Source organism: Pseudomonas sp. IT-P44 (assembly GCF_949768225.1).
GTDB lineage: Bacteria > Pseudomonadota > Gammaproteobacteria > Pseudomonadales > Pseudomonadaceae > Aquipseudomonas > Aquipseudomonas migulae.
Genome location: NZ_CATKQM010000035.1, coordinates 113,774 through 228,386, shown reverse-complemented (window position 1 = coordinate 228,386; position 114,613 = coordinate 113,774). Strand labels below are relative to the sequence as shown.

At 59.7% G+C, this 114,613-nt stretch carries 107 protein-coding genes and 1 pseudogene (2 of these 108 cut by a window edge); 43 read left to right on the top strand and 65 right to left on the bottom strand.

Annotated elements, in window-relative coordinates:
* The 3 genes from dapE to ACM6IO_RS19200 all read left to right on the top strand — a co-directional run.
* Positions 1-78: the end of a succinyl-diaminopimelate desuccinylase gene (dapE, locus tag ACM6IO_RS19210; protein WP_226298698.1), read on the top strand. Its footprint begins 1,074 nt before the window's first position; only the last 78 of its 1,152 coding nucleotides appear in the window; the start codon falls outside the window, past its left edge; its stop codon occupies positions 76-78.
* Positions 78-890 (top strand): putative RNA methyltransferase, encoded by an 813-nt coding sequence (locus tag ACM6IO_RS19205; protein ID WP_008039372.1) that lies wholly within the window; start codon positions 78-80, stop codon positions 888-890. The genes dapE and ACM6IO_RS19205 overlap by 1 nt, the downstream gene beginning before the upstream one ends.
* Positions 891-965: 75 nt before the next feature.
* A complete protein-coding gene (locus ACM6IO_RS19200) occupies positions 966-1,343 on the top strand; it encodes a hypothetical protein (RefSeq protein ID WP_008035469.1) in 378 nt (125 codons plus the stop codon).
* A gap of 121 nt (positions 1,344-1,464) precedes the next feature.
* On the opposite strand, the gene ACM6IO_RS19195 is transcribed toward ACM6IO_RS19200, so the two are convergent.
* Entirely contained in the window at positions 1,465-1,674 is a 210-nt protein-coding gene (locus ACM6IO_RS19195) for a cold-shock protein (RefSeq protein ID WP_008035470.1), read from the bottom strand.
* Between the two features lie 235 nt (positions 1,675-1,909).
* Here ACM6IO_RS19195 and plsB point away from each other — a divergent pair, with 235 nt between their 5' ends.
* The 4 genes from plsB (at position 1,910) to ACM6IO_RS19175 (ending at position 6,169) form a co-directional block, all read left to right on the top strand.
* Positions 1,910-4,402: a glycerol-3-phosphate 1-O-acyltransferase PlsB gene (gene plsB, locus ACM6IO_RS19190; RefSeq protein WP_223435932.1), complete on the top strand. Its 2,493-nt coding sequence runs from the start codon at positions 1,910-1,912 to the stop codon at positions 4,400-4,402.
* A gap of 159 nt (positions 4,403-4,561) precedes the next feature.
* Positions 4,562-4,921 (top strand): YbaY family lipoprotein, encoded by a 360-nt coding sequence (locus tag ACM6IO_RS19185; RefSeq protein WP_223481646.1) that lies wholly within the window; start codon positions 4,562-4,564, stop codon positions 4,919-4,921.
* 119 nt (positions 4,922-5,040) lie between these two features.
* Positions 5,041-5,439 carry a YbaY family lipoprotein gene (locus tag ACM6IO_RS19180; protein WP_414912037.1) on the top strand — a complete coding sequence of 133 codons (399 nt, stop codon included), beginning with the start codon at positions 5,041-5,043 and terminating at the stop codon, positions 5,437-5,439.
* Positions 5,440-5,479: 40 nt separating this feature from the next.
* Entirely contained in the window at positions 5,480-6,169 is a 690-nt protein-coding gene (locus tag ACM6IO_RS19175; protein ID WP_008039365.1) for a DUF4197 domain-containing protein, read from the top strand.
* 576 nt (positions 6,170-6,745) lie between these two features.
* Here the strand turns inward: ACM6IO_RS19175 and ACM6IO_RS19170 are convergent.
* Both ACM6IO_RS19170 and ACM6IO_RS19165 read right to left on the bottom strand, forming a co-directional pair.
* Entirely contained in the window at positions 6,746-9,811 is a 3,066-nt protein-coding gene (locus ACM6IO_RS19170) for an efflux RND transporter permease subunit (protein WP_192228486.1), read from the bottom strand.
* Positions 9,812-9,817: 6 nt separating this feature from the next.
* Positions 9,818-10,918: an efflux RND transporter periplasmic adaptor subunit gene (locus ACM6IO_RS19165; RefSeq protein ID WP_414912036.1), complete on the bottom strand. Its 1,101-nt coding sequence runs from the start codon at positions 10,916-10,918 to the stop codon at positions 9,818-9,820.
* Positions 10,919-11,012: 94 nt separating this feature from the next.
* On the opposite strand from ACM6IO_RS19165, the gene ACM6IO_RS19160 reads away from it, so the two are divergent.
* The gene (locus ACM6IO_RS19160; RefSeq protein ID WP_207285819.1) at positions 11,013-11,648 is read left to right on the top strand and encodes a TetR/AcrR family transcriptional regulator; all 636 of its coding nucleotides are present in this window, start codon (positions 11,013-11,015) and stop codon (positions 11,646-11,648) included.
* A gap of 141 nt (positions 11,649-11,789) precedes the next feature.
* Here the strand turns inward: ACM6IO_RS19160 and ACM6IO_RS19155 are convergent, their stop codons facing one another.
* On the bottom strand, positions 11,790-12,572 hold the full coding sequence (locus ACM6IO_RS19155; RefSeq protein ID WP_008035485.1) for a class I SAM-dependent methyltransferase: 783 nt from the start codon (positions 12,570-12,572) through the stop codon (positions 11,790-11,792).
* Positions 12,573-12,666: 94 nt separating this feature from the next.
* Between ACM6IO_RS19155 and ACM6IO_RS19150 the strand changes: the two genes are divergently transcribed.
* On the top strand, positions 12,667-13,287 hold the full coding sequence (locus tag ACM6IO_RS19150) for an energy transducer TonB (protein WP_192228485.1): 621 nt from the start codon (positions 12,667-12,669) through the stop codon (positions 13,285-13,287).
* Positions 13,288-13,363: 76 nt separating this feature from the next.
* Here ACM6IO_RS19150 and ACM6IO_RS19145 read toward each other — a convergent pair whose 3' ends face one another.
* From ACM6IO_RS19145 to ppc, 6 genes are all read right to left on the bottom strand, one after another.
* Positions 13,364-14,185, bottom strand: coding sequence for an isocitrate lyase/PEP mutase family protein (locus tag ACM6IO_RS19145; RefSeq protein WP_414912035.1), 822 nt, complete (start codon positions 14,183-14,185; stop codon positions 13,364-13,366).
* 33 nt (positions 14,186-14,218) lie between these two features.
* A complete protein-coding gene (locus ACM6IO_RS19140) occupies positions 14,219-15,079 on the bottom strand; it encodes a DUF72 domain-containing protein (protein WP_008039350.1) in 861 nt (286 codons plus the stop codon).
* Positions 15,079-15,384 carry a hypothetical protein gene (locus tag ACM6IO_RS19135; RefSeq protein WP_008035498.1) on the bottom strand — a complete coding sequence of 102 codons (306 nt, stop codon included), beginning with the start codon at positions 15,382-15,384 and terminating at the stop codon, positions 15,079-15,081. Before ACM6IO_RS19135 ends, ACM6IO_RS19140 begins: the two co-directional genes overlap by 1 nt.
* A gap of 233 nt (positions 15,385-15,617) precedes the next feature.
* Positions 15,618-16,292 (bottom strand): tRNA (adenosine(37)-N6)-threonylcarbamoyltransferase complex dimerization subunit type 1 TsaB, encoded by a 675-nt coding sequence (tsaB, locus tag ACM6IO_RS19130; protein WP_414912034.1) that lies wholly within the window; start codon positions 16,290-16,292, stop codon positions 15,618-15,620.
* Positions 16,293-16,385: 93 nt separating this feature from the next.
* Positions 16,386-17,033 carry an adenylate kinase gene (adk, locus tag ACM6IO_RS19125; protein WP_008039344.1) on the bottom strand — a complete coding sequence of 216 codons (648 nt, stop codon included), beginning with the start codon at positions 17,031-17,033 and terminating at the stop codon, positions 16,386-16,388.
* A 286-nt stretch (positions 17,034-17,319) separates the two neighbouring features.
* Positions 17,320-19,950 carry a phosphoenolpyruvate carboxylase gene (ppc, locus tag ACM6IO_RS19120; RefSeq protein WP_414912033.1) on the bottom strand — a complete coding sequence of 877 codons (2,631 nt, stop codon included), beginning with the start codon at positions 19,948-19,950 and terminating at the stop codon, positions 17,320-17,322.
* Positions 19,951-20,151: 201 nt separating this feature from the next.
* Here ppc and ACM6IO_RS19115 point away from each other — a divergent pair, with 201 nt between their 5' ends.
* The 3 genes from ACM6IO_RS19115 (at position 20,152) to ACM6IO_RS19105 (ending at position 22,111) form a co-directional block, all read left to right on the top strand.
* A complete protein-coding gene (locus ACM6IO_RS19115) occupies positions 20,152-20,496 on the top strand; it encodes a hypothetical protein (protein ID WP_008024664.1) in 345 nt (114 codons plus the stop codon).
* A gap of 364 nt (positions 20,497-20,860) precedes the next feature.
* Entirely contained in the window at positions 20,861-21,274 is a 414-nt protein-coding gene (locus tag ACM6IO_RS19110; RefSeq protein ID WP_414912032.1) for a DUF4398 domain-containing protein, read from the top strand.
* Between the two features lie 48 nt (positions 21,275-21,322).
* The gene (locus ACM6IO_RS19105; protein ID WP_414912031.1) at positions 21,323-22,111 is read left to right on the top strand and encodes an OmpA family protein; all 789 of its coding nucleotides are present in this window, start codon (positions 21,323-21,325) and stop codon (positions 22,109-22,111) included.
* A 189-nt stretch (positions 22,112-22,300) separates the two neighbouring features.
* On the opposite strand, the gene ACM6IO_RS19100 is transcribed toward ACM6IO_RS19105, so the two are convergent.
* The 14 genes from ACM6IO_RS19100 to ACM6IO_RS19035 form a co-directional block, all read right to left on the bottom strand.
* Positions 22,301-22,630 carry a hypothetical protein gene (locus ACM6IO_RS19100; RefSeq protein WP_008039335.1) on the bottom strand — a complete coding sequence of 110 codons (330 nt, stop codon included), beginning with the start codon at positions 22,628-22,630 and terminating at the stop codon, positions 22,301-22,303.
* Positions 22,627-23,541, bottom strand: coding sequence for an alpha/beta hydrolase (locus ACM6IO_RS19095; RefSeq protein WP_223413560.1), 915 nt, complete (start codon positions 23,539-23,541; stop codon positions 22,627-22,629). The genes ACM6IO_RS19100 and ACM6IO_RS19095 overlap by 4 nt, the downstream gene beginning before the upstream one ends.
* Positions 23,542-23,683: 142 nt before the next feature.
* On the bottom strand, positions 23,684-24,934 hold the full coding sequence (locus ACM6IO_RS19090; RefSeq protein ID WP_177318173.1) for a flavohemoglobin expression-modulating QEGLA motif protein: 1,251 nt from the start codon (positions 24,932-24,934) through the stop codon (positions 23,684-23,686).
* 63 nt (positions 24,935-24,997) lie between these two features.
* A complete protein-coding gene (locus ACM6IO_RS19085) occupies positions 24,998-25,552 on the bottom strand; it encodes a hypothetical protein (protein WP_008034193.1) in 555 nt (184 codons plus the stop codon).
* Between the two features lie 152 nt (positions 25,553-25,704).
* Entirely contained in the window at positions 25,705-26,421 is a 717-nt protein-coding gene (locus ACM6IO_RS19080; RefSeq protein WP_008034197.1) for a TetR/AcrR family transcriptional regulator, read from the bottom strand.
* A gap of 102 nt (positions 26,422-26,523) precedes the next feature.
* Positions 26,524-28,026 carry a lysine--tRNA ligase gene (gene lysS, locus ACM6IO_RS19075; RefSeq protein ID WP_008034198.1) on the bottom strand — a complete coding sequence of 501 codons (1,503 nt, stop codon included), beginning with the start codon at positions 28,024-28,026 and terminating at the stop codon, positions 26,524-26,526.
* Between the two features lie 84 nt (positions 28,027-28,110).
* Positions 28,111-29,206 (bottom strand): peptide chain release factor 2 gene (prfB, locus tag ACM6IO_RS19070; RefSeq protein WP_192228479.1). Its coding sequence is split into 2 segments (ribosomal slippage): positions 28,111-29,133 and positions 29,135-29,206, totalling 1,095 coding nucleotides; the frame shifts between segments, so codons are not numbered across the junction.
* A 524-nt stretch (positions 29,207-29,730) separates the two neighbouring features.
* Entirely contained in the window at positions 29,731-30,732 is a 1,002-nt protein-coding gene (locus ACM6IO_RS19065; RefSeq protein WP_008043779.1) for a response regulator, read from the bottom strand.
* Positions 30,733-30,780: 48 nt separating this feature from the next.
* Positions 30,781-31,791 (bottom strand): chemotaxis response regulator protein-glutamate methylesterase, encoded by a 1,011-nt coding sequence (locus tag ACM6IO_RS19060; protein ID WP_192228477.1) that lies wholly within the window; start codon positions 31,789-31,791, stop codon positions 30,781-30,783.
* On the bottom strand, positions 31,788-34,076 hold the full coding sequence (locus tag ACM6IO_RS19055; RefSeq protein WP_414912030.1) for a hybrid sensor histidine kinase/response regulator: 2,289 nt from the start codon (positions 34,074-34,076) through the stop codon (positions 31,788-31,790). Before ACM6IO_RS19055 ends, ACM6IO_RS19060 begins: the two co-directional genes overlap by 4 nt.
* Positions 34,073-34,756, bottom strand: coding sequence for a chemotaxis protein CheW (locus tag ACM6IO_RS19050; protein ID WP_414912029.1), 684 nt, complete (start codon positions 34,754-34,756; stop codon positions 34,073-34,075). The genes ACM6IO_RS19055 and ACM6IO_RS19050 overlap by 4 nt, the downstream gene beginning before the upstream one ends.
* The gene (locus ACM6IO_RS19045) at positions 34,753-36,021 is read right to left on the bottom strand and encodes a CheR family methyltransferase (protein ID WP_414912028.1); all 1,269 of its coding nucleotides are present in this window, start codon (positions 36,019-36,021) and stop codon (positions 34,753-34,755) included. Before ACM6IO_RS19045 ends, ACM6IO_RS19050 begins: the two co-directional genes overlap by 4 nt.
* Positions 36,018-36,554 carry a chemotaxis protein CheW gene (locus ACM6IO_RS19040; RefSeq protein WP_414912027.1) on the bottom strand — a complete coding sequence of 179 codons (537 nt, stop codon included), beginning with the start codon at positions 36,552-36,554 and terminating at the stop codon, positions 36,018-36,020. The genes ACM6IO_RS19045 and ACM6IO_RS19040 overlap by 4 nt, the downstream gene beginning before the upstream one ends.
* Positions 36,554-38,176: a methyl-accepting chemotaxis protein gene (locus tag ACM6IO_RS19035; RefSeq protein ID WP_414912026.1), complete on the bottom strand. Its 1,623-nt coding sequence runs from the start codon at positions 38,174-38,176 to the stop codon at positions 36,554-36,556. The genes ACM6IO_RS19040 and ACM6IO_RS19035 overlap by 1 nt, the downstream gene beginning before the upstream one ends.
* An 880-nt stretch (positions 38,177-39,056) precedes the next feature.
* On the opposite strand from ACM6IO_RS19035, the gene ACM6IO_RS19030 reads away from it, so the two are divergent.
* A complete protein-coding gene (locus ACM6IO_RS19030) occupies positions 39,057-39,716 on the top strand; it encodes a hypothetical protein (RefSeq protein WP_414912025.1) in 660 nt (219 codons plus the stop codon).
* 66 nt (positions 39,717-39,782) lie between these two features.
* Here the strand turns inward: ACM6IO_RS19030 and ACM6IO_RS19025 are convergent, their stop codons facing one another.
* Positions 39,783-40,505: a tellurite resistance TerB family protein gene (locus tag ACM6IO_RS19025; protein WP_414912024.1), complete on the bottom strand. Its 723-nt coding sequence runs from the start codon at positions 40,503-40,505 to the stop codon at positions 39,783-39,785.
* Positions 40,506-40,692: 187 nt separating this feature from the next.
* On the opposite strand from ACM6IO_RS19025, the gene ACM6IO_RS19020 reads away from it, so the two are divergent.
* From ACM6IO_RS19020 to ACM6IO_RS18965, 12 genes and pseudogenes are all read left to right on the top strand, one after another.
* On the top strand, positions 40,693-41,607 hold the full coding sequence (locus tag ACM6IO_RS19020; protein WP_192228470.1) for a LysR family transcriptional regulator: 915 nt from the start codon (positions 40,693-40,695) through the stop codon (positions 41,605-41,607).
* Between the two features lie 100 nt (positions 41,608-41,707).
* A complete protein-coding gene (locus ACM6IO_RS19015) occupies positions 41,708-43,195 on the top strand; it encodes a gamma-aminobutyraldehyde dehydrogenase (RefSeq protein ID WP_081500226.1) in 1,488 nt (495 codons plus the stop codon).
* Between the two features lie 228 nt (positions 43,196-43,423).
* On the top strand, positions 43,424-44,575 hold the full coding sequence (ydcS, locus tag ACM6IO_RS19010) for a putative ABC transporter substrate-binding protein YdcS (RefSeq protein WP_008029736.1): 1,152 nt from the start codon (positions 43,424-43,426) through the stop codon (positions 44,573-44,575).
* A 190-nt stretch (positions 44,576-44,765) separates the two neighbouring features.
* The gene (locus ACM6IO_RS19005; RefSeq protein WP_008029734.1) at positions 44,766-45,803 is read left to right on the top strand and encodes an ABC transporter ATP-binding protein; all 1,038 of its coding nucleotides are present in this window, start codon (positions 44,766-44,768) and stop codon (positions 45,801-45,803) included.
* A 1-nt stretch (position 45,804) separates the two neighbouring features.
* Positions 45,805-46,752: an ABC transporter permease gene (locus ACM6IO_RS19000; RefSeq protein WP_192417881.1), complete on the top strand. Its 948-nt coding sequence runs from the start codon at positions 45,805-45,807 to the stop codon at positions 46,750-46,752.
* The gene (locus ACM6IO_RS18995) at positions 46,742-47,566 is read left to right on the top strand and encodes an ABC transporter permease (protein WP_280163086.1); all 825 of its coding nucleotides are present in this window, start codon (positions 46,742-46,744) and stop codon (positions 47,564-47,566) included. Before ACM6IO_RS19000 ends, ACM6IO_RS18995 begins: the two co-directional genes overlap by 11 nt.
* Before the next feature lie 160 nt (positions 47,567-47,726).
* Entirely contained in the window at positions 47,727-49,151 is a 1,425-nt protein-coding gene (locus tag ACM6IO_RS18990; protein ID WP_414912023.1) for a gamma-aminobutyraldehyde dehydrogenase, read from the top strand.
* 268 nt (positions 49,152-49,419) lie between these two features.
* Complete coding sequence (locus ACM6IO_RS18985) at positions 49,420-50,904, top strand: APC family permease (RefSeq protein ID WP_414912022.1); 1,485 nt, start codon at positions 49,420-49,422, stop codon at positions 50,902-50,904.
* 434 nt (positions 50,905-51,338) lie between these two features.
* Positions 51,339-51,579 (top strand): annotated as a pseudogene (locus tag ACM6IO_RS18980) (hypothetical protein).
* A gap of 605 nt (positions 51,580-52,184) precedes the next feature.
* Positions 52,185-53,408, top strand: coding sequence for a type II and III secretion system protein family protein (locus ACM6IO_RS18975; RefSeq protein WP_008042348.1), 1,224 nt, complete (start codon positions 52,185-52,187; stop codon positions 53,406-53,408).
* Between the two features lie 119 nt (positions 53,409-53,527).
* The gene (locus tag ACM6IO_RS18970) at positions 53,528-54,241 is read left to right on the top strand and encodes a tetratricopeptide repeat protein (protein WP_008029716.1); all 714 of its coding nucleotides are present in this window, start codon (positions 53,528-53,530) and stop codon (positions 54,239-54,241) included.
* An 18-nt stretch (positions 54,242-54,259) separates the two neighbouring features.
* A complete protein-coding gene (locus ACM6IO_RS18965) occupies positions 54,260-54,529 on the top strand; it encodes a DUF3613 domain-containing protein (protein WP_008042349.1) in 270 nt (89 codons plus the stop codon).
* A gap of 214 nt (positions 54,530-54,743) precedes the next feature.
* Here the strand turns inward: ACM6IO_RS18965 and ACM6IO_RS18960 are convergent, their stop codons facing one another.
* The 13 genes from ACM6IO_RS18960 to ACM6IO_RS18900 form a co-directional block, all read right to left on the bottom strand.
* Entirely contained in the window at positions 54,744-55,706 is a 963-nt protein-coding gene (locus ACM6IO_RS18960; RefSeq protein WP_192228465.1) for a type II secretion system F family protein, read from the bottom strand.
* Between the two features lie 29 nt (positions 55,707-55,735).
* Positions 55,736-56,722, bottom strand: coding sequence for a type II secretion system F family protein (locus tag ACM6IO_RS18955; RefSeq protein WP_008042351.1), 987 nt, complete (start codon positions 56,720-56,722; stop codon positions 55,736-55,738).
* Entirely contained in the window at positions 56,719-58,152 is a 1,434-nt protein-coding gene (locus ACM6IO_RS18950) for a CpaF family protein (protein ID WP_008029707.1), read from the bottom strand. The genes ACM6IO_RS18955 and ACM6IO_RS18950 overlap by 4 nt, the downstream gene beginning before the upstream one ends.
* Before the next feature lie 3 nt (positions 58,153-58,155).
* Positions 58,156-59,376 carry an AAA family ATPase gene (locus ACM6IO_RS18945; protein WP_226298682.1) on the bottom strand — a complete coding sequence of 407 codons (1,221 nt, stop codon included), beginning with the start codon at positions 59,374-59,376 and terminating at the stop codon, positions 58,156-58,158.
* Positions 59,370-59,864: a TadE family protein gene (locus tag ACM6IO_RS18940; RefSeq protein WP_008029703.1), complete on the bottom strand. Its 495-nt coding sequence runs from the start codon at positions 59,862-59,864 to the stop codon at positions 59,370-59,372. Before ACM6IO_RS18940 ends, ACM6IO_RS18945 begins: the two co-directional genes overlap by 7 nt.
* Entirely contained in the window at positions 59,864-60,343 is a 480-nt protein-coding gene (locus ACM6IO_RS18935) for a TadE/TadG family type IV pilus assembly protein (RefSeq protein WP_008042353.1), read from the bottom strand. Before ACM6IO_RS18935 ends, ACM6IO_RS18940 begins: the two co-directional genes overlap by 1 nt.
* An 8-nt stretch (positions 60,344-60,351) precedes the next feature.
* The gene (locus tag ACM6IO_RS18930; protein WP_207286434.1) at positions 60,352-61,698 is read right to left on the bottom strand and encodes a TadE/TadG family type IV pilus assembly protein; all 1,347 of its coding nucleotides are present in this window, start codon (positions 61,696-61,698) and stop codon (positions 60,352-60,354) included.
* A 73-nt stretch (positions 61,699-61,771) separates the two neighbouring features.
* Positions 61,772-62,590 carry a Flp pilus assembly protein CpaB gene (gene cpaB, locus ACM6IO_RS18925; RefSeq protein ID WP_008042355.1) on the bottom strand — a complete coding sequence of 273 codons (819 nt, stop codon included), beginning with the start codon at positions 62,588-62,590 and terminating at the stop codon, positions 61,772-61,774.
* A 15-nt stretch (positions 62,591-62,605) separates the two neighbouring features.
* A complete protein-coding gene (locus ACM6IO_RS18920; protein WP_008029696.1) occupies positions 62,606-63,940 on the bottom strand; it encodes a hypothetical protein in 1,335 nt (444 codons plus the stop codon).
* A gap of 2 nt (positions 63,941-63,942) precedes the next feature.
* Positions 63,943-64,473 carry a prepilin peptidase gene (locus ACM6IO_RS18915; RefSeq protein ID WP_008029694.1) on the bottom strand — a complete coding sequence of 177 codons (531 nt, stop codon included), beginning with the start codon at positions 64,471-64,473 and terminating at the stop codon, positions 63,943-63,945.
* 29 nt (positions 64,474-64,502) lie between these two features.
* On the bottom strand, positions 64,503-64,694 hold the full coding sequence (locus tag ACM6IO_RS18910; protein ID WP_008042356.1) for a Flp family type IVb pilin: 192 nt from the start codon (positions 64,692-64,694) through the stop codon (positions 64,503-64,505).
* Positions 64,695-64,847: 153 nt separating this feature from the next.
* Positions 64,848-65,039 (bottom strand): Flp family type IVb pilin, encoded by a 192-nt coding sequence (locus tag ACM6IO_RS18905; protein WP_008042357.1) that lies wholly within the window; start codon positions 65,037-65,039, stop codon positions 64,848-64,850.
* Positions 65,040-65,190: 151 nt separating this feature from the next.
* On the bottom strand, positions 65,191-65,382 hold the full coding sequence (locus tag ACM6IO_RS18900; RefSeq protein ID WP_008042358.1) for a Flp family type IVb pilin: 192 nt from the start codon (positions 65,380-65,382) through the stop codon (positions 65,191-65,193).
* Between the two features lie 407 nt (positions 65,383-65,789).
* On the opposite strand from ACM6IO_RS18900, the gene ACM6IO_RS18895 reads away from it, so the two are divergent.
* Positions 65,790-66,659 (top strand): response regulator transcription factor, encoded by an 870-nt coding sequence (locus ACM6IO_RS18895; RefSeq protein ID WP_008042359.1) that lies wholly within the window; start codon positions 65,790-65,792, stop codon positions 66,657-66,659.
* An 80-nt stretch (positions 66,660-66,739) separates the two neighbouring features.
* On the opposite strand, the gene ACM6IO_RS18890 is transcribed toward ACM6IO_RS18895, so the two are convergent.
* Positions 66,740-66,925 carry a hypothetical protein gene (locus tag ACM6IO_RS18890; protein ID WP_008029684.1) on the bottom strand — a complete coding sequence of 62 codons (186 nt, stop codon included), beginning with the start codon at positions 66,923-66,925 and terminating at the stop codon, positions 66,740-66,742.
* 416 nt (positions 66,926-67,341) lie between these two features.
* Between ACM6IO_RS18890 and ACM6IO_RS18885 the strand changes: the two genes are divergently transcribed.
* Complete coding sequence (locus tag ACM6IO_RS18885; RefSeq protein ID WP_008029682.1) at positions 67,342-68,967, top strand: glucan biosynthesis protein D; 1,626 nt, start codon at positions 67,342-67,344, stop codon at positions 68,965-68,967.
* Between the two features lie 204 nt (positions 68,968-69,171).
* On the opposite strand, the gene ACM6IO_RS18880 is transcribed toward ACM6IO_RS18885, so the two are convergent.
* The 3 genes from ACM6IO_RS18880 to ACM6IO_RS18870 form a co-directional block, all read right to left on the bottom strand.
* Positions 69,172-70,278, bottom strand: a complete 1,107-nt coding sequence (locus ACM6IO_RS18880) for an NADH:flavin oxidoreductase/NADH oxidase (protein ID WP_008029680.1) — start codon at positions 70,276-70,278, stop codon at positions 69,172-69,174.
* Between the two features lie 269 nt (positions 70,279-70,547).
* Positions 70,548-72,257, bottom strand: coding sequence for a single-stranded-DNA-specific exonuclease RecJ (gene recJ, locus ACM6IO_RS18875; RefSeq protein ID WP_192228461.1), 1,710 nt, complete (start codon positions 72,255-72,257; stop codon positions 70,548-70,550).
* 58 nt (positions 72,258-72,315) lie between these two features.
* Positions 72,316-72,858, bottom strand: coding sequence for a YaeQ family protein (locus ACM6IO_RS18870; protein WP_007944886.1), 543 nt, complete (start codon positions 72,856-72,858; stop codon positions 72,316-72,318).
* A 137-nt stretch (positions 72,859-72,995) separates the two neighbouring features.
* Here ACM6IO_RS18870 and ACM6IO_RS18865 point away from each other — a divergent pair, with 137 nt between their 5' ends.
* A complete protein-coding gene (locus ACM6IO_RS18865) occupies positions 72,996-74,195 on the top strand; it encodes a CaiB/BaiF CoA transferase family protein (protein WP_192420169.1) in 1,200 nt (399 codons plus the stop codon).
* A gap of 58 nt (positions 74,196-74,253) precedes the next feature.
* Complete coding sequence (locus ACM6IO_RS18860; RefSeq protein WP_008042362.1) at positions 74,254-75,117, top strand: TIGR02285 family protein; 864 nt, start codon at positions 74,254-74,256, stop codon at positions 75,115-75,117.
* Between the two features lie 171 nt (positions 75,118-75,288).
* Here ACM6IO_RS18860 and ACM6IO_RS18855 read toward each other — a convergent pair whose 3' ends face one another.
* The 5 genes from ACM6IO_RS18855 to xerD all read right to left on the bottom strand — a co-directional run bounded on the left by ACM6IO_RS18855 (position 75,289) and on the right by xerD (position 81,515).
* Positions 75,289-75,576: a DUF3509 domain-containing protein gene (locus ACM6IO_RS18855; protein ID WP_008042363.1), complete on the bottom strand. Its 288-nt coding sequence runs from the start codon at positions 75,574-75,576 to the stop codon at positions 75,289-75,291.
* 1,122 nt (positions 75,577-76,698) lie between these two features.
* The gene (thrC, locus tag ACM6IO_RS18850) at positions 76,699-78,108 is read right to left on the bottom strand and encodes a threonine synthase (protein WP_008025609.1); all 1,410 of its coding nucleotides are present in this window, start codon (positions 78,106-78,108) and stop codon (positions 76,699-76,701) included.
* A gap of 66 nt (positions 78,109-78,174) precedes the next feature.
* Positions 78,175-79,479 carry a homoserine dehydrogenase gene (locus tag ACM6IO_RS18845; protein ID WP_032828598.1) on the bottom strand — a complete coding sequence of 435 codons (1,305 nt, stop codon included), beginning with the start codon at positions 79,477-79,479 and terminating at the stop codon, positions 78,175-78,177.
* A 134-nt stretch (positions 79,480-79,613) separates the two neighbouring features.
* Complete coding sequence (dsbC, locus tag ACM6IO_RS18840; RefSeq protein WP_414912021.1) at positions 79,614-80,345, bottom strand: bifunctional protein-disulfide isomerase/oxidoreductase DsbC; 732 nt, start codon at positions 80,343-80,345, stop codon at positions 79,614-79,616.
* A gap of 273 nt (positions 80,346-80,618) precedes the next feature.
* Positions 80,619-81,515, bottom strand: coding sequence for a site-specific tyrosine recombinase XerD (xerD, locus tag ACM6IO_RS18835; protein ID WP_008025604.1), 897 nt, complete (start codon positions 81,513-81,515; stop codon positions 80,619-80,621).
* Between the two features lie 107 nt (positions 81,516-81,622).
* On the opposite strand from xerD, the gene ACM6IO_RS18830 reads away from it, so the two are divergent.
* On the top strand, positions 81,623-83,434 hold the full coding sequence (locus tag ACM6IO_RS18830; RefSeq protein ID WP_414912020.1) for a cation:proton antiporter: 1,812 nt from the start codon (positions 81,623-81,625) through the stop codon (positions 83,432-83,434).
* Positions 83,435-83,526: 92 nt separating this feature from the next.
* Here ACM6IO_RS18830 and ACM6IO_RS18825 read toward each other — a convergent pair whose 3' ends face one another.
* The 6 genes from ACM6IO_RS18825 to ffh all read right to left on the bottom strand — a co-directional run bounded on the left by ACM6IO_RS18825 (position 83,527) and on the right by ffh (position 87,602).
* Positions 83,527-83,940: an acyl-CoA thioesterase gene (locus ACM6IO_RS18825; protein ID WP_008025600.1), complete on the bottom strand. Its 414-nt coding sequence runs from the start codon at positions 83,938-83,940 to the stop codon at positions 83,527-83,529.
* Positions 83,941-84,031: 91 nt separating this feature from the next.
* Positions 84,032-84,382: a 50S ribosomal protein L19 gene (gene rplS, locus ACM6IO_RS18820; RefSeq protein WP_003175895.1), complete on the bottom strand. Its 351-nt coding sequence runs from the start codon at positions 84,380-84,382 to the stop codon at positions 84,032-84,034.
* 45 nt (positions 84,383-84,427) lie between these two features.
* A complete protein-coding gene (trmD, locus tag ACM6IO_RS18815) occupies positions 84,428-85,180 on the bottom strand; it encodes a tRNA (guanosine(37)-N1)-methyltransferase TrmD (protein ID WP_007897583.1) in 753 nt (250 codons plus the stop codon).
* 2 nt (positions 85,181-85,182) lie between these two features.
* Positions 85,183-85,719 (bottom strand): ribosome maturation factor RimM, encoded by a 537-nt coding sequence (rimM, locus tag ACM6IO_RS18810; protein ID WP_008025598.1) that lies wholly within the window; start codon positions 85,717-85,719, stop codon positions 85,183-85,185.
* 5 nt (positions 85,720-85,724) lie between these two features.
* Positions 85,725-85,976, bottom strand: coding sequence for a 30S ribosomal protein S16 (gene rpsP, locus ACM6IO_RS18805; RefSeq protein WP_007944872.1), 252 nt, complete (start codon positions 85,974-85,976; stop codon positions 85,725-85,727).
* Between the two features lie 249 nt (positions 85,977-86,225).
* Positions 86,226-87,602, bottom strand: a complete 1,377-nt coding sequence (ffh, locus tag ACM6IO_RS18800; RefSeq protein ID WP_414912019.1) for a signal recognition particle protein — start codon at positions 87,600-87,602, stop codon at positions 86,226-86,228.
* A gap of 195 nt (positions 87,603-87,797) precedes the next feature.
* Here ffh and ACM6IO_RS18795 point away from each other — a divergent pair, with 195 nt between their 5' ends.
* The 3 genes from ACM6IO_RS18795 (at position 87,798) to ACM6IO_RS18785 (ending at position 91,409) form a co-directional block, all read left to right on the top strand.
* A complete protein-coding gene (locus ACM6IO_RS18795) occupies positions 87,798-88,610 on the top strand; it encodes an inner membrane protein YpjD (protein ID WP_032828592.1) in 813 nt (270 codons plus the stop codon).
* A gap of 12 nt (positions 88,611-88,622) precedes the next feature.
* Positions 88,623-89,855, top strand: coding sequence for an HlyC/CorC family transporter (locus tag ACM6IO_RS18790; RefSeq protein ID WP_414912018.1), 1,233 nt, complete (start codon positions 88,623-88,625; stop codon positions 89,853-89,855).
* Positions 89,856-90,092: 237 nt separating this feature from the next.
* Positions 90,093-91,409: an MFS transporter gene (locus ACM6IO_RS18785; protein WP_223437910.1), complete on the top strand. Its 1,317-nt coding sequence runs from the start codon at positions 90,093-90,095 to the stop codon at positions 91,407-91,409.
* Between the two features lie 114 nt (positions 91,410-91,523).
* Here ACM6IO_RS18785 and purT read toward each other — a convergent pair whose 3' ends face one another.
* From purT to ACM6IO_RS18760, 5 genes are all read right to left on the bottom strand, one after another.
* Positions 91,524-92,705, bottom strand: coding sequence for a formate-dependent phosphoribosylglycinamide formyltransferase (gene purT, locus ACM6IO_RS18780; protein ID WP_414912017.1), 1,182 nt, complete (start codon positions 92,703-92,705; stop codon positions 91,524-91,526).
* Between the two features lie 100 nt (positions 92,706-92,805).
* Positions 92,806-93,273 (bottom strand): VUT family protein, encoded by a 468-nt coding sequence (locus tag ACM6IO_RS18775; protein WP_008042383.1) that lies wholly within the window; start codon positions 93,271-93,273, stop codon positions 92,806-92,808.
* Between the two features lie 171 nt (positions 93,274-93,444).
* A complete protein-coding gene (locus ACM6IO_RS18770) occupies positions 93,445-93,660 on the bottom strand; it encodes a DUF1289 domain-containing protein (protein ID WP_192228453.1) in 216 nt (71 codons plus the stop codon).
* A complete protein-coding gene (locus ACM6IO_RS18765) occupies positions 93,657-94,181 on the bottom strand; it encodes a gamma carbonic anhydrase family protein (protein ID WP_008025583.1) in 525 nt (174 codons plus the stop codon). The genes ACM6IO_RS18770 and ACM6IO_RS18765 overlap by 4 nt, the downstream gene beginning before the upstream one ends.
* A gap of 54 nt (positions 94,182-94,235) precedes the next feature.
* Positions 94,236-94,835, bottom strand: a complete 600-nt coding sequence (locus ACM6IO_RS18760; RefSeq protein WP_008042385.1) for a CoA pyrophosphatase — start codon at positions 94,833-94,835, stop codon at positions 94,236-94,238.
* Positions 94,836-94,982: 147 nt separating this feature from the next.
* Here ACM6IO_RS18760 and ACM6IO_RS18755 point away from each other — a divergent pair, with 147 nt between their 5' ends.
* From ACM6IO_RS18755 to cmoB, 8 genes are all read left to right on the top strand, one after another.
* Positions 94,983-95,534, top strand: coding sequence for an NUDIX hydrolase (locus ACM6IO_RS18755; RefSeq protein WP_008042386.1), 552 nt, complete (start codon positions 94,983-94,985; stop codon positions 95,532-95,534).
* Positions 95,535-95,585: 51 nt separating this feature from the next.
* The gene (locus ACM6IO_RS18750; RefSeq protein WP_008025576.1) at positions 95,586-96,089 is read left to right on the top strand and encodes a L,D-transpeptidase family protein; all 504 of its coding nucleotides are present in this window, start codon (positions 95,586-95,588) and stop codon (positions 96,087-96,089) included.
* A gap of 205 nt (positions 96,090-96,294) precedes the next feature.
* On the top strand, positions 96,295-98,712 hold the full coding sequence (lon, locus tag ACM6IO_RS18745; protein WP_008042395.1) for an endopeptidase La: 2,418 nt from the start codon (positions 96,295-96,297) through the stop codon (positions 98,710-98,712).
* Between the two features lie 115 nt (positions 98,713-98,827).
* Positions 98,828-99,439, top strand: coding sequence for a hypothetical protein (locus tag ACM6IO_RS18740; RefSeq protein WP_414912016.1), 612 nt, complete (start codon positions 98,828-98,830; stop codon positions 99,437-99,439).
* Between the two features lie 405 nt (positions 99,440-99,844).
* On the top strand, positions 99,845-100,237 hold the full coding sequence (locus tag ACM6IO_RS18735; protein ID WP_223520672.1) for a protease inhibitor I42 family protein: 393 nt from the start codon (positions 99,845-99,847) through the stop codon (positions 100,235-100,237).
* Positions 100,238-100,239: 2 nt separating this feature from the next.
* A complete protein-coding gene (locus ACM6IO_RS18730; protein WP_192420143.1) occupies positions 100,240-100,875 on the top strand; it encodes a lysoplasmalogenase in 636 nt (211 codons plus the stop codon).
* Between the two features lie 153 nt (positions 100,876-101,028).
* Positions 101,029-101,808 carry a carboxy-S-adenosyl-L-methionine synthase CmoA gene (cmoA, locus tag ACM6IO_RS18725; RefSeq protein ID WP_189340409.1) on the top strand — a complete coding sequence of 260 codons (780 nt, stop codon included), beginning with the start codon at positions 101,029-101,031 and terminating at the stop codon, positions 101,806-101,808.
* Positions 101,805-102,761: a tRNA 5-methoxyuridine(34)/uridine 5-oxyacetic acid(34) synthase CmoB gene (cmoB, locus tag ACM6IO_RS18720; RefSeq protein ID WP_414912015.1), complete on the top strand. Its 957-nt coding sequence runs from the start codon at positions 101,805-101,807 to the stop codon at positions 102,759-102,761. Before cmoA ends, cmoB begins: the two co-directional genes overlap by 4 nt.
* A gap of 113 nt (positions 102,762-102,874) precedes the next feature.
* Here cmoB and tadA read toward each other — a convergent pair whose 3' ends face one another.
* From tadA to treP, 7 genes are all read right to left on the bottom strand, one after another.
* Entirely contained in the window at positions 102,875-103,372 is a 498-nt protein-coding gene (tadA, locus tag ACM6IO_RS18715; RefSeq protein WP_008042399.1) for a tRNA adenosine(34) deaminase TadA, read from the bottom strand.
* Positions 103,372-104,748, bottom strand: a complete 1,377-nt coding sequence (locus tag ACM6IO_RS18710; protein ID WP_192228449.1) for a multicopper oxidase family protein — start codon at positions 104,746-104,748, stop codon at positions 103,372-103,374. Before ACM6IO_RS18710 ends, tadA begins: the two co-directional genes overlap by 1 nt.
* Before the next feature lie 125 nt (positions 104,749-104,873).
* Positions 104,874-105,164, bottom strand: coding sequence for a PTS transporter subunit EIIB (locus tag ACM6IO_RS18705; protein WP_008042402.1), 291 nt, complete (start codon positions 105,162-105,164; stop codon positions 104,874-104,876).
* Positions 105,165-105,166: 2 nt separating this feature from the next.
* A complete protein-coding gene (gene ptsP / locus ACM6IO_RS18700) occupies positions 105,167-107,701 on the bottom strand; it encodes a phosphoenolpyruvate--protein phosphotransferase (protein WP_414912014.1) in 2,535 nt (844 codons plus the stop codon).
* A 62-nt stretch (positions 107,702-107,763) separates the two neighbouring features.
* Positions 107,764-108,987 (bottom strand): maltoporin, encoded by a 1,224-nt coding sequence (locus ACM6IO_RS18695; protein WP_414912013.1) that lies wholly within the window; start codon positions 108,985-108,987, stop codon positions 107,764-107,766.
* 104 nt (positions 108,988-109,091) lie between these two features.
* On the bottom strand, positions 109,092-110,741 hold the full coding sequence (gene treC, locus ACM6IO_RS18690; RefSeq protein ID WP_414912012.1) for an alpha,alpha-phosphotrehalase: 1,650 nt from the start codon (positions 110,739-110,741) through the stop codon (positions 109,092-109,094).
* 35 nt (positions 110,742-110,776) lie between these two features.
* Entirely contained in the window at positions 110,777-112,219 is a 1,443-nt protein-coding gene (gene treP, locus ACM6IO_RS18685) for a PTS system trehalose-specific EIIBC component (RefSeq protein ID WP_414912011.1), read from the bottom strand.
* Between the two features lie 238 nt (positions 112,220-112,457).
* On the opposite strand from treP, the gene treR reads away from it, so the two are divergent.
* Together treR and ACM6IO_RS18675 are read left to right on the top strand one after the other, a co-directional pair.
* Positions 112,458-113,162 (top strand): trehalose operon repressor, encoded by a 705-nt coding sequence (gene treR, locus ACM6IO_RS18680; RefSeq protein WP_192420129.1) that lies wholly within the window; start codon positions 112,458-112,460, stop codon positions 113,160-113,162.
* Between the two features lie 99 nt (positions 113,163-113,261).
* Positions 113,262-114,613, top strand: the beginning of a protein-coding gene (locus ACM6IO_RS18675) for a membrane-targeted effector domain-containing toxin (protein WP_414912010.1). 1,702 nt of this gene lie beyond the right edge of the window; the window shows 1,352 of its 3,054 coding nt (coding positions 1-1,352); the start codon lies at positions 113,262-113,264; its stop codon lies beyond the right edge, outside the window.

Sequence of the window (114,613 nt, the reverse complement as noted above, 5' to 3'; positions counted from 1 at the left end):
AACGAGCGCGTGCTGGCCGCCGACCTCGACGTGCTGACCGAAATCTACTACCAGACCCTGATCAAGTTGCTCGCCTGATGCTTGCCTGCCCGATCTGCAGCGAACCGCTGAACGCGGTGGACAACGGCGTGGCCTGCCCCGCCGGGCATCGTTTCGACCGCGCGCGCCAGGGTTACCTGAACCTGTTGCCGGTGCAGCACAAGAACAGCCGCGACCCTGGGGATAACCTGGCGATGGTCGAAGCCCGGCGCGACTTCCTGAACGCCGGCCATTACGCGCCGGTGGCCAGGCGTCTCGCTGAGCTGGCAGCTCAATACGCGCCGCAGCGCTGGCTCGACATCGGTTGTGGCGAGGGTTACTACACCGCGCAAATTGCCGAAGCCTTGCCGAACGCTGACGGTTACGCGCTGGACATCTCCCGGGAAGCGGTCAAACGCGCCTGCAAACGCAACCCGCAGCTGACCTGGTTGATCGCCAGCATGGCGCGGGTGCCGTTGGCGTCCGGCAGTTGTCAGTTTCTCGCCAGCGTCTTCAGCCCGCTGGACTGGGAAGAAGCCAAACGCCTGCTCAGCCCCGGCGGCGGTTTGATGAAAGTCGGGCCGACCAGCGGCCACCTGATGGAATTGCGCGAGCGGCTGTACGACGAAGTGCGTGAGTACACCGACGACAAGCATCTGGCCCTGGTGCCGGACGGCATGGCGCTGCAACACAGTGAAACGCTGGAATTCAAGCTGACGCTTGCAAGTGGTCAGGATCGCGCCAACCTGTTGGCCATGACGCCTCACGGCTGGCGCGCCAGTGCCGAACGCCGGGCGGCGGTCATCGAACAAGTGGAACCGTTCGAGGTCACTGTTTCGATGCGCTACGATTATTTTGTTCTTCAATCTTAATTTTTGGTCTTGAGCAGCAGCTTGAGGCCGGCTAAATCCGCGAATGGATTTTTCAGACCCGCAGTGAGGACATCCATGCGCCAACCCGATATCGAGATTTACCTGAAAGACGCCGACGTCGACCACAAGGCCGTATCCGCCTGGCTCGGCGCGGCTCTGGGCCCGTGCACCGATTGGGTTCAGAAAGGTCAGACCTACAAGTGCAAGGCTGGCAACGTGCCAGTGACCTGGCTGCCGAAAGCGGTAGGAAAATGGAACAGCCTGTACCTGGAAAGCGACCAGACCCCGTGGGAAGACGACATCGCCTGCGCCCGCGCCGCGTTTGCCGCGCTGAACGTAGAAGTACGTTGCGCGCCGGGCAGTTGGGTCGAGGAAGAAGGTGAAGAGACAGCGGATCGCTGGATGCGCATCAGCGCCGATGGCGAAGAAGAGATCACCTGGAAAACTGCTTAACCCATCACACCACGAACCTGTAGGAGCGTGGCTTGCCCGCGAAGCTTTTAGCGTCAGTGATGACGCCTTCGCGGGCAAGCCTCGCTCCTACAGTAGGTTTTGGGTGATCTTGAGGGTGGGTTTACAGCCCCACCACATCCTCAGCCTGCAACCCCTTCTCCCCCGTCACAACGCCGTACTCGACCTGCTGGCCTTCAGTCAGCGAACGATGCCCCTCACCGCGAATCGCGCGGTAGTGCACGAACACGTCCACCCCGTCCTCGCGCTGGATGAAACCGTAGCCCTTGGCGTCGTTGAACCACTTCACGTTGCCGGTTTCGCGTGTTGCCATTTGTTCATACTCCCTTTTTATTATTGATCGGGCTTTTCGCAGGAAAGCCTCGGGAACGTCAGCCTGCGCATACCGGTCCCATGAGGGTGACGGCGACAGTGCGCCGAGTATATGTCAGACATTTAATCTCTCAATAGCACTTTGATTGCCGCTTTTTTGCCGATTTTCAGTGAATCCGGCACACTATCGACCGCCCGAGCAAACGCTCGGTTTATTCCACTCACGCAGAAGCCGTATGACCCGTTCCCCGTTCCGCCGTCTTGTGTTTGGCACCCTGCGCCGACTGCTCTATCTCTGGGTTCGCTCGGAGACGATCAATCAGTCGTCGTTCACCCTCAACCTCGACCGCAGCCGTCCGGTGTTCTACGTCCTGCAAAACCCTTCGCTGACCGACCTCGCCGTGGTCGACACCGAATGCAGCAAGGCGGGCCTGCCGCGCCCGGTGCTGCCGGTGTCTGTCGGCAATCTGCTGGAGCCTGCCGCGTTCTTTTACCTGACACCGGAGCCCGACTGGCTCGGTCGCCAGGACAAACGCGGCGCGCCACCGACCCTGACCCGACTGGTCAGCGCCCTGAGCCAGAACGCTGCCGAAGACGCGCAGATCATTCCGGTCAGCGTGTTCTGGGGCCAGTCGCCGGACAGCGAATCGAGTCCGTGGAAGCTGCTGTTCGCCGATAGCTGGGCGGTTACCGGGCGCCTGCGCCGCTTGCTGAGCATCATCGTGCTGGGGCGCAAGACCCGCGTGCAATTCTCCGCGCCGATCCACCTGCGTGAACTGATCGAGCACGACAAGGGCCACGAGCGCACCGTGCGCATGGCCCAACGGATTCTGCGGGTGCACTTCCGCAACCTCAAAGCCGCGGTGATCGGCCCGGACATTTCCCACCGCCGCAACCTGGTCAAAGGCCTGCTCAACCAGCCGCTGGTCAAGCAAGCGATCCTCGACGAAGCCGAACGCGAGAATATCTCCCCGGAGAAAGCCAAGGCCCAGGCCCTGCGCTACGGCAACGAGATCGCCTCGGACTACACCTACACCGCGATCCGCTTCATGGAAGTGGTGCTGAGCTGGTTCTGGAACAAGATCTACGACGGCATCAAGGTCAACAACATCGAAGGCGTGCAGAAAGTCGCCCCGGGTTACGAAGTGATCTATGTGCCGTGCCACCGCAGCCATATCGACTACCTGCTGCTGTCCTATCTGCTGTTCCGCAACGGCCTGACCCCGCCGCACATCGCCGCCGGGATCAACCTCAACATGCCAGGGATCGGCGGCCTGCTGCGTCGTGGCGGCGCATTCTTCATGCGCCGTACCTTCAAGGGCAACCCGCTGTACACCTCGGTGTTCAACGAATACCTGCACACCCTGTTCACCAAAGGTTTTCCGGTCGAGTATTTCGTCGAGGGAGGCCGCTCGCGCACCGGGCGCATGTTGCAACCGAAAACCGGGATGCTCGCGATCACCTTGCGCAGCTTCCTGCGCTCCTCGCGCATGCCGATCGTGTTCGTGCCGGTGTACATCGGCTACGAGCGCGTACTGGAAGGCCGGACTTACCTCGGCGAACTGCGTGGTGCGAGCAAGAAGAAAGAATCGATCTTCGACATCTTCAAAGTCATCGGCGCCCTGAAGCAGCGTTTCGGCCAGGTGGCGGTGAACTTCGGCGAGCCGATCAAACTGGCGGAATTCCTCGACAGCGAACAGCCAGACTGGCGTCAACAGGAACTCGGCCCGCAGTTCAAACCGGCCTGGCTCAACGAAACCACCAACCGCCTCGGCGAGAAAGTCGCGCAGCACCTGAACGAAGCGGCAGCGATCAATCCGGTCAACCTCGTGGCGTTGGCATTGCTCTCCACCAGTCGTTTGGCACTGGACGATCGCGCCATGGCGCGGGTGCTGGATCTGTATCTGGCGCTGCTGCGCAAGGTTCCGTACTCGCCGCACACCACGCTGCCGGAAGGTGACGGACGCGCGTTGATCGAGCATGTGAAGGACATGGACCTGCTGTCCGAGCAAAGCGATGCGCTGGGCAAAATCCTCTATCTGGATGAGCAAAACGCCGTCCTGATGACTTACTACCGCAACAACGTGCTGCACATTTTCGCGTTGCCGGCGTTGCTCGCGAGTTTCTTCCAGAGTGCGTCGCGCATGAGCCGCGAGCAGATCCTGCGCTACACCCGCGCACTGTATCCGTACCTGCAATCGGAGCTGTTCATTCGCTGGTCGCTGGACGAACTGGATGCCGTGATCGATCAATGGCTCGAAGCGTTCGTCGAGCAAGGCCTGCTGCGTTTCGAGAACGACGTTTACCTGCGCCCGGCACCAAGCTCGCGGCATTTCGTGTTGCTGACGCTGCTGTCGAAGAGCATCGCCCAGACCTTGCAGCGCTTCTACATGACGGTCTCCCTGCTGCTCAACAGCGGCCAGAACAGCATCAGCGCCGAAGAACTGGAAGACCTCTGCACCGTCATGGCCCAGCGCCTGTCGATCCTGCATGGCTTAAACGCGCCGGAATTTTTCGACAAGAGCCTGTTCCGCCACTTCATCCAGACGATGCTCGACCTCGACGTGCTCAAGCGTGACGAGGCCGGCAAGCTGAGCTATCACGAACTGCTCGGCGAACTGGCCGAAGGTGCGGCGAAACGGGTGTTGTCGGCGGAGATCCGCTTGTCGATCCGTCAGGTGGCGTTGCATCGCAGCGAAGATGCGGCGGAGTTGGTCACGCCTGTTTGATCGCACGGCCCCCAGGGGTTCAGAAGCAAGGAAGCTTCCGATCCACGCTGACATCAATTCACCCCGCATAACAGGAATTGCCCTACATCCGGTTCAATAGCCTGAGCGATAGGCTGACTGCTCGTCATTTCCGACGAAAAATTTGATAAGGAAATCAAAATGAGTAGCGATACCTTAAAGAGCATCAGTGGCAAAGTGCACTACCTTCCAAGGATTGGGCTTTCGCCGAACTCCACACTTTATGTCAGCCTGCAAGATATCTCTCTGATAGACGGCCCCGGGAAAGAACTGGCCCGGCAAGTGACCCGGAATGCAGAAACCGAGGGGTTGAACTTTACCCTGACGTACAGGGCAGCGGACTTCATTCCCGGTCACACCTACGCAATTCGTGCATCTATCACAGACAATGACAGATTGGCCTTTACCACCACGCAACTTCACGAGGTGTTGCTGGATGTCGATTACTTGCAGCCACAGGAAGTTCTGGTCAGCCTCGTCAGTGAGCCGCTGTCAGTGTAATCGGCCTATCAGCGTCAAGACTTCCTAGCAACAAGTTGTTGGGCGATATTGCCCGCAAAATCCGCTAAATTGTCGTTGGCACCAGCCTTCTTCAGGTGCCAACGACAAGGATTGAATGCATGAAAAAACTTCCGCTTCTGGGACTGGCTGTTTTGCTCAGTGCCTGCCAAACCCCGCAACCCGCCGCCAAAACCAGCCTCGATGGCGAAGTCTTCTACCTGCAACGCATCGCCCTGCCGCCGACTGCCACCCTGAGCGTCAGCTTGCAGGACGTATCGCTGGCCGACGCTCCTGCCGTGGTACTCGACGAGCAGAAAGGCCCGGTCAAAGGCCAGGTGCCACTGCCGTTCCATCTGAGTTACGATCCGGCCCAGGTCAAACCCGGCCATCGTTATTCCGTCAGCGCGCGAATCGAAGTGAATGGCCAACTGATGTTCTTCACCACCGAACATCACGCCGTACAACTGAATGGCAGCGACCCGCAGCCACTGAAAATTCGCGTCGACGCCGTCCGTTAATTCTTTTTTTGCTCATTTTTTTCCGAACAAGGAAGCCGCCATGTTCCGCCCTACCCTTCGCTTCGCCGGCCTGTGTGCAGGTTTGATGATTTCCGCCAGTGCCATGGCGCTGTCACTCAGTGACTTGTCGCAAAAGGACGCTACCGGTGGTCTCAAGGATGCCCTGACCCAAGGCGCGCAACTGGCCGTGAAACAACTCGGCACGCCGGGCGGCTTCAGTAACAACCCGGACGTGAAAATCGAACTGCCGGGCAAACTGGGCAAGGTTGCCAGCAAGATGAAGCAATTCGGCATGGGCGATCAGGTCGATCAGCTGGAAACCAGCATGAACAAAGCGGCGGAAACGGCCGTGGTCCAGGCTCAGCCGATCCTCGTGGATGCCGTGAAGAAGATGACGGTCGACGATGCCAAGGGCATTCTCAGCGGCGGTAATGACTCCGCCACGCAATACCTGAACAAAACCAGCCGCGAACAGATCCGCGCCAAGTTCCTGCCGATCGTCAAACAAGCCACCGACCAGGTTGGCCTGGCCAAGCAGTACAACTCGTTCGCCGGACAAGCCGCGACCATGGGCGTGGTGGATGCGAAAAGCGCCAACATCGAAAGCTACGTGACCGAGCAGGCCCTGAACGGTTTGTTCGAGATGATCGGCAAACAGGAAGAAACCATTCGCCAGAACCCTGCGGCGGCGGCGACCAGTTTGGCGAAGAAGGTGTTTGGTTCGCTCTAAGCCTCAACACAACGCCATTGTGGGAACGAGACCGGCTTGCCGGCGAATACAGAGTGTCAGTCGAATTTGATGTCGATTGACACACCGCGTTCGCCGGCAAGCCGGCTCCTACAAAGGCGTGGTACATCCGCGAAAACAGGTCGGCTGTCAGGCCGCCATCGTCGGAACGCCGCCCGCAGCGAGCCGGCTCCTACAGGGGATCGGCGTACACTCGCTTCTCACCACTCATCAGGCCGAGCGTTAGCTCGCCTGCAGCTCTTGATCTTGATCCACCCGCCCCTTCGGGAGGCCGAGTGGAGGTTCTGCGCAGTGGGCAACCCGGCATGGATGCCGGGTTAGCCGCCCCCGGCCATGGATGGCCGATGGCGGCGGGCCCACGGAGCAGGACCGGAGCGAGGGTACGCCGAGCCTTAGCGAGGGGCCGGACGCCGGGGCGAGCCTTTTTGGGTACTTTTTTGGCGTTTGAAAAAAGTGCCTCGCCGTAAGGGCGAAACCATAAGCGGCCGTAACCGCAGAAATGGATATGTACTTAATAACCAAGAACCTGGTCGGCCCGAAGGCCGCCAAGACCACCCATCAAACCGTTTCTTTCTTGATGCGGAACCACGCCGCATACAGCGCCGGCAAAAACAGCAACGTCAACGCCGTCGCGACAATCAATCCACCCATGATCGCCACCGCCATCGGCCCGAAGAACACGCTGCGTGACAGCGGGATCATCGCCAATACGGCGGCGAGTGCGGTCAGCACGATCGGCCGGAAACGACGCACCGTGGCTTCGATAATCGCCTGCCACGGTTTGAGCCCGGCGGCGATGTCCTGCTCGATCTGGTCTACCAGAATCACCGAGTTACGCATGATCATCCCGGACAGCGCGATGGTCCCGAGCATGGCCACGAAACCGAACGGCTGGCGGAACACCATCAGGAACAGGGTCACCCCGATCAATCCCAATGGCGCTGTAAGAAACACCATCACCGTGCGTGAGAAGCTTCGCAGTTGCAGCATCAACAACGTCAGCACCACAACGATGAACAGCGGCACACCGGCCTTCACCGAATTCTGCCCACGGGCGGAATCTTCCACGGTGCCGCCGACTTCCAGCAAGTAGCCGTCAGGCAGTTCCGCGCGGATCGGATCGAGCGTCGGCATGATCTGCTGCACCAGCGTCGCCGGTTGTTCCTTGCCATAGATATCGGCGCGGACCGTCACGTTCGGCAAGCGGTTTCGATGCCAGATGATGCCCTCTTCAAAACCGTATTCCAGCGTCGCGATCTGCGACAACGCCACGCTGCGACCGTTGTCGGTCGGCACCGCCAGGCTTGGCAGCAACGACAGTTCAGTGCGTTCATGCAACGTGCCGCGCAGCAGGATTTCGATCAACTCGTTGTCTTCGCGGTACTGACTGACGCTGGAACCGGTCAGCGAGCTTTGCAGAAACTTCGACAGGTTCGCGGTGCTCACGCCCAGCGCGCGGGCGCGGTCCTGATCGACGTTCAGATAAACCACTTTGCTCGGCTCTTCCCAGTCCAGGTGGACGTTGGCCACATGGGGATTCTCGCGAACCTTGGCCGCCACTTTTCGAGCCAGGGCACGGACGTCCTCGATGTGTTCGCCGGTGACCCGGAACTGCACCGGATAGCCCACTGGCGGGCCGTTTTCCAGACGCGTCACCCGCGAACGCAGGGCCGGGAATTGCTCGTTGAGGGTTTCGATCAGCCAGGTGCGCAAGGTTTCGCGGTCCTCGATGGTCTTGGCCAGGACGACAAACTGGGCGAAGCTCGCCGCAGGAAGTTGCTGATCCAGCGGCAGGTAAAAGCGCGGCGAACCGGTACCGACGTAGGCCACGTAATTATCGATGCCAGCGTGATCCTTCAGTAAACCTTCAAGGCGTTTAACCTCGTCGGCGGTGTTGCTCAGCGAAGCGCCTTCGGCCAGTTTCAGATCGACCATCAACTCCAGTCGTCCCGAGGCCGGGAAGAACTGCTGCGGTACAAAACGGAACAACACGATGGAGGCGATAAACAACACCACTGTCAACGTGATCACCGTTTTGCGCCAGCGCACGCACCACTCCACCAGGCGTCGGACACGTTCATAAAAAGGCGTGGCGTACGGATCAGGCTGACCAATGCCGTGTTTCGCTGCATGAATCTTCGCCAGGTCCGGCAGGAGTTTTTCCCCCAGATACGGCACGAAAACCACGGCGGCAATCCACGACGCCAGCAGCGCGATGGTCACTACCTGGAAGATCGAACGCGTGTACTCGCCAGTGCCCGATTGCGCAGTGGCAATCGGCAGGAAACCGGCAGCCGTGATCAGCGTGCCGGTGAGCATCGGGAACGCGGTGCTGGTCCAGGCGTAACTCGCGGCTTTGATCCGGTCAAAGCCCTGCTCCATTTTGATCGCCATCATTTCCACGGCGATGATCGCGTCGTCCACCAACAAGCCCAACGCCAGCACCAGCGCGCCAAGGGAAATCTTGTGCAGGCCGATGCCCAGGTAATACATGCAGGCGAAGGTCATCGCCAACACCAGCGGAATCGCCAGCGCCACCACCATGCCGGTGCGTACGCCGAGGGAGAAGAAGCTCACCAACAGCACGATGGCCAGGGCTTCCACCAACACTTGGACAAACTCACCGACACCGGTTTTCACCGCGGCGGGTTGATCGGAAACCTTGCGCAGCTGCATGCCGGCCGGAAGGTTTTTCTGGATCCTGGCGAACTCGATTTCCAGCGCCTTGCCCAGCACCAGAATGTCGCCGCCGTCCTTCATCGCCACGGCCAGACCGATGGCGTCTTCGGCCATGAAACGCATGCGCGGCGCCGGAGGATCGTTGAAACCACGACGCACGTCCGCGACATCGGAGATACGGAACGTGCGATCACCGACGCGAATCGGGAAGTTCCTGATTTCTTCGACCGTCTGAAAATTCCCCGAAACCCGTAGCTGCAATCGCTCACTGGTGGTTTCAAAGAAACCGGCCGTGGACATCGCGTTCTGCTCTTCAAGCGCCTGCTGCACCGCTGCCAACGGTAAACCGAGGGTGGCGAGCTTGACGTTGGAGAGTTCGATCCAGACCTTCTCGTCCTGCAACCCGAGCAGGTCGACCTTGCCCACATCCTTGACCCGTTGCAGCTGAATCTGGATGCGGTCGGCGTAGTCCTTGAGCACCGCGTAATCAAAACCGTCGCCGGTCAGCGCGTAGATGTTGCCGAAGGTGGTGCCGAATTCATCGTTGAAGAACGGGCCCTGAATGCCCGGTGGCAAGGTATGACGAATGTCGCCGATCTTCTTGCGGACCTGATACCAGAGATCCGGAATTTCCACCGAGTGCATGGAGTCACGCGCAACGAACGTCACCTGGGATTCACCCGGTCGAGAGAACGACACGATGCGCTCGTACTCGCCGGTTTCCATCAGCTTCTTTTCAATGCGTTCACTGACCTGGCGCGACACTTCCTCGGCGGTGGCCCCCGGCCAGTTGGTGCGGATCACCATGGCCTTGAAGGTGAACGGCGGGTCTTCGCTCTGGCCCAGTTTGGTGTAGGAAAGTGCGCCGACAATCGCCAGCAACAGCATCAGGAACAGTACGATCTGGCGGTTACGCAGCGCCCATTCGGAAAGATTGAAACCCATCGGGGATTACTCCTTGCCCGCAAGATTGACCACGCGGTTGGAGCGATCCACCGGGCGCACTTGCTGCCCGTCGTGAAGCACATGCACACCGGCCGCCACCACCCAGTCACTGGCGTTCAGGCCTTCGAGCACCGGCACGGTTTTCTCGCCGAACGGGCCGACCCGGACCGGCGCTTTCTTCAGGGTGTTGTTGGCGCTGAGCACCCACACGTAGGTGGCACCGTTTTCGGCGGTAACCGCCGAGAGCGGTACCGACAGCGCCACGACGTCGGCAGTCTGGATAAACACCCGGGCGCTCTGGCCGAGCTCGGCCGGAACCTTGCCGGCGGCAAACGCAATGCGGGCAGCGAAGGTGCGGGATTTCGGGTCGGCGGCAGGCGACAACTCACGGATGCGCCCGGCAAAACGCTGGTCAGGTTGGGTCCAGAGTTCCACCGACACCGGCTGGCCGACCTTGAAACGACCGAAGCTCTGTTCCGGCAGGCTGATCAACACTTCGCGCTCGCCATCGGTGGCGAGGGTAAACACGGTTTGACCGGCGGCGACGACTTGCCCGACTTCCACCGCACGCTTCGCCACGACGCCGTCCTGCGGAGCACGCAGCACGGCGTAGCTAGCCTGGTTGGTCGAGACGTTGAATTCGGCCTTGATCTGCTTCAGGCGCGCTTCACCGGATCTGTATAGATTTTCGGAATTGTCGTACTGCGAGCGGCTGACCATCTGACGATCCATCAGGGTCTTGTAGCGATCGCGCTCGGCACGTACGAGATTGAGATTGGCCTCGGCCGCCGCGACCTGAGCGCGGGTGGCTTCCAGTTGCAGGCGGACGTCCTGGGGATCGAGTTCGGCCAGCGGTTGATCGGCCTTGACCCGCTGTCCTTCTTCGACCAGTCGTCGGCTGACTTTGCCGCCAATGCGAAACGCCAGATCCGGCTCGTAGCGAGCACGGACTTCACCGGGATAGCTTTCCATCGCCTGCGCCGAAGGCTCTGGCTGCACCACCATGGCCGGTCGGACGGTGACTTGCGGTGCCTCTTCGTGACCACACGCAGACAATAAAAGCGCCAGACTGACTGGCAATGCGAGGGGCAAGGCATAGCGGAACATGGTGAAGGACCTTTCGCTAATGGTGCTTGGAATAATTATACTGACCAGTATGTTATTAATAGCAAACTCACCAGTCCAGTATTAAAAGCGAATAATGCCGAACAACTTTTCAGCACCCAATGGTCCGGGCCGCCCCAAGGATCTGGCCAAACGCCAGGCAATCCTCGATGCGGCGAAAATCCTGTTCCTGAGCAATGGCTATGCGAGCACCAGCATGGACGCCGTCGCGGCCGAAGCTGGCGTGTCGAAGCTGACCGTCTACAGCCATTTCAACGACAAGGAGACGCTGTTCTCCGCCGCCGTTGTCGCCAAATGCGAAGAGCAATTGCCTACGCTGTTTTTCGAATTGCCTGACGGCATTTCAGTGGAGACGGTGCTGTTGAATATCGCGCGCGGCTTTCATCACCTGATCAACAGCGATGAATCGGTGAACCTGCACCGGTTGATGATGACGCTGGGCAGCCAGGACCCGAAACTCTCGCAGATCTTCTTCGAGGCCGGGCCAGAACGCATGCTGCATGGCATGGAACGGCTACTGACCAAGGTTGATCAGAGCGGTGTGTTGAGCATCGACAAGCCACGTAACGCGGCGGAGCATTTCTTTTGCCTGCTCAAGGGCGCGGGGAATTTTCGGTTGTTGTATGGCTGTGGCGAACCGTTGACCGGGGATGCGGCGGAGGAACATGTGCGGGAAGTGGTGGGGTTGTTTATGCGGGCTTATCGTCCCTAGTCAGCCTGATAGATTGATATCGTTCTAACGGACGCCTTCGCGGGCAAGCCTCGCTCCTACAGGGTAGTGTCGTTCGCAAAAAATGTGATCGACTCTAAATCTGTAGGAGCGAGGCTTGCCCGCGAAGGGGGCGACGCGGTCTTAAGGCTTGAGCGCCTTCTTCGGATAAATGTCATACCGACTGGATTTCCCGTCCAGCGCATGGCTCGGCTTCGGCCCGGCAATGCACGGTGCCTTGCGCGGACGCTTCACCACCACCCGGTGGCTGGCCAATGCCAACGCCGCTTCGAGCAACGCCGGTGCATCCGGGTCATCCCCCACCAACGGCCGGAACAGGCGCATTTCCTTCTTCACCAGCGCAGTTTTCTCACGATGGGGAAACATCGGGTCGAGGTAGATGACCTGCGGCGGCTCGCCTTCCCAGTTGCGCATGACTTCGATCGAGTTGCCCTTGAGCAATCGCATGCGCGCCACAATCGACGCCACGTCGAAATCTTCCGCGCCGCGCGCCAGACCATCCTCAAGCAAGGCACCAATCAGCGGCTGACGTTCGATCAGGCTCATCTCACAACCCAGGCTCGCCAGCACGAATGCATCCTTGCCCAACCCCGCCGTGGCGTCCAGCACCCGCGGGCGCACGCCCTGAGCGATGCCGACCGCCTTGGCGATCATCTGACCGGTGCCACCGCCGAACAACCGGCGATGGGCGGCGCCACCCTCGACGAAGTCCACCCGCACCGGTCCCGGTGCGTCCGGGCCGAGCTGTTGCAGTTGCAAACCCTGTTCACCCACCTGCAAGGCAAATTCGCCGTCATCGACCTGCAAAGGCAGGCCCAGGCGCTCGGCCCATTGCTCGGCCTGTGGCTGAAAAGCCGTGCCCAGGGCCTCGACATGGATGCGGCAAGCCGCCGGTTGCTCAATCATGGGAAAACACGCTCAAAAAAATTAATGATCGGCAGAAACGGCCGATAACAAAACTAACGAGCATTTTGCCAGAGCTGAGCGTCGACCGAGAGAAATGTCAGACATTCAACGCACATCGATAGGTTACATCTCGCCCCACGGCGATTTTGGCCTGCGAAACTCCCAAGCACTGAGCGGCGTCAGTCACCTGTGGCAGGATTTCTTTGCCCAGGCCCTGGCCGAACAGTCGGGCGATGTCGTGCCGGCGTCTCTCAACTTTCCACCGGTCGATCTCGAAAGCCCGGAAGAACCCACAGTTGGCAGTGAACTGCTGGCGCACATCGTTTCCCAGCGTGAATGCGATGTGAAGGAAACCCAGGTCAAGCCACCCGAGCCGCTGTTCCTGCCGATCGCCGAGTTCGAAATGGACCTGGCCGACAAACCATTCCCACCGTTCCCACCGGAAGAAATCGCTGCCCAGCAAAAGCAGCAGAACTTCGAAAGCGGCTGGGTTCGCCCGATCGTACTGACGGCGGGGCAACCCGTGCCAGAAGCCGGCCCGGCGCCGCAACCACGTCCACTGCACCTGCCGATCGCCGAATTCGAAATGGACCTGCTGGACAAGCCATTCCCGCCGTTCCCGCCGGAAGAGCTGGCGGAACAACAGAAAAACTTCGATTTCGATATTGGCTGGGCGCGCCCGATCGTGCTGCAGAACCTGCGCATCGCCGCCTGACCCTCAGCGCCCCCCCCACCTCGCGTAGCCGCATCAGCTTGTAGCGGGTGAGCGATCACCCGCAAAAACCGCGTTGTCAGCCTTTGAACAATTGATTGGCCTGTGCGTACGGCATCGACCGCGAGGTAAAGCCGAACGTGCCCGAGGTCTTGATCTCTTCGGCCGCGCGGTAGAATTCACCAAGCGCTGCCAGCGCAAGCGCCGAACCGACGCTGATACGCTTGACGCCCATTTCGCTCAACTGCTCGACCGTCAATTTCAACCCGCCGGACATCAACACATTGACCGGTTTCGGCGCCACGGCGCGCACCACCGCCAACACGTCTTCAGCACTGCGCAAACCCGGCGCATAGAGCACGTCGGCGCCCGCTTCGGCAAAGGCCTGCAAGCGGCGAATGGTGTCGTCCAGATCGGGATTGCCATGCAGAAAATTCTCGGCCCGGGCCGTCAGCGTGAACGGGAACGGCAAACTGCGGGCGGCGGCGACGGCGGCTTGGATTCGCGCCACTGCATGCTCGAAGCAGTATATCGGCGCGTCTGCACGTCCCGTGGCGTCTTCGATCGAACCACCGACAGCGCCTGCTGCAGCGGCTCGCAGAATACTTTGGGCGCATTCGGCGGGGTCGTCGGCAAAACCGTTTTCCAGATCGACCGCAACCGGCAGGTCCGTCGCCGCGACAATCGCCCGAACGTTCGCCAGGGTATCGTCCAGCGTCAGCCCGCCATCGGGTCGCCCCTGAGAAAAGGCAAAACCGGCGCTGGTGGTCGCCAGCGCCTCGAAGCCCAGGCTGGCGAGCATTTTCGCCGAGCCGGCGTCCCACGGGTTGGGAATGACAAAAGCCCCGGCGCGTTCATGCAGTGCTTTGAAGGCTTGGGCTCGAAGGGTTTGCGCATCCATTGGCAGGCTCCTGAAAAAGGCAGGGAATCCGCCTCAGAGCAGGCCAAGTTGCTCCGCGGCGGGCTCTCTGTATAGCTCAGGCAGCGGCGGCAAGCCAGGCAAACGCAGCATCAGCTTTGCGTGAAAACGTTGCGCCAGTTTCGCCGCCAGCAGGTTGTCGGCGGTGTGCAGGAAGATATACGGCGTGCGCCCTTCTTCGATCCACAAGGCGATTTTCTCGACCCAGGGCACCAGGAACGGGTCGTTGGCTTCCAGTTGCGGATGGCCAATGAAGCGCACTTGCGGGAATTGCGTGAAGGCCGCCGGACGTGGCGGAACCCTGGGTTTCTTCGATTGGGCGTGGAGCACCGAAGGATCGGTGGACGTGCAACTGAACAACGCCCGCGGATCGAGGCAGATACGTTCGACACCGCGATCCAGCAGCAAGCGATTGAGCGAGCGCTCGGCTTCCCCCTTGGCGAAGAAATCGTCATGCCGCACTTCGATGGCCAGCGGCCGGTCCACTGCGTCGATAAAACCTGCCAGCTCGTGCAATCGTTGCGGCGTGAAGCTTTTCGACAACTGCAACCACAGCGGCGACACCCGCTCGCCCAAAGGGCTGAGCAATTGGAGGAAGGTTTCGGTGGCGGTCAATTGTTCGCGCAGGTCACCGCCGTGGCTGATGTCGCCGGGGAATTTGGCGGTGAAGCGAAAGTGTTCGGGCATGGTCTCGGCCCAACGCTGCACGGTGCTGGCAGCCGGGCTCGCGTAGAAGGTCGTATTGCCTTCCACGGCGTTGAATACTTGAGAATACAGATTGAGAAATTCGGAGGTTTTCGCGTCTTGCGGATAAAGATAATCGCGCCAGGCGTTTTCACTCCAGGATGGGCAGCCGAGGTAGTAAGGCAGCCGCATCAGATATACAGGTCGAGACCCATCACATCCGAATCCCAATCGACAAAATTGGCGGTGCTGAGGTAGCTGGCCAGGGCCATCGCGACGCTTTTGCTCATGGCGCGGTGGTAAATCATGTCTTGTTGGCGCGCCGGCAGATTGCTCAGGCGCTGCGCGGAGGCTTTGGCGGCGCGGGCGGCCATTTGCTCTTCCGAAGGGAATTCCAGCTCGCCCTCGATATCGACGGAATCGTCTTCAACCACATGCCCTTTGCGAGGCTTGCGCTTGATGGGGTAGGACTGAGAGGAAAGGCCGTCTATGCGCATAATGTCATGCTCGGTATCAGTGATGGCAGTTTAGTGGCGCATAGCCCACTTCGCAAACCGCCTGGTGATAACTAGAACACAGAATTGCGAAAAGGTTTAAAGGCGGGGGGATAAAACGACGATTGGTTACATCCCCTAAATCGCCTTCGCGGGCAAGCCTCGCTCCTACAGGGGCCGCGCAAACCCTGTAGGAGCGAGGCTTGCCCGCGAAGGAGACAACTCGGTATCGCTGATTAACGCGCCTTGGGCGTCGCAACCTTGTCCCGCAGATAAACCGGCTGCGCCTCGTCCGCCACAATCGCTTCACCCCGTTCCCAGGCAAATCGCGCCAGGGTCAGCAGGTCTTCGGCGTGAGGCAGCATGCCAGCGTCCTGACCGATCAGGCTGACGGCGATGCGATCGGCATAGCCCCAACCGGTGCCGGCGCCAAACCAGTCACCGCTGGCATCCGCCGGCAACGCCGCCACTTCCGGCGGCAGCACGGCTTCGTTGCCGACCAGACGCATCTCACCCGCCGTTTCGCGGTAGCAGCCCCAGTACACTTCATCCATGCGTGCATCGATGGCGGCCGCGACCTGGCTCACACCGTGTTCGCGATACGCCCGCTGCGCCAGCACCGCCAGGTTCGACACCGGCAGGACCGGGCGATCCAGGGCAAACGCCAGGCCCTGTACCACGCCGATGGCGATACGCACGCCAGTGAATGCGCCCGGCCCACGGCCAAAAGCGATGGCATCGACCGCTTGCAAGGTGGTCCCGGCATCGGCGAGCAATTGCTGGATCATCGGCAACAGCTTCTGCGCATGCAGGCGCGGGATCACCTCGTAATGGCTCGTCACTTTGCCGTCATGCAGCAAGGCAACGGAGCAAGCTTCAGTCGCGGTGTCCAGGGCCAGCAAGGTGCTCATCGATGTTTCCGTAAGAGAGGTCAGAAAAAGTGCGCCAGTATAAACAACTACGGCCCGCAAGCGGGCCGTAGAAGATGAAGCGATTCAGACTTTTCAGCTCAGCGCTTCAAGCACCTTGCCGGTGATCGCTTCAACCGAGCCGACGCCAGCAATGTGGCTGTACTTCGGTTTGCCTTGAGCCGCCGACAGCTTCTGGTAGAAATCCACCAGTGGCTTGGTCTGCGAGTGGTAGACCGACAGGCGATGACGCACGGTTTCTTCAGTGTCGTCCTTGCGCTGCACCAGATCTTCACCGGTGATGTCGTCTTTACCAGCAACTTTTGGCGGGTTGTAGACGGTGTGGTACACGCGGCCGCTGGCCTCGTGAACACGACGACCAGCGATACGCTGAACGATTTCTTCGTCATCGACCGCGATTTCGACCACGTGGTCCAGCTCGACGCCGGCCTTCACCAGGGCTTCAGCCTGAGGAATGGTGCGCGGGAAACCGTCGAACAGGAAACCGTTGGCGCAATCCGCCTGGCTGATGCGTTCCTTGACCAGATTGATGATCAGGTCATCGGAAACCAGGCCACCGCTGTCCATGACGCTCTTGGCGATCAGGCCCAGCTCGGTGCCGGCCTTGACCGCAGCACGCAGCATGTCGCCGGTGGAGATTTGCGGGATGCCGAACTTTTCGGTGATGAACTTAGCCTGAGTACCTTTACCGGCCCCGGGAGCTCCCAGCAGAATGACGCGCATCGATGTGCTCCTCAATTTTTATATAGATAACAAAGGATTCGCCTCGTGGGGCCAATCTCAAAACAGGGTCGTGACCGCCCAAACGGCCAAAGGCTGATCAAGATACACAGCAGATCCTACGCACACAAGCCGTCGAAAGTCGGAGAAACCCGCGCCTTGCGTGACCTTGCGACGGGGTACCCCAAGTCGCAACCCCATCATTAAGTGTCGCCTTGCAGCACTTTCCAACCCCGCGCAAACCGGCACTCGACGCCCGCGTCGAGTGCCCGAACCCACGACGAAAACCTTAGCCGGTATTTCGCAAACCGGCGGCAATCCCCGCCACAGACACCAGCAACGCCTGTTCTACCGGGCTGCCCTGCGCCACTTCCTGCAAACGCGAACGTGCCAGCAACTCGGCCTGCAATAGATGAAGCGGGTCAAGGTAGGTGTTGCGCAAGCGGATGAATTCGAGGGTAGCTGGGCTATGTGCCAGTAGCTGCGACTGACCGGTCAACCCCAGAACAATCGAACACGCCTGCGACAATAGGTCGCGTAAGTGCGCACCCAAAGGCAGCAGATCCGGCTCGACCAGCCGCTCATCGTAGGAGCGGGCGATATCCGCGTCGGCCTTGGCCAGGACCATTTCCAGCATATCGATGCGCGTGCGGAAGAACGGCCACTGCTCGCGCATTTGCCCCAGCAGCTCGCCTTCCCCCCGCGCCAGCGCCTTGCTTAACGCGGCTTCCCAGCCGAGCCAGGCCGGCAACATCAAGCGGGTCTGGGTCCAACCGAAGATCCACGGGATCGCCCGCAGGCTTTCGATCCCGCCGGCACGGCGCTTGGCCGGGCGACTGCCCAGTGGCAGGCGCCCCAACTCCTGCTCCGGGGTGGACTGGCGGAAATACTCGACGAATTGCGGATTTTCCCGCACCACGGCGCGGTAAGCACTGACACCGTCTGCCGCCAATTCGTCCATCAAATGGCGCCAGGCGGGTTGCGGTGGTGGCGGTGGCAACAACGTCGCCTCCAGCACCGCCGCCAGGTACAGGTTGAGATTTTGCTCGGCGATGTCCGGCAGGCCGAATTTGAAACGAATCATTTCCCCCTGCTCGGTGGTGCGGAAACGCCCCGCCACCGACCCCGGCGGCTGCGACAGAATCGCCGCGTGCGCCGGACCGCCACCACGCCCCACAGTGCCACCGCGACCGTGGAACAACAGCAGTTCCACTTGCTGCTCACGGCAGATGTCGACCAAACGCTCCTGCGCCCGATATTGCGCCCAGGCCGCCGCCGTGGTGCCGGCGTCCTTGGCTGAGTCGGAATAGCCGATCATCACTTCCTGCGGCCCTTGCAGGCGCGCGCGATAACCCGGCAGCAGCAACAGTTTTTCAATCACCGGGCCGGCGTTATCAAGGTCGGCAAGGGTTTCGAACAGCGGCACCACGCGCATCGGCCGCAAAACACCAGACTCTTTGAGCAACAGTTGCACGGCCAGCACGTCGGAAGCGGCGCCCGCCATGGAGATCACATACGAACCAAGCGAAGCGCCCGGTGCAGCGGCGATTTCCCGGCACGTGGCGAGCACTTCAGCGGTGTCGGCGGAGGGTTTGAAGTACGCCGGCAACAACGGCCGACGGTTGTTCAACTCACGCATCAGGAAGGCGATGCGCTCCTCTTCGCTCCAGTCTTCGTAGCGCCCAAGGCCGAGGTAATCGGTGATTTCCGTCATCGCCGCCGTGTGACGGGACGAGTCCTGGCGCACATCGAGGCGCACCAGGAACAAGCCGAAGGTCACCGCACGACGCAGGCAATCGAGTAGCGGCCCATCAGCGATCACGCCCATGCCGCACTCATGCAGCGACTGGTAGCAGAGCTCCAGCGGGTCGAGCAAATCGCGGTTGTTTTGCAGCACATCGGAGGGGGCCGGCGTGGCTGTCGTCAAGGAAGTGTGGGCCCAGCTTCGAGTGGCGCGCAGGCGTTCGCGCAGTTGTTTAAGGACGGCACGATAGGGTTCGGCGCTGTCGCCGGCCTTGGCTTTCAGTGCGTCGCTGGCTTGTTGCATCGACAGTTCTGCGGCGAGGTGATCGACATCGCGCACGTACAGATCGGCGGCCATCCAGCGTGCCAACAGCAACACCTCACGGGTCACGGCAGCCGTGACGTTGGGGTTGCCATCGCGGTCGCCACCCATCCACGAAGCAAAGCGAATCGGCGCGGCTTCCAGCGGCAAATGCAGGCCGGTGGCGTCATGCAGGGCTTTATCGGCCTTGCGCAAATAGTTCGGGATCGCTTGCCACAGTGAATGCTCGATCACCGCGAAACCCCATTTGGCTTCGTCCACCGGGGTCGGGCGGGTGCGACGGATTTCTTCGGTGTGCCAGGCTTCGGCGATCAGGCGCTGCAATTTCGATTGAATCTGCTCGCGCTCGGCGCTGGTCAGGTCGCGGTGATCCTGAGCGGCAAGTTGCGCGGCGATGGCGTCGTATTTCTGGATCAGCGTGCGGCGCGCGACTTCGGTCGGGTGCGCAGTCAACACCAGTTCGATTTCCAGGCGCCCCAACTGTCGTGCCAGGGATTCGGCCGCATGACCTTCGGCCAGCAAGCGCGTTAGCAGCTCCGGCAACACGCGCGCCTCGAACGGCGCGGGCTGGAATTCTTCGCGGCGATGGATCAGTTGATATTGTTCGGCGATGTTGGCCAGGTTGAGAAACTGGTTGAACGCCCGCGCCACCGGCAGCAATTCGTCTTCGCTCAGTTGATTGAGGCTGGCGCTCAGTTCGGCGTCCATCGAACCGCGACGGTCGGCCTTGGCGCCTTTGCGGATCTGCTCGATCTTGTCGAGAAAATCGTCCCCGTACTGTTCACGAATGGTGTTGCCCAACAGCTCACCCAACAGGTGAACATCCTCGCGCAAGCGTGCATCAATATCGGTCATCAGCCGTTCTCCAGCGAAAAATCCGGGGTGCCTTGTGGTTCAAGAGTGCCGTCGTAAAACGCTTCTTACAAGCACACGACGAAGGGACTTTAAACCCCGGGCACGCAAGCTAGTCTGAAGAGTAAGCCGCACAACGGCTTTCGCCGGCCATGGCCGGACACTTACCCGGCCTGCCATGAGCAGGCGTGCCATGAGGTTTTTATGAAAATCCGCGAGCTTGCCCATCATTGGGAAGAAAACGCCAAGGGTCGCCTGACCGACACCGGCTACTCGATTCATCTGGATGTGGAGGCCGCCGCGCGCTTGGCGGCGATCATCGAGATGTACCCCAAGCGGCACCCTGAAGAACTGCTCGGCGAGTTGATCGGCGCGGCGCTCGAGGAGCTGGAAAAGAGCTTCCCGTACGTGAAAGGCTCGACCATCGTGGCCACCGACGAAGAAGGCGATCCACTGTACGAAGACATCGGCCCGACCCCGCGTTTTCTCGCGTTATCCCGGCGGCATTTGCATGATTTGTCGTCTGGTGAGGACAAGCAGAAGCACTGAGTTCACCACATCCCCTGTGGGAGCGGGCTTGCTCGCGAAGGCGGTGTGACAGTCAACTTCAATGTCGACTGTTAAACCGCTTTCGCGAGCAAGCCCGCTCCCACATTGGATTGCAGTCCCCTTCAACAATTGCGTGTTTCCGCCCTTGGAATACCCCCTCCTATCGCTAAAGTTCCCGATTTAGAGCCTTGTCCGTTCGGTCAAAGTTTTTTCGGGCGACAGGCCATATTCTCTGAACTTTTAAAAAATGCCTCGGGTCGTAACCAGTAACCACGCCTGGGACGGCCGTTTCAAAACGCTTCGAAAATTGATGGTTGCGGCTCCTTGCCCAGGATGGATGTTCAGTTTTTCAGGAGTTATTCCAATGGAGTTGAAGACCATGAAGATCAACACTGCCAAGCCCGCTTCCACCTCCCTGCGCAGCCTGAAACTGGCCGCCCTGGCCATCGGCAGCAGCTTCGTTCTGGCTGGTTGCGCCGGTAACCCGCCGACTGAGCAATACGCCGTGACCCAATCAGCCGTGAACAGCGCCGTCAGCGCGGGCGGCACCGAATTCTCGGCGGTTGAGATGAAGTCCGCCCAGGACAAGCTCAAACAAGCCGAAATCGCGATGCACGACAAAAAGTACGACGAAGCCCGAGTGCTCGCTGAACAGGCCGAGTGGGACGCGCGCGTCGCCGAACGCAAAGCCCAGGCGATCAAAGCCGAACAGGCGGTGAAGGACTCTCGGATAGGGGTTCAGGAACTGCGTCAGGAAAGCCGGCGCACCGTGCAATAAGCGCCGCCACGACGTACTTCTTACTCGACTTAAAAGGACGATACCCACATGCGCAATCAATTGATGATCCCTGCCCTGCTGGCCGCAAGCGTTGCACTGGCTGCCTGCTCGACGCCGCCTAATGCGAACCTTGAACAGGCCCGCACCAACTACAGCGGCCTGCAAGCCAACCCGCAGGCGAGCAAAGTCGCGGCATTGGAAACCAAGGACGCCAGCGATTATCTGGACAAGGCCGACAAGGCTTATCTGGACAAACGAGACACGAACGAGGTCGATCAACTGGCCTATCTGACCAATCAGCGTGTTGAAGTGGCGAAGCAAACCATCGCCCTGCGCACCGCTGAAGCCAATCTGAAGAATGCTGCCGCACAGCGCGCCCAGGCCCGTCTGGATGCTCGCGACGCGCAGATCAAACAGTTGCAGGACAGCCTGAACGCCAAGCAGACCGATCGCGGTACGCTGGTAACCTTTGGTGATGTGTTGTTCGCAACCGACCGTGCCGACCTGAAATCCAGCGGCCTGGCGAACATCAACAAACTGGCGCAGTTCCTTCAGGAAAACCCCGACCGCAAGGTGATCGTCGAAGGCTACACCGACAGCACCGGCACGGCGTCGCACAACCAGTCGCTGTCCGAGCGTCGCGCCGGTTCCGTGCGCATGGCACTGGTGAAAATGGGCGTTGATCCTGCCCGCATCGTTGCCCAGGGTTATGGCAAGGAATACCCGGTTGCTGAAAACGGCGACGCTTCGGGTCGTGCCATGAACCGCCGTGTAGAAGTGACCATTTCCAACGACAACCAGCCGGTGATCCCGCGTTCGGCGGTGAGTGCCAACTAAGCTTCATGCCTGAACGCAAAAGCCCCGCCTGATCTGATCAGGCGGGGCTTTTTGTTTTCGCGGTTTGGCAGAACACCGCGTCGCGTCCATCGCCAGCAAGCCGGCTCCTACAGGATCAACACAAACCTGTAGGAGCCGGCTTGCTGGCGATGAAGGCAACGCGGTCTGTGTGATTTAACCGCGTTACAGTTACTGCTCCAGCTTCTGCGGGGTTTCCTGGCCCATACAGCGCACGGCTTTTTTCTTGTTGTTGACCAATACGCCGGTCAGGCCTTTCTGTTCGGTGTCGAACATCACCAGCACGCCATCGATGCACTGGGCCACTTGTGGAGCCGGTTCCAGGGAGACTTTGTAGTCTTCGCCCGGCACGGTCTTGAGCATGGTGAAGTCGCTGAGCAGCAGCGCATCTTCGGGTTTGGCGAAGTGCAGGTAACCGTAGTACCACAAGGCCCCGACGGTGCCGAGGATGCTGCAGATACCGGTGATGATCAGCGGGATGGCGTTACGTTCTTCACTCATTGCGGACTCTCTGGTGGTTCATCTTCTGAATTCGGGGGTGCCGGGTAGTTGGGGATTTCACCCAAGCGGCGCAGGCCGTTGAAATGCTGCGGGTCATCGAGGTATCGCAGCATGACCTTGCGCCAGACCGGGTCGGCGAACGTCTGCACATGACCACCACGGGTCAGTTGCAGCACTCGCGGCGGCGGCGCAGCTTGATACAGACGGATGCCGTTGGAAAGGGGCACGATCGGATCGTCGATGCTGTGATAGATCAGTTTCGGCACGCCGTTGAGCTGCGCCATCGAGTGGATCGCGCTGTCACCGTCCGGCACCAGCCACGAAAGCGGCACCTGGAACGCCCACGTCAGCCAGGAATTGCTCAGGGCGAATTGGCCGATGCTGCGATAACTGGCGGGCACGCCATCGAGGACGAAGGCCTTGAGTTGTTTCTGGCGTTCGGGATGCTGAACCAGGTAATGCACGGCCATTGAGCCGCCCAGACTTTGCCCGAGCAGGATCAACGGTTTGCCTTTGACCTCCGGCGCCTGGTCGAGCCATTTGAACGCGGCGTCGATGTCCTGATAAATCGCCGGCAAACTCGGTTCGCCTTCGGACAAACCGTAACCGCGATAATCGATCAGCAACACTTGATAGCCTTCCTCCGGCAACCACCAGCTGCCGCCCAGATGCATCGGCAGATTGCCGCCGTTGCCGTGCAGGTGCAGCACCGTGCCTTTGACTTCGACGCCTTTTTTCGCCGGCAGCCACCAGCCGTGCAGCTTGAGGCCATCGGCCGTGGTGAGGGTGACGTCGCGGTATTCGAGTTTGGCTTTTTCCGGGGTGAACAACTGTCCGGGCTCGGGGTAGAACAGCAAAGAGCTACAACCGCCGAGGGTTAGAAGCAGGAAGAGGATGCCGAGGATTCTCATCCGTTGAAACCTCGCTTTTAGGATTGATAGCAAGTCCTGTAGGAGCGAGGCTTGCCCGCGAAGGCGGTATAACATTCAACAGGCATGTTGACTGACACAACGCCTTCGCGGGCAAGCCTCGCTCCTACAAGGTATGCGGTGATTAGAGGATGTTGGAGTAATCCGCTTCGATCCGGTCCAGGCTCAGGTGGTTCAGGAAGTTGGAGAAGCACATCCACGCCGACAGCGCGTTCATGTCGCGGAACTGTTCCGGCAGATATTTCGGCGGCACCACCAGGCCTTCATCGACCAACTGGCGCAAGGTGCGCATGTCTTCCAGCGTAGTCTTGCCGCAAAACAGCAGCGGCACTTGCTCAAGCTTGCCTTTACGCACGGCCAACTGAATGTAGTTGTAAACCATGATAAAGCCCTTGAGGTAGGACAAGTCTTTGGTAAATGGCAGACCATTCGGCACCGAACCACGGAAAACCCGACTGGCGTTGCCGTAGCTTTCCGCCATTTCAAAGCCCTGCTCACGGAAGAACTCGAAGATCTGCAGGAAGTCCGCGCCCTCCTCCACCATGTGAATGGCGCGGGTACGGTTGGTCAGCTTGCGCAGGCGACTCGGATAAGAGGCGAAGGTGATGATTTCCATCAGGATCGCCAAACCTTCCTGGGTCACCGTCGACGACGGTGGCCCCTTGGACAGGAAGGTGCAGATCGGCTGGTTCAGACCATTGAGCGTAGTGCCGACATGCACCAGCCCTTCGTGGACTTCCAGCGCACGCACGTCACGCTCGTTGAACATCGCGTCGGTGCGGATCTTGATGTAGTCGGCGCCGGCCGCCGCATCGGCGACGATGCCGTCGGACTCGAACACCCGAATGGTTTCCTCGGCCTCGCCAAACACTTTGCTCAGCCGGGTCTGCAACAAATGCACGGCGTCCTTGGCGGTGAGGATTTTCGGCTCGTCCTTCAGGTCACCACGACCATCGATGTTGTTCAAATAATCGGAGAGCATCAGGCCGAGGTCGGACAGGGTCGGGTCACCGGCGTGAAACGCATCGGATGCCGCGCCATACAACTCCTGGGAAATCAGGCCGAAATCCTCGGTGCCGCGCGCTTCAAGCATGCGCACCACCATCCGGTATTCCTTGCACATGCGCCGCATGATCTGGCCGACCGGGTTGAACTGGCCAAGCTGACGGGTGATGTCGCGCTCGATGTTCTGGAATTCCAGTTTCACTTTGCTGGAGTCGAAGGACAGCGGCCGGTTCAGGTAGTAATCACGGTCCACCGCCGGCATTTCCTTGCCCTTGGCCTTGAGGAAACCCTTGCGGATGCTGTCGTCCCACTTCACCGCATCCAGGACGCGAATCGGCGTCTGCGCCAGCACAATGCGATCGGACAACATGCGTATCGTCTGCTGGTAATCGTCCACCCGAAACTCCTGTAGAAAAACCGTTATGTGCTGGGTTTATTTGGCTTTGGCCAGGCGCTGATAGCGCACGGCTTCGACGAAGACATCGGAGTTGGCCGGATCGTCGAGGTAAGCGAAGACTTGGTCCATGCGTGTGTTGATCAGCACGCCGTCACCGTCGTCGGTCTGGAAACCTTCGCCGCTGAGGACTTTTTGCCCCAGGGCCTGGTTGATCTGCTCGAGGTCGAGGTTGTAGACCACCAGTTCGTGCTTGTCGGTGAGTTCGAAACCGGCAATGGTGAAATGTCCGCCAAACTGCGCCGGGACTTTTGCCGACAGGTACCAACGGTTGCCATGGCGCGAGACGGTGAAGGGATAGGCTTCGCGTTCCTTGGGTTTGGCCTTGAAGTAGCTGACCGCCTGATAGCGATTGTCGCCGATGCGCGTCAGCTCCAGGTTCAGCGGCTCGCCCCAGGCATTGGTGCTGGTCCATTTGCCGAGTAATCCTTTGGGCGCGGGGTCGCTCGTGGGCAATGGCTCCCTGAAGGTCACCAGACAGCCACTGAGCAGCAGGATCGACAAGGCGATCACAACGACGCGCCAGGCTTTCATTCAATACTCCCTATGAACACAGTCCCCGAATGCTCACTGTCCCTGTAGGAGCGTGGCTTGCCCGCGAAGGCGATGTGTCAGTCAACACATCATCTGTTGAATGTTAAATCGCCTTCGCGGGCAAGCCACGCTCCTACAGGTTCATCGCAGGATCACACCGACGCCAATACCAAATGCATGTAGCGGGTCAGGATACCGAGCATTTCAGCTTCGGCGTCAGGCTCGGCGTCGTTGAGCAGCCCCTGATATTCCATCCGTCCGATAATCGCCGTCAACACTTTGGCATCCTGGTGTGGCTCACGGGAACCCAAAACCTGGAAAAGCTGACACGTACCCTGCAGGAGAATCTGCTGGTGCGAGCGCACCAGCTCCGCCAGGCGGGGGTTCAGCAGCGCTTCCTGACGGAACGCCTGTTCGGCCATCAGGTGTTCGCGACGGTTGATCAGTTGCCGGTGAACATAGTCCGCCATCAACCGTGCGATGTCGTCCGCCAGTTGCGAGCGCGACTCGGGGCTGCCGTCGCCGCTGACGACCATCTCGCGCAGCAGCCCTTCATTGTTCACCCACAACTTGGCCATGAACGCCGCGCTGCGCTCCACGTATTGGGCAAAGGTATCGGTGAGCAAGTCATCGATGTCCTTGAAATAGTAAGTGGTGGCCGACAGTGGCACACCCGCTTCTGCAGCAACCGCACGGTGACGCACGGCCCGCACGCCATCGCGCACGACAATGCGCATGGCCGCATCGAGAATGTCCTGTCGACGCTGCTCGCTGCCCTGACGGCTGGCCTTGCGGCCCTGGTACTGAACACTTTCAGCGACCGCAGTGGCGATACCCGCTGCACCTTCTTGAGCCATTGCACGGTTCACGACAGGAATTCCTCTCTCATTTCAAAAGTAACCAATTGATACGTTTGTACCAGACAGGCAATAAAAAGCCGCCTGTTATAGGCGGCTTTTTAATTGAAACATTTACGCTTGCGGCCGCATGTGCGGGAACAGGATCACGTCGCGGATCGACGGGGAGTTGGTCAGCAGCATCACCAGACGGTCGATGCCGATGCCTTCACCGGCCGTTGGCGGCATGCCGTACTCCAGCGCGCGAACGAAGTCGGCGTCGTAGTGCATGGCTTCGTCGTCGCCGGCGTCCTTGTCGGCCACCTGCGCCATGAAGCGCTCGGCCTGGTCTTCCGCGTCGTTCAACTCGGAGTAGGCGTTGGCGATTTCACGGCCACCGATGAACAATTCGAAACGGTCGGTGACGTTCGGGTTGTCGTCGTTGCGACGGGCCAGCGGCGACACTTCGAACGGGTACTGGGTAATGAAGTGCGGCTGCTCCAGCTTGTGCTCGACCAGCTCTTCGAAAATCATCACCTGCAATTTGCCCAGGCCTTCGAAGCCCAGCACCTTGGCGCCGGCTTTCTTGGCGATGGCGCGGGCCTTGTCGATGTCATTCAGATCATCGGCAGTCAGCTCAGGGTTGTACTTGAGGATCGAATCGAACACCGACAAACGCACGAACGGTTCGCCGAAGTGGAACACCTTGTCGCCGTAAGGCACGTCGGTGCTGCCCAGAACCAGCTGCGCCAGCTCGCGGAACAGTTCCTCGGTCAGGTCCATGTTGTCTTCGTAGTCGGCGTAAGCCTGGTAGAACTCCAACATGGTGAATTCAGGGTTGTGACGAGTCGAAACGCCTTCGTTACGGAAGTTGCGGTTGATCTCGAACACTTTCTCGAAACCGCCAACCACCAGACGCTTGAGGTACAGCTCAGGCGCGATACGCAGGAACATTTCCATGTCCAGCGCGTTGTGGTGCGTTTCGAACGGCTTGGCCGCTGCGCCGCCTGGAATGGTTTGCAGCATCGGCGTTTCCACTTCCAGGAAGTCACGCTGCATCAGGAAGCTGCGGATGTGGGCGATGACTTGCGAACGCACGCGGAAGGTCTGGCGCACGTCTTCGTTGACGATCAGGTCAACGTAACGCTGACGATAGCGCTGTTCGGTGTCGGTCAGGCCGTGGTGCTTGTCCGGCAGCGGGCGCAGGGATTTGGTCAGCAGGCGCACGCTGGTCATTTCAACGTACAGGTCGCCCTTGCCGGAGCGGGCCAGGGTGCCTTCGGCGGCAATGATGTCGCCCATGTCCCAGGTTTTCACCGCGGCCAGGGTTTCTTCAGACAGGGTCTTGCGGTTGACGTAGACCTGGATGCGACCGGTCATGTCCTGGATCACCATGAACGAGCCACGGTTGAGCATGATGCGACCGGCAACCTTGACCGGGATTGCAGCCTCTGCGAGCTCTTCCTTGGTCTTGTCCACGTACTGTTTCTGCAAGTCTTCGCAGTAGTTTTCGCGGCGGAAGTCGTTCGGGAAGGCATTGCCCTTGGCGCGCTCGGCAGCCAGCTTTTCCTTGCGCAGGGCGATCAGGGAGTTTTCTTCCTGTTGCAGGGCTTGCGGGTCGAGTTCTAGGTCGCTCATGTCTTTAAATATTCCATCAGGTTCGTTGTCCCCGGCGTGGGGCCGGGGATCGCCGGCAAGCCGGCTCCTACAGGGGGGGCGGCGTTACAGGCCTTGTTTCAGGCTCGCTACCAGGTATTCGTCGATGTCGCCGTCGAGCACCTTGTCGCAGTCGCTGCGTTCGATGTTAGTGCGCAAATCCTTGATTCGCGACGCATCGAGTACGTAGGAGCGAATCTGGTGACCCCAGCCGATGTCCGACTTGGTGTCTTCCAGGGCCTGCGAGGCGGCGTTGCGTTTCTGCACTTCCTGCTCGTACAAGCGCGCCCGCAACATTTTCATCGCGGTGTCTTTGTTGGCGTGCTGGGAGCGTTCGTTCTGGCAGCTGACCACGGTGTTGGACGGTACGTGGGTGATACGTACGGCCGAGTCGGTGGTGTTTACGTGCTGACCACCGGCACCGGAGGAGCGGTAGGTGTCGATGCGCAGGTCCGACGGGTTGATGTCGATTTCGATGTTGTCATCGATTTCCGGCGACACGAACACGGCCGAGAACGAGGTGTGGCGACGGTTGCCGGAGTCGAACGGGCTCTTGCGCACCAGGCGGTGCACGCCGATTTCGGTACGCAGCCAGCCGAAGGCGTATTCGCCCTTGATGTGCACGGTGGCGCCCTTGATACCGGCGACTTCACCGGCCGACAGTTCCATGATGGTCGCGTCGAAACCGCGTTTGTCAGCCCAGCGCAGGTACATGCGCAGCAGGATGTTGGCCCAGTCCTGGGCCTCGGTGCCGCCGGAGCCGGCCTGGATGTCCAGGTAGGCGTTGTTGGCGTCCATTTCACCGCTGAACATGCGACGGAATTCGAGTTTTTCCAGCGATTCGCGCAGGCGTTCGACTTCGGCGGCGACGTCATCGACGGCGGCCTGGTCTTCTTCTTCTGCGGACATCAGCAGCAGGTCTTTGGCGTCGGCCAGGCCGGCGTGCATTTCGTCGAGGGTTTCGACGATCTGCGCCAACATGGACCGCTCGCGGCCCAGTTCCTGAGCGTACGACGGGTTGTTCCAGACAGACGGATCTTCAAGCTCGCGATTGACTTCGGTCAGACGCTCATGCTTTTGATCGTAGTCAAAGATACCCCCGAATAGTTTCGGAGCGCTCGGACAGGTCCTTGATACTGTTAAGGATCGGGTTGATTTCCATGGCGGGCAGCACTCGTTGGCGAACTTTTGAAAGCCGGCGAGTATAACGGCAAACGGCCGGAAACGGCAGCCCGCTTGGCCGAAAAGGCCCGATGCGTTTTCGGAGCGGCCGTACACCGATCAACTGTAGGAGCCGGCTTGCTGGCGATGGCGGACTGTTAACCGACCATTTTCTCTCGGGTGTACATATCCGTTTCTGCGGTAACGGCGGCTATCAGTTTCGCCCTTACGGCGAGTCACTTGGAAGAGCCCCAAGTAACCAAGGGCTCTTGCCCCTTTCGTTCGGTGCCTCGCCATGGCTCGGCATGCCCTCGCTCCGGTCCTGCTCCGTGGGCCCGCCGCCATCGGCCATCCATGGCCGGGGGCGGCTAACCCGGCATCCATGCCGGGTTGCCCACTGCGCAAAACCTGCGCTCGGCCTCTCGAGGGGGCGCTCAGATCAAAAGCGGAAGGCGAGCTAACGCTCGGCCTGATGAGTGGTGGGAATCAAAAGCGTACGTGCCCCTGTAGGAGATGAAGTCCCTGTTACTCGATACCCACCTGATTGCGCCCATTGTTCTTCGCCAGATACAGCCCCTTGTCCGCCGCCGAGATCAATTGACGGCAATCGGCGCCCGGTTGCGGGGTCATGGTCGACAGGCCGATGCTGATGGTCAGGCTTGAGCCTTCGCTCGGTGAAATGTGCGGGATTTTCAGTGCCGCCACAGTCTGGCGCAGTTTTTCCGCCACCAGTCGCGCACCGCCCGGTGATGTATTGGGCAGGACCAGCGCGAATTCTTCGCCGCCATAACGGGCCGGCAAGTCAGAAGGTCGGGCGCTGGCGTCGCGGATGGCCGTGGCGACTTTGCGCAGGGCTTCGTCGCCTTCGAGGTGGCCAAAGTTGTCGTTGTAGGACTTGAAGTAGTCCACATCGATCATCAGCAACGACAATTGGCTCTGGTCGCGCAACGAACGTCGCCATTCCAGTTCCAGGTACTCGTCGAAGTGACGACGGTTCGACAAACCGGTCAGGCCGTCCGAGTTCATCAGGCGTTGCAGCACCAGGTTGGTGTCGAGCAATTGCTGCTGGCTGACCCGCAACGCGCGGTACGCCGCGTCGCGCTGCAGCAGGGTCATGTAGGAACGCGAGTGATAGCGGATGCGCGCCACCAGCTCGATGTTGTCCGGCAGTTTGACCAGGTAATCATTGGCCCCGGCCGCGAATGCCGCGCTTTTGATCAGCGGGTCTTCCTTGGTCGACAGCACGATGATCGGAATGTCCTTGGTGGCCGGGTGATTGCGGTATTCGCGCACCAGGCTCAGGCCGTCGAGACCGGGCATGACCAGGTCCTGGAGGATCACCGTCGGCTTGATCCGGATCGCCTGCGCAATCGCCTGATGCGGGTCGGCGCAGAAGTGGAAGTCGATGTTTTCTTCATTCGACAACCCGCGGCGCACCGCTTCGCCGATCATGGCCTGATCATCCACCAACAACACCATGGCGGCATTTTCGTCGGTTTTGAAGCCGTCGAGCTGTAAGTCATTCATGTGCGGTCACCTGAGTACTGCCTGGGCCAGGATTGCTGCTGAGCATAGTCATTTGGCAAAAATCTCCAGCAATCGTGGCGCTATCTTTTCCAGCGGGCGAATTTCTACAGCGGCGTCGATGGCCGCTGCCGCTTTCGGCATGCCATACACCGCGCTGCTTTGTTGGTCCTGAGCGATGGTCAGGTAACCCTGTTGGCGCATGAGTTTAAGCCCCTGCGCGCCATCGCGTCCCATGCCGGTCAATAAAACCCCTACGGCATCGCCATTCCAGTAACTGGCCACACTCTCGAAAAACACATCGATCGAGGGCCGATAGATCTCGTTGACCGGCTCGGCGGTGTACGCCAGCGTGCCGTTTTTCAATAAACGAATATGGTGGTTGGTGCCGGCCAGCAGCACGGTGCCCGCCTGCGGTGGCTCGCCTTCCTGGGCCAGGCGCACATTCAGGCCGCTGGCGCCGCTGAGCCACTCGGCCATGCCGGCGGCGAACACCTGGTCAACATGCTGCACCAGCACAATGGCGGCGGAAAAATTTATCGGCAGCCCCTTGAGCAGTATTTCCAGGGCTGCCGGCCCACCTGCGGAGGAACCGATGGCGATCAGTTTTTGCCGGGAACCTGAGTGGCGCAACGGGCCCGGCGCGGGGCGCACGCGATTGCCTTTGTCGCCGATAATCCAACCGATGTTGAGGATTTTGCGCAGTAACGGCGCCGCTGCTTCCTGGGCATTGCCGGCACCGATTGCCGGCGTATCGACCACATCCAGAGCGCCGTGGCCCATGGCCTCGAACACCCGGTGCACGTTCTGCTGGCGGTCAACCGTGACGATCACGATGGCACACGGCGTCTCGGCCATGATTCGCCGCGTCGCCTCGACGCCATCCATCACCGGCATGATCAGGTCCATCAGGATCAGGTCCGGGGTGTTTTCCACGCAACGCTGCACGGCCTCGGCGCCGTTGCTGGCGACCCAGATCACTTGATGCTCCGGCTCAAACGCTAAGGCGCGACGCAGGGCCTCCACCGCCATGGGCATGTCGTTGACGATTGCGATTTTCATGCCCGCGCTCCTCCTATGAGCTCAACCACTGCATCAAGCAGGGCGTCGTCGTGAAAACTGGCTTTGGCTAGATAATAGTCGGCCCCGGCGTCCAGTCCACGACGACGGTCTTCTTCGCGATCCTTGTAGGACACCACCATCACCGGCAGCGATTGCAGGCGGTTGTCCCGGCGCAACAATGACACCAGTTCGATACCGTCCATGCGCGGCATATCGATGTCGGTGATCAGCAGATCGAAATCCTCGGAACGCAGGGCATTCCAGCCATCCATGCCGTCCACCGCCACGGCCACGTCGTAGCCGCGATTGAGCAACAGTTTGCGTTGCAACTCGCGGACGGTCAGCGAATCGTCGACCACCAGAACCCGTTTGCGCGCGGCTTCGGCCGCCTGATTGCTGTGACGGGCAATCCGCTCCAGACGCCCGGTATTGAGCAGTTTGTCCACCGACCGCAACATGTCTTCGACATCGACGATCAGCACCACCGAACCGTCGTCGAGCAGCGCGCCTGCGGAAATGTCCTGCACTTTGCCCAGACGCTCGTCCAGCGGCAAGACCACCAGCGTGCGCTCGCCGACAAACCGCTCGACCGCCACACCGTAGATCGCATCGCGCTCGCGGATGACCACGACCTTGAGGGTTTGCTGACTGTTGGTGCTCGCCGGACGCTGAAGCAATTGGCTGGCCGCAACCAATCCGACATGCCGGCCTTCGTACCAGAAATGCTGACGGCCTTCGACCTGCACGATGTCCGCCGGCTCCAGGTCGCACATGCGCTCGATGTGGGCCAGCGGAAACGCATACGCCTCTTCGCCGACCTCCACCACCAGGCTGCGCACCACCGACAGGGTCAGCGGCACTTCAAGATGGAAGCGGCTGCCCTCGCCCGCCGTCTGCTCCAGCACCACCGCGCCGCGCAACTGGCGGACCATGTGCTGAACCGCGTCGAGGCCGACGCCACGTCCGGACACTTCAGTGACCGCGTCGCGCAGGCTGAAACCCGGCAGGAACAGGAACGTCAGCAACTCCTCTTCGCTCAACTGCGCGGCGGTGTCGGCCGGGGACAACTGACGTTCGATGATGCTGCGGCGGACCTTTTCCAGGTCGACGCCGTTGCCGTCATCGCTCAGTTCCAGCATCAGCAGACCGGCCTGATGCGAGGCGCGCAGGCGGATCACACCTTCTTCCGGTTTACCGGCCAGTAGCCGTTGCTCCGGGGATTCGATGCCGTGGTCGACGGCGTTGCGCAGCAGATGCGTCAGCGGCGCTTCGAGTTTTTCCAGGACGTCGCGATCGACCTGGGTTTTCTCGCCCTCGATCTCCAGCCGCACCTGTTTACCGAGGCTGCGCCCCAAGTCGCGGACCATGCGCACTTGCCCGCTCAGCACATCGGCAAACGGCCGCATGCGACAGGCCAGCGCGGTGTCGTACAGGACTTGCGCGCGTTGACTGGCCTGCCAGGCGAACTCGTCCAGCTCGACGTTTTTTTCCACCAGCAATTGCTGGGACTCCGCCAGCAACCGACGCGCATCGTCGAGGGCTTCCCGGGCTTCCAGGCTCAAGGTTTGATCCTTGAGATGGACATTGAGGTTTTCCAGCGCCCGCAAGCCGTTGTTCTGCATGCGCTTGAGGCGTTGCATGGTGGCCAGGTGCGGTTTGAGCCGCAGGGTTTCCACCAGGGATTTGCTCGACAGGTCGAGCAGGCTGTTCAAGCGCTCGGCCGTAACGCGCAATACGCGCTCGCCACTTTCGGTGGTGCGTTTGGTCTTGGGCGAGGGCTCGGCGGCAGCTGCCGAGGGGGCTTGCGTGGCGGCCGGCATGGGCGACTCAACCGTGGCCGTCGGCGGCTCCAGCTGAAGTTCTGCCATCGGCGGCGCGATGGGGGCAACCGTCGCCATGTGAACAAGCAGCCGTCCCATCAAGACGACATACGCTTCGATATCCGCAGGCGCCGGTGCGTTGTTCGGCGTCGCGATGCGCATCAGCAAATCGGTGCCCTGCAGCAAGGCATCAATGTGCTCGGGCCGCAGATACAACCGGCCTTCCTGGGCGCTGACCAGGTAATCTTCCATCACATGGGCAACGCTGACGCCGGCATCGACGCCGACAATTCGCGCCGCGCCTTTGAGCGAGTGAGCCGCGCGCATGCACGATTCAAGGTAATCGGCCTGGGTCGGATCGCGTTCAAGCGCCAGCAGCCCCGTGCTCAACACCAGGGTCTGGGCCTCGGCTTCGAGGCTGAACAGTTCCAGCAAAGAGGCGTCGCGCATTTGCTCGGGGGTCATGTGAGGCTCCGGGTCACGGCGGACAGCAGCTGTTCTTCATCCAGCCAACGCAGGCTGCGACCTTTGAATTGCAATACGCCACGGGTGTATTTGGCGCTGGCTTGCGCACCGGAACGCGATGCGGCCTCAAGGAGGCGCTCGTCGATGGCATGGATCCCGTCGACTTCGTCCACTGGCACCACCACCGGCCCGCCGTGGCCCGCGATGATCAGCATGCGCGGCATCACGCGCGCACCAGGCGCCACGCTGCTCACGCCGTCGAGCCCGAGCAGCTCCACCAGCGACAGGCACGCCACCAGCGCGCCGCGCACATTCGCCACGCCGAGCAAAGCCCGGGAGCGCTGGTGCGGCAGGGAATGAATCGCTTGCAGCGGCGCCACTTCCACCAGGCTGCGAGTGGCCAGGCCTAACCATTCTTCGCCGAGGCGGAACATTAGCAGCGAGCGGGTTTTCACCTCGCTTTCGACCGCGACCGAGACTTGCCCGCGGTCTTCCTGTTGCAACGCATAGCGGTCGAGCAAACGCGTAGCGGCCGCCGAGTACACCGCGCAATTGCGGCAATGAATGTGTTCGATCAGCAGCGGGCAGGACTTGTCGCCGTGGATACCGATACGGTTCCAGCAATCGTCGATGGCCTGGGCATCTTCATGGGTGAGGCTAAAGCTGTCGGCGGCATTCATCGTTTGCGCTCACTGTCTGCGCGCTCGCTGCGGGCGGCGCGGTCCTGCAATCGTTTGGCGCCCGCCGTGTCGCCCTGGGATTGCAGCAAGGCCGCCAGGTGCATCAACGCGTCGGGATGTTGCGGTTCGAGGTACAACGCCTTGCGATAAAAGCCCTGGGCTTCGAGCGCGCTGCCGGCGACATCGCTGAGCAGCCCCAGCCAGTAAAACACCTGGGCTACCGGTTCATGGCTGCGCAAATAACTTTCGCACGCGGCTCGGGCTTCGGCGCTTTTGCCTTCATTGGCCAGTGCGGCGATGTTTGCCAGCAACGTAGCGGCGTCGGGACTGGCGGCTTTTGCCGCCACCGGCAGCGGCGTCACCGTTGCGAAGGGCCGCAGGCGTACCGGCGCCGGTGTGACGCTGCGCACCGGTTGGCGCACTGGCAACGGCGTCGGCACGAAGGCCGCAAAAGGCTCGGGCTCTGGCGCGCTCTGGCGACTGAACGCAAATGACTGTGGAATACCAATCGAACGCATGCCCAAGCGCCCCAGCAAACTGCCCTCGGCCGGGCCGATAAACAGCACACCCTCGACATGGGTCAGGCGCTTGAGCACTTCGAACACTTGTTGTTGCGTCGGCTGATCGAAATAGATCAGCAGGTTGCGGCAGAACACGAAGTCATAAGGCGATTCGTTGGCCAGCAACGACGGATCCAGCAGATTGCCGACCTGTAAACGCACCTGTTCCAGCACGCGCTCGCTGAGGCGATAGGACTCGTCCTCGGCGGTGAAATGCCGCTCGCGAAACGCGATGTCCTGGCCGCGAAACGAATTCTTGCCGTACTGCGCGCGCCTGGCTTTTTCCACAGACAGCGGGCTGACGTCCATGCCTTCGACTTTGAACTGATGCGGTTTGAACCCGGCATCGAGCAAGGCCATGGCAATGGAATAGGGTTCTTCACCTGTGGAACACGGCAGGCTGAGAATCCGCAATGCGCGCATGTTGTTGATGTCAGCCAGTCGTTTGGCCGCCAGTTTTGCCAGGGCGGCGAAGGATTCCGGGTAACGGAAAAACCAGGTTTCGGGAACGATCACCGCTTCGATCAGCGCTTGCTGCTCATCCTGCGAGCCCTGCAAGGTGTGCCAATACTCATCGGCCGTCAGCGCGCTGGACGCCGTGCTGCGCTGGCGCACCGCTCGTTCGATGATCGCCGGGCCCACCGAGGTGACGTCGAGGCCGATGCGCTCTTTTAGGAAATCGAAAAACCGTTGATCGCTGCTCATGGCTGCACCTCAAGCTGCGCCAGGTCCAGCGGGGGTGACGGAAACAGCAGCGCCCGAACTTGCTCGTCCAGCAGATCGGCGACGCGCACCCATTGCAGCAAACCTTGCTCGTCTTCACGCACCGGTCCGAGGTACGGCGCCTGGCGATTATCCAGGCCATACGGCTGAAAATCCGCCGGATTGCAGCGCAGCGTGTCGGTGGCTTGCTCCAGGATCAGCCCGAGCAATTGCGCCTCGGCGGTTTCATCCGCACGGTAATTGACCAGCACCAGGCGCGTGCTGGTGCGCGCCTGGGCCGGTTCGCCAAAGGTCAGCGCACTGAGGTCGATCACCGGCACTACCGCGCCGCGATAGGCGAACACCCCGGCGACCCAGTCCGGCGCGCGGGGTATCGGCTTCAATGGCAGGCGCGGCAGCACTTCCGCCACCTCGATCGCTTGCAAGGCATAGCGCTCGCTGCCGATGCGAAACACCAGAAACAAAGCATGCATCGCCGGCTTCACGGCGGTGCGTTTGGCCGTGAGTTCGCTCATCAGACTTTAAATCGCGAAACGCCGCCGCGCAGCCCGACGGCCACCTGGCTCAGTTCGTCGATGGCAAAACTGGCTTGACGCAAGGACTCGACGGTCTGGCTGCTGGCATCGCCCAACTGCACCAGTGCATGGTTGATCTGCTCGGCGCCGGTGGCCTGGGCCTGCATGCCTTCGTTGACCATCAACACCCGCGGCGCCAGCGCCTGAACCTGATGGATGATCTGCGACAGCTGCTCGCCGACCTGCTGCACCTCGGACATGCCGCGACGCACTTCTTCAGAGAACTTGTCCATGCCCATGACCCCGGCCGACACCGCCGACTGGATCTCGCGCACCATCTGCTCGATGTCGTACGTGGCCACGGCGGTCTGGTCCGCCAGGCGCCGCACTTCGGTGGCAACCACAGCAAATCCACGACCGTATTCACCGGCCTTCTCGGCTTCGATGGCAGCGTTCAGCGACAGCAGGTTGGTCTGGTCCGCGACCTTGACGATGGTCACCACCACTTGATTGATGTTGCCGGCCTTCTCGTTGAGGATCGCCAGTTTGGCGTTGACCAGATCCGCGGCGCCCATCACCGAGTGCATGGTCTCTTCCATTCGCGCCAGCCCTTGCTGCCCGGAACCGGCAGCCACCGAGGCCTGATCGGCAGCGGTGGAGACTTCGGTCATGGTCCGCACCAGGTCACGCGAGGTGGCGGCGATTTCACGGGAAGTGGCACCGATTTCGGTGGTGGTGGCGGCGGTTTCAGTAGCGGTGGCTTGCTGCTGTTTGGAGGTGGCGGCGATTTCGGTCACGGACGTGGTGACCTGCACCGACGAGCGCTGCGCCTGAGACACCAACGAAGTGAGTTCGGCCATCATGTCGTTGAAGCCGGTTTCCACGGCGCCGAATTCGTCTTTGCGCTCCAGGTTCAAGCGGCCGCTGAGGTCGCCGGTACGCATGACTTCGAGGATCTGCACGATGCGGTTCATGGGCGCCATGATCGCGCGCATCAGCAGCAGGCCGCAGAGACCGGCGGCCAATACCGCCACCAGCAGGGAAATGCCCATTATGATTTTGGCGGTGAGCACTGCATCATCAATGTAGGCCATGTCCTGATCCGCCACGGCTTTGTTTTCGCGCAGAATGTCATTGAGCTTCATGCGCCCCGCCGTCCAGGTCGGGGTCAGTTGTTCATTGAACAACTTGATGGCCTCGGCTTCCTGATTGCGCTTATGCAAGTCGAGCACTGCGGCCAGGATCTTGCCGTAATTCTCATGGAATTTTTCGAAGGCTGCGAATTCGAGCTTGTCTTCATCCGTGGTGACGGTGGCGCGATAGCTATTCATCGCGTCCAGCACGCGCGCTTCAAAATTCTTGAAGTCTGCGGCGTCCTCGGCACTGATGCCCTGCCCTTCCTTCAAGCCCAGCATTTCCTGGGTCTGGAGATAGCTGTCGACCCAGGCGCCACGAATCATCGAGCTGTAATACACCCCGGGGAGCGCGTCGTCACGAACGCTGACTTCGCTGGCCTCGATCTTCAACAGCCGGGAATACGAGACGACGACCATCAGCAACATGATGGCGATAATTACCGCAAAGCTCGCCAAAATGCGTTGGCGCAACGTCCAGTTCTTCACAGTCAGTCCTCGGGGCCATTTCAAATGCTGCGCAGTATAGCCGAGGGCGGTGTTTCATTTATAAGACGGATGCGCGGCGGTTCACATCTCGGCGAATGAGGATGTGGCGGGGCTGAAAAGGCTATCGCCAGCAAGCCGGCTCCTACAGGGGATCGGCGTCGGGCATGCATGCTGTGCGCACCGCAGTTCCCTTGTAGGAGCTGGCTTGCCGGCGATGGCGGCCTTGAGGGCGGGCCAGGATTTTAGGGCCTCATCGCCAGCAAGCCGGCTCCTACAATTCATCATCGTCACAACCACGCCGAAACTCGCTGTAGGCGTTGGGTTGCAGATCGCTGGCCATGACATCCGTCGAGGGCGTTGGGGCAACAATACCCAGCGTGACAGCCACTGACTGAGACATCGACCACGCGAAAAGGAATTGGAAGGAACGGTATTACCGCTCGTCGAAACTGTCATTTTTAACAGGTAGGTTTCGCCCGGCGTCCGGCGTAGAAGGACCGTAGGTAGTCATTCAACAGCCAGCGGTAAACGAAGGGGAAGAATCATGTCGAAATATGAAAGCGAGCCTGGTGGATCACAAGACATTTCTGTATCGGAAGACAACGGGAGGGACACTGTTGAACGATCAGAGTCCCCGCTAGTGTCTCCACCGTATATCACTGAACCAAAGTGGGGAGCTGAAGTTGGCAACCGACCAACCCTGCAAGTAGGTGGACATGCTAGGCATCGCGTCCAGATTAGAGACGCACACACATTAGAGGCGTTGAGTGCGGAGGGCCTGATAAACGACCACGGAGCCTTCAACCTCATTGTCAATAAAACCCTCGCGCCTGGCCCCCACGACGTGATCGTTGAATTATGGAGTGACGGTCAATGGGCCATGGCGACCAAAATCCTCCGCCTCAACGTAAGTTCGGGCAAGGATAGTGCTGACATCACTCATGACGAGTCCGAACTCTGGGCCCCCGGTGCAGGCGAAAACCCAGAGAGTCATAGCGAAGCGATGTGGGGTTTCACACGACCATATTTCAGTAACGCACATCTGGGGATGAGAATTGAAGAGGGGCACACTTTTCATGTGGGTGGTCATGCCAGAAGTTGGAAGTGGATAGAGGATGCCCATACAGGCGAACAGGTGAGTGAGGGTAAACTCACTGACCATGGCGGGGGGACCAACCTAAAAATCATTAGACATCTAGGAGAAGGCGTCCACGATTTGAGAGTGAGAATGGAGGGGCTCGGTAGTTGGTACATGTGCAGCCCAGCTTTGCGAGTTGTGGTACTTCCGCCGCCACGCATCACACATCCGAATATCAACCAACTACTCGGCGAGGGTATTCCAGGGGCAGATATAGAGCTGCATCAAGCCGGAGTAGGGAGCTTTCACGGCAAGACGATTGTCTACCCCAATCGTGCCTGGGAGATACGGCCTACTGGTGTACATAAAGGCATGGAGGTCACTTGCCGGCAGCGGCTTTCAACCGTCAAGTATGTTGAAAATACATACTCCGACTGGTCGAATTCGATCCTCTTGAGGTAAAAATTGTGCAGGTATAGCCTGGACGGAGAACGCGCGCCTTCCCCTCGTCCAGGTTTACCTGAGCAATCAAACCAAGGCCTGGCGCACCTGTTTTTCCAACTCGACTTTCAACGCCGGCTCAAGCTTGAGTTGGCGCGCCAGTTCGTCCAGGTAAGACTTCTCCATGAAGTTCTCCTCGTCCACCAGCATCACGCTCGCGATGTACATCTCGGCGGCCATTTCCGGGGTGCTGGCGGCGCGCGCAACATCGGTTGGATCGAGGGGTTTGTTCAGTTCGGCGTGCAGCCAGTGTTGGAGTTCCTGATCATTGTCGAGCTTGGTGAACTCGCCTTCGATCAACGCGCGTTCGCGCTCGTCGACATGACCGTCAGCCTTGGCCGCCGCCACCAGCGCCTTGAGAATCGCCTGGCTGTGTTGCTCGACCTGCGCCGTCGGGACGCGGTCCACGGTTTGCGGCTCTTGTTTCGGTGCTGTGCCCTGCTGGGCCTGCCAGTTGCCGTAAGCCTTGTAGGCAATCACGCCCAATGCCGCGAGGCCGCCGTAGACAGCGACCTTGCCGCCGACTTTGCGAGCCTTCTTGTTACCCATCAACAGGCCCATCGCGCCAGCGGCCAATGCACCGCCACCCGCGCCTGACAACAAACTGCCAAGGCCACCCGAACCACCGCCACCACTAAGCAATCCGCCCAACCCAGCGCTGGACGCCTTGTTCTGCGCGCCACCGGTCTTGTTCTGCAACAGGTCCTGGCCGGATTTGAGTAATTGATCGAGCAATCCACGGGTATTCATTCTTGCCGCCTCCACAAAAGGGGTTAACCGGACACATAAGGCCACCAGCCTAGATCGAAAGTGCCCAGCCCTTCCCAGCGAGAGTGCTTCCAGATGTTGCTCACCTTCTGTAACGCTAAAAAGCCCATCGATTAAAAAGATATACACTCAAGCGAATCTATAAAAACCGCCCACCGGGTACTTCTTCATGATGACTTTGCGTCAAATTCGTCATTTCATCGCCGTGGCCGAGACCGGCTCGATCTCTGCCGCCGCGCAAACCGCGTTCATTTCCCAATCGACATTGACCCTGGCCATCCAGCAACTGGAGCAGGAAATCGGCGTCGGGCTGTTCAACCGCCATGCCAAGGGCATGACGCTGACCCACCAGGGCCATCAATTCCTACGTCAGGCACACCTGATTCTGGCAACGGTGGACAACGCCAAACGCAGCCTGCAACAAAGCACCGATCAGGTCGCCGGGCAATTGATCATCGGTGTAACCAGTCTCGTCGCCGGTTATTACCTCGCGGACCTGCTCACCCGCTTTCAACGCGCCTACCCCAACGTCGAGATCCGCGTGATGGAGGACGAACGCCCGTACATCGAGCATTTGCTGGTCAGCGGCGAGATCGATGTCGGTGTGCTGATCCTCTCCAACCTCGAAGACCGCCACGCCCTGCAAACGGAAGTGCTGACCCATTCGCCTCACCGTTTATGGCTGCCGGCCCAGCATCCGCTGCTGGAGCACGACAGCATCAACCTGGCCGACGTCGCCCGTGAACCGCTGATTCAACTGAACGTTGATGAAATGGACCGCAACGCCCAGCGGATGTGGTCGGCGGCGTCGCTTCAACCGCGCATCACCCTTAAAACCGCTTCGACCGAAGCGGTACGAAGCCTGGTGGCCGCCGGGTTGGGCGTGTCGATCCAGCCCGACATGACCTATCGCCCCTGGTCATTGGAGGGCGACATCATCGAAGCGCGGCCGATTGCCGACCTGAGCCAGACCCTCGACGTCGGCCTGGCCTGGCGCCGCGGCACGGCGCGTCCGGCACTGGTCGACCCGTTCCTGACCGTCGCACGCGAGCAGCCCCACGGCGGGCGCAAGCCATCTATTTAATCGAACGCCACCTTCAGTATTTAGTATTTGTCGACCTCGGATCCGGGCACTAGTCTTGGAACATCTATAAGACGGCCGGGCCCCAGTCACAGGGAGCAGCATGGCCACACAAGAAAAGAGAACCCGAAAAATGGCTGGCGCGCAGACCCCGTTGTTCACCGCGTTGTTGATCGATGGCGAACTGGTCGCGGGTCAGGGTTTTGTCGAACCAATCCTCAACCCGGCCACCGGTGAAGTGCTGACGCACATTGCCGAAGCCAGCACCGAGCAAGTCGAAGCCGCGATCCTCGCCGCGCACCGCGCGTTCGCCAGTTGGTCGCGGACCACGCCGCAGCAGCGCTCGAACCTGCTGCTGGACATCGCCAATGCCATCGAAAAACAAGCCGACCTGCTCGCCCGCCTCGAATCCCTGAACTGCGGCAAACCGTTGCACCTGGCGCGTCAGGACGACTTGAGCGCGACGGTCGACGTGTTCCGCTTTTTCGCCGGCGCGGTGCGCTGCCAAACCGGCCAGCTCAGCGGCGAGTACCTGCCGGGTTATACCAGCATGGTGCGCCGCGATCCGATTGGCGTAGTCGCCTCGATTGCACCGTGGAACTACCCGATCATGATGGCCGCGTGGAAAATCGCCCCGGCCCTCGCTGCCGGCAACACGCTGGTGTTCAAGCCTTCCGAGCACACGCCGCTGTCGATCCTGGCCCTGGCGCCCGCGCTGGCCGAGATCCTCCCACGCGGCGTGATCAACATCATTTGCGGCGGCGGTGAAGGCGTGGGCAGCCACTTGGTCAGCCACCCGAAAATCCGCATGGTGTCGCTGACCGGCGATATCGTCACCGGGCAAAAAATCCTGCAGGCCGCAGCGAAAACCCTGAAACGCACGCACCTCGAACTCGGCGGCAAGGCCCCGGTGATCGTCTGCAACGATGCCGACATTCAGGCGGTGGTCGAAGGCGTGCGCACGTACGGTTACTACAACGCCGGCCAGGATTGCACCGCCGCCTGCCGCATTTATGCACAGGCCGGCATTCATGACCGCCTGGTGGCCGAACTCGGCGCAGCGGTCAGCAGCCTGCGCTTCGCTGGTAAACGCGATGCCGACAACGAAATCGGGCCGCTGATCACCACCCGCCAGCGCGACCGCGTGGCCAGTTTCGTCGAACGCGCCCTGGGTCAGCCGCACATCGAGCGCGTGACCGGCGCGGCCGTGCATTCCGGTGCCGGCTTCTATTACCAACCGACGCTGCTGGCCGGCTGCAAGCAGAGCGATGAAATCGTCCAGCGCGAAGTGTTCGGGCCGGTGGTCACCGTGACCCGCTTCGATGGGCTCGAACAAGCCGTGGACTGGGCCAACGATTCGGAATACGGCCTGGCTTCCTCGATCTGGACCCAGAACCTGGACAAGGCGATGCAGGTCGCCGCGCGCTTGCAGTACGGCTGCACCTGGATCAACAGCCATTTCATGCTGGTCAGCGAAATGCCCCATGGCGGCCTGAAACGCTCGGGCTACGGCAAAGACCTGTCCAGCGATTCGCTTCAGGACTACAGCGTGGTGCGGCACATCATGGCGCGCCACGGACAGCATTTATAAAAGCGCACTACGCTAACAATTAGCCGTAAAGGCATTAGCGCAGAAACGCTGGAACACCGCGAATCCTGTAGGAGCCTGGCTTGCCAGCGAAGGTGTCCGTCCAGTTGACCATCAGGTTGACTGACCCACCGCTCTCGCCAGCAAGCCGGCTCCTACAAGGATCGTATTTACAACGCTGAACCACGTTCAAAACTGCCCCGACCATAATTTAAAGAAGAGGGAATTCCCATGTTCGTGCACAAGACCGCACTGCTCAGTGCTATCACCACCGCGCTGTTGGCCAGCGCCAGTATCCAGGCCGCCGAACCGCTGAAAGCCGTCGGTGCCGGCGAAGGTCAGCTGGATATCGTGGCTTGGCCCGGCTACATCGAACGTGGCGAAAGCGACAAGGCCTACGACTGGGTGACCAGTTTCGAGAAGGAAACCGGCTGCAAGGTCAACGTCAAAACAGCCGCCACTTCCGATGAGATGGTCAGCCTGATGTCCAAGGGCGGCTACGACCTGGTGACCGCGTCGGGCGATGCGTCGCTGCGGCTGATCGTCGGCAAACGCGTGCAGCCGATCAACACCGCGTTGATTCCGAACTGGAAGAACATCGACCCGCGCCTGAAGGATGGCCAGTGGTACGTCGTCAACAAACAAACCTACGGCACTCCGTATCAGTGGGGCCCGAACGTGTTGATGTACAACACCAACGTCTTCAAGACCGCCCCGGACAGCTGGGGCGTGGTGTTCGAGGAACAGAACCTGCCGGACGGCAAGTCCAACAAGGGCCGGGTCCAGGCCTACGACGGTCCAATCTACATCGCCGATGCAGCGCTCTATCTCAAGGCGAAACGGCCGGAACTGGGGATCAAGGACCCGTACCAGCTCAACGAAGAACAATACAAGGCCGCGCTGGACCTGCTTCGCAAGCAACAGCCTCTGATCCACCGCTACTGGCATGACGCGACCGTGCAGATGAGTGACGTCAAGAACGAAGGCGTCGTGGCGTCCAGCACCTGGGGCTACATGGTCAACGGTCTGGTGGCGGACAAGCAACCGGTGGCCTCGGTCATTCCAAAAGAAGGTGCAACGGGCTGGGCCGACACCACCATGCTGCACGCCGACGCCAAGCACCCGAACTGCGCTTACAAGTGGATGGACCATTCGCTGCAACCGAAAGTCCAGGGTGACCTGGCCGCCTGGTTCGGTTCGTTGCCGTCGGTTCCGGCGGGGTGCAAAGAGAGCGAATTGCTCGGTGCCGAAGGCTGCAAGACCAACGGCTTCGACCAGTTCGACAAGATCGCCTTCTGGAAAACCCCGCAGGCTGAAGGCGGCAAGTTCGTGCCGTACAGCCGCTGGACCCAGGACTACATCGCGATCATGGGCGGTCGCTGATCTGAGAGTTGACGCTGATCCCATTGTGGGAGCGGGCTTGCTCGCGAAAGCGGTGGGTCAGCCAACATCAATGTTGAATGTGATGACCCCTTCGCGAGCAAGCCCGCTCCCACATTTGATCTGTATTCCCCTGTGGGAGCGAGCCTGCTCGCGAAGCTTTTAAAGATTCTGTTTTTCGGAGCACCGCACCATGACGCTTGCAGTCCAGTTCACCAACGTTTCCCGTCTGTTCGGCGAAGTGAAAGCCGTAGACCGGGTTTCCATCGACATCCAGGACGGCGAGTTCTTCTCCATGCTGGGCCCCTCCGGCTCGGGCAAAACCACGTGTTTGCGCCTGATCGCCGGTTTTGAACAACCGAGCGCAGGCTCGATCCGGATTCACGGCAATGAAGCCGCCGGGCTGCCGCCGTATGAGCGTGACGTCAACACGGTGTTTCAGGATTACGCCCTGTTCCCGCACATGAACGTACTCGACAACGTCGCCTACGGTTTGAAAGTCAAAGGCGTCGGCAAGGCTGAACGCCAGAAACGCGCTGAAGAAGCCCTCGACATGGTCGCCCTCGGCGGCTACGGCGCGCGCAAACCGGTGCAACTGTCGGGCGGTCAGCGCCAGCGTGTGGCCCTGGCCCGTGCATTGGTCAATCGTCCTCGGGTGCTGCTGCTCGACGAACCGCTGGGCGCCCTCGACTTGAAGCTTCGCGAGCAAATGCAAAGCGAGCTGAAAAAACTGCAACGCCAGCTCGGCATCACCTTCATCTTCGTCACCCACGACCAGACCGAAGCACTGTCGATGTCTGACCGTGTGGCGGTGTTCAACAAGGGGCGCATCGAACAAGTCGATACCCCGCGCAACCTCTACATGAAACCGGCAACCACCTTTGTCGCGGAATTCGTCGGCACCTCCAACGTGATTCGCGGCGATCTGGCGCAGCAGCTCAGCGGCAATCCGCAGCCGTTTTCGATTCGCCCGGAACACGTGCGTTTCGCCGACGGCCCGTTGGCCAGCCACGAAATCGAAGTCAGTGGTTTGCTCCACGACGTTCAGTACCAGGGCAGCGCCACCCGTTATGAACTGAAGCTGGAAAACGGCCAGACCCTGAACATCAGCCAGGCCAACAACCAATGGCTGGACGTCAGCGCGCAACATCAGACCGGGCAACGCATCAGCGCACGCTGGGCACGGGAAGCGATGATCCCGCTGCACGACACCGTTGCCGGCGGGGTGTGAGATGACCAGCGTGGCTCTCCCTCAATCCCCGGCCAGCGGCTCGCCGTTGCGCAGGTTTTCCAACCTGCTGTATCGCCGGCCGAACTTTTACCTGTCGCTGCTGCTGGTGCCGCCGCTGTTGTGGTTCGGCGCGATCTACCTCGGTTCGCTGTTGGTGCTGTTGTGGCAAGGCTTCTACACCTTCGACGACTTCACCATGGCGGTCACGCCCGACCTGACCCTGGCGAACTTCACCGCGCTGTTCCAGCCGTCGAACTTCGACATCATTCTGCGCACCCTGAGCATGGCCGTCGTGGTCTCGATTGCCAGCGCCATTGTCGCGTTCCCGATCGCCTACTACATGGCGCGCTACACCACCGGCAAGACCAAGGCGTTTTTCTACATCGCGGTGATGATGCCGATGTGGGCCAGTTACATCGTCAAGGCGTATGCGTGGACGTTGCTGCTGGCCAAGGGCGGCGTGGCGCAGTGGTTCGTTCAACACCTGGGACTGGAGCCGGTGTTGCAATTTGTGCTGGGCATTCCGGGCGTGGGTGGCAGCACCTTGTCGACCTCGCACCTGGGGCGCTTCATGGTGTTCGTCTACATCTGGCTGCCGTTCATGATCCTGCCGATTCAGGCCTCGCTGGAACGCCTGCCGCCGTCGTTGCTGCAAGCCTCCGCCGACCTCGGCGCCAAGCCGCGCCAGACCTTTATGCAAGTGATTCTGCCGTTGTCGATTCCGGGCATCGCCGCCGGGTCGATCTTCACGTTTTCGCTGACCCTGGGCGACTTCATCGTGCCGCAACTGGTGGGCCCGCCGGGGTACTTCGTCGGCAGCATGGTGTACGCCCAACAAGGCGCGATCGGCAACATGCCAATGGCCGCGGCGTTCACGCTGGTGCCGATTGTGTTGATCGCCATTTACCTGACCATCGTCAAACGACTGGGGGCCTTCGATGCACTCTGACTCTTCATCTCAAGGGCAGGCATCTTTAGGTCTGCGCATCGCAGCCTGGGGCGGGTTGGTGTTTCTGCACTTCCCGATCCTGATCATCTTCCTCTACGCGTTCAACACCGAAGACGCGGCGTTCAGCTTTCCGCCCAAGGGCTTCACCCTGAAGTGGATCAGCGTGGCGTTCGCGCGGCCGGATGTACTGGAAGCGATCAAGCTGTCGCTGCAGATCGCTTCCGTCGCGACGTTGATCGCGTTGGTGCTCGGCACGCTGGCGTCGGCGGCGTTGTACCGGCGGGATTTCTTCGGCAAGCAAGGCATCTCGCTGATGCTGATTTTGCCGATCGCGTTGCCGGGGATCATCACCGGGATCGCGCTATTGGCGACCTTCAAGACGCTGGGCATCGAGCCGGGGATGTTCACCATCATCGTCGGCCACGCGACCTTCTGTGTGGTGATCGTCTACAACAACGTCATCGCCCGGTTGCGCCGCACTTCGCACAGTTTGATCGAAGCCTCGATGGACCTCGGCGCCGATGGCTGGCAGACCTTTCGCTACATCGTCCTGCCGAACCTCGGCTCGGCGTTGCTGGCCGGCGGCATGCTCGCGTTTGCGCTGTCGTTCGACGAAATCATCGTCACCACCTTCACCGCCGGCCATGAACGCACCCTGCCGCTGTGGCTGCTCAACCAGCTCAGCCGCCCACGGGACGTGCCGGTGACCAACGTCGTCGCGATGCTGGTGATGATGGTGACCATGCTGCCGATTCTCGGCGCCTATTACCTGACCCGTGGTGGTGAAAGCGTGGCGGGAAGTGGCGGGAAGTAACGAACAACTCAATATCCACTGTAGAAACCGAATCCTGTGTAGGAGCGAGGCTTGCCCGCGAAGGCGTCCTCGAGAGCGCCAAAAGCTTCGCGGGCAAGCCTCGCTCCTACACAGGATCCGGTTTCGGCAGAAAAATAATAGCTTCAAAGAGGACAACGCCATGCAAACCAAACTCTTGATCAACGGCCAACTGCTCGACGGCGAAGGCCCCGCCCAACCGGTGTTCAACCCGGCCCTCGGTCGTGTGCTGGTGGAAATCAACGAAGCCAGCGAAGCCCAGGTCGATGCTGCCGTACGCGCTGCCGATGCCGCGTTTGAAAGCTGGTCGCACACCCCGCCGAAAGAGCGCTCGCTGTTACTGCTCAAACTTGCCGACGCCATCGAAACCCACGGCGAAGAGCTGGCCAAACTCGAATCCGACAACTGCGGCAAACCCTACAGCGCTGCGCTGAACGACGAAATCCCGGCGATTGCCGACGTGTTCCGTTTCTTCGCCGGCGCCAGCCGCTGCATGAGCGGTTCGGCAGGCGGTGAATACCTGGCCGGGCACACCTCGATGATCCGCCGCGACCCGGTGGGCGTGATCGCCTCCATCGCGCCGTGGAACTACCCGTTGATGATGGTCGCCTGGAAAATCGCCCCGGCCCTCGCCGCCGGTAATACCGTGGTGCTCAAGCCGTCGGAACAAACCCCGCTGACCGCACTACGCCTGGCACAACTGGCGTCGGAAATCTTCCCGGCCGGCGTACTCAACCTGGTATTTGGCCGAGGTCCTACCGTAGGCAGCCCACTGGTCACCCACCCTAAAGTGCGCATGGTGTCGCTGACCGGTTCCATCGCCACCGGCTCGAACATCATTTCCAGCACCGCCGCCAGCGTCAAACGCATGCACATGGAACTGGGCGGCAAGGCCCCGGTGATCATCTTCGACGACGCCGACATTGATGCCGCGGTTGAAGGTATTCGCACCTTCGGTTTCTACAACGCCGGCCAGGACTGCACCGCCGCGTGCCGCATCTACGCACAGGCCGGCATCTACGAAAAATTCGTCGAGAAGCTCGGCGCGGCAGTCAGCAGCATCAAGTACGGCGTGCAGGATGATCCGTCGACCGAACTTGGCCCGCTGATCACCGCGCAGCATCGCGACCGGGTAGCCGGGTTCGTCGACCGCGCCGTGGCGCAACCGCACATCCGCCTGATCACGGGCGGCAAGGCAGTTGAAGGCAACGGTTTCTTCTTCGAACCAACGGTGCTGGCCGATGCACAGCAGGACGACGAGATCGTCCGCCGCGAGGTGTTCGGGCCGGTCGTGTCGGTGACCAAATTCAGCGATGAAGCGCAGGTGCTCGGCTGGGCCAACGATTCGGACTACGGCCTGGCGTCGTCGGTGTGGACCTCGGACGTCGGCCGCGCGCATCGCCTGTCGTCACGCTTGCAGTACGGCTGCACCTGGGTGAACACGCACTTCATGCTGGTCAGCGAAATGCCCCATGGCGGTCAGAAACTGTCCGGGTACGGGAAGGACATGTCGATGTATGGGTTGGAGGATTACACCGTTGTGCGGCATGTGATGTTCAAGCACTAAAAGCTTCGCGAGCAAGCTTCGCTCCTACAGGTTTTGCGTCGTACGCAATTTTTGCGAACACCCTCAATCCTGTAGGAGCGAGCGGTGCGGCGATCCGACTTGCCCGCGAAGGTGTCACCTCGGTTTCAAGGTAGAAACCGTCAATACGCACCACCAGGCTTCAACGCCAGACCAAAAAAACAATAACCACCGATCCGGGCAGCGCCATCACGGCCCTGTCACGGTTTCGGACATCCGAAATCTGCCGATTTTCCGGAGCTAACACACCATGAGTGCACTACCTGAATTCTCCGCAGCCGTTGCCGACAGCGATGCCGAGCAACTCCGAAAGCTGGGTTACACCTCCAACTTCAACCGCAGCATGAGCCTGTGGGAAAACTTCGCCCTGGGCTTCACTTACCTCTCACCGGTCGTAGGGGTTTATACCCTCTTCGGCCTGTGCCTGGCCGCCGGTGGACCACCGATGTTCTGGGCGTATTTGCTGGTCGGTTGCGGCCAATTGCTGGTGTGCCTGATCTTCGGTGAAGTGGTCTCGCAGTTCCCGATTTCCGGTGGCGTTTACCCATGGGCTCGCCGCTTGGTGGGCAAACGCTGGGCGTGGATGGTCGGCTGGATCTACTCCATCGCCCTGTGCGTGACCATCGCCGCCGTTGCGGTCGGTGCAGGGCCTTACCTTGCCGCGATGATGGGCTTCGAACCGAGCAACAACACCAACATCGTCATCGCCCTGGTGCTGACCCTGTTTGCCACGCTGGTCAACCTCAGCGGCACCAAAGTGCTGGCGCGAATCGCCATGTTCGGCTTCCTCTGCGAACTGGTCGGCGCGGTGATCGTCGGCATGTACCTGCTGATTTTCGAACGTCATCAATCGATCAGCGTGTTGTTCAACACCTTCGACATCAGCGTTGACGGCTCTTATCTGCCGGCCTTCCTCACCGCCTCGCTGGCGGGGATGTTCCTGTACTACGGCTTCGAGGCCTGCGGCGACGTGGCCGAAGAAACCCCGAACCCGAGCAAGAAAATCCCGGTGGCCATGCGCATGACCATCTACATCGGCGGCGTTGCGGCGATGTTTGCTTGCCTGGCACTGATCCTCGCCGTGCCGGACATGCAAGCGGTGATCAACGGCACCGACAAAGACCCGGTCGGCACCATCCTCAACAACGCCTTTGGCCCCGTCGGTTCGAAAATGGTCATGGGCGTGGTGATGATTTCCTTCATCTCCTGCGTCATCAGCCTGCAAGCGGCGGCGAGTCGTCTGCTGTATTCCTACGCCCGGGACGAAATGGTCATCGGCAGCTCACTGCTGAAAAAGATTTCGCCTACAACTCAGGTTCCGGTTGCTGCACTGTTCGTCTCCGGCATCCTGCCAGCGCTGATCATCATTCTGGGCTTCTTCCTGCAAGACGCCGTGGCCACCATCGTCAGCTTCGCAGCGATCGGCATCTACCTCGCGTTCCAGATGATCGTCCTCGCAGCCCTTTATGCCCGCCTGAAAGGCTGGAAACCAAGCGGCAAATTCACCCTCGGCGCCTGGGGCTGGGCGGTGAACATCGGCGCGCTGGTCTACGGCGTCGGCGCCATCATCAACATGGCCTGGCCGCGCACACCGGATGCGGCGTGGTACATCAACTATGCGATGGTGCTGAGCACGGCGATCGTGATTGGCTTGGGGCTGGTTTATATGTGGATTGCCAAGCCGTATGACCATGGTACGGCGCCTGCGGGGGATGCCTGGAAGGTTAGTCACTAAGGACAATTACCCCGGGATCCTGTCGGTTCCCGGGGCAAGCTTTGCTCCTCTGTTTCCAGTTTTCTGCGCTCGGTGAAAAAACAGGAAATTCCTACAGATCGAGCCTTCCTGAAAAGACTCTGATTCCTACGACAAGCGTCGCCAGAGTAGGCTTGGCGCCGCGAGCGCCTGACCGATAGGCTTTGTCCCGTCGCTGCCAAATCAGCGGCCCGGGGTCGAAGCCGGTCAATCATCAACATGGCGCATCCGCACCACCATAGGAACTGGGGCACAGTTTTGCCTTTTCGTTTCGCTTTATGGTGGACCGTGTGGCGCGGGCCTCTCGACTTTTCCGTGTTGATCGAGAATGTTCCGACTTCGAACGCCACATGGTCCGCAACCCAAATCTGTCGAAGGATTAGTGGCGGCTCCTTTCTCAACATGGAGTCGAAGAAATGCACACGCTAAATCCGTCTGAAACCCACCCTCATTTCATCCCCACTGTTTTTCCCCGCCACAACCGCTTCCTCCACGCCAACCAAGCCTGGCTCTGCGTCCATGACCTGGGACGTTTGATGCGGCGGCCTCTCGGTGCCGCTGCTGCAGTGGCAAGATTCGGCGTGGATCAAGTGGAGGGATATGCCGGATCTGGTGCAGGCGCAGCGACCGTTTCCGATCATGGGCATTTGCAGTTGAAGGCAGGTTGAGACATGAAAAAGGCCCGTTCAGCCTGACTGATGGGCCTTTTTTTTGCCTTCATTCCCCCCTCGGTATCAGCCAATCGCACTGCGCTACGACCTTGCCTGCACCGCTCACCCACCTGCCTTTCTGCAGCTTTTGCACCCATGGTTTTTTTTAAAAATCATGGCACTTTGGTTTGATTGAACTACCGTCAAACAATAAGAAGTCATAACGGCTCCAGTTTCCAAGTTAGCTTCAATGATCAGATTGGCAAAAGGAGTTAGCTCACTATGATCATGGCAGGCGTATTCCGGCTCTGTACCTACATGGCCGTTTACTTTTCGGGGGGGGCAGGTCGGCGGACAGTAGCGTCCGTAACTGCCAGCGTCACTCTGGCGCGCAGTCCAGGTAACCGCCTAACTAAAAACCGTTTTAGCAAAGGTCGCTCGCTGTTCAGCCAGATCAGCGAACTGCGCCCGCTCGTGTGTTGCACGCAAGGAATAACGCCAAAGCCATGGATAAGTGGTGTGGCGCATTGGGGGGGATAGTCCGATCCCCGTGAAGTGATCAGAGACAACTTTGTCTGCCTATAGATGGCCTATCCAGTGAGGATGCATTAAATGAGCCTTCGTCCCGCGCCCGCTTTCAAGAAAATTATCCATGGCCTGTTCTGGACGGGCCTCAGCGTGAATGCGGCTCAGGCCGCACCTGCCAATTGTTCGCAACTGGACAGTTGGTCGACAACGTTCGAGGTCGGTCAGGGGCTGCAGAATGAACTGCGCAGCCCCGTTCCGGTAACGCAACTGGCGGTGGGTGACCCGAAAATTGCCGACGTGCAACCCAGCGGCAACAACGCGTTCATACTCACGGGCATTGCACCGGGGACCACCAGCCTGATGGTCTGGACTGCCTGTTCGAAAACGCCGCGCCAAAGCATGGTGTTCGTCAAGGGTAAAGCCACATCGGCACTGACCAGTGTGCCGTCGGTGCCCTCCGACGACCCGCTGCTGCCGAGCCAGGTGCAGACCGATATCCGTTTCGTCGAAGTCAGCCGGACCAAGCTCAAGGAAGCTTCCGCCTCGATTTTCGGCATCCGTGGCAACTTCCTGTTCGGCTCGCCGAGAACCTTGCCCACCATCGGCGGCATAGTCACGCCGGTGCTGCCGGTGAACAACAACAACTTCAACCTCTCTTTTGCTACCGGCAGTACCCTGGTGGCGCTCAATGCGCTGGAAGGCAGTGGTTTCGCCTACACCCTGGCGCGGCCAAGCCTGGTAGCGCTCAGCGGGCAGAGTGCGAGCTTCCTGGCCGGCGGTGAAATACCGATTCCGGTGCCCAGCTCAGGCAGCGATAACGTGTCCATCGAGTACAAGGAATTCGGTATCCGCCTGACTCTGACGCCGACCATCGTCGGGAAAAATCGCATCGCGCTGAAGGTGGCGCCGGAAGTCAGTGAACTGGACTTCACCAACGCCGTGAGCATCGCCGGCACGATAGTCCCGGCCCTGACCGTGCGCCGTACCGATACCAGCATCTCCCTGGCCGACGGCGAGAGCTTCGTCATCAGCGGCCTGATCAGCTCCCGCAACAATTCCCAGGTGAACAAGTTTCCGGGGCTGGGCGATATCCCGGTTCTGGGCGCATTTTTCCGCGACAACACCATCAACCGTGAAGAGCGCGAACTGCTGATGATCGTCACCCCCCATCTGGTCCAGCCACTGGCTGCCAATGCAACACTACCGTCATTGCCTGGCGAACAGCTGCGCAATTACGACCCGAACTTCTACCGCATGTTTTTCCTGGAAAATGGCGACTTCGACAGTCTCAGCGGTCTCTCGCAATGATCCGGAGCCTGAACCAGACTCGCCTCGCCCTCACTCGTAACGGTGACGTTGAACGCCTGCCGGGCCAGCTTCATTGCCATTGGCCGGGCGTTCAACCTGTTGTAGCCAGAGGACATACGATGAAAGCAGTCATTGCAATAGCGACGACGTTAATGCTCGCAGGTTGCGCCAGTAATGGCCTGACTTCGCGACCGCCCAGCTGTGCCAAGCCCGGTTCGGAGCAGGAACTGGCCCTGAACCTGGCCGACAACATGGCCGACGAAGGCCGTTTGTATGCCAGCCTGGCGAATCTGGAAGGTTTGCCCGATGACCTGGTCCAGGTTCGCCTGCGCAAGGCTCGGGTGTTGCGCATGATGGGGCGTAGCGGCGACGCGCAGCCGTTGTACGAAAGCTTGCTCGGCACCTGTCTGACGGCTGAAGGGGAACATGGCCTGGGCCAGTTGGCCGCCGCCAAAAATGATAACGCCTCCGCTGCCACTCACCTTGAGCGTGCGGTGAAGATGGCCCCCACCGACGACAGGATGCGAAATGACCTGGGGGTCGTCTACCTCAATCAGCGACGGATCCCTGAAGCACGCTTTGAGTTCATGACCGCCATGGAGCTCAAGCAGGCAAACACATTGGCGGCACTCAATATGGTGACGCTGCTGATCTACCAGGATAACTGGAAGTCGGCTGCTGACCTGGTGACCCGCGCCGACTTGAGCCCCAAGCAAGTCGCCGAAGCTCAAACCCGCGCGGAAAAACTCAAGGCCTCCGCCAAAAAAGTGGTGGCTACCGAGGGGAATCGCAAGACGGAAGTAGCCGATGCCTCTTCCAGTGCGAATAAGTAGAACGTACGAGGAATCGAGATGAAGACCAAAAGGCTGTTGATCGTGTGCATGGCTTGCCTGTCCACCACTGCCTGGGCTATTGAGCCGGGCCCCTCTTCGCCGTACCAACAAGGCACCGAACAGTGGTTGCAATTGCAGATTCGAGGTGTGGTTGCCTCCCCTAATCTGCAAACCGCTTCGGCCGCCGAACGTGAACTGGCCATGCAGCGCTGGCTGAATAGCTTCAACTTCCCGATTCCGATGTTTTTTGAACAGGATGCTGGGGGAGATATGAGTAGCGGCAACTGAGGCATGTCGATGGGTGATCAGCCTCTGGCGTAGTCCAGAGTAGCCTGGCTGCAAAGCCGGGCTTGATGTCGTGTTCAGGAAAGTAGTCTCTACACATTATCCAACCCTGGTCGGATGATCCCGCGGCGGGAAATGTGTGGGTCCATGACAGGAAAGTGCAGATCAGGCTCGGGGGGCAAGGCCATCACACTCGATAGCCCCTGCCCGTTTTACCTCACCCGAATACTTTGAGTACACCGATCATGGCCGGGCCGATAGCGACCAGAAAGAAGCTCGGCCACAGGCAGAAAATCAGCGGGAATATCAGCTTGGTACCAATTTTCGCCCCCATCTCTTCGGCGGCCTGCGTACGCCGGTCACGGAATTCATCGGCATAGATGCGCAGCGTATCGGCCACGCTGGTACCAAAGCGAATACTCTGCGCCAACAGGCTGACCAGCCCTTGTACGTCATCCAGACCCGTGCGCACAGCCAGTTGTTTGAGCGCCGCGGTACTGGAAATGCCCGCGCGGATTTGTGCATTGACCAGGGCCAGCTCTTCAGCCAGTTCGACCTGACTGACCGACATCTCCTCAGCCACCCGTTCGATCGTCGTAGGCAAGGCAAGGCCCGACTCCACGCACACGACCATCAGATCCAGCGCATCCGGAAACGCGGCACGCAACCGACCTTGTCGCAACTGCTTGCGCTTGGCGACATACAGCGCCGGCAGCAACCATCCGATACCGGCTGCCAAGACCACCACCAGCAGCCCCATGGCCAGGGAAACCCTGGGAATCATCGGCAATAGCAGCAACGTAATACCGACTAATAACAGCGGCGTCATCAAGCGCACAGCCCAGTACATCTGCACCGCTGAAGTGGAACGGTACCCAGCATGCGTCAATAAAGTCTGGGTGACGGAGGTCTGAGCCGATTCGGCCGAGGCAAAGCGCTGGCCGACCCGTTCCAGTAACAGTTGCAGATTACCCGGGGCTTCTTGCCCGGCGGTGTTGCCTAAATGACCACGCTTGATCAGCGCCAGACGACGCTGCACCGGATCCTGAAGCCCCAAAATCAGCAAGCTCACGGCGACAACTGCAAGCACCGTACTCAAACCGATCGCGCCGAGGAACAACAGGCGCGCCACCTCCTCGCTTCCCGTGACCCGACTGAACAACCCGAGCAAAAAGTCCATGACCTGTACCTCCCGGTAGCGAAAACCGCTTAAACCTGAATCCGAATGATTTTGCGTATCCAGAAAATCCCGAGCAGCATGGCGAAAAACGCCCCGATGATCAGTTTGTGGCCTATGGGATCATTGAGCAGCACAGGCATGTAGGTGGGGCTTGTGACAACGATCGCAATCGCCAGCACGAATGGAATCGACACCAGCACCCAGGCTGACATCCGCCCTTCGGCCGACAGGGTCCTGACCTTGCGCTGGAAGCGAAAACGCCCGCGGATCAGGCGACTCAAACGCTCCAGCACCTCGGTCAGATTACCGCCGGTCTCGCGATGGATGAGGATTGAGGTCACCAGCATCATCACCGTCATGCTCGGCATCCTCTCCAGCAGGCCGAGCATGGCCCGACGTACATCGTTGCCATAGTTGATGTCCGCGAAAGTCAGGCCAAACTCCTGAGCGACCGGCCCCTTATGCTCCTCGCCGACCAGGCGCAGGGTTTCGTTGAACGGGTGCCCGGCGCGCAGGGCACGGCAGATGGCATCCAGTGCATCCGGCAGGCCTTCCTCAAACCCGGCGAAGCGTTTGCCACGGTCACGAGAAATTTTCAGCAGTGGTAGCCAGAACGCTCCGAAGCCCGCCAGCAACGCCATCCACCAGACTGACGAGATCATCCAGATCGAGAAACCCGCACAGGCGCCCAGGAACAGCCCGAGCAACAACACCCGATAAGCACGATATTCATGACCGGACTGCTCGATCATCTGGGTCAGGCTCGCCATAAAGGGCAACTGCTCGAGCATGGCCTCCAGCGGCGTCAAGCGCGTCAGGTACTTCTGTCGCAACACCGTCTGCATATTGGGCAGGTTGTTGGCCTTCTCCAGAACGTGCAAACGGCCGCGGATACGCTTGCGCATCTTGCCGGCCTCGCCGAACACCGGCACCACCACCCCCTGAGACAGGAGGAACACAGCGATAAACACCATGCCGAGGAACATCAGAATGAATTCACCAGGAATATTGTTCATGACTGCCGTGCCTCCATCCATTCAGGCCTGAACATCGTAAGCGGCAACTCGATGCCGCGCTTGGCCAGCACATCGCGGAACGCGGGGATCATGCCGCTGGGCCGGTAATCACCAAGCACTTCGCCGTTTTCGCCCATGCCATGGCGCACGAAGGAAAAGATTTCGGTCATGGTGATGATCTCGCCTTCCATGCCGTTGATTTCCTGCACGCTGACCAGTCTGCGCTTGCCATCCTCTTGGCGCTCCAGTTGGATCACCACATCAATGGCCGACGCGATCTGCTGCCGCATGGCCTTGATCGGAAAGGTCGCCCCGGTCATCGACACCATGTTCTCGACTCGCCCCAACGCATCGCGTGCGGTGTTGGCGTGGATCGTGGTCAACGAGCCGTCGTGACCGGTGTTCATCGCAGTCAGCATGTCCAGCGCCTCGACGCCACGCACTTCGCCGATCACTATGCGGTCTGGACGCATCCGCAGGCTGTTGCGCACCAACTCCCGCTGGCTCACTTCGCCACGGCCCTCGATGTTCGAAGGCCGGGTTTCCAGGCGCACCACATGGGGTTGCTGCAGTTGCAGTTCGGCCGAATCTTCGATGGTGACAATCCGCTCGTTCTGCGGAATGAAGCTGGACAGCACGTTGAGCATGGTGGTCTTGCCGCTACCGGTACCGCCGGAAATCAGCACGTTCAAGCGCCCACGGACAATCGCCTTGAGCAGCAGGGCAATGGCCGGGGTCAACGTCCCCACCTGGATCAGACTGTCGGTATTGAGCAGGTCCACCGCAAAGCGCCGAATCGACATGCTCGGGCCATCGATGGCCAGCGGCGGGATAATCGCGTTGACCCGCGAACCGTCCTTGAGCCGGGCATCCACCAACGGCGAGGACTCGTCGATACGCCGCCCCAGGCTGGAGACGATACGGTCGATGATGTTCAACAAATGCTGATCATCGCGAAAACGCACATCGGTCCGTTGCAGTTTGCCGAAGCGTTCGACATAGACCGAGGCAGAGCCGTTGACCAGAATGTCGGACACGCTGTGATCGGCCAGCAACGGTTCCAGAGGCCCCAGGCCGAGCACCTCGTCGGTGATCTGCTTGATGATCAACTGACGGCTGACGGTACTCACCGGTGCCGAATGCTCATCGAGCAGGCGCTGGCAAATATCGCGAATCTGCCGAGCAGCCTCGGCCTGTTCAAGGGAGTCCAGCAAGGACAGGTCCATGACTTTGAGCAACTGCTGGTAGATCTTTTCCCGCCACTCCGCCTCCACCGGGGTGACCTGGCTTTTGGTTTCGTAAAGAACGTCTGGTGCCACACGTTCCCACGCCATTATTTCCTCTGGCGGATCCAGCAGATCGTCACCCGGTTGGGCAGCGGCGGGTTTACCGGACTGTTTGCGCAAGCGGTTACGAAAGTCGCTGATCATGGTTCATCCCCCGAAAACACGGTTGAAGGCGCGTTTGAACAAGCCTTTGTTGCCAGCTACTTGTTGACCGACCAGGTCCTCGGTCATGTCGCGCAGTGCAGTAGTAATCGCTGCCCTCGGCGCATGCAGCCCCAACGGCACACCAGTGTTCTGACTCTGGCTGACCAGATTGAAGTCGTTGGGTAATTTCGACAGATTGGTGCAGCGCAGCGCCTCGCCGACATCTTTAAGGCTGATCGCTGCGGCCTTGTCATAACGGTTGACCACGATCTGCAATTGATCCCCGCGCACACCCAGGTCATCGCGAAGAATCCGCACCAGAGAGCTGGCATCGCGCAGATGGCTGACGCTCTGTTGCACCACCACGTACACCCGATCCACCTGCTCCAGCACAGAACCGGTGAGGTGATCGATTTGCCGCGGCAGGTCGACCACCACCCAGCCATAGCTGGCGCGGGCCAACTGCAACAGGGTGTCAAGTTGCTCGGGTTGGGCATCCTGCGGCAAACACAGCTCACCGGCCCGACCGCCCAGCACATGCAAGGTCGGGCTGAAGTGACTGCAAAAACCGCGTAACGCGACGCTGTCCATGCCGTTGACCTGATGCAACACCTCCAGATGGCTGTGCGTCTGCGCCACATCCAGATAATGCGTCACGCTGCCAAATTGCAGGTCCATATCCAGCAACAGGGTACTGCCGCCTTTCATGCTGAGCTGTTGTGCCAGGTTGCAGGCCACCAGGGTTCCGCCGGAACCGCCCTTTGCGCTCATCACGGCGATCAATTTCCCGTCAGCCCCACTGCCGCTCCGAACCTCCGTGACCAGCCGATTCATGGCGGCGACCAGTTCGGTCTCGGCGATGGGCTCCGGCAGCACGTCCCGGGCACCGGCCTGCATCGCCAGGCGCATGGCTTCCTGTTCGCTCAGCAGTCCGCACACCAACATCGGCGGACGCTCATGGGCCGGGTGTTGCAACAGTGCCGACAATTCCTCGCGCCACAGGTGGCTGACGCGCAACAGCAACAGATCGGGCATACGGTCCAGACTGTAGAGCGGGTCAACATGTCCATTGCTCACCAGGCGAGTGCTGACCTCCAGGCCAGGCATGCGCTGACAGACACTCTGCAGATCGCGTAAAGAGTTGGCATCACGGCTGCTGATCAGCAACCGCAACCCGGTTTTGCCAGTCGAACTGGCAATCGGCGTTTCCTTCATATTCAGCATGGTGTGATCTCCCCGGAATCAGAGTGACGCCCGAGACTTTCGCGTGGCAACGTTGCCCTGAATGCAGGCAAGGTAATGGGCACGCCGAACCCGGGAATAAACAGATTGAAAACGAAGTTTTGCAGACTCAACTGGACATAGCGGATGGCACGAAAGCCGTTTGCGCTGACCAGGTCAGCTGGGTTGGCCACCAGGGCGCCATTTGCGTCCAGGTAGGTCAACGTCAGATTAGTGGTGGCCAGATTGCTGATCAGCTGGCTCGTACCTGCGTCGGTCGCGGCATTGAAGATTGCCCGCCGCAACACCACCGGATCGCTGATATTGCAGACGGCTGCCAGGCGCGCACCACGGCGCGCGGCCTCATCCAGTGCATTGACCGTGAAGTACAGGCGGCCCATTTCCAACACGCCGAACAACAGCGTGAACACCAGCAGACCAACGAACGCGAACTCCACCGTATAGATTCCGCGCATGTGTTTTCTATTCATCACAGTGCCCTCATCACGGTAGTGGCAACCAGGGGAATGTTCAGCGCAATCTGATTGCCAAAAAAACCCGGAATCGAGCCGGCACAATTGCCACTGCCAATCACCGGGCAGAACGTATAGGTGATGGTGACTCGCACATGGTCGGTGCCCACCGCAGCGACGACCACGTTGTCAGGCGTCAACCCGGACAACACAGCGGTGCCGGTGTTGGCAGGCACGCCATACACCGCAACGTTTTTCGTCTGGGTCTGCAGCGCGTTGCTCAGAGAGACCGCCCCCAGCGTCGAGTCCCAGGCGTGGTTTGCGACAAAACGGTCGGCATCACGGCTGGCCTGCAGCAACACGTTGTACTGATAGAGCATGCGGCCGATCTCACCGAGGCTCAGTAACAGCAGCAACAACACCGGCAGGACGAGGGTGAATTCCACCATGGCCAGGCCTTGCTGGCGCTTCGGATGTTTAAACGCGTGAAGTCTCATGACGCCTCCTATGAGTCAGTGCTCGGAGTACCGCTGCCGTTGAGATAGGTTTTGTAGAGCTGGATGATCTGAGGGCCGGAATCGGTTGACGGCGTAGGGCCGGCCACGTTGTCGCCTTCGCACTCCTTCACGAACTGCCCGAAGATCTGAGCGTCCCCGCCACCGCCATCCATTGGTTGCACCACGTAATAGCAGCCAAAACCGAGGACAGGGATCGAGGTTGAACCGCCTTGTTTGCCAGTGCAGTTGCCCACCACAATTTTCATCATCCGGCGCTCGAACACGCCATGGCTCTCACAACCACTGCCAGACCCTGCCACACACCCGGCAACGCTCGTGCGCCAGTCGTTGTAGTCAAATATCGCGTCGCCGCCCGCCGTGAGATTGCCGTTGCTCGAGGTGACGGTTTGCCCCTTGTACTTCGCCTGTGCCGGTGTGACCGAGTCGTCGTAAGTGATCGCGGGGTTGCTGGACGCGGTCACCATGTCCGGCGGATAGTCCGAGGCACTGACCGGGCCGTTGTAGATGCCGAAGCGTGTGTTCAAGCCTTGGGAGGTAGGGCCGACCTTGTTGCCAGGTGCGGTCTGGACGTTGTCCCCCACAGTGCGGCAGACCTTGCCACCTCCGGCCAGGTCCTCCCTGACCGTACTGCCGCCCGAACCAAAATCGAGCAACTGAAAATTGCCTGGACCAATGGGCGACGAGTTGCCGGCAGCCGTCTTCAATACCTGCAAATCACCAAACTGGAAGCCCCAGAACATGCCAGCGCCAGGGTTGTATTGAGTCGGGTCGCCACAGACCATCAAAGGTGCGAGATCACAAGGACTGGTAGGGCTGGGTCCGGCAGTGGCGATTGCCGCCACCGCTTTGGCCCCCAGGCCGCCAGAACCGAATACCTGGGCGAAGTTCCAGAAAAATCCGGTCAGGTTATAGCTCGGTACCGATACCCGAACGTATTTGGCATTCGCTGGCCCGGGATAGGTGAACGGCCCATAGACACTGCTTGCCAGTTCCACCACCGCGAATGTGGCTGCGTTGCCACCAACCGCCGTTGCCAATTCTGTGTTGCCCGTGGCATTCGCATTTTGCGTCAGCGTATTGAGTGCGGCAGTGCGCGTCGTACTGGCAATATTGACTCCACCTTCCACCTGACTCAGGGTTTTGGCACCACTCAGGGCCGCGGCGTCCACCGCATTCTGCAAGCGCGTTTTGTTCAGCATCATGTGCCCGCCGTCCAAAGCCAGTGCGGCCACCATGCCAATCGCCGCCAACGCGATCACCATCAATACACTCACCGATCCTTTCTGGCGCCTTGGCGTCGCAGTGAACGGCTGCTGAATACGACGATTCATCATCAAGCCCTCATTTGCCAATACTGATGCGGATCGGCTCCGCCAAGACCTGGTGTCCAGGACCTGTTACGCCCTGTCAGCGAATGTTGACTACTTTGGTTTCGACCCCGCGGATGACGGTGACAGCCCCACCACTTTCGCCGCCGCTGCGTTGCACCACGCGTTTTGGCACCGTGGCGGTGGCCACCGTCATGACCGGTGCGACAGGCGCAACAGGTGCAACGGCCGCGATTTTTTTCTCGGAGTTCAGCGGATTGCGCAAGGTCAATTGCAGTTTCCCTTCCGTTTGCGCCGTGACCAGGGTTTCAGCCTCTGCGGTCGTCATTTCCAGCGTCACTGCACGCACCACCACCGGTTGGGTCTTGTCGGTACCTGCCGTCTGGTCCACCGCCAATACCCGCAAGTTCTCGAGGATGGTCCTGGACACGGCGCTGTTGCTGCCGGCACTGGTGGTTTTGGTCGCGAGTACATCGACCCGGTTACCCGGCAACAGGAACCCGCCCACACCGACCACATCGTCCACCCGTACCGAGATGGCACGCTTGTCTGTCGCAATCAGCGAAGCCAGGGTGCTGCCACCCAAGTGCTCACTCAGACGCGCACCGCGCACAATGTCGCCCTTGAGAATGTCGAACGTTGCGATCTTGCCCACAGCCTTTTCGCTCATGTCGAAGGCGTCTTCCGGGATCGTATCCATGGGCATGCGTACGGTCGTGACCTGCTGAGCCTCGACCATCTGCCCGAATGGAATCTCTACTGTGGCGACCACTACGCTTCGAAGGTGATCATCCGGGCTGGCATTGAGCCGGGCGCTCAGCCAGGAGTCGGCCATCCATGCAGCACCAAGGCCCATGACCAGGGAAACGCCTATCAGGGAAAGAGTACGAGAGCTCATGTCAGTATCTCCGTATCAAAGAAAGTCGAGCTGGACGAAGTAGTTGTGCCAGGCCCATTCCAACTCTTGCGGTGACAGTGGTCCGGAACCGCCCATGTAACGTTGACGATCGAGCGCCATGCTCAGGAGATCGCGGGGATGGCAAGGCACCAGGGGCATGCCTTCACTTGCATAAAGCCTTTGCAGCACATAACGCACCAGCAACTGGTCATAAGGCACGCCCAGACGCTCGCTTTCCTGACGCCAGATCTTTTCGTACTCCTCAGGCTTCAGATAACCGAATTGCAGCTTGTAGCCAATCCGGCGAAGAAAGGCCTCATCGGCCAACTCCAGGGGATTGAGGTTGGTGGAAAACACCAGAATCAGATCGAACGGCAGCTCGCAATGCCGACCGCCGCCCAGGTTGAGGAAATCGCACTTCTCTTCCATCGGGACGATCCAGCGATTCAACAACTCGGCGGGTGCCATGCGCTGACGCCCCATGTCATCGATGATGAACAGGCCATTGCTGGCCTTGAGCTGCAAAGAAGCCTGGTATTGGCGGGTGTTAGTGTCATAGCGAACGTCCAGTTGCTCCATGCTCAACTCACCGCCAGTGACGACGATCGGGCGTTTGCAGCGCAGCAATCGACGGTCGATCCCTTCGTTGAGCATCAGATTGTTCTGTTGAACGTTATCTTCGAACCGCTGATGCACTTGCGGGTCATAGATCTCGATCACGGACTCGTTGATGACGATGGCATGAGGTACCCAGATGGCCTCGGTGAACAGACGGATCAACCGACGGCTGATGTAGGTCTTGCCAGTACCCGCGGGGCCATAAATCATAATGGCGCGCCCGGAGTTCATCGCCACACCTAACTGATCGAGCATGCTGTCGGTAAGCACTACGCCAGCAAAGGCATTGCGCATATCGTTGGCGTTGATGCGACCATGGTGAATGGTTTGCAGTTTGATCAGGGACCGGTAGGTGTCCACCGGGAAGGGTGCCGCACCGATATAGCCACTGCGCGACAAGGCATCGCGGGCGGCGCTGCGACCGCGTTCGGTCAGGCCATAACGCAGCATTTGCCCACTTGTCGATTGCGACCCCAATTGGCCAAGCACTTCGACACGACCGTCCTTGCGCAGAAACGCCAGGACTTCATCAAGTACGGCGCCGGTCAGCGCCAGGCGCTCCACCAGCCGCGGCATGTCCAGCACGCCAGCGTCATACAAGTGCTTGCATACCAACTCGCCGAGGAAACTGTCTGTCAGTCCAGTTTCGCGGATTGTGCACGGCTGGGGAGCCAGTCGTTGCACCGCGCCCCGAGCGCTGGGGTAGGCATCACTATCGACAATGATGTGCATGACTAGCCTCCGAATCCACCGGCAACCAGTTGCCAGTAGACGCTGATTAAAGTGCCTATCAATATTGCAATCGAATAAGGGAAAGGCTTGCTGGCTACTTCATCTGAAGTTGGCGCCAGATAGGCCTGCGCCTTCAGAATCAACCAATAACGTCCCAGGGTCTGAAGCAGCTGGCCGCGATACAGCACAATCAAAAAACCGCACACGCCACCGGCTATCAGGCTGAACAAGGCAGCCCACAATGCAAAATGGAAGGGTAAAAAGCTGCCGACCATGGCCATTAACTTGACGTCGCCGGCGGCCATGCCACCCAAGGCGTACATCGGCAGAAACAGTGCAAAACAGACCAGGATGCCCAACAGGCTGTCACCCAATCCGCTGACGCCACCTAAATACATTTGACCGCCCAGTCCCAGGGCAAGGCCCAACAGGACCAGCATGTTGGGAATGCGGTGGCGACGCAGATCGCTCACCACCGCCACGCCCAATAGTCCTAGCAGTAAAACAGTCATTACCAACAATTCCATGGACATGGCGCGTCCCCCCCTAACCGGGATTATCGTTAGCAGCCAGCACCTTTGACCGCTGCGCAAAGTGCTGTAATCCTGGTGTTCACCTCGGCCCCCAAAAGAATAAACATTGCGGCAACCGCTACCGTCACTAATCCACCGGCCACGGCGTATTCCACAATTGTCAGGCCATCTTCATCTTTGGCGAACTTGGTGATTGAAGTTCTGATTGTTAGCAGATTCATTTTTGTATACCTCGCTTCAGCCGTGATATGGATCAGAAAGTACGTTGGCGGGGACAGCGTGAAGTCTATTGAGTTGCCCGGTCTATCAGAGAAACTGTAAAACTGGTTGCTCTATGGATATCACCGCGCCCCCACCGCAACGAGTGGCTGTCATCAGCAGGCGGCACCTTTGACCGCAGCGCACAGTGCTGTGATCCTGGTGTTCACGGCGCCACCCAAAAGAATAAACATTGCGGCAACCGCTACCGTAATTAAGCCACCGGCTACCGCGTACTCCACAATGGTCAGGCCATCTTCATCTTTGGCGAACTTGGTAATTGAAGTTCTGATTGTTTGCAGATTCATTTTTTAGTACCTCGTTTCAGCGGTCATACGACTCAGAAAATACATTGGCGGGGTCTGCGCGAAGTTCATTGAGTTGCCGGTCGATCAGAGAAACTGTAAAACCGGCTGCTCCGTGGATATCACCGCGCCCCACCACAGTGGGTTACTGTCATCAGCAGGCAGCGCCTTTGACCGCAGCGCACAGCGCTGTGATTCTGGTGTTCACGGCACCGCCCAAAAGAGTGAACATTGCGGCAACAGCTACCGTGATTAATCCGCCGGCCACCGCGTATTCCACAATGGTCAGACCGTCTTCGTCTTTGGCGAACTTCACTACCGAAGCCTTGATTGTTTGCATGATCATTTTGGCCACCTCACTCAAATGTTGTGTTTCTGAGGCAGAACTTTCTGTGCTGCCTGATGCAACCCTAGTCAGTAAGCAGGCATAGGCGTTAGGAGGATTTTGCACATCGTTAGGACTTTTTTGCGCAGCGGCCGGATACGGTTCATTGGCCTTTGCAGAAGTCGCGAGAGGGGTAAACAAGGCATTGAAACGCAACGGCAATTGCCATTGATTCAGAAGCGACAAGTGGTTAAACCCGGGTTCGTCGACAACACACCCGCAAACACTCGGCCCGGGCAGCCTTCCAGGAAACACATAGATCGAACAGATCTGAAATTCGTCGTTTTTATAAGGATTCAATCTGCAAAGTGATGGCGTATTGGCAATACTAGCGAGTAGAGAGTCAATCAGACCTGCCGAGTAGAGACATGACGTCCAATTTGACCAAAAGGCCATCGCTCCTATGGTTCGATCTGACTCATGATCGATCCACGAAAGAACTCATCGCACAGTTCGAGGGTACCTGCGACTGCAAACTGGCGAAAAACTCCGCGCTGCCCATCGGGGAACAGGCGGACATGATCTGCATGCATTTCGATCGCCCCGACACACCAGGCTTGAGGCTGTTGCTGGAGATCAAGCGCAGCACACCGGGCATCCCGATCACCATGTTCACCGTGCAGCACTCAGAGGAACTGGCCGTCTGGGCCATGCGTTCCAGCGTCTGGGAATACATGGTGCTCCCGCTCTCGCTCACAGAGAAGAGTCGTTACCTGACTGCTGTAGTTCAGCTCTGCGAGCTGCGCCGAAATGTGACCGACCTGCGCAAGACGATGCTGATCGACCACTCCCCAACCCTGCCGGACAGTATCCGGCTGACCTCAGGGCACCAAAAACACCAGGCGCTGAGCAATGTCATGCTGTACATCGAACAGCACTTTCGAGACAGCATCGATCAAAGGGATTTGGCGCAGCGCTGCGGCATGACGACATTTCGCTTCAGCCGCCTGTTCAAGGAAGCCAATGGACTTGGCTTCACGGATTACATCTTGAACAAGCGCATGAACTTCGCCAAAGAGCTGCTCGACAACAGCCAGATGCCTATTACCAGCATCGGCTATGAGGCCGGCTTCAAGGATCCGTCCTACTTCGCTCGTGCCTTCAAGCAGTTCGCAAACTGCACGCCCAGTGAATACCGCTTGGCACGTCAAGTCAGAGCGACTGCAGCAGCGCAACTGGCGCAGGATGAAAATATCACTGAAGCGCTCGAAAGCCTGATCGAAAGCCTCAGCGGTTGATCGGCACCCGCAAGATTGCGCCCATGCCGGGCGCACATGAAAAAGGGGCAGACTTCACAGTCCGCCCCTCGGTTTCTTACTCAAAACCGCGAAACACTGCGCATCGCATCCACCAGATACCGCATCGCAATCCGGTCGTTCTCCGACAACTCGCGATACCGCTCCACCAGTTTCAACTCCTCGGAATTAAGCCGGCGCCTTCGCCGCCCCATACCCAGGCACGGAAAGATCCCCAACATTTCAGTGATGCCTTGTACTTTCGACATGGACGATGTCCCTCTCTACGTCAAAAAGAAAACAGCAAAAACCGCATCGCCCTACCCTTTTTCAGCGGTCACCTCGTGCCAACTGAATCCCACCGGCCTGAGGGCAGAAACCGGTCATGCCCATAGAATAGGAAGTAAATTGGCGCTGAAAAGCGGTTTTTAGAGTAATTAGTCAAAAAAAGCAGAAATGCCGCATAAATCAGAAATCTCTGTGGGAAACGTTTACCGGAAATGTCTTGTTTCATAGCGGTGCCACTGCCACGCCATCAATCATTTTTGCTCTGCCACCGAACGGTTTAAGCTATTTGGCATCTGTTTAAAGTCCGTTGCGTTTGGCCGAAGGCATGTCCGAACCTCCATTTCTGATCCAGCACGTGCCAGGAACGGCGCGGGATTGTTCACGACAGGTTGTACTTATGCACCGCAGGAATTTGCTCAAAGCGTCCATGGCCATCGCTGCCTACACCGGTTTGTCTGCCTCCGGCCTGTTGGCTGCGCGGGCCTGGGCCGGTAATGGCACGGCTGACGGCGAGGCACAGGCGTTCGATTTCGAAGCCCTGAAAATCCAGGCCAAGCAGCTTGCCGGCAACCGCTATCAGGACACCAAGCAGGTGCTGCCGCCGACCCTGGCGACCATGACCCCACAAAATTTCAACGCGATCCGCTACGACGGTAATCATTCGCTGTGGAAGGATTTGAAAGGCCAGCTGGACGTGCAGTTTTTCCACGTCGGCATGGGTTTCAAGCAGCCGGTGCGCATGTACAGCGTCGACCCCAAGACGCGTCAGGCGCGGGAGGTGCATTTCCGCCCTTCGCTGTTCAACTATGAAAACACCACGGTCGATACCAAGCAGCTCACGGGCGATCTGGGCTTCTCCGGGTTCAAGCTGTTCAAGGCCCCGGAACTGGATCGGCACGACGTGCTGTCTTTCCTCGGCGCCAGTTATTTCCGTGCGGTAGACGCCACTGGCCAATACGGCCTGTCGGCGCGCGGTCTGGCGGTCGATACCTACGCCAAGAAGCGCGAAGAATTCCCCGACTTCACCAAGTTCTGGTTCGAAACCCCGGACAAGGACAGCACCCGTTTCGTGGTCTACGCCCTGCTGGACTCGCCGAGTGCCACCGGTGCCTACCGTTTCGATATCGATTGCCAGGCCAGTCAGGTCGTCATGGCCGTCGACGCCCATATCAATGCGCGTACCGCCATCGAACAACTGGGCATCGCACCGATGACCAGCATGTTCAGCTGCGGCACCCACGAGCGGCGCATGTGCGACACCATCCACCCGCAGATCCACGATTCGGATCGCCTGGCGATGTGGCGTGGCAACGGCGAGTGGATCTGCCGTCCGCTGAACAACCCGGCGACCCTGCAATTCAATGCCTTCGCCGACACCGACCCGAAAGGTTTCGGCCTGGTGCAGACCGACCACGAGTTCGCCAGTTATCAGGACACCGTCGACTGGTACAGCAAGCGGCCAAGCCTGTGGGTAGAACCTACAACCGCGTGGGGCGAAGGCTCTATCGATCTGTTGGAAATTCCTACAACCGGCGAAACCCTGGATAACATCGTCGCGTTCTGGACCCCGAAGAAACCGGTCGCGGCCGGTGATTCCCTGAACTACGGCTACAAGCTGTACTGGAGCGCTTTGCCGCCGGTCGGCACGCCGCTGGCGCGGGTCAACGCGACCCGTTCGGGCATGGGCGGCTTCACTGAAGGTTGGGCGCCGGGCGAGCATTACCCGCCAGTCTGGGCGCGCCGGTTTGCGGTGGACTTCACCGGCGGCGGGCTGGATCGCTTGCCGCAAGGTACGGGCATCGAACCGGTGGTGACGTGCTCCAACGGCCAGGTCAAGGATTTCAACGTGCTGGTGCTGGATGACATCAAGGGCTACCGGATTACCTTTGACTGGTTCCCGACCAATGACAGTGTGGCCCCGGTGGAGCTGCGGTTGTTTATTCGCACCAATGACCGGACGTTGAGCGAGACCTGGTTGTATCAGTATTTCCCGCCGGCGCCGGAGAAGCGTAAGTACACCTGAAGTTAAAGGGTTGTCTGGGCGGGCCCTTTCGCGGGCAAGCCTCGCTCCTACAGGTTAGTGTCGAACGAGGATGATGAGCTCGACACGCACCTGTAGGAGCGAGGCTTGCTCGCGAAAGCGGCCTGGCAAACAACAAAAATCCCTGCACAAAAACACAAAAGCCCCGATCACATCGATCGGGGCTTTTTGTTTTCACAACGCTACTCAGTCACGCAAATCCGACTCATGAATCGGCTGATCCCGATGCGTCGCGCGTTGATACTGCGCTGGCCAGATGGCCTTGTGTCCACCCAAATCATCATCCGCATGCAATGGCCAGTACGGGTCGCGCAGCAGCTCACGGGCGAGGAAGATAATGTCCGCCTGACAGGTGCGCAGAATGTGCTCGGCCTGGGCCGGTTCGGTGATCATTCCTACGGTGCCGGTGGCGATGCCTGACTCCTTGCGCACTCGTTCGGCGAAGCGGGTTTGATAACCGGGGCCTGTAGGAATTTCCGCGTTGACCGCCGTGCCGCCCGACGACACATCGATCAGGTCCACACCCAAATCTTTGAGGCGACGCGCCAGTTCAACGGTTTCATCCGGATTCCAGCCGTCTTCCACCCAATCGGTGGCCGAGACCCGTACGAACACCGGCAACTCCTCAGGCCACACCGCACGCACCGCTTCGGTGACTTGCAGCACCAACCGAATTCGATTCTCGAACGAACTACCGTATTGATCGCGCCGCTGATTGCTCAAGGGCGATAGGAATTGATGCAACAGGTAACCATGAGCCGCGTGAACTTCGACGACTTTGAAACCGGCGATCAGCGCCCGTTTCGCTGAATCAACGAACGCCTGGATGACCTCGGCAATTTCACTCTCATTCAGCTGCTTCGGTGGTGTGTGCTGTGGGTCGAACGCAATGGGCGAAGGACCGACCGGCGTCCAGCCGCCATCTTCAGGTTTGACGCTACCGTGCTTGCCGATCCACGGCCGATGGGTGCTGGCCTTGCGCCCGGCGTGGGCCAACTGAATACCGGCGACAGCGCCTTGGGCGGCGATGAAACGCGTGATGCGTTGCAGGGGTTCGATCTGTTCGTCATTCCACAGGCCGAGGTCTTCGGCGGTGATGCGTCCATCGGCCGTCACTGCCGTGGCTTCAGTAAAAACCAGACCGGCCCCACCGACAGCACGGCTGCCGAGATGAACCAGGTGCCAGTCATTGGCCAGGCCATCGACACTCGAATACTGGCACATCGGTGACACCGCGATGCGGTTGAGCAGGGTCAATTGGCGAAGGGTATAGGGTTCAAGCAGCAGACTCATGGGGCACCTCTCGAATCAGTGGGCAGGCTCCAGGGTTCTGTTTGAAAGTCGACGAGTGACAGGAAAAAGGTGCAGCACCCGCCCCCGCGGGCAAAAAATTCGACAAGACGTCACAAGGAAAATCAAGCAGTGCTTAGAGCCTAGTCGACATTGGGGGATGGTGGAGGGTTCCGGGGGTATTTGGCGTCAGGGAGATCGCCTTCGCGAGCAAGCCCGCTCCCACAGGGTCTGCGCAGATCCTGTGGGAGCGGGCTTGCTCGCGAATGGGGTCAACGCGGTTCTATGTGAGCAATCATCAGTTGAACCGTCTCATTCCCGCGAAACTCGTTGAGGTCGAGTTTGTAGGCCAGTTCCACCCATTTGATGGTCGGGTTCGGCCAGATATCGCGGTCGATTCCGAACGCGATGCCGTCCAGTTTCACCGAACCGCATTCACTTCTCAGCACCACTTTGAGGTGCCGTTCGCCAACAACCCGCTGTTCGACCAACTGGAATACGCCATGGAACAACGGCTCCGGAAAGTGTTGCCCCCAAGGACCGGCATGCCGCAAAGCACGGGCCAGTTCGAGGTGAAATTCTTCGACCGCCAAAGTCCCGTCCGACAGCAGTCGCCCGGTCAGGTCTTCTTCACGTAATTGCCTACGCACTTCAGCGTCAAAAGCTTCGGCGAACAGCGGAAAATTCGCTTCCGGCAAGGTCAAGCCTGCCGCCATGGCGTGGCCACCGTACTTGCTGATCAAATTTGGGTGCTGAGCCGCCACCACGCTCAAGGCGTCACGAATATGGAAGCCCTGCACCGAACGCCCCGAGCCTTTGAGCATGCCATCGCCTGCATCGGCAAAGGCGATGGTCGGACGGAAATAGCGCTCTTTCATACGCGAGGCGAGGATTCCGATGACGCCCTGGTGCCACTCGGGATCGAACAGGCACAGGCCGAACGGCATCGATTCCACCGGCAAATCCTTGAGCTGGGCCAGCGCCTCGCGCTGCATGCCCTGCTCGATGGATTTGCGGTCCTGGTTCATGCCGTCCAGCTGGATAGCCATTTCCCGAGCGAGCCCGGCGTCTTCGGTGAGCAGGCATTCGATGCCCAGGCTCATGTCATCCAGGCGCCCCGCCGCGTTCAGGCGCGGGCCAACAATGAACCCCAGATCCGTAGACGTGATGCGCGCATGATCACGCTTCGCCACTTCGAGGATCGCCTTGATCCCCGGCCGCGCACGTCCGGCACGGATTCGCTCGAGGCCTTGGTGGACGAGAATCCGGTTGTTGGCGTCCAGCGGCACCACGTCGGCGACGCTGCCGAGGGCCACCAGGTCCAGCAACTCGCCGATGTTCGGCTGCGGCCTGCTCTCGTACCAGCCGAGGCTGCGCAGGCGCGCGCGCAGGGCCATCAGCACGTAGAAGATCACCCCGACGCCGGCGAGTGCCTTGCTCGGAAAACCACAGCCTGGCTGGTTGGGATTGACGATGGCATCGGCCAGCGGCAATTCATCGCCCGGCAAGTGGTGGTCGGTGACCAGCACGTTGAGGCCAGCCTTTTTCGCCGCCGCCACGCCTTCAACGCTGGAGATGCCGTTGTCCACGGTGATCAGCAGCTGCGGCGTGCGGGTCAGCGCCACCTCAACGATTTCGGGCGTAAGGCCGTAGCCATACTCGAATCGGTTCGGCACCAGATAATCAACGTGAGCCGCGCCCAGCAGGCGCAAGCCCAACATGCCCACGGTACTGGCCGTCGCGCCGTCGGCGTCGAAGTCGCCGACGATCAGAATCCGCTGACGCTGCTCCAGCGCGGTCACCAGCAAATCCACCGCTGCATCGATGCCCTTGAGCTGCTGGAACGGAATCAGCCGCGCCAGGCTCTTGTCCAGTTCAGCCTCTGAAACCACGCCCCGCGCCGCGTACAGACGGGTCAGCAGCGGCGGCAGGTCACCGAGGAATGGCAGGGTGTCGGGCAACAGGCGAGGTTCGATGCGCATGGGGTGACAGGTACTTCTCTTGAATACGTAGGATAAAACCGGATGACGTGGCGAAAAATCAGCCGCGTTCGCCGCTCAGCCACTGCAACTGGACTTCGTGCTGACCACGGTCGTCGGTGACGAAAATCGTCCCTTCGCTGATCATCACGTCCCACTTGATAACACGCGGCATGTCTTTGGCCAGGGTTTCCAGGACTTCCTGCGGCACAGCAGCGATGTGCACGTTTTTCAGGTTCTTGATCGCCGGGATCACTTTGGTTTCCCAGACGCGCAAGCTGCCGTAGGCCAGCAGGCTGGTGCGCTCAGTGCGACGCGAGCACCACGTTAGGCGGTCAGCGTCTGGCTGACCGACTTCGATCCAGTGCAGTACGCGATCATCCAGGCTCTTTTCCCACAGGGCGGGTTCATCCACGTCTGACAGACCACGGCCAAACGACAGCTGCTCGTTGTACCAGAAGGCGTAGGCCAGCAGCCGCACGGTCATGCGCTCTTCGGTTTCCGAAGGGTGACGGGCGATGGTCTGCTTCACCGTCTCGTAAACGCTGCGGTCGAGGTCGGTAAGGTTCAGTTCAAACTTGTAGGTCGTGGACGGCTGGGCCATGAACGGGCTTCTTGATACGTGGAAAGGCGGCAAGTCTAACCGATGCGGCAGGCTTCGCGGCCATCAACCTTGAGCGACTGACGGCGGGCTGTGCTAAAACGCTCTATCAGCCAAGCCTTTGTCCTACAGGATCCAGCATGCCGTTCACCGCCAAACCCCTCTCAGGTCTGAAAGTCATCGAATTGGGCACGTTGATCGCCGGGCCGTTTGCCTCGCGCATTTGCGGCGAATTCGGTGCCGAAGTCATCAAGATCGAATCTCCCGACGGTGGTGATCCGTTGCGCAAATGGCGCAAGTTGTATGAAGGCACGTCACTGTGGTGGTTCGTTCAGGCACGCAACAAGAAGTCCCTGACCTTGAACCTGAAACACCCGGACGGCCTGGCAATCCTGAAAAAGCTGCTCAGTGAAGCGGACATCCTCATCGAGAATTTTCGCCCCGGCGTGCTGGAAAAGCTTGGTCTGGGCTGGGACGTCTTGCACGCACTGAACCCGAAACTGGTCATGGTGCGCCTTTCGGGTTTCGGCCAGACCGGGCCGATGAAGGATCAACCAGGTTTTGGTGCGGTCGGTGAATCCATGGGCGGCCTGCGCTACATCACCGGGTTTGAGGATCGACCGCCGGTACGCACCGGGATTTCCATCGGCGACTCGATTGCGGCGCTCTGGGGCGTGATCGGCGCGCTGATGGCTTTGCGTCATCGCGAGGTCAATGGCGGCCTGGGCCAAGTGGTGGATGTGGCGCTGTACGAAGCGATCTTCGCCATGATGGAAAGCATGGTCCCGGAGTTCGACGTGTTCGGCTTCATTCGCGAACGCACCGGCAACATCATGCCCGGCATCACGCCCTCCTCGATCCACACCAGCGCTGACGGCAAACATGTGCAGATCGGCGCCAATGGCGATGCGATTTTCAAACGATTCATGCTGATCATCGGCCGTGAAGACCTGGCCAACGACCCGGCGCTGGCCAGCAACGACGGGCGTGACAGCCGTCGCGACGAGATTTATGGGGTGATTGATCGCTGGGTCAATGCGCTGCCGCTGGACACCGTCATCGAGCAGTTGAATCAGGCCGACGTCCCTGCCAGCCGGATCTTCAGCGCCGAAGACATGTTCAGTGATCCGCAGTACCTGGCTCGGGAAATGTTCCTGAAGGCAAAGCTGCCGGACGGCAAAGATTTCAAGATGCCGGGAATTGTGCCGAAACTCTCAGAGACACCCGGCAGTTCGCAATGGGTCGGGCCGCAGTTGGGCGAACACAATGCGCAGGTACTCAACGATCTTGGCTACGACAAGGAACAGATCGCAAAGCTGCGTGAAGACGGGGCCATCTAAGCTGAAACGCCTGCTTTCGCTGCTCATCACAGACTGCCTGTCGCACGGCAGGAGGGTGATGTGTGCGCTCGCGGCGACAGCCTTGCTCATCGGTCCGACCTCGTCGGCGATGGCGCAGCCCAAGGAAACCATGATCTGGCTGTTGCGGGATCTGCCACCGCTGACGATTTTCGAAGGACCGAAAAAGGGCCTGGGCGTCATCGACCAACTGTTGCCGCTGTTGATCGCCGGCATGCCGCAATACGAACACACCTTGATGCGAGTCAACCGTGCTCGCGCCTTGCAAATGCTCCACGAGCCGTCCCTTACCTGCGATGCGGCGCTGAACCGGAGCAAGGAACGCGAACGCTGGATCGCGTTTTCCATTCCGGTGTTTCGGGCCATGAGTAACGGCGTGGCCGTGCGGCGCGTTGACCGTGAGACGCTTGCCCCCTTCATCCAGGACGGTGAACTGGACCTGGCGGCCTTCCTGGCGAGCGGCGGCGAGAAGCTGGGCATTATCGCCGAGCGTAACTACGGTGATTACCTCGACGCGCTGCTCAAACAGGCACCACCTGACTCGCTGACCCCGCACTACGGCAACGACGCCTTGGGCAGCCTGTTGCAGATGCAACGCCTGGGGCGCTTGCGGCTGCTGTTGGGATACCGCCCGGAAATCCGCTATCAGGCCCAACAGCAAGGGATCGCCGAGGATGAATTGCAGTTCTACCCGATTCGCGGCGCCGAGAAATTCTTGTCCGGTTACATCGGCTGCACCGACACGCCCAAAGGCCGGCAGGCGATTGTCGAGATCAATCAATTGCTGCGCAAAATGCCCCACGATCGCTTGAGCGAGGCGTACGCCGCGTGGCTCGACCCGGAAAGTCGCGACGCCTATCTGGAAGAATCCAGGAAGTATTTCGAGCAACAGGCGCTGGAATGACAAATCGCGGGCAAAAAGAAACCCCGAGAAGTGGGGAGACATCTCGGGGTTAAACGTGGTCTACAAAGAGACCAGTGGCAGCACGACTACAAGCACCGGAGCACAATGCTTGATCCTGCTGTTACATGCTCTGACTGACCTTGGCCCGGGAAGGTTCCCACAAAAGACAATTCAATTACGGCTGGCCACGACCTTGTCCTGTGCAGCATTGCGCAATGCCGCGATAACGCAGGGTTCCAGGCGTCCTTCGGCAATCATCAGATCGCGATGCAAGCCGTCGACCACATCCGTGAGCAGACGTTTGTCGGTCAGTTGGGCCTGATTGAACTCCCGCTCGACCACGATGGCGCCGGTTGTGCTCTTCAGTGTCACCAGGCATTCGCCGTGGGCGCCTGAGGGAGTCAACGTTACCTGGTACGGGCTCAGAGCCTCACCGAGCAATAGATTGATACTTTCCATCTCGATCACCACTCAATAGTCCGAAAACAAAGTGCCTGGGGCGTGTTCACATTAAGTGACCATTGGCCCGAGAAGAAAGTTCTGGATTCCAGGTGCAGGCGCGTCGGCGTCTCTGGTGGGTAGAGCATGCATGGGGTAGATGACAGGTTTGTGTATGGCTTGGGTTTTGGTGGTTGGTTGGGATTGGGATTGGGATTGGGTGAATATCCGTTTCTTCGGTGAGGGCGGCTATTGGTTTCGCCCTTACGGCGAGTCACTTGGAAGAGCCCCAAGTAACCAAGGGCTCTTGCCCCTTTCGTTCGGTGCCTCGCCAAGGCTCGGCATGCCCTCGCTCCGGCCCTGCTCCGTGGGCCCGCCGCCATCGGCCATCCATGGCCGGGGGCGGCTAACCCGGCATCCATGCCGGGTTGCCCACTACGCAGAACCTCCACTCGGCCTCTCGAGGGGGCGCTCAGATCAAAAGCGGAAGGCGAGCTAACGCTCGGCCTGATGAGTGGTGGAAATCAAAAGCAAACGCGATTCCCTGTAGGAGCGAGGCTTGCCCGCGAAAAACGACCGGACAACACGCTCATTCAGACAGCTCGCGTTATCGTTGACGCCCATCGCCAGCAAGCTGGCTCCTACAGGGGAAATGCATAGGTTTCTGAATGTACACGATCAACTGTAGGAGCCGGCTTGCTGGCGATAGCGGTGGATCAGTCACCTGTTGATTGACTGGATGGACGCTATCGCCAGCAAGCCGGCTCCTACAGGGGGGCGGTGTACAGATTCGGAGTGGTGAGCGCAGCCGGGAAGAACAACGCGTTCGAACAGAGAGCCAGGTCGGCTTTCAGGCCGCCTCGGCGGCTGTGGCGGTAGTCGCCCCCTCGAGAGGCCGAGTGGAGGTTCTGCGCAGTGGGCACCGCGGCAGGGATGCCGCGGTAGCCGCCCCCGGCCATGGATGGCCGATGGCGGCGGGCCCACGGAGCAGGACCGGAGCGAGGGCATGCCGAGCCATGGCGAGGCACCGAACGAAAGGGGCAAAAGCGCTTTGGTTACTTTCGCGCTTTTCGAAAGTGACTCGCTGTAAGAGCGAAACCAATAGTGGCCGTTACCGCAGCAACGGATATGCCCCCCAACCGATTACAACGGCTTCCCACGATTCCCATGCTGACTGACAAAAGCCTGTACAGCCTTAAGGTCATTCGGCAACACCGTGCAACGCTCATCCCGCTCAAACAGATCGGCAAGGTGAACAGGCAACTCCAGCGCTTTACCCACACCCGCCTTCTCAACCGCATCCGGGAATTTAACCGGATGGGCAGTCCCGAGAATAACCATCGGAATATCCAGACTACGACGGCATTCACGCGCAGCCTTCACACCGATAGCCGTGTGCGGATCCAGCAACTCACCCGTCTGCTCGTAAACCTCAGCAATCGTTTCGCAAGTTTGCGCATCATCCACAGCCAGCGAATCAAACAGCTTGCGCGCTTCGGTCCAACGCTCCTGTTCAACGCTGAAACCGCCGCCCTGCTTGAACGAATCCATCAACCCGGCAATCGCCGCGCCGTTGCGACCGTGCAGGTCGAACAGCAGACGCTCGAAGTTCGACGACACCATGATGTCCATCGACGGCGACAACGTGGCGTGCAGGGTTTCCTTGACGTACTGATTGCCGCTCATGAAGCGGTGCAGGATGTCGTTGCGGTTGGTGGCGACGATCAACTGATTGATCGGCAGGCCCATGTTGCGCGCCAGGTAACCGGCGAAGATGTCGCCGAAGTTGCCGGTCGGCACCGAGAACGACACCGAACGCGCCGGGCCGCCCAACTGTAGGGCTGCGTGGAAGTAGTAGACGATCTGGGCCATGATCCGCGCCCAGTTGATCGAGTTCACCGCCACCAGACGCGTGCCCTTGAGGAAGCTTTGGTCGGCGAAGCTCGCCTTGACCATTTCCTGGCAGTCATCGAAGTTGCCTTCGATGGCGATGTTGTGGATGTTCTCGCCGAAGATCGTGGTCATCTGCCGACGCTGCACTTCAGACACGCGGTTGTGCGGGTGCAGGATGAAGATGTCGACGTTTTCGCAGTGCTTGCAGCCTTCGATGGCGGCCGAACCGGTATCACCGGAAGTGGCGCCGACGATCACCACGCGCTCACCGCGTTTTTCCAGCACGTAATCGAGCAGGCGACCGAGCAGTTGCAGGGCGAAGTCCTTGAACGCCAGGGTCGGGCCGTGGAACAGCTCCAGCACCCATTCATTGCCGTTTAGTTGACGCAACGGCGCCACGGCGTTGTGCGAGAACACGCCATAGGTTTCTTCAAGAATCTTTTTGAAATCGGCATCAGGAATGCTGCCGGTGACGAACGGGCGCATCACCCGGAAGGCCAGCTCGTGATACGGCAGGCCGGCCCAGGAAGCGATTTCTTCCTGGGTGAAACGTGGCAGGTTTTCCGGGACGTACAGACCGCCGTCAGTGGCCAGACCGGCCAGCAGGACGTCTTCGAAATTCAGGGCCGGTGCCTGGCCGCGGGTGCTGATATAACGCATGACTGACTCCAATGGACAGTGTTCGCAAACCCGGGCCCGCACGCAGGCCCGGTGAACGATAACGGCTTAGTTCAGGTGCTCGACGCGGATCCGTACGACCGGACCGACCACACCCGTGAGGGCTTCGAGGGCGGCAATCGCGTCGTTCATGTGCTGTTCCAGCACACGGTGGGTCAGCAGGATCATCGGCACCAGGCCGTCATGCTCTTCGACTTCTTTCTGCATGATCGATTCGATGTTGATGCCGCGCTCCGACAGGATGCTCGCAACCTGAGCCAGCACGCCCGGATGGTCCTTGGCCTGAATGCGCAGGTAATAAGCGCTTTCGCAGGCTTCGATCGGCAGGATCGGATGCGCCGACAGCGAATCCGGCTGGAAGGCCAGGTGCGGCACGCGGTTTTCCGGATCGGAAGTCATGGCGCGAACCACGTCCACCAGGTCGGCGATCACCGACGAAGCGGTCGGCTCCATGCCGGCGCCGGCGCCGTAGAACAGGGTCGAACCAGCAGCGTCACCGTTGACCATCACCGCGTTCATCACGCCGTTGACGTTGGCGATCAGGCGATCGGCCGGGATCAGCGTCGGATGCACGCGCAACTCGATGCCAGCCGCCGTGCTGCGAGCGACGCCCAGATGCTTGATGCGATAGCCCAGCGCTTCGGCGTAGTTCACGTCAGCCGTGGTCAGCTTGGTGATGCCTTCGGTGTAGGCCTTGTCGAACTGCAGCGGAATGCCGAACGCGATGGAGGCCAGGATCGTCAGCTTGTGGGCCGCGTCGATGCCTTCAACGTCGAAGGTCGGATCGGCTTCGGCGTAACCCAGGGCCTGCGCCTCGGCGAGAACGTCTTCGAAGGTGCGACCCTTCTCGCGCATCTCGGTGAGGATGAAGTTGCCGGTGCCGTTGATGATGCCGGCGACCCAGTTGATCCGGTTGGCGGACAGGCCTTCACGGATCGCCTTGATCACCGGAATACCACCGGCCACGGCCGCTTCGAACGCAACGATCACGCCCTTCTCGCGAGCCTTGGCGAAAATTTCATTACCGTGAACGGCGATAAGCGCCTTGTTCGCGGTGACCACATGCTTGCCATTCTCGATGGCCTTGAGTACCAGCTCGCGGGCAACGGTGTAGCCGCCCATCAGCTCTATAACGATGTCGATCTCAGGGTTCGTGGCCACTTCGAAGACATCGTTGGTAATCGCAATACCGGTCGTTTGGAACTGAGGCTTTGGCGTGCGAATGGCAATTTGTGCCACTTCGATTCCACGCCCGGCACGACGAGCAATTTCCTCGGCGTTGCGCTGAAGTACGTTGAAGGTACCGCCACCGACGGTCCCTAACCCACAGATGCCTACTTTGACCGGTTTCACTGTGAACTCCCCATAAAACGGCCGACTCAAGGCCGGCCGTGAAAACAGCCGCATGCTCGCGGCTCTCTATTAATGGCCCGGCAAATGTTGCCGCCGGACCATGATCGTCAAAGGCTGGCCGTGACGATGCGAATTTACTTCGCGCCCAGCGCCAGTTTGGCGACTTGTGGCGCAGGCTGGTAGCCCGGAATGACCTGACCGTCAGCCAAAACGATGGCCGGTGTGCCGTTCACGCCAATCGACTGACCGAGGGCGAACTGTTTGGAAACCGGGTTATCGCACTTGGCGGCCTTGATTTCCTTGCCGTCGACCATTTTGTCCATGGCCGCTTTCTTGTCTTTCGAGCACCAGACCGCTTGCAGCTGTTCGTCACCCGGCGAGCCCAGGCCCTGGCGCGGGAACGCGACGTAGCGCACTTCGATGCCGCGCTTGTTCAGCTCAAGCACTTCGGCATGCAGCTTGTGGCAGTACGGGCAGGTGGTGTCGGTAAACACGGTGATGTGCGATTTGGTTTCGCCGATGGCCGGGTAGACCACGGTTTCCGCAACAGGAATGGCGTTGACCAGCTTGGAAATGCCCAGGCGTTCGGCTTTTTCGGTCAGGTTGACCGGCTTGCCGTCCTTGAGCTGAAACATGTAGCCCTGAACCACGTATTGACCGTCGGCACTGGCATACAGCACGCGGCTGCCCTGCAGTTTGACTTCATACAGGCCCGGCAGCGGACTGGCGGAAATGCTTTCTACCGGCACTTCGAGCTGGAGGGTTTCCAGGCTCTTACGAATGGCTTTGTCGGCCGCGTCATCGGCGACGGCAAGGGTGCTGACCAACGCAATGGCTGCGGCGGCGAAAATCTGGGTCAGACGCATGAGAACTCCTGAAGGCGGACAAATGGGACGACCAGAACGCCCGTGCCGAAACACCGGGTCATAACCGCCCATCGTACAAACCGACAAAGCCTACCACATAAGGGCTGTGTGGCCGAATGTGGGGTGACAAGACAACACCGCGATCCCTGTAGGAGCGAAGCTTGCTCGCGAAGGAGGTCAACGATAACGCATGCTGTCTGGATGAACGTGTTGTCCGGACCTCTTTCGCGAGCAAGCTTCGCTCCTACAGGGATCGCGCAGCAGGGAATGTGATCATCCGCGCGGGTGGTGTTTGGCATGCAGGTCCTGCAGGCGTGCCCGGGCGACGTGGGTGTAGATCTGAGTGGTCGACAGATCGCTATGGCCGAGCAGCATCTGTACCACTCGCAAATCCGCGCCGTGGTTGAGCAGGTGCGTGGCGAAGGCATGGCGCAAGGTGTGCGGCGACAGCGACTTGCCGATCCCGGCGACCTTGGCCTGATGCTTGATCCGGTGCCAGAAGGTCTGGCGCGTCATCTGCTCGCCACGCTGACTGGGGAACAGCACATCACTGGGACGTCCGCCGAGCAGCTCGCCACGGGCGTCGCGCATGTAACGCTCGACCCAGACAATCGCCTCCTCGCCCATCGGCACCAGCCGCTCCTTGCTGCCCTTGCCCATCACCCGCAGCACGCCCTGGCGCAGGTTGACCTGCTCCAGCGTCAGGCTGATCAGTTCCGTCACCCGCAAACCGCAGGCGTACAGCACTTCGAGCATGGCGCGGTCACGCTGGCCTATCGCTTCACTCAGGTCCGGCGCTTTCAGCAGTGCTTCCACATCGGCTTCCGACAAGGACTTCGGCAACGGCCTACCGAGTTGAGGCATATCGACGCGTAACGTCGGATCGACCGCGATCAACTTTTCCCGCAACAGATAGCGATAAAAGCCACGCACACCCGAGAGAAATCGCGCAGTGGAACGGGGTTTGTAGTTCTGTTCCAGGCGCCAGGCCAGGTGATCGAGGATCAACTCGCGACCGGCGTTGATCAACTCCAGCCCCTTCTCCTGCAGCCAGCCATTGAACAAGGCCAGGTCACTGCGATAGGCATCGCGAGTGTTGTCGGAAAGGCCTTTCTCCAGCCATAACGCGTCGAGGAATTGGTCTATCAGTGGATGATCGATGGCAGGCATGGGCACTCGAAACATGCAGTCTTGAGACTGCGCGCGAAAAAAAGGTGAACAGTAAAAACCACCGCTAGTCTTTCATAGCCCGCTACTTCAAGGAACAGGAAGACTCAATGAACGAGCAACAGATTCTGTTGGCTTTTGGCGGTATTGGTGCGGCGGCACTGGGGTGTCAGTGGCTGGCGTGGCGACTGAAATTGCCGGCGATCCTGTTTCTGTTGCTGAGCGGGATTCTGGTCGGCCCGATCCTGGGCTGGCTCGACCCACAGGAAATGTTCGGCCCATTGCTAATGCCACTGGTGTCGCTGGCGGTGGCGCTGATTCTGTTTGAAGGCAGCCTGACGCTGCACCTGTCGGAATGGCGCGAAATCGGCAGCGTCGTACGCCGGCTGGTGACGATTGGCGCAATCTCGACCTGGGTGGTCATTGCTGTCGCCACGCATTGGCTGCTGGGTTTCGACTGGTTGCTCGCGATACTTTTCGGCAGCCTGACGTTGGTCACCGGGCCCACGGTCATCGTACCGATGCTGCGCGTGGTACGCCCCAAAGCCTCGATTGCCAACATCCTGCGCTGGGAAGGCATCGTCATCGACCCGATCGGCGCCCTCCTCGCCGTGGTGGTCTACAGCTTCATCATCGCCCGTACGTCAGATGACGGCTTGAGCCAAAGCCTGCTGACCTTCGGCGGAGTGATTCTGTGCGGCACCGCATTCGGGATTGCCGGCGGCTGGGTACTCGGCACGATCATTCGGCGCCAATGGTTGCCGGAATACCTGCACAACCTGGCGGCGTTGGCGGCGGTACTGGGGATTTTCATTACCGCCAATCAAGTCATGCACGAATCCGGTTTGCCGGCCGTGACCTTGATGGGGATCTGGCTGGCCAACATGAAGGACGTGGATGTGCGGGACATCCTGCACTTCAAGGAAAACCTCAGCGTGCTGCTGATCTCCGGGCTGTTCATTTTGCTGGCGGCGCGACTCGATTTGAACGCCTTGATCGGCCTCGGCCCGCTGGTGCTGATTCTGCTGCTGATCATTCAGTTCATTGCACGGCCATTGAACGTCATGCTTTCCACGGCAGGCTCGAGTTTGAGCTGGCGCGAGCGGGCACTGCTGTCATGGATCGCACCTCGCGGAATCGTGGCGGCGGCGGTTTCGGCGATTTTCGCCGTTCGCCTGAATGAGGCCGGACTCGAAGGCGCGTTGCTGCTGGTGCCGCTGACGTTTGCGGTGATCATCGGCACGGTAGTGTTGCAAAGTGCCACGGCCCGGCCATTGGCGCGCTTGCTGAAAGTCGCCGAACCGGCGCCCAGCGGCTTTCTGATCGTCGGTGCCAACGCCCCGGCACGTACCTTGGGCAAAGCCCTGCAACAGCTGGGCTGTCGAGTGCTGCTGACGGATTCGAGCTGGGAGAATATTCGCGCGGCGCGCATGGACGGTTTGCCGACCTACTTTGGTAACCCGGCGTCGCAGCATGCCGATGCTCATCTGGATCTGGTCGGGCTTGGGCATTTGCTGACATTGTCGCCGTCCGGCGAATTGAATGCGTTGGCGTCGATGCGTTTTCGACACGATTTCGGCCATCAGCGACTGTTTGGTCTCGCCAGTGGTCAGGAAAGCCACCGCACTGACAAGCACCGCGCCAGCCATGAACATCGCGGGCGTTTGCTGGGCAATGAGGAACTGACCTACAACAAACTGGCTAATCTGCTGCACCAGGGGGCCGAGCTGTACAGCACAACTCTGACGGAGGGGTTCGGCTGGGAGGATTACCGGGCACTGCATGGGGAACGTGCGACATTGCTGTTCGCTCGCGATGACAGCGGATGGGTGCATGTGGCGACACCGGACAGTGCGCTGAAGCCTTCGGCGGGGTGGACGTTGTTGGCGTTGATTCAACCGCAGGTCGGCGGCGCCTTATAGATCGATTCGCGGGCAAGCCTCGCTCCTACAGGTATGTAAGGAACCCTTGTAGGAGCGAGGCTTGCCCGCGAAAGCCGCACCACGGTATCAAGTCAGGCGGCAAACCCAGGCAACACCGGCACCGGCCGCTTGTCTTCATCAATCGCCACAAAACTGAACTGCCCATGAATCGCCTTCTCGCGACCATCACAGCTCATGCTTTCAACAAACACTTCAACCTCAACCTTGAGGCTGGTGTTGCCGACCTTGATCACCCGCCCGACCAGTTCAACGATGGAGCCGGCAGGGATTGCGTGATTGAAGTCGATGCGGTCCGTGGAAACGGTCACCAGCGGTAGCCGACAAAAGCGGGTGGCGGTGATGAATGACACTTCATCCATCCAGGCCAGCGCAGTGCCGCCGAACAGGGTGTTGTGGTGGTTGGTAGTCGACGGGAAAACCGCCTTGGTCACGCGGCTCACCGAGAGTTCGGTGCGGCGTTCGATTTCTTGCTCACGAGCGGTCATGGGTCTACAGCCTGAAACGAAATTCCGGGATAAATGGCGGGCAACAAAAAAGCAGCCCGTAGGCTGCTTTTTTCTGCATCGGAAGCTGGACTTAAGCCAGTTTTTCCTTGATGCGAGCTGCTTTACCGGACAGGTCACGCAGGTAGTACAGCTTGGCTTTACGTACGTCACCGCGACGTTTAACGGCCATGCTGTCGATTTGCGGGCTGTAGGTCTGGAAAGTACGCTCTACGCCAACACCGTTGGAGATTTTACGAACGGTGAAAGCACTGTTTACGCCGCGGTTACGCTTGGCGATAACAACACCTTCGAACGCTTGCAGACGCGAACGGTCGCCTTCCTTCACTTTCACCTGAACGACAATGGTGTCGCCCGGGGCAAAGGTAGGGATCTCTTTGGTCATCTGCTCTGCTTCGAGTGCAAGGATGATTTTGTTAGTCATGCTGTGCTCCTAAGGTAAATCAACGGACTTACCATCGATACGTTGTTAACTATCGTCCCGCTCGCGGATGTATTCCTCGAGCAGCTTCTTCTCTTCTCCAGAAAGCGAGCGGCTTTCCAGAAGATCGGCGCGTCGTTCAAAGGTCCTACCAAGGGACTGCTGTAAACGCCAACGCCGGATGTGCGCGTGATTGCCACTTAGCAATACGTCGGGAACACGCTGATCCGCATACACCTCCGGTCGGGTGTAGTGCGGGCAATCCAGCAAACCATCCGTAAAGGAATCTTCCTCGGCGGAGTCCGCATGCCCTAAAGCTCCAGGCAGCAGTCGTGTAACCGCATCGATCAGGACCATCGCCGGCAGCTCGCCGCCAGACAGTACATAGTCGCCAATCGACCACTCTTCATCGACATGAGCATCAATAAAACGCTCGTCAATGCCTTCATAGCGGCCGGCAATCAGGATCAATGCATCCAGATTCGCCAACTCGCGTACCGCCGACTGAGTCAGTTGACGGCCTTGGGGGGACAGGTAAATCACCTTCGCCGCCTCCCCGGCTGCTGCCTTGGCCTGAACCAGAGCATCTTCCAGGGGCTTGATCTTCATCACCATGCCCGGGCCACCGCCAAATGGGCGATCGTCCACAGTGTGATGTCGATCCGTCGTGTAGTCTCGCGGATTCCAACAGGTGAGCTGCAAGAGCCCCTGTTTCACCGCCCGACTGGTGATGCCGTACTCGCTGATGGCGGAGAACATCTCGGGAAACAAACTGATCACTTCTACGCGCAAGTTAGCCACGCTTAGAAGTCCGCGTCCCAATCCACCTTCATCTCGCCTGCGGCAAGGTCGACAGCCAACACGCATTGCTCCGTATAGGGCAACAGGCGTTCGCGATCATCCAGGCTGCCAGCGCAAGGCTTGACCACCATTACATCATTGGCGCCGGTTTCCAGAAGATGATCGATTTTCCCGAGCAATTGCCCGAGGTGATCAATAACCTTCAGACCTTCCAGTTGGTACCAGTAGTACTCGCCGTCGGTCAATTCAGGGAACAGGTTGCGCGGCACGCAGATCTCATAACCGGCCAGAAGACGAGCTTCTTCACGATCATCAAGACCCTTGAGCTTTGCGACCAGGAACTTGTCGCTCCCGCGTCCGCTGACCAGCTCGACCTGTTTCACATTGCCTTCGCGCTTGAGCGTCCAGGTTTTGTACTGCAACAGGTTTTCAGTCGGATCAGTAAAGGAATACACCTTCACTTCGCCGCGAACGCCATGAACAGAATAAATCTTGCCGATAACGATCAAATCATCAGCAATGGCTGGCGTCGCGTTCATATTGCTCAGGCCGCAGCCTTAGCAGCGTCCTTCAACAACTGAGCAACACGCTCAGAAGGTTGTGCACCAACGCTCAGCCAGTAGGCTACGCGCTCTTGGTTCACGGACAGACGGACTTCTTGACCACGAGCAACAGGGTTGAAGAAACCAACCTGTTCCTTGTGCGAACCGTCGCGCGGGTTGCGGCTGTCGGTTACGGTCAAGTGGTAAAACGGGCGCTTTTTGGAGCCGCCAAGGGCAAGACGGATTGTTAGCATGTGAACATCGTTCCTGTAGTCGGTGCTGCAAATCTAAAGGCACAGCGGGCATAGGTGCCCGAAAGGCCGCATATTCTAAGGAATATCCGGACTTTTGCAAATGTCTTTTTCCGGCGGCCTATCGGACGCCATCCAGATTTGCTATAGAGCCGTCGTTGAAAACGGCCAGTCAGCTCCCGCCAAGTGCGGGTTTGCTGGAGATCCCACTTCCGTGTGGGTTGCGCAAGAGCAAGCCCCTGCGCGAATTCTTTACATTTTCGGCATGCCGCCGCCGGGCAACATACCGCCCATGCCGCGCATCATTTTGGCCATTCCGCCTTTCGCGGAGAATTTCTTCATCATCTTCTGCATCTGCTTGTGCTGCTTGATCAAGCGACCGATGTCCTGCACCTGGGTGCCGGAACCCATGGCGATCCGGCGTTTGCGCGAACCGCTGATCAGCTCAGGGTCGCGGCGCTCGGCCGGGGTCATGGAGTTGATGATGGCTTCCATCTGCTTGAATTGTTTCTCTGCCGCGCCCTGGGCATTGCCCATTTGCGCCAGGTTCACACCGCCGATGTTCGGCAGTTTGTCCATGAGGCCACCGAGGCCGCCCATGTTCTTCATCTGTTGCAGCTGATCGCGGAAGTCTTCGAGGTCGAAGCCCTTGCCCTTCTTCAGCTTCTTGGCCAGCTTGTCGGCCTTGTCCTTGTCGAGTGTCGCTTCGGCCTGTTCGATCAGGCTGAGCACGTCGCCCATGCCGAGGATCCGCGAAGCGATACGCTCCGGGTGGAACGGCTCAAGGGCTTCGGTCTTCTCGCCCATACCGATGAACTTGATCGGCTTGCCGGTGATGGCACGAACGGACAGTGCGGCACCGCCACGGGCGTCGCCGTCAACCTTGGTCAGGATCACACCGGTCAGCGGCAGCGCATCGCCGAAGGCCTTGGCCGTGTTGGCGGCGTCCTGGCCGGTCATGGCGTCGACCACGAACAGCGTTTCGACCGGGTTGATCGCGGCGTGCAACGCCTTGATCTCGCCCATCATCTCTTCGTCGATGTGCAGACGACCGGCGGTATCGACGATGACCACGTCGATGAATTTCAGTTTTGCTTCTTTAATAGCCGCTTGCGCGATGTCGACCGGCTTCTGGCTCAGGTCGGACGGAAAGAACGTCACGCCGATGTCGCTGGCCAGGGTTTCCAGCTGCTTGATCGCCGCCGGACGGTAAACGTCCGCGGACACCACCATCACCGACTTCTTCTTGCGCTCTTTAAGGAAGCGCGCAAGTTTACCGGCGGTGGTGGTTTTACCGGCGCCCTGCAAACCGGCCATCAATACGACGGCGGGCGGAACGGCGCTCAGGTTCAGGTCTTCGTTGGCCGCGCCCATCAGGCTTTCGAGTTCGGCCTGGACGATCTTCACGAAGGCCTGGCCCGGCGTCAGGCTGCGCGACACCTCGGTGCCGACGGCGCGTTCCTTGACCGAATTGACAAAGTCCTTCACCACCGGCAAGGCGACGTCGGCTTCGAGCAACGCCATGCGCACTTCGCGCAGGGTGTCTTTGATGTTGTCCTCGGTCAGTTTGGCCTTGCCGGTGACATGGCGCAGCGTCTGCGAGAGACGGTCGGTTAAGTTTTCAAACATTGCGCGATCCTTTCAGGCCCTGTGTAGACCGGGATAATGGCGGCCCAGACCGGAATCAACATGTGCTCGGCGAGCCTGCGGCGTGGGCAGGTCGCGGATTATAGCGAAGACTGCGACTGGCGGACACCTCGCACTTTCGTGGTGTGTGGGTTCTATGCCAAACTCAGCGCCTTTCGGGCTTGCCTAACAGGATTTATGCTCCCCTTGTCACCCAGTTTGCTTACCACCCTCGCCGCCGCCTGCTTATATGCCGCTGCGACCATTTATCAGGGCTCTCGCCTGGCCACCGGCGCCAAGGCGAACAAACGCCTGCTGGTCACGCTCGGCGTGCTCGCCGTGCTGGCTCACAGCGCCAGCCTGTTCACCCATCTGCTGACACCGATTGGCCTGGGCCTGGACTTTTTCAGCGCCGCCAGCCTGATCGCCGCGGCGGTCATTGCCCTGACGCTGCTGGCCTGCTCGCGGATCCCGGTGGAAAACCTGCTGATATTGTTGTTGCCGCTGGGCGCCGCCACCGTGCTGCTGGCACAGTTCGCCCCGGCCGGCACGGTGCAGATCATCGACGAAGAGCCGGGCATCCTCGCGCATATCCTGTTGTCGATCCTGGCCTACGGCATGTTCACCATCGCGGTGTTCCAGGCCTTGCTGCTGCTGGTTCAGGACCATCAGCTCAAGCACAAGCACCCGTCCGGACTGATCAAGAACTTCCCGCCGCTGCAAACCATGGAAAGCCTGCTGTTCAGTTTCCTGTGGGCCGGCTGGACCTTGCTGTCGTTGTCGCTGATCTCTGGCTGGCTGTTCGTCGACAATCTGTTCGCCCAGCACCTGGTGCACAAAACCTTGCTGGCGTGCCTGGCCTGGATCGTCTTCAGCGTGCTGCTCTGGGGCCGCAACCGCCTCGGCTGGCGCGGACACAAGGCCATTCGCTGGACCCTCGCCGGTTTCTGCCTGTTGATGCTCGCGTATTTCGGCAGCAAGCTGGTCCGTGAATACATCCTGCACATCTGACGGGCGGCATAAATGGACGACTTGCCCATAGGGCCGATGCTCGCCGTAGTGGCCCTGCTGATTTTATGGTCGGGGCTGTTCACCGCCATTGAAGCGGCACACCAGCACTTGCTGGCCCAGCGCACCGCCTCGCGCGCAAGCGACAAACCGGTGGCAAGGCTGAGTTTTCCGCTCAACAGCCTGATTCTCTGCAACACCCTGTGCCGTGCACTGGTAGTGGTCATCAGCACCTTGCTGGCGATTTTCACCTGGGCTGAAAACGGTCCATGGGTCGCGTGCCTGGGGGCCGGCGCTATTCTGCTGGTGTTTGCCGACTACCTGCCGCGCACCCTGGCCGCCCGCTATCCCGACGCGGTTCTCGCGCTGGGCAACACCCTGCTCCGCGCGCCGCTGAAAATCATCTACCCGGCCGCCTGGCTGCTCAATGGCATCAGCCAGTTGCTGATGCGGCCGTTTGCCCGCAAGGCCAAAGTGGTGCAGCAGAGCGAGGACGAGACACCGAAGGATCGTCACGACGACCAACAACCGGTTTGCCGTCCGCACGCGGTGTCCGGCATCCACGCACTGGACAACATCACGGTCAACGACATTCTGGTGCCGCGCAGCGATGTCGACGGGATCAACCTCGACGACTCCATCGAAGAAATCCTCGAACAGCTTCGGGCCAACCGGCGCACGCGCCTGCCGGTGTTCCACAGTGACATCAACCAGGTCGAGGCGGTGCTCAACACTCGACAGATCCGCCACCTGCTGCCCGACGGAAACCTCACTCGCGAAGCGCTGCTGGCCGCGTGTCACGACCCGTATTTCGTACCGGAAAGCACACCGTTGCAGCTGCAATTGCTGAACTTCCACAAACAGCAGCGGCGCCTGGGCATGGTGGTCGACGAGTATGGAGAAGTACTCGGTATCGTCACGCTGGAAGACATTCTCGAAGAAATCGTCGGCGAATTCGAAAGCCAGCACAGCCTGGACAACCCGCACATCCATCCGCAGGCCGATGGACGCCTGGTGATCGACGGTGCGGCATCGATTCGCGACCTGAACAAAAGCCTCGGCTGGCATTTGCCCAGCGATGGCCCGAAAACCCTTAACGGGCTGGTGACCGAAGCGCTGGAGACCATTCCGGACAGTGCGGTGTGCCTGAAGATCGGGCGTTATCGGCTGGAGATTCTGGAGACCGAAGACAACCGCGTGACCCGCGTGTTGATCTGGCACACGGCTGCGACACCCACAACTGTCTGACACAACTCATTCTTTGTAGGAGCCAGGCTTGCCGGCGAAGACGCTCTCAAGTACGCCTTCGCCGGCAAGCCTGGCTCCTACAGTACTGTGTCGTCAGACCGTGGCATAATCGAGCCCGCTTACCCAAGCCCCGCCCCACCCCCGTGCTACCCGCACCCCCGCATCAAACCCACATCCCTGGGTGTTCGACCATAATAATTCGCTCCACTGGGGCACATGACTGTCAGGGATTACCGCATGACTACCAGCACGACCTATACCGAAACCACGCCTGCGCAACCGACGAACTCCGCCACCCGCGTGGCGACCGCGAGTTTCATCGGCACCGCCATCGAGTTCTACGACTTCTACGTGTACGCCACTGCCGCCGCGCTGGTGATCGGTCCGGTGTTTTTTCCGCAGACCTCAGGCACGGCCCAGATGCTCTCGGCGTTTCTCACGTTTGGCATCGCGTTCCTCGCCAGGCCGTTGGGCTCGGCACTGTTCGGCCACTTCGGTGACCGCATCGGGCGCAAATCGACCCTGGTCGCCTCCTTGCTGCTGATGGGCGTGTGCACCACGCTGATCGGCGTGCTGCCGGGTTACGACAGCATCGGGGCCTGGGCGCCGATCCTGCTCTGCGTGCTGCGCTTCGGCCAGGGTTTGGGCCTGGGTGGCGAATGGGGCGGCGCGGCATTACTGGCGACGGAGAACGCACCCAAGGGCAAGCGCGCCTGGTTCGGCATGTTCCCGCAGCTTGGCCCGTCGATTGGCTTTCTCGCGGCCAACGGGCTGTTTTTGACGCTGGCAATGACGCTGGACGACGAACAGTTCCGTTCGTGGGGCTGGCGGATCCCGTTCCTGCTCAGCGCCGCGCTGGTGATGGTCGGCCTGTACGTGCGCCTCAAGCTGCACGAAACCCCGGTGTTCGCCAATGCCATGGCCCGTCAGGAACGGGTGAAGATCCCGCTGGTCGAGCTGTTCAGCCAGTATTGGGCGCCGATGCTGCTGGGCGCCGGTTCGATGGTGGTGTGCTACGCGCTGTTCTACATCTCGACGGTGTTTTCGCTGAGTTATGGCGTGTCGACGCTGGGCTACACCCGCGAAACCTTCCTCGCGCTGCTGTGTTTTGCGGTGCTGTTCATGGCCGCCGCGACACCATTGTCGGCCTGGGCCAGTGACCGTTACGGGCGCAAACCGGTGCTGATCATCGGCGGCGTGCTGGCGATTCTGTCCGGGTTCTTGATGGAACCGCTGCTGACCCAGGGTTCGACCTGGGGCGTGGCGCTGTTTCTGTGCATCGAGCTGTTTCTGATGGGCGTGACGTTTGCGCCAATGGGTGCGCTGCTGCCGGAGCTGTTTCCGACACACGTGCGTTATACCGGTGCGTCAGCGGCCTACAACCTGGGCGGCATTGTCGGAGCCTCGGCGGCGCCGTTCTTTGCGCAGAAGCTGGTGGCGATGGGCGGTTTGAGTTACGTCGGCGGGTATGTGTCGGGGGCGGCGGTGCTGAGTTTGATTGCGGTGCTGTGCCTGAAAGAGACGCGTCACAACGACTTGAATCGGGTGGCCTGAACCAGAAGCATCGCCAGCAGGCTGGCTCCCACAGGGTTATTGGGTGTACACAAAATCTGTGACCGCCCAATAACCCTGTGGGAGCTAGCCTGCTAGCGATTGCCGCGCCTCGGTTTACAGCTGGACTACGACCGCCTGAGAAGCGCGGGTCGCTTTAGCCCGGGCAGCCTCGATCGACTCATCCCGCGCCAGCGCCACACCCATCCGGCGCTGACCATTCACTTCAGGCTTGCCGAACAGACGCAACGCCGTGTCCGGTTCGCTCAATGCCGCGCCGAGATTGGCAAAAGCCGTCTGGGTCGACTGCCCTTCCACCAGAATTACCGCCGAAGCCGAAGGCGCGAACTGACGGATCAATGGAATCGGCAGCCCCAGAATGGCCCGTGCGTGCAGTGCGAACTGCGACAGGTCCTGAGAAATCAGGGTCACCAGGCCGGTGTCGTGCGGGCGTGGCGAGACTTCGCTGAACCACACCTGATCGCCTTTGATGAACAGCTCGACGCCAAACAGACCACGACCGCCCAAGGCTTCGGTGACTGCTTTGGCCACACGCTCGGATTCCGCCAGGGCAACCGGGCTCATGGCTTGTGGCTGCCAGGACTCCTGATAGTCGCCCTTCTCCTGACGGTGACCGACCGGCGCGCAGAACGTGGTGCCGCCGACGTGGCGCACAGTCAGCAAGGTGATTTCGTAATCGAAGTCGATGAAGCCCTCGACGATCACCCGACCTTTACCGGCACGACCGCCTTCTTGCGCGTAATCCCACGCGGTTTTCACGTCATCGACGCTGCGCAACAGGCTCTGGCCCTTGCCCGACGAACTCATCACCGGCTTGACCACGCACGGGAAGCCCAGGTCCTGAACGGCTTTGCTGTAATCCTCGAAGGTGTCGGCAAAGTGGTACGGCGAGGTCGGCAGGTCCAGCTCTTCAGCGGCCAGGCGACGGATGCCTTCACGGTTCATGGTCAGTTGCGCAGCGCGTGCAGTCGGGATCACGGTGAAGCCTTCGGCTTCCAGTTCAACCAGGGTCGCGGTGGCGATGGCTTCGATTTCCGGCACGATGAAGTGCGGCTTCTCGGCTTCGATCACGGCACGCAGGGCAGCGCCGTCGAGCATGTTGATCACATGGCTGCGGTGAGCGACTTGCATGGCCGGCGCGTTGGCGTAACGGTCAACGGCAATCACTTCAACGCCCAGGCGTTGCAGCTCGATCACCACTTCCTTGCCCAACTCACCACAGCCACACATCAATACGCGGGTCGCGGTTGGCGACAATGGAGTTCCGATACGGGTCATCTCAGGTCCTCAAAAGAGCGGATCATCGAGGGTCGCTGTGCCTGGCACGCTTCCCATGGGGAGAAAGCGCGGCATTTTACATGAACCTGAGGGTTTGGCTTCAGCCGGCAATGGCCAGTTTGCGCAAGCGCCACGCCATGATCAGCCACACGACGGTCACGCCGGCGAACTTCGATCCCATGGCGGTGAGGATCACGGCCGGGGTGAAGGCGTCGATCATGCCGAAGAAGATGAAGGTATCGAGGGGAATGCTCAGGGCCGAACTTATCCACAGGCGGTCGTGCAGCGGGCGTTTGGTGATGCTGAACACCAGCCAGTCGATGCATTCGGAGACCGCGAACGCGGTGGCGCTGGCCAGGGCGATGGACGGATCGGAGGTGACATAGGAGAGCACCAGCGCTGCCAGCATCGCCGCGATTGCACCGTGGCCGAAGCGGGTTTGCACCATGTCGCGCAGGACGAAGACCAAACCGCCCCAGGCGGACCAGATGATGTCCAGGTGCGGCGCGGTGGAAAAGGCGTAGTTGATCAGCACGACGCTGCTGATGTAGGCGATCAGGAAGAGCATGGGACGTGAGAGTACCTGTCAATTTGGCGCACAGAGTACTGCAGAGAAGGTTGTGGTGTCAGCGCTGATGCCTTCGCGGGCAAGCCTCGCTCCTACGGATCTGCGTCGAACACGTAATTGTGGTTCAACCCTCACCCTGTAGGAGCGAGGCTTGCCCGCGAAGGGCGCACCTCAATTATCCGATTTAGCTCCGAACATCCAGATCAACCCACTGGATTTCGCCCGCTCATGGCACAAACCCAACACCTTGCGCCGCTCTTCGTTGTCCATCCGGCTCCAGCCCGTGATTTCCGCCACGGTGCGCTGGCACCCGGTGCAGATGTCATCGTCGTCCAGCGCACAGATATTCACGCAGGGCGATAGCACCGGACGTTCGGGCGTGTTCATTCTTCCTGCTCTGCCAGATCGCGGGCATAACGCTGGGAGTTATGCACATAGTGCGCAGCGCTGGCCTCGAGCATTTTTTTCTGCGGCTCGGTCAGCTCGCGCACGACCTTGCCGGGCGAGCCCATGACCAGCGAACCGTCCGGAATCTCCTTGCCTTCGCCGATCAGCGAGTTGGCGCCGATGATGCAGTTCTTGCCGATTTTTGCGCCGTTGAGGATCACTGCATTAATACCGATCAGGCTGTAGTCACCGACGGTGCAGCCGTGGAGCATGGCGTTGTGGCCGATGGTCACGCCGGTGCCGATGGTCAGCGGGTAGCCCATGTCGGTGTGCATCACGGTGCCGTCCTGGACGTTGCTGTTCTTGCCGATCAGGATCAGTTCGTTGTCGCCACGCAGCACGGCGTTGAACCAGACGTTGGCGCCCTCTTCCAGTTTGACCTTGCCCACCAGCACGGCGTTGGGGGCAACCCAGCTTTGCGGATGGGTGTCGACGCGGGCGTCGCCCAGGCGGTATTTCATCGTGTTGTCCTCAGGCTCAGGCAGCCGCGGCTTCACGCCATACGAGCGATGGCTTCAGGTGTTGATAAAACTCTTGGGCGGCTGGTGCAGGCTGATTTTGGCGTCATAGAGCAAGTTGATCAACTCGACGATCATGATCGCGGTCAGGCCCCAGATCTTGTATTCGCCATAACGATAACTCGGCACGTACCAGCTGCGGCCCTGGTAATCGATGCGATGGGTATGTTCACGCGGGTCTTTGCGGAAGAATTCCAGGGGAACGCTGAACACCGCAGCGATCTCGGCGTCGTTGGCCAGGTACTCGACAAAATCCGGGATCACGCCGACATAAGGCGTGACCTTGATGCCGTGCAGGGAAATCAGCGGGCTCAACGGCCCGATCACTTCGACCAGCCCCGGCGGCAGGCCGATTTCTTCTTCGGCCTCGCGTAGCGCGGTGAAAATCAGGTCCGGGTCTTCCGGGTCACGGCGTCCGCCGGGGAAGGCCACTTCGCCGCCATGGGTCGAGAGCCCGCTGGCGCGCAGGGTCAGAACCAGTTCCGGTTCATCACTGCGAGTGATGGGCACCAGAACCGCGGCCTCCGGGAAACGTTTGTCGGTTTCCAGTGTGCGTGGGGTGTGGTTGCTTACTCGATGCAGTAGCTCGTCCAGCATGAGTCTTCTCGATTTATTCGCTACCTCGCATCATGCACCAATCACACCGACCGCCCAACCCCCCGAACTGCGGAGTGTCGCTAAACGACAACTTGCCGACAGACACCGCCGCACGCCAAGATAGGCGCAGCATTCAGGAACCCAAGCATGAAATTTTGCAGTCAGTGCGGCAACCCGGTCACCCAGCGCATTCCCGAAGGCGATTCGCGTCTGCGTTTTGTCTGTGACAGCTGTCAGGCGATTCACTACCAGAACCCCAATATCGTCGCCGGCTGCGTGGCGACCTGGGGCTCGAAAGTGTTGCTGTGCCGGCGCGCCATCGAGCCACGGCTCGGTTACTGGACCCTGCCCGCCGGTTTCATGGAGAACGGTGAAACCATCGAGCAGGCGGCCATTCGCGAGACCGCCGAAGAAGCCTGCGCGCGGGTGCGCAACTTGAGCATCTATACATTGATCGATGTGCCGCACATCAGTCAGGTGCATGTGTTCTTTCGCGCAGAGCTGGTGGACCTGGATTTTTCCGCCGGTCCCGAGAGCCTGGAAGTGGCACTTTTCGACGAAGCCGACATCCCGTGGTCCGACCTGGCTTTCCGCACGGTGGGCCGTACCTTAGAATGCTTCTTCGCTGACCGGCGGACCGAGGTCTACCCCGTGCGATCCGAGTCGATCCCGCCGCTTGCTCAGCCTGCCATCACTTAAAAAACATCTATAAATAAAATAGCCGCGACACCTCTTAGGGATATCGTTTCAATGCGCTGGTTGCTTGCCCTGTTTTGCTTGTCGTTCGTCGCTATCTCCCAGGCTTCCGTAGCGGAAACGCTGGACGGCAAAGTCATCGACAAAGTCCTGGTTCTCAAGTCCGCCCACCAATTGCAATTGATCAACGACGGCAAGCCGCTGAAGACCTATCGCATCTCCCTGGGCAAACGCCCCAAGGGGCCGAAACTGATGGAAGGTGACAAACGCACGCCTGAAGGTTTCTATTGGCTGGACTGGCGCAAGGTCAGCGATAAATTCAACCTGGCGATGCACATCTCCTACCCGAACATCAGCGACTCCGCGCGCGCCCGGCGCGAAGGCGTCGAGCCCGGCGGCATGATCATGATCCACGGCACGCCGGACACCGAAGAAAACCCTGAAAACCTGTTCCACACCCTGGACTGGACCGACGGCTGCATCGCCATGCGCAACATGGACATGCGCGAGGTATGGGGCCTGGTGCCGGACGGCACGATGATCGAGATCCGCCCGTAACGCCCATGTTTCTCAAAAAGCCCGCTGACCATTACCGGTCCAGCGGGCTTTTTCATTGGCGCACCCTTTGCGGCGCCGAAGGATCCAGCACTTAGCGATGCGTAGCTGTCGGAAAACTGAACGCACATCACGAAACACCCCCGACCATTGAAACCACCCCCCACCTGCCCCATCTAAGACCCATACCCCATTGCGCAGGTGCCCCATGAGCGACCAGCAAGAATTCCCCGAAGACCCGAGCGACTACGCCGACCCCGAAAACGCCCCGCACCACTCCACCGGCAAAGGCCTCGCCCTGCCCGGCCAGAACCTGCCGGACAAGGTCTACATCATCCCGATCCACAACCGCCCGTTCTTCCCGGCCCAAGTGCTGCCGGTGATCGTCAATGAAGAACCGTGGGCTGAAACGCTGGATCTGGTGAGCAAATCCGATCATCACTCCCTGGCCCTGTTCTACATGGACACGCCCCAGGAAGACCCGCGCCATTTCGACACCTCGGCCCTGCCGCTCTACGGCACGCTGGTCAAGGTGCACCACGCCAGTCGTGAAAACGGCAAACTGCAATTCGTCGCCCAGGGCCTGACCCGCGTACGCCTCAAGACCTGGCTCAAGCACCATCGCCCGCCGTACCTGGTGGAAGTCGAGTACCCGCACCAGCCGACCGAGCCGACCGACGAGGTCAAGGCCTACGGCATGGCGCTGATCAACGCGATCAAGGAACTGCTGCCGCTCAACCCGCTGTACAGCGAAGAGCTGAAGAACTACCTCAACCGCTTCAGCCCCAACGATCCGTCGCCGCTGACCGACTTCGCCGCCGCCCTGACTTCGGCGACCGGCAGCGAGCTGCAAGAAGTGCTCGACTGCGTGCCGATGCTCAAGCGCATGGAAAAAGTCCTGCCGATGCTGCGCAAGGAAGTTGAGGTTGCGCGGCTGCAAAAAGAAATTTCCGCCGAAGTTAACCGCAAGATCGGCGAGCATCAGCGCGAGTTTTTCCTCAAAGAACAGTTAAAAGTCATCCAGCAAGAGCTGGGTCTGACCAAGGATGACCGCAGCGCCGACATCGAGCAGTTCGAACAGCGCCTGGTCGGCAAGGTGTTGTCGACGCAGGCGCAGAAACGCATCGAAGAGGAAATGAACAAGCTGTCGATCCTCGAGACCGGCTCGCCGGAGTACGCGGTCACCCGCAACTACCTCGACTGGGCCACCTCGGTGCCGTGGGGCGTGTATGGCGAGGACAAACTCGACCTCAAGCACGCCCGCAAGGTGCTGGACAAGCACCACGCCGGTCTTGACGACATCAAGGACCGCATCCTCGAATTCCTCGCCGTGGGTGCCTACAAAGGTGAGATCAGCGGCTCCATTGTGCTGCTGGTCGGCCCGCCAGGCGTGGGTAAAACCAGCGTCGGCAAATCCATCGCCGAATCCTTGGGCCGGCCGTTCTACCGCTTCAGCCTCGGCGGCATGCGCGACGAAGCCGAGATCAAGGGTCACCGTCGCACCTACATTGGTGCGATGCCGGGCAAACTCGTGCAAGCGTTGAAAGACGTCGAAGTGATGAACCCGGTGATCATGCTCGACGAAATCGACAAGATGGGCCAGAGCTACCAGGGCGATCCGGCCTCGGCGCTGCTGGAAACCCTCGACCCGGAACAGAACGTCGAATTCCTCGACCATTACCTGGACCTGCGTCTGGACCTGTCGAAAGTGCTGTTCGTCTGCACCGCCAACACCCTCGATTCAATCCCCGGCCCGTTGCTCGACCGGATGGAAGTGATTCGCCTGTCGGGTTACATCACCGAAGAAAAAATCGCCATCGCCAAACGTCATCTGTGGCCCAAGCAGCTTGAGAAGGCGGGCGTGTCGAAAGGCAGCCTGAGCATCAGCGACACCGCGTTGAAGGCGCTGATCGACGGTTACGCCCGTGAAGCCGGGGTGCGGCAGTTGGAAAAACAACTGGGCAAACTGGTGCGCAAGGCGGTGATGAAGTTGATCGATGAGCCGAAAGCGGTGATCAAGCTCGGCCCGAAAGACCTCGAAGCCTCACTCGGCCACCCGGTGTTCCGCAACGAGCAAGTGCTGTCCGGTACCGGCGTGATCACTGGGCTGGCCTGGACCAGCATGGGCGGCGCGACACTGCCGATTGAAGCGACGCGGATTCACACGCTCAACCGTGGCTTCAAACTCACCGGACAACTGGGCGACGTGATGAAGGAGTCAGCGGAAATTGCCTACAGCTACGTCAGTTCGAATCTGAAGTCGTTTGGCGGGGATCCGAAGTTCTTCGACGAGGCTTTCGTCCACCTGCACGTACCGGAAGGCGCCACCCCGAAAGACGGCCCGAGCGCCGGTGTGACCATGGCCAGCGCCCTGCTCTCGCTGGCACGCAATCAGCCGCCGAAAAAAGGCGTGGCCATGACCGGCGAACTGACGCTGACGGGGCATGTTCTGCCGATTGGCGGGGTGCGCGAGAAGGTGATTGCGGCGCGGCGGCAGAAGATTTTTGAATTGATTCTGCCGGAGCCTAACCGTGGGAGTTTTGATGAGTTGCCGGATTATCTGAAGGAAGGGATTACCGTGCATTTCGCCAAGCGCTTTGCGGATGTGGCGAAGGTGTTGTTTTAATTCATCGCCTCACTGCACAACAGGCCACCTGTCGGAACTGATACTTCTAACAGGTGGATTCATTTCCCGATCCTGATAAAAGGGTTGCTCATCGCCCATTAAAGTTAGAGCAATCATGGAAGAAAAAACGCAATTAGCCCCTCCGACTATCTTGAATCCAAAAGAGGGGGATAAGGTTGAAAAACTGGTAATGAACGGGGTAGGCGAACCGTCCACTGTCATAGAACTGAACTTCAGTTTTTGGACTGAAGACCATTGGAAACCCATGACCGAGGTAAAACAGGACGGGGCGTGGAGCTTTACACCCGAAGGAACAGAACTAGAAATGCCTATGCAAGCCTGGGTTCGTGTAAGACAACGACGGCATTGGCCAGAAGAAACATCCGAACCAAGCAAAAAAGTACATTACCAAAAACTGCTTGAACCACCCCGAATAACCAAACCCCTGAAAGGAGAGTCACTTCCTCTGATCGAGCAAACTATCCAAGGAAATGCATACCACTTCAGTACTCGGGTCGACATCGAACTGATCAAGGTAAGTCCATTACCCATTGGCACATACAAAACCAGTATTAATCCTGATGGCGGCGGTTATTGGAAGGCAACACCCAACTGGGCGCTGACCCCTGGTTCTTATGTACTGAAGGCCATGCAAACACATACAGACATTCATGGAAAAACACATGAGTCGAACTGGACTCACGACTTGCCCATCATCATAAAGTGACTCTACTGTTGCTCCATAAAAAGCAGACAAGTGCATAGCGGATATAGCCGAAAAACTGCGGCAGAAGACCTTTGAATTGATTCTGCCAAAGCACGATATCGGCAGTTTCGGCGAGTTACCGGAAGGAAGGGGGGTTACCGTGCATTTTGCCAAGCGCTTTGCGGATGTGGTGAAGGTGTTGTTCTGATGGTTATGTAGCGCCTGCGGAATCGCCATCGCCGGCAAGCCGGCTCCTACACGGTTTTTTGTCGTACGCATGTTTTGTGGCTGCACTAATCCTCTGTAGGAGCCGGCTTGCCGGCGATGGCGTCAGCCCTGACAACGCAAACTCCGGCAGCTCGTCACAATTTGTCTCATCTTCAGTTATGCTCGCCGTTCGTCGTGAATGCCGGAGCCACTGACCTCATGTCCCCCACCCGCCTGTTTGTCCCCCTCGCCCTCGCCTTGCTGGCCGCGTGCGCCACGCAACCGAAACAGAACGTGACTGTGGAAAAACAAAGCGAATGCCCCGTGCAACTGCACAACGGGCAAAACCTGATCCTGTCCCTGCCGAGCAACCCGACCACGGGTTACCGCTGGGCGATCCAGGATTCGGCCGGTGGCGTATTGCGCGCTCTGGGGCCAGAAGTTTATCGAAACCCGGAAGATGCCGGTGTCGTGGGCGCAGCCGGTGTGTCGACCTGGCGCTTTCAGGCGTTCGCGGCCGGTTCGGGGCGCTTGCGCCTGACTTCGCAACAACCCTGGGCGCCGGAAGTGCCAGCGGTGGAAACCTTCGACTGCGCGATCTCGGTTAACTGATCATGGGCTGGCTGATTCTGGCGCTGATGGGCGCGGTGACCTTTCTTTACGGCCTGAGCGTGCACGCCGCGCTGCTCTGCCTGCTGGTCAAACCGTTGCCTGTGCTGGCCTTGCTCGGCTGGCTGCACGATGCACCGCCCAGCGAATATCGACGCTGGATCAGCCTGGGCTTGATCTTTTCCCTGCTCGGCGATGTCTTGCTCGCGTGGCCGGGGGATTTGTTTGTGTTCGGCCTCGGGGCGTTTTTGGTCGCGCACCTTGCCTATCTGAAAGCTTATTTGAGTGATTGCCGGCGGTTGGCGGTGCTGCCGTTGATCCTCGCGCTGGGCGTCGGCGCGGTGCTGTTGGGGATTTTGATTGCCAATGGTCTGGGCCCATTGCTGATCCCGGTGATCGTCTACGGTCTGGCCATCAGCGCCATGCTTTGGCGGGCACTGGCGCGTCTGGGCACCGATGTACCGAAGCGCTCGGCGCTGCTGGCGGCTGGCGGAGCGCTGGCGTTTGTGTTTTCAGATAGCGTGATTGGTATCAATCGGTTTGTTGCGCCGTTTCATGCCGCGCCTTACGTCATCATCCTCAGTTACTGGCTGGGGCAATGGGGGATTGCGGCATCCGCGTTCGGCACCAAACCGCGCTGAATTCATCGCGAGCAAGTCCGCTCCCACAAGGACGGTGATAAACCTATGGGAGCGGGCTTGCTCGCGAAAGCAGTATCACTGAACACACAGACCTCAGAGCCTGTCGGTCGGTTTATCAGACAACCCGCGCATCCCCGCGCCAAGTTGGCTAAAATGCCGGCCTTTTCCACATACGCCGCTGGAACCGCCGTGAGCAAAGAACCCGATCGCCTTTTCGCCCAGCCTTTGGCCCAGGTGCCCGACTTCGCCTTTAACGAGGACGTGGTGCGGGTGTTCCCGGACATGATCAAGCGCTCGGTGCCAGGTTATCCGACCATTGTCGAAAACCTCGGCGTGCTCGCCGCGCAATTCGCCCAGCCCAACAGCGTGCTCTACGACCTCGGCTCGTCCCTCGGCGCCGTGACCCAGGCGTTGCGCCGTCACGTGCGCACCGATGGCTGCCGCGTCATCGCTGTGGATAACTCGGCGGCGATGGTCGAACGCTGCCGCGAATACCTCAACGGTCAGGATTCGATGTTCCAGGAGTTGCTGCCGGTGGAAGTGATCGAAGGCGACATCCTCGCCCTCGACTTTCAGTCAGCCTCGGTGGTGGCGCTGAACTTCACCCTGCAATTCATCGCTCCCGAGCAGCGCACCGCGTTGCTGAGTCGCATCCGTCAATCGCTGCTGCCTGGCGGTGCGTTGATCCTCTCGGAAAAGCTGCGCTTCAACGACCCCGAAGAACATGCGCTGCTCACCGACCTGCACGTCGCGTTCAAACGCGCCAACGGCTACAGCGAACTGGAAATCGCCCAGAAGCGCAGCGCCATCGAAAACGTCATGAAGCCCGACAGCCTCGAAGAACACCGTGAGCGCCTGCTGGCCGCCGGGTTCTCGAAAGTCGTGCCGTGGTTCCAGTGTCTTAACTTTGCCTCGTTGATTGCCTTGCCATGATTGATCTGTCCCCCCTCGCCCGCCGTCTGGCCGGTACACCGCTGGCCGAATGGGCCAACACCCTGCAGGCGCAACTCGACAAGAAAATGGAAAAGGGTCATGGCGACCTCGAGCGCTGGCAGAGTGCGCTGGACGCCTTGCCAAAAATCCGGCCGAGTGAAGTCGACCTGCTGAATGGCCTGACCCTGGACACCGATTGCGACGCTGAGACCCGCGCGCAAATGCGTACCGCATTGATGGGGTTGTCGCCGTGGCGCAAAGGCCCGTTTGATTTGTTTGGCGTGCACGTCGACACCGAATGGCGTTCGGACTGGAAATGGTCGCGCGTCGCGCCGCATCTGGACCTGAAGGGCAAACGCATCCTCGATGTCGGCTGCGGCAATGGTTACTACATGTGGCGCATGCTCGGCGCCGGCGCGGACAGCGTGATCGGCGTCGACCCGAACTGGCTGTTCTTCTGTCAGTTCCAGGCGGTTCAGCGCTATTTGTCCGAGCCCAATGCCTGGCACCTGCCGTTTCCTTTTGAAGACCTGCCACCGGAACTCGAAGGCTTCGACACGGTGTTTTCCATGGGCGTGTTCTACCACCGCCGCTCACCGATCGAGCATCTGCTGGCGTTGAAGGACTGCCTGGTCAAGGGCGGCGAGCTGGTGCTGGAGACGCTGGTGATCGAAGGTGATCAGCAACAGGTGCTGGTACCGGAAGACCGTTATGCGCAGATGCGTAACGTGTGGTTTTTGCCATCAGTGCCGGCGCTGATGCTCTGGTTGCGGCGTGCCGGCTTCACGGACGTGAAGTGCGTGGATGTCAGCGTGACGACCGTCGAGGAACAGCGCGGCACGGAGTGGATGAAGTATCAGTCGTTGAGTGATTTCCTCGATCCCGAGGATCACAGCAAGACGATTGAAGGGTTGCCGGCGCCGATGCGTGCCGTCATCGTCGCCCGTAAGTAAAAGCTTCGCGGGCAAGCCTCGCTCCTACAGGTTATTCGTCGGTCGCGGAATTGGCGTACGATACAACCCTGTAGGAGCGAGGCTTGCCCGCGAAGGCTGCTTCATTGTCGCCTCTAGTCTGCGGGTTTGGCGCGTCGGGCCTTGAAGAATTCGCTGAGCACCGCCCCGCATTCCTCGGCCAACACCCCACCTTCATACAACACCCGGTGATTCAAAAAGCCCTGGGTAAAGAACTGCCCCTGACTCTGCACAATCCCCGCCTTGGGCTCCAGCGCGCCGTACACCACCCGCGCAATGCGCGAATGCACGATCAGCCCGGCGCACATGCTGCACGGCTCAAGCGTCACGTACAGCGTACTGCCGGGTAAACGGTAATTGCTGGCGGCCAATGCTGCCGCGCGGATGGCGACCATCTCGGCATGCGCGCTCGGGTCGTTGCCGCTGATCGGGCAATTGAAGCCACGGCCGATGATTTCACCGTCCTGCACCAACACCGCGCCCACCGGCACTTCACCCAGCGCAGCGCCTTGTGCGGCCAGCGCCAGCGCTTCGCGCATGAAGTCACGATCACGGCTGCGGTCGATGATCGCGGCGGGACGAATCTGACGCATCACGCCACCTCGATCGCGGCCATCAGGCCGGTTTCCATGTGGTCGATCACATGGCAATGGAACATCCACACCCCAGGGTTATCCGCCACCAGCGCCACTTGCGCGCGCTCGTTCTTGCCCAGCAAATAAGTGTCGGTGAAATACGGGATGACCTTGTGCCGGTTCGAGGCAATGACCTTGAAGCTCATGCCATGCAGGTGAATCGGGTGCTGGTACTGAGTCATGTTCTTCAATTCGAAAATGTAGCTTTTGCCCTTCTCGAGCTTGGCAATCGGGCGGTCGGCGCAGGTCTTGTCGGTGATGTCCCAGGCCTTGCCGTTGATCTGCCACAGGCTCGGCGGCCGGCCGTTGTCGACGTTCACCGAGACGGAACCCACCCATTCGAAATTGAAGTTGAGTTTCTCGGCATTGGCCAGGTCCGGCTCGGCCACCGGGTTGGCGGGCAGCGCGGGCGGCCACTCGGTTGGGGCATCGGTGTTCGCCACAGAGCGGAACGTGCCCAAACGTACCGGGCCGTTGCGCAGGGATAATTCTTCACCGGCCGCCGGTGCCTTGATTGCCAGGCAAATGCGCATGCCCGGCCCGAGCCAGTATTCCTTGCCCAACGGACGCGGCTCGACGGGATTGCCGTCCAACGCGTAGATCTGCGCCTCGACACCGGGAATGTTGAGGCGATAGGTCAAGGTGTTATCGAGATTGAGCAGGCGCACGCGGGTGATCTGCCCGGCCGGCAAATCGATGACCGCTTGCGGCACACCGTTGATCGTCGCCAGACGCCCCGCCGTGCCGCCCCGGGCCGCTTCCCGGGGAATGCTGAACTCGACGAAATTGCCCACCTCATCGACATGCCAGCTCTTGAGGCTCAAGGTTTTCTCGTACTTGAAACCGGTCGGCTCGCGCTCTTCGACAATCAACGGCCCCACCAGGCCTCGGCCCAGTTCTTCGCTGCTGTTCACATGCGGGTGATACCAGTAGCTGCCGGCATCGGGCACGCGAAATTTGTAGTCGAAGTATTCACCCGGCAGCACCGGCAACTGCGAAACGTAGGGCACGCCGTCCATCTCCAGCGGCAGGCGGATACCGTGCCAGTGAATGGTGGTCGCCACCGGCAAGTGGTTGATGAACCGCACCCGCAACCATTCACCCTGACGCACGCGCAACTCGGTGCCCGGCGCCGATGGGCCGAACGCCCAGGCTTGGGTCTTGTGCCCGGCCACCAGTTCGACGTCCAGCGGCGCCGCAATCAGCTCATAGTCGTGGCCCGCATCGGCGTCGGCCATCTTGCCCAGCCAGTAACGCGACGCGCCCCCCGCACCGACGCCAACGACAACAAGACCGGCCAGGCCACCGAGGATTTGGCGACGGGTAAAGGACATGAACTCAACTACCTCACGTATCAGCGACAGGTCCGGGGACCTGGAAAAGGCGAATACGATACACCTGCGGTTGAGAAACGGTAAGGGCGACCGAGAGACGCACATCATCTGTGGCGAAGGATCGGTTATGGCTGAAGGCCGGTGATCAGGTGCACCACGCCGCCCTCCAGCATCATGACGCCTGGCACACCTGCCAGATTCAAAGCCTGTCGATTCATCCGCCCCACATCGCGCAATTCCACCCGAACCCGGGTCAGCGCCACAGGCTGCTGCGACTTGAGGTTATCCACACCACCCAACGCGGCCACCACATTCGCTGCCAGGCCAGGCGCCGATGGCGCAGCCACCTTCGGTTCATCCACGATCAGATCCGGCGTCAAGGCTTTCCAGAACGCTCGCTGCATTTTCTCGAACATGTTCAGTTCTCCATAACCAGTGAAGTTTCGACCGTCGCGTCGCGATACAGCCTCAAGACCTCGCGTACTTGCCCGGCACTTTCCAGGCCCAGGATCTGTTGGGCGATGGCCTGGCAATCCGCCAGGTCCGCTGTGCGAACCGCCGCTTTGACCGCCGGAATCAACGGCACGCTCACCGACAACTCATCCACGCCCAGCCCCAGCAAAAGCGGCGTGGCCAGGGTTTCGGAGGCCAGGGCGCCGCACACGCCCACCCACTTGCCGTGGCTATGGGCGGCTTTCACGGTGCTGGCGATCAATCGCAGCACCGCAGGATGAAAACTGTCAGCCTGACTGGCCAGCCGCGGATGATCGCGGTCCATGGCCAAGGTGTATTGGGTCAGGTCATTGGTGCCGATGGAGAAAAAATCCACTTCGGGCGCAAACAGATCAGCCATCAGCGCCGCTGCTGGCACCTCGATCATGATCCCCAGCTTCGGCAGTTCCGTGAGGCCCAGGGCCAGCGCCTCCTCTTCGAGCAGTTGACGAGCCACACGCAACTCCGACAGCTGCGTCACCATCGGCAGCATGATGTGCAAACGCGTCAGTCCCGCACAGCTCAGGATTGCCTTGAATTGATCGCGCAACAGCTGCGGACGCTCCAGGCACAGACGAATCCCGCGCACGCCTAGAAAGGGGTTGGTTTCACTGTCCATTGGGACATAGGCCAAAGGCTTGTCACCACCAACATCCAGCGTGCGCACCACCAGATTACGCGCAGGCCCGAGAGCTCGGGCGATGGCGCTGTAGGTGGAGGCCTGCTCGTCCTGGCTCGGCGCATGATGGCGATCCAGATATAGAAACTCCGAACGCAGCAAACCCACACCCGCGCCTCCCAGCGCCATGGCCTGTTCGGCTTCAGCCAGCGAAGCGATGTTGGCTGTCACCTCGACATGATGTCCGTCGCGAGTACAGGCAGCCAGTGACGCCTGCGCCAATTCACGGTGCTGACGTTGCTGCGCAAGCGCACGCCTGGCTTGAAGTTCTTCAATGGCGGCCAGATCCGGGTCGAGCTGCAACTCCCCCTTATCGGCATCGAGCAACACCTGGGTACCGTTGACCAGCGCCAGCACTTGCACCGGTAACCCGCAGATCGCCGGCAAACCAAACGCCCGCGCCAGGATCGCGACATGGCTGGTGGCGCCACCGCCGACCGTGGCAAAACCCAGCACCTTACGGGTATCGAGCCCGGCGGTCTGGGACGGTGTCAGTTGTTCAGCAATCAGAATGGCGCCTTCAGGCAACTCCAGCTCGCGGTCCCGCACGCCGAGTAGCAACTTGAGCACTCTCTGACTGACATCGGCCAGGTCTGCCGCTCGTTCGGCCAGCAGCGCATTGCCCAGGCTTTTGAATAAGGTTGCCGTCGACCCGGTGGCCGCACGCCAGGCGAATCCGGCGCTTTTGCCTTCGTCGATCAGCACATGAGCCACCTCTAACAAACCCGGGTCTTCGAGCAGTTCCTGATGCGCCCTGAAGATCTCTGCCTGAGCATCGCCCGTGGCGTTATCACGCATCTGCTGCAACGCTGAAATTGCCTCGGTCAACGCTGCGGACAGATGATCGCGCTCAACCCGCGAACTCTCACCCCATTCGCTGACATCAAGGACCTGCTCGGCGATCTGCACCACTTGGCCAAATGCCGAACCCGCCGAAGCACATACCCCACGCAGCACCTTGGGTGATGATGCCTCCAGGGGCTGCGGGGCAACATCCGCCGTCACGGGCACGGTCTCGCCGCATCCGGCGGTCAGCAGCTCGGCCAGTGCCTTGATCGCCTCCCCAGCATCCGGGCCGACCGCACTGACTTGCACAACATCATCGTGAACGGTCTGCAATGCCATGATCGCCACCAGGGATTTCGCATTCGCACTCTCCTGCTGTTTATGCAGGTGAATGCTTGCCGAGAAACCTTTCGCCGCTTGGGCGAACACCGCCGCAGGACGGGCGTGCAAGCCGTTCGGGTTGGGCAACGTCACCGGTTTGGAGAACAGCGCCTCGCCTTCTTTAGCCACAGACTCATCCGTTGTCAGCTCGACAGAATTCAAACCCAGTAACGGCTGACCACTGTCTACCCACCCGGTTTCCGCCGTCAGCCAAGTGAACGGCTCACCGCTGACCACCAGCATCAAGGTCAGCAGGCTGCGTGCATTCAACGCAACAAAATCAGCATCGAACTCGATCAGCGACTGCCCGACGGCAACCTGCTGCCCCTCCTCCACCAACCGCGTGAACCCCTTTCCTGCAAGGTTCACCGTGTCGAGCCCAATGTGCATCAACACCTGCACGCCATTTTCATCGGTGATGCTGACCGCATGCCCACTGGCCTGCACATTGCTGACAACCCCTGCCAGCGGCGCGCACAACGTTGTTGACGTCGGATCGATGCATAGCCCATCGCCGATGATCCGGCTGGAAAAAACTCGATCAGGCACAAGGTCCAAGGGCATCAATACGCCGGACAGGGGTGCGTGAAGCTGCAATTGTTGGGGTGTGGCCATGACTTCACCTGCTGTTCTGTTCTTTGAAGTGCCGATGGAGCGCGACGCTCCGACAGCATCGCTTATTTCCACCAGTACTCGACCTGCAATCCGACGTTCGCACCGTGTCGCGCCGTGCCGAAGGCTCCGGTGTCGGACAACGCTGAACCCGCTGCCAGTTCATTGGCCGCACGCTTGGCCGCCTCGTTCCAGCTGGCATAGGTGTAATACAAGCGCACTTCGGGCCGCGCCCAGAATTCAGGCCCCTTGGGCGACCAGGTCGGGGCAAAGGTGAACTTGCTCAGCTTGCGCGTGCCACCTGTGGCTTCGACCTGATCGTGGCCCAGTTCGGTCACCAGTTTGAACTGCTCGGTAATCGCGTAGGCCGGCCGAACGCCCAGGGAAATCCAGTTCTGGTCTGATCCGTCGGGGCGAATATCCTTCTGGTAAACCGCCTCGACCTGCCCGCCAAACCGGGGCGTCACCTGCCAGTCGAAGAACTCCACCACCCGGTAGCTTTTATTGCTGTCATCCAGTTTCACGTTACCGGTATAGCCCAACCCGGTGCCCGGCCCTTCACCGTACTGAAACGCGAGTTTGTTCTTGCCACCCAGAAATCCTTTTTGCACATGCTGGGTGGTAATCGCCCAGCCACGATGAGCGTCGCGGCTGTCGGGTTTGTCGATGTAGCTCAGGCCAAACTCCAGCTCACCGCCGGGGTTAGTGTTGAAACCGGCAACGTTGAAATCGTGACGATTGATGTAATCCTTCTGGTACAGGTTGTCCTTGCGCGAAAAGGCGTAGCTGTATTTCAGATCTCCGATCAGCACGTCCTCGATGCCGCCGCCGGTGGCGCTCTGGTTCCAGTAGTAGAAGTCGGAAATGTGGATGTCGTTCCGTTTGTAATAGCGGCGACCGGCCCACAGCGAACCGCCGTTGAGGCCAGGCATGTTCGACCATTGCGCGTATAGCTGCGGCAGACGCACCGAGCCGTTGTCGCCATTGAACGTCAGGTCCTTGTCGTACTGGTTATACAGTGAGGCCATGCCATCGACACTTAGCACCGAACCGTCATCCAGCGTGTACAAGTCCTGACGAAGTTCCAGTTCCCCATATTGCTCGCACTCGTTACCGAGGCGGTATTTGGTCTGTGCTCCGGGCAGTTGGAAACACTGTTGTTTATCACTGTTGACCGACGTACCGACGCCGCTGCGCAGGTAACCGCCGAACTCCAGCGCATGGGCCGTCAGTGGCAACGCCAGGCAAATGCCAGCGGCTGCAAGGCCGCGATTTATTGTTGTTTTCAAGAAACACTCCATTATTTTTATTGTGTGCAGCAGCAAAATCGGCGCGCAAAACTCCCCCGCGCAGCGTTCTGCGTGTTTTTGAAACGGTGTTTTTTTGTGAGGGGTCAGTGGTCAGTCAAGTGCAAGACAAACGACTCATACGGTCGTAAAAACACCTGTCGATTTCGCTGCGGACAGTCCGCATAGTTGCTGATGACCAAGCGCTGAGTCATGAACTCAGCGATCACTGCATCCGGCAGTTCAACTTCGCAAGGCGTCCCGTAAAAGTTGTTCAATACCAGCAACCGTTCGCCGCTTCCTTCCCGTACATAAGCCCAAACTTGCGCGTGCTCAGGCAACAGCTGACGGTAAACACCGTCGGATATCAGCACTTCGGTACGCCGCAAATTGATCAACTGGCGGTAGTGATGCAGCACTGAATTCGGGTCGTCGAGTTGAGTGGCGACGTTGATCTGCGCCGAGTTGGCCGGTACGCCGATCCAGGGTTGCGCCGTGCTGAAACCAGCGTTCGGTCCGGTATTCCAATGCATCGGCGTACGGCCGTTGTCGCGGGACTTCTGCATGATCGCCGCCATGTTGTCGGCATCGCTCGCACCCGCCTCGCGCTTGAGCCGGAAGATGTTCAGGGTCTCGACGTCACGGTATTGATCGATGTGATCGAAGCCCGGATTGGTCATACCCAGCTCTTCGCCCTGATACACAAATGGCGTGCCCTGGAGAAAATGCAGCGCGGTGCCGAGCATCTTCGCCGACACCACACGATGCTCGCCGTCATGACCAAACCGCGAGACCACCCGAGGTTGGTCGTGATTACACCAGAACAGCGCGTTCCAACCTCCGCCGGCCTGCATGCCGGTTTGCCAGTCGGAGAGGATGCGCTTGAGTTCGAGGAAGTCGAAATCGGCGCGAATCCATTTTTGCAGGTTCGGGTAATCGACTTTCAGGTGATGGAAGTTGAAGGTCATCGACAGCTCTTTGGAGCCCGGCCGCGAATAGCGAATACAGTGTTCGAGACTGGTAGACGACATCTCGCCGACATTGATCAGGTCATGGCCTTCGAACACTTCGCGGTGCATTTGCTGCAAGTATTCGTGAACATTCGGCCCGTCGGTATAGAAGCGTCGGCCGTCGGTATTGTCCTCGGGAAAGTCCGCCGGTTTCGAGATCAGGTTGATCACATCCAGCCGGAACCCGCCCACACCTTTATCCCGCCAGAATCTCATCATCTTGAAAACTTCGGCGCGCACCTTCGGGTTGTCCCAGTTCAGGTCGGCTTGAGTGTGATCGAACAGGTGTAGGAAATACTGGCCGGTCTGAGCCTCGTACTCCCATGCCGAACCACCAAACTTGGACTCCCAGTTATTGGGCTGATCACGCCAGATGTAGAAGTCGCGATACGGATTGTCGAGACTGCTGCGCGCCTGCTGGAACCAGGTGTGCTCGATCGAGGTGTGGTTGACCACGATATCGAGCATCAATTTGATCCCGCGCTTGCCGGCCTCGGCGATCAGCAATTCACAGTCGGCCATGGTGCCGTAGCTCGGATCGATGGCGTAGTAATCACTGATGTCGTAACCGTTGTCACGCTGGGGCGAACGCAGGAACGGCGTGATCCACAGGCAATCGACGCCCAGCCAGTGCAGGTAGTCGAGCTTGGCCACGACGCCGAGCAAATCACCCGTGGGATTGCCTGCGTGGCTGTAAAAACTCTTCGGGTAGATCTGGTAGATCACCGAACGTTGCCAGTCTTGCATGGCTGTATTCCTTCTTGAACTGCGATGGCGATCTATCAGGCGACCCGATACCCAGGCCGAACAATCTTCATGCTCAACCCACAGGTCAAAACAAACGGCACGACCATGGCGATGATCATCCCGATCACAAACATCGGGATGAACTGCGGAATGATCGAGATAAAGCCGGGTAAACCGCCGACACCGATGGCCGAGGCCTGGACCTTGTTCATCGACAGGAAGATGCCCCCCAGCGCCGAGCCAATCAGTGCGGCGTAAAACGGAAACTTGTAGCGCAGGTTGACCCCGAACATCGCCGGTTCGGTGATGCCGAAATAGGCCGAAATCGCTGAGGTCGACGCCATGGACTTGTCCCGCGCATTACGGGTCATGTAGAACACCGCGAGCGCCGCGCTGCCTTGGGCGAGGTTGGACATGACGATCATCGGCCAGATGAAAGTACCGCCCTGGGTCGAGATCAGCTGCAAGTCGACCGCGAGAAACATGTGGTGCATGCCGGTGATCACCAAGGGGGCGTAAAGCAGGCCGAAGATCGCGCCGCCGACCATCGGCGCCAGATCAAACAGGGTGACCACACCTTCGGTGATGAGAATCCCCAGATGCCGGGTCACCGGGCCAATGACCGCCAGCGCCAGCACGCCGGTAACCACGATGGTGGTGATCGGCACCACCAGCAATTGCACCGCATTAGGCACTCTCGCCCGCAGCCATTTTTCGATGACGCTCATCACGTATGCCGCCAGCAGGATGGGCAGGATCTGCCCCTGATAACCGACTTTTTCGATCTGGAACAGACCGAGGATGTCGAAATACGGCAGGCTCTGGCCGTCGAGACCTGCGACTGCCTTGCCATAGTTCCAGGCATTGAGCAGATCGGGATGAACCAGCATCAGGCCGAGCACAATGCCGAGGATTTCGCTGCCGCCAAATCGCTTGGCTGCTGACCAGCCCACTAGCGCAGGCAGGAACACGAACGAAGTGTTGGCCATCAGGTTGATCAGGCTCCAGAGCCCGTCAAGCTTGGGGTAAGCGTCCAGCAGGGTCTGGCCCTCGATGAACATGCCCTTGGCGCCGATCAGGTTATTGATGCCCATCAGCAGGCCCGCGATGATCAACGCCGGAAGGATCGGCATGAACACGTCGGAAAACACCCGCACCAGACGCTGCATGGCGTTTATCTTGTCGGCGCTTTTCTGTTTAACGTCGGCGATTGTTGACGCGGCAAGACCGGTTTGATGGCGAAGCTCTGCGTAAACCCTCTCCACCTCGCCAGGACCGATGACCACCTGGAACAGGCCGCCGGTAAAGAATGAGCCTTTGACCAGGTCAATCTGGTTCAGCGTGGCGCTGTTGACCCGGCTCGGGTCCTTGAGGGCAAGGCGCAGACGTGTGACGCAATGCGCGGCTTGCTCAAGGTTGTCGCTGCCACCGAGGCTTTGCAGCAGCTCGCTGACGATGTTCGGATAGTCGTGGCTCATGCTTGTTTTTCCGCTGTGGTTTTTTGTTATTGGCAGCACGCCGAAGCGAAAAGTACTCGTCTGTACGAGTTAAATCAACAACTCGTACAGACGAGTTTGAATTTGTTTACTTATCACCCGACCGGCGGCGATTTTTCCCACCCTCTCAGACGATGAAAACCCAAACCCGCATGGACAAACCCCTACCCTGCCCTTAAGGTTCGAAACCTTGAGCACATTGCGGCACAGAGCCATCCCCATGAGTAAATACAACCAGATCTACAGCGATCTGCTTGCCAGCATCACGACCGAACGTCTGGAGCGCGGCGCCCGGTTGCCCTCCGAAACCGAACTGATGGACAGCTACCAGGCCAGTCGCGGCACCGTGCGCAAGGCCATCGAGCAATTACAGGAGCGCGGGTTCGCCCAGAAAGTCCATGGAAAAGGCACCTTTGTGTTGTCGACCGACCCGATCGAATTTCAGTTGGGCGGCATCGTCAGCTTTCAGGAAACCTATCCGCGACTGGGCAACAACGTCAGCACCGAAGTGGTCGAGTTCAGCCAGATCCCTCTCGAAGGTGCGCTGCTGGAACATATCAAGGCTGAAGAAGGCAGCCTGATCACGAGGATCAAACGCGTACGGCGGATCGATGGAAAACGAGTGATCCTCGACATCAACCATTTCGTCAGCGACGTGATCCCCGGACTATCGCGGGACATCGCCGAACACTCGATCTACGCCTTCATCGAACAGACCTTGCAACTGCAAATCGCCTACGCCCAGCGAACCATCGAAGCCGTGCCCCGCAGCAAGGATGACCAGCAACACCTCGACCTCGACGGCCAGAGCCATGTGATCGTGGTCAGCAACCATACGTTTCTGCAGGACGGCCGGCAGTTCGAGTACACGGAATCACGGCACACCCTCGACAAGTTCTACTTTTCGGATGTGGCACGGCGCTGACCCTACAGGTTCTTGAATCGCGTTTGGGCATAACTATGTAGTGCACCTCCTGCATGGAAACGGGCAATCATCGCTGCCCATTTCTCAAGGAGCGAGAGCATGTCCACCGAACAAAACACCCCCGCATCAAGCAATGCCGCCGATCAGGAAACACTCAGACTCATTGCGCCGGTCGTTGTGACAGCCTGCCCCGGTTTGCAGGAGGAAGCCCATGCGGTCGCCAGTGAAATCCTGCAAAAACACGGCATCACCCACCTGGACCCGGATCAGGTCTGGTGGCATCGCTTCAACAATGTCTCGGCCAGCAGCACCAAGGCTTTTCTGGGCTGGGAGCACGCGCCAAAACCCAGTGAATCTTTAACCCTGACACAACTGGTGATCCATCGGTACCGCGTGACCGACCAGGACGACGCCCTCGAACTGGACAGCAATGGCGGTTTTTACACGGCGGATGCGAACGCCAGTATTTACAACGAAACCAATGAAGTGCGGATGTACCCCAGGCAGGTGCTCGCGGACCTGTGGGAGAAAAACCTCAGTCAACGCTACCTGGATAAGCTGAATGCGTTCTGGGCTAGCCATTTTGATGACTACCGCACACTGGCCAAATGTAACTATCTCAGCAAAGCCGTAGAGGCGCGGCAAAACGGGCAACTCGAAGAGGAGGATTTCCAGACCGTCATCAGGGCCGTCATCGGTGGCGCGTCCTGGCCGATCACCTTGGCTACCCTGCAAGCGCAAACCGCTGCGCCTGCGGATCTTCGTGTCTGCGCGCTGGATGTCGCAGGGCATGTCGCCACCGATATTCTGCGCATCGTTAAGCCCAACGGCCGGCAGATCACCTACGTTCCCGGCGCTGCAGAACCCTTCCATGTGCATCCGACAGTGACGGACATGCACTGGTGGATGCTGCTGCAAATGAACGAAGAGCAGCCCCGTACCGAATTCATGACTCATTTCCCGATGCCGGTTCGCAAGGAGGTCCACGACAACATCACCCCGCTGATGAACCAACTGGTCGGCACCTGGGGCAAGTACGACCACCATTTGATCAATCAAAAAGACATCACCATTAGTGGTGATGTGTTCACTTGGCAGAGCCGGGCCGTCCAGCACACGATGCTGGAAGAGGCTGACCTGACGCTGGTGACCAATGGGCAGATGCGCAAACAGCTTTGGCTCGGTTATCTCACCGCCGGACTGCACGTTTTCGGCCCATTGGCGGTACTTGGCTGGCCGATCGCATTGCCGGTGATCGGGGCCAGCATCGCGGCCATGGGTTTGAACATCGACAAAGCGGTGAATGGCAAAACAGCGGCAGAACGCAAGGCCGGCATCATCGGCGCGGTGCTCGATGGCATCAATGTGCTGTTCAATATTCCGCTGCTCAAAGAGGTCAGTGTGTTGGACGAAACCGGGGCTGCGGCTGAGGCGGCAGAAGCGGCCGAGAT

Bases quoted from the DNA above. Each gene is read 5' to 3' on its own strand.
- ACM6IO_RS19205 (WP_008039372.1), top strand. From the start codon at position 78: ATGCTTGCCTGCCCGATCTGCAGCGAACCGCTGAACGCGGTGGACAAC.
- ACM6IO_RS19200 (WP_008035469.1), top strand. From the start codon at position 966: ATGCGCCAACCCGATATCGAGATTTACCTGAAAGACGCCGACGTCGAC.
- ACM6IO_RS19195 (WP_008035470.1), bottom strand. From the start codon at position 1,674: ATGGCAACACGCGAAACCGGCAACGTGAAGTGGTTCAACGACGCCAAG.
- plsB (WP_223435932.1), top strand. From the start codon at position 1,910: ATGACCCGTTCCCCGTTCCGCCGTCTTGTGTTTGGCACCCTGCGCCGA.
- ACM6IO_RS19185 (WP_223481646.1), top strand. From the start codon at position 4,562: ATGAGTAGCGATACCTTAAAGAGCATCAGTGGCAAAGTGCACTACCTT.
- ACM6IO_RS19180 (WP_414912037.1), top strand. From the start codon at position 5,041: ATGAAAAAACTTCCGCTTCTGGGACTGGCTGTTTTGCTCAGTGCCTGC.
- ACM6IO_RS19175 (WP_008039365.1), top strand. From the start codon at position 5,480: ATGTTCCGCCCTACCCTTCGCTTCGCCGGCCTGTGTGCAGGTTTGATG.
- ACM6IO_RS19170 (WP_192228486.1), bottom strand. From the start codon at position 9,811: ATGGGTTTCAATCTTTCCGAATGGGCGCTGCGTAACCGCCAGATCGTA.
- ACM6IO_RS19165 (WP_414912036.1), bottom strand. From the start codon at position 10,918: ATGTTCCGCTATGCCTTGCCCCTCGCATTGCCAGTCAGTCTGGCGCTT.
- ACM6IO_RS19160 (WP_207285819.1), top strand. From the start codon at position 11,013: ATGCCGAACAACTTTTCAGCACCCAATGGTCCGGGCCGCCCCAAGGAT.
- ACM6IO_RS19155 (WP_008035485.1), bottom strand. From the start codon at position 12,572: ATGATTGAGCAACCGGCGGCTTGCCGCATCCATGTCGAGGCCCTGGGC.
- ACM6IO_RS19150 (WP_192228485.1), top strand. From the start codon at position 12,667: ATGTCAGACATTCAACGCACATCGATAGGTTACATCTCGCCCCACGGC.
- ACM6IO_RS19145 (WP_414912035.1), bottom strand. From the start codon at position 14,185: ATGGATGCGCAAACCCTTCGAGCCCAAGCCTTCAAAGCACTGCATGAA.
- ACM6IO_RS19140 (WP_008039350.1), bottom strand. From the start codon at position 15,079: ATGCGGCTGCCTTACTACCTCGGCTGCCCATCCTGGAGTGAAAACGCC.
- ACM6IO_RS19135 (WP_008035498.1), bottom strand. From the start codon at position 15,384: ATGCGCATAGACGGCCTTTCCTCTCAGTCCTACCCCATCAAGCGCAAG.
- tsaB (WP_414912034.1), bottom strand. From the start codon at position 16,292: ATGAGCACCTTGCTGGCCCTGGACACCGCGACTGAAGCTTGCTCCGTT.
- adk (WP_008039344.1), bottom strand. From the start codon at position 17,033: ATGCGCGTCATTCTGCTGGGAGCTCCCGGGGCCGGTAAAGGTACTCAG.
- ppc (WP_414912033.1), bottom strand. From the start codon at position 19,950: ATGACCGATATTGATGCACGCTTGCGCGAGGATGTTCACCTGTTGGGT.
- ACM6IO_RS19115 (WP_008024664.1), top strand. From the start codon at position 20,152: ATGAAAATCCGCGAGCTTGCCCATCATTGGGAAGAAAACGCCAAGGGT.
- ACM6IO_RS19110 (WP_414912032.1), top strand. From the start codon at position 20,861: ATGGAGTTGAAGACCATGAAGATCAACACTGCCAAGCCCGCTTCCACC.
- ACM6IO_RS19105 (WP_414912031.1), top strand. From the start codon at position 21,323: ATGCGCAATCAATTGATGATCCCTGCCCTGCTGGCCGCAAGCGTTGCA.
- ACM6IO_RS19100 (WP_008039335.1), bottom strand. From the start codon at position 22,630: ATGAGTGAAGAACGTAACGCCATCCCGCTGATCATCACCGGTATCTGC.
- ACM6IO_RS19095 (WP_223413560.1), bottom strand. From the start codon at position 23,541: ATGAGAATCCTCGGCATCCTCTTCCTGCTTCTAACCCTCGGCGGTTGT.
- ACM6IO_RS19090 (WP_177318173.1), bottom strand. From the start codon at position 24,934: ATGTTGTCCGATCGCATTGTGCTGGCGCAGACGCCGATTCGCGTCCTG.
- ACM6IO_RS19085 (WP_008034193.1), bottom strand. From the start codon at position 25,552: ATGAAAGCCTGGCGCGTCGTTGTGATCGCCTTGTCGATCCTGCTGCTC.
- lysS (WP_008034198.1), bottom strand. From the start codon at position 28,026: ATGAGCGACCTAGAACTCGACCCGCAAGCCCTGCAACAGGAAGAAAAC.
- ACM6IO_RS19065 (WP_008043779.1), bottom strand. From the start codon at position 30,732: ATGAATGACTTACAGCTCGACGGCTTCAAAACCGACGAAAATGCCGCC.
- ACM6IO_RS19060 (WP_192228477.1), bottom strand. From the start codon at position 31,791: ATGAAAATCGCAATCGTCAACGACATGCCCATGGCGGTGGAGGCCCTG.
- ACM6IO_RS19055 (WP_414912030.1), bottom strand. From the start codon at position 34,076: ATGACCCCCGAGCAAATGCGCGACGCCTCTTTGCTGGAACTGTTCAGC.
- ACM6IO_RS19050 (WP_414912029.1), bottom strand. From the start codon at position 34,756: ATGAATGCCGCCGACAGCTTTAGCCTCACCCATGAAGATGCCCAGGCC.
- ACM6IO_RS19045 (WP_414912028.1), bottom strand. From the start codon at position 36,021: ATGAGCAGCGATCAACGGTTTTTCGATTTCCTAAAAGAGCGCATCGGC.
- ACM6IO_RS19040 (WP_414912027.1), bottom strand. From the start codon at position 36,554: ATGAGCGAACTCACGGCCAAACGCACCGCCGTGAAGCCGGCGATGCAT.
- ACM6IO_RS19030 (WP_414912025.1), top strand. From the start codon at position 39,057: ATGGCGACCAAAATCCTCCGCCTCAACGTAAGTTCGGGCAAGGATAGT.
- ACM6IO_RS19025 (WP_414912024.1), bottom strand. From the start codon at position 40,505: ATGAATACCCGTGGATTGCTCGATCAATTACTCAAATCCGGCCAGGAC.
- ACM6IO_RS19020 (WP_192228470.1), top strand. From the start codon at position 40,693: ATGATGACTTTGCGTCAAATTCGTCATTTCATCGCCGTGGCCGAGACC.
- ACM6IO_RS19015 (WP_081500226.1), top strand. From the start codon at position 41,708: ATGGCCACACAAGAAAAGAGAACCCGAAAAATGGCTGGCGCGCAGACC.
- ydcS (WP_008029736.1), top strand. From the start codon at position 43,424: ATGTTCGTGCACAAGACCGCACTGCTCAGTGCTATCACCACCGCGCTG.
- ACM6IO_RS19005 (WP_008029734.1), top strand. From the start codon at position 44,766: ATGACGCTTGCAGTCCAGTTCACCAACGTTTCCCGTCTGTTCGGCGAA.
- ACM6IO_RS19000 (WP_192417881.1), top strand. From the start codon at position 45,805: ATGACCAGCGTGGCTCTCCCTCAATCCCCGGCCAGCGGCTCGCCGTTG.
- ACM6IO_RS18995 (WP_280163086.1), top strand. From the start codon at position 46,742: ATGCACTCTGACTCTTCATCTCAAGGGCAGGCATCTTTAGGTCTGCGC.
- ACM6IO_RS18990 (WP_414912023.1), top strand. From the start codon at position 47,727: ATGCAAACCAAACTCTTGATCAACGGCCAACTGCTCGACGGCGAAGGC.
- ACM6IO_RS18985 (WP_414912022.1), top strand. From the start codon at position 49,420: ATGAGTGCACTACCTGAATTCTCCGCAGCCGTTGCCGACAGCGATGCC.
- ACM6IO_RS18975 (WP_008042348.1), top strand. From the start codon at position 52,185: ATGAGCCTTCGTCCCGCGCCCGCTTTCAAGAAAATTATCCATGGCCTG.
- ACM6IO_RS18970 (WP_008029716.1), top strand. From the start codon at position 53,528: ATGAAAGCAGTCATTGCAATAGCGACGACGTTAATGCTCGCAGGTTGC.
- ACM6IO_RS18965 (WP_008042349.1), top strand. From the start codon at position 54,260: ATGAAGACCAAAAGGCTGTTGATCGTGTGCATGGCTTGCCTGTCCACC.
- ACM6IO_RS18960 (WP_192228465.1), bottom strand. From the start codon at position 55,706: ATGGACTTTTTGCTCGGGTTGTTCAGTCGGGTCACGGGAAGCGAGGAG.
- ACM6IO_RS18955 (WP_008042351.1), bottom strand. From the start codon at position 56,722: ATGAACAATATTCCTGGTGAATTCATTCTGATGTTCCTCGGCATGGTG.
- ACM6IO_RS18950 (WP_008029707.1), bottom strand. From the start codon at position 58,152: ATGATCAGCGACTTTCGTAACCGCTTGCGCAAACAGTCCGGTAAACCC.
- ACM6IO_RS18945 (WP_226298682.1), bottom strand. From the start codon at position 59,376: ATGCTGAATATGAAGGAAACGCCGATTGCCAGTTCGACTGGCAAAACC.
- ACM6IO_RS18940 (WP_008029703.1), bottom strand. From the start codon at position 59,864: ATGAATAGAAAACACATGCGCGGAATCTATACGGTGGAGTTCGCGTTC.
- ACM6IO_RS18935 (WP_008042353.1), bottom strand. From the start codon at position 60,343: ATGAGACTTCACGCGTTTAAACATCCGAAGCGCCAGCAAGGCCTGGCC.
- ACM6IO_RS18930 (WP_207286434.1), bottom strand. From the start codon at position 61,698: ATGATGAATCGTCGTATTCAGCAGCCGTTCACTGCGACGCCAAGGCGC.
- cpaB (WP_008042355.1), bottom strand. From the start codon at position 62,590: ATGAGCTCTCGTACTCTTTCCCTGATAGGCGTTTCCCTGGTCATGGGC.
- ACM6IO_RS18920 (WP_008029696.1), bottom strand. From the start codon at position 63,940: ATGCACATCATTGTCGATAGTGATGCCTACCCCAGCGCTCGGGGCGCG.
- ACM6IO_RS18915 (WP_008029694.1), bottom strand. From the start codon at position 64,473: ATGTCCATGGAATTGTTGGTAATGACTGTTTTACTGCTAGGACTATTG.
- ACM6IO_RS18910 (WP_008042356.1), bottom strand. From the start codon at position 64,694: ATGAATCTGCTAACAATCAGAACTTCAATCACCAAGTTCGCCAAAGAT.
- ACM6IO_RS18905 (WP_008042357.1), bottom strand. From the start codon at position 65,039: ATGAATCTGCAAACAATCAGAACTTCAATTACCAAGTTCGCCAAAGAT.
- ACM6IO_RS18900 (WP_008042358.1), bottom strand. From the start codon at position 65,382: ATGATCATGCAAACAATCAAGGCTTCGGTAGTGAAGTTCGCCAAAGAC.
- ACM6IO_RS18895 (WP_008042359.1), top strand. From the start codon at position 65,790: ATGACGTCCAATTTGACCAAAAGGCCATCGCTCCTATGGTTCGATCTG.
- ACM6IO_RS18890 (WP_008029684.1), bottom strand. From the start codon at position 66,925: ATGTCGAAAGTACAAGGCATCACTGAAATGTTGGGGATCTTTCCGTGC.
- ACM6IO_RS18885 (WP_008029682.1), top strand. From the start codon at position 67,342: ATGCACCGCAGGAATTTGCTCAAAGCGTCCATGGCCATCGCTGCCTAC.
- ACM6IO_RS18880 (WP_008029680.1), bottom strand. From the start codon at position 70,278: ATGAGTCTGCTGCTTGAACCCTATACCCTTCGCCAATTGACCCTGCTC.
- recJ (WP_192228461.1), bottom strand. From the start codon at position 72,257: ATGCGCATCGAACCTCGCCTGTTGCCCGACACCCTGCCATTCCTCGGT.
- ACM6IO_RS18870 (WP_007944886.1), bottom strand. From the start codon at position 72,858: ATGGCCCAGCCGTCCACGACCTACAAGTTTGAACTGAACCTTACCGAC.
- ACM6IO_RS18865 (WP_192420169.1), top strand. From the start codon at position 72,996: ATGCCGTTCACCGCCAAACCCCTCTCAGGTCTGAAAGTCATCGAATTG.
- ACM6IO_RS18860 (WP_008042362.1), top strand. From the start codon at position 74,254: ATGTGTGCGCTCGCGGCGACAGCCTTGCTCATCGGTCCGACCTCGTCG.
- ACM6IO_RS18855 (WP_008042363.1), bottom strand. From the start codon at position 75,576: ATGGAAAGTATCAATCTATTGCTCGGTGAGGCTCTGAGCCCGTACCAG.
- thrC (WP_008025609.1), bottom strand. From the start codon at position 78,108: ATGCGTTATATCAGCACCCGCGGCCAGGCACCGGCCCTGAATTTCGAA.
- dsbC (WP_414912021.1), bottom strand. From the start codon at position 80,345: ATGCGTCTGACCCAGATTTTCGCCGCCGCAGCCATTGCGTTGGTCAGC.
- xerD (WP_008025604.1), bottom strand. From the start codon at position 81,515: ATGCCTGCCATCGATCATCCACTGATAGACCAATTCCTCGACGCGTTA.
- ACM6IO_RS18830 (WP_414912020.1), top strand. From the start codon at position 81,623: ATGAACGAGCAACAGATTCTGTTGGCTTTTGGCGGTATTGGTGCGGCG.
- ACM6IO_RS18825 (WP_008025600.1), bottom strand. From the start codon at position 83,940: ATGACCGCTCGTGAGCAAGAAATCGAACGCCGCACCGAACTCTCGGTG.
- rplS (WP_003175895.1), bottom strand. From the start codon at position 84,382: ATGACTAACAAAATCATCCTTGCACTCGAAGCAGAGCAGATGACCAAA.
- rimM (WP_008025598.1), bottom strand. From the start codon at position 85,719: ATGAACGCGACGCCAGCCATTGCTGATGATTTGATCGTTATCGGCAAG.
- rpsP (WP_007944872.1), bottom strand. From the start codon at position 85,976: ATGCTAACAATCCGTCTTGCCCTTGGCGGCTCCAAAAAGCGCCCGTTT.
- ffh (WP_414912019.1), bottom strand. From the start codon at position 87,602: ATGTTTGAAAACTTAACCGACCGTCTCTCGCAGACGCTGCGCCATGTC.
- ACM6IO_RS18795 (WP_032828592.1), top strand. From the start codon at position 87,798: ATGCTCCCCTTGTCACCCAGTTTGCTTACCACCCTCGCCGCCGCCTGC.
- ACM6IO_RS18790 (WP_414912018.1), top strand. From the start codon at position 88,623: ATGGACGACTTGCCCATAGGGCCGATGCTCGCCGTAGTGGCCCTGCTG.
- ACM6IO_RS18785 (WP_223437910.1), top strand. From the start codon at position 90,093: ATGACTACCAGCACGACCTATACCGAAACCACGCCTGCGCAACCGACG.
- purT (WP_414912017.1), bottom strand. From the start codon at position 92,705: ATGACCCGTATCGGAACTCCATTGTCGCCAACCGCGACCCGCGTATTG.
- ACM6IO_RS18775 (WP_008042383.1), bottom strand. From the start codon at position 93,273: ATGCTCTTCCTGATCGCCTACATCAGCAGCGTCGTGCTGATCAACTAC.
- ACM6IO_RS18770 (WP_192228453.1), bottom strand. From the start codon at position 93,660: ATGAACACGCCCGAACGTCCGGTGCTATCGCCCTGCGTGAATATCTGT.
- ACM6IO_RS18765 (WP_008025583.1), bottom strand. From the start codon at position 94,181: ATGAAATACCGCCTGGGCGACGCCCGCGTCGACACCCATCCGCAAAGC.
- ACM6IO_RS18760 (WP_008042385.1), bottom strand. From the start codon at position 94,835: ATGCTGGACGAGCTACTGCATCGAGTAAGCAACCACACCCCACGCACA.
- ACM6IO_RS18755 (WP_008042386.1), top strand. From the start codon at position 94,983: ATGAAATTTTGCAGTCAGTGCGGCAACCCGGTCACCCAGCGCATTCCC.
- ACM6IO_RS18750 (WP_008025576.1), top strand. From the start codon at position 95,586: ATGCGCTGGTTGCTTGCCCTGTTTTGCTTGTCGTTCGTCGCTATCTCC.
- lon (WP_008042395.1), top strand. From the start codon at position 96,295: ATGAGCGACCAGCAAGAATTCCCCGAAGACCCGAGCGACTACGCCGAC.
- ACM6IO_RS18740 (WP_414912016.1), top strand. From the start codon at position 98,828: ATGGAAGAAAAAACGCAATTAGCCCCTCCGACTATCTTGAATCCAAAA.
- ACM6IO_RS18735 (WP_223520672.1), top strand. From the start codon at position 99,845: ATGTCCCCCACCCGCCTGTTTGTCCCCCTCGCCCTCGCCTTGCTGGCC.
- ACM6IO_RS18730 (WP_192420143.1), top strand. From the start codon at position 100,240: ATGGGCTGGCTGATTCTGGCGCTGATGGGCGCGGTGACCTTTCTTTAC.
- cmoA (WP_189340409.1), top strand. From the start codon at position 101,029: ATGCCGGCCTTTTCCACATACGCCGCTGGAACCGCCGTGAGCAAAGAA.
- cmoB (WP_414912015.1), top strand. From the start codon at position 101,805: ATGATTGATCTGTCCCCCCTCGCCCGCCGTCTGGCCGGTACACCGCTG.
- tadA (WP_008042399.1), bottom strand. From the start codon at position 103,372: ATGCGTCAGATTCGTCCCGCCGCGATCATCGACCGCAGCCGTGATCGT.
- ACM6IO_RS18710 (WP_192228449.1), bottom strand. From the start codon at position 104,748: ATGTCCTTTACCCGTCGCCAAATCCTCGGTGGCCTGGCCGGTCTTGTT.
- ACM6IO_RS18705 (WP_008042402.1), bottom strand. From the start codon at position 105,164: ATGTTCGAGAAAATGCAGCGAGCGTTCTGGAAAGCCTTGACGCCGGAT.
- ptsP (WP_414912014.1), bottom strand. From the start codon at position 107,701: ATGGCCACACCCCAACAATTGCAGCTTCACGCACCCCTGTCCGGCGTA.
- treC (WP_414912012.1), bottom strand. From the start codon at position 110,741: ATGCAAGACTGGCAACGTTCGGTGATCTACCAGATCTACCCGAAGAGT.
- treP (WP_414912011.1), bottom strand. From the start codon at position 112,219: ATGAGCCACGACTATCCGAACATCGTCAGCGAGCTGCTGCAAAGCCTC.
- treR (WP_192420129.1), top strand. From the start codon at position 112,458: ATGAGTAAATACAACCAGATCTACAGCGATCTGCTTGCCAGCATCACG.